Here is an 84,585-nt window from a genome sequence, read left to right as displayed (position 1 = left end):
GGGTTTTCTTTATTTAAAGAATATGCAGAAAGACAACATCCAATCCAAATGATAACTGCAATTGTAATGACATTTTTATTGCCAATTTTTTTTGATAATCTTGAGAATAAAAATGCTCCAAAAATGGCGATAATCTGAATAACTAAAATCGTTATGATTAATTTATATTTATCTGCTTCTTTCGGGAAAATCACAGTGCTTCCAAATGGAACTGCCATTAAGAAAATAGTCTGCATTCCGACACTGTAAAAGAAGAAACTAGAAAGGAAAAACTTTAAAGCTTTATCTGAAAAAAGTTTATTTCCTACTCTGAATAATTCTCTAAAGCTCTCTTTGGCAATATCTTTATAGAAACTGATGTTATCTTTTAATACTTCAAAAAATCCACCTTGCTCTTCGTGTCTTTTGAAGATGTTTTTATAATTTAATAAAACTAAATCTTTTGGAAGTTTCTCTTTCACATCACCAAACTGCGGTAAATGTTTAAAAGTATATTGTGAAAAACCAAACCACCAAGCTCCTGTTAATAAGAAACTTACTCTAATATAAATTTTAGCCTGATCAGGACCTTTCGCAACCACCTGAATTAAAATCAAACAGATAATTAAAAGCACAACCGAACCGATGTAACCGTAAATATATCCTTTTGCTGACAATGAATCCTGCTTATCTGGAGTTGCAATATCCGGCAAAAATGAATTATAGAATACCAAACTTCCCCAAAAGCCGACACTTGCCGTGATGCTGAAAAGCAATCCCAAAAAGACATTTTCCATTCCTGTAAACATCGCCAATCCCATACAAGAAGTTGCTCCCAAGTAACAGAAAAACTGTAGAAATGATTTTTTGTTTCCGATAGTATCTGCCAATGACGATAAGAAAGGCGATAATAATACTACCAAAAAGAATGAAATTGCGTAAGAGAAACTTAAAACCGCTTCCGGCTCATAACCTTCCCCAAAAATCTTAATCATGTGACGTACCGGAATTTCCTGTACTTCTCCCGCTTCCGGAACAAATTCTTTTTTATTATAAGCAGTCGTAAGAATGGTATAATAAATCGGAAAAATTGCAGAGGTAATAACCAAAGAATATACAGAGTTTGCCCAATCATAGACAGCCCAGGCTTTCATGATTTTCGGATTATTCTTTATATTTTGAGTCGGTTGAATTTCAGTTTCAGACATTTTCAAACTAATTAGTTGCACAAAAATAGAAAAACCGCTGAACATTCGGCAGTTTTTATTTTTTTATGGTTAAATTTTATTGATTTGTTAAAGTTAGATCCTATTTTACCACATTTAGAGAAACAAAAAATCCGGAAATATTACACTTCCGGATTTCAAAGATTTATCTAAAAACAATAATTACATATTCTCAATAACGATTGCAGAAGCACCACCACCACCATTACAGATAGCTGCAGCACCATACTTAGCGTTATTTTGCTTTAAAACATTGATCAGAGTAACAATAATTCTAGAACCAGAACTTCCAAGTGGATGACCTAAAGCTACTGCTCCACCGTTTACGTTAACCTTAGCAGCATCTAAGCCTAAAATTTTATTATTTGCCAAACCAACTACAGAAAATGCTTCGTTGAATTCAAAGAAATCAATATCCGAAATTTCTAACCCTGCCTTTTTAAGAGCGATCGGTAAAGCTTTTGAAGGAGCTGTTGTAAAGTTTTCAGGCTCGTGAGCTGCATCTGCGTAAGAAACTATTTTAGCTAAAGGTTTTAAACCTAATTCTTCCATTTTTTCTTTAGAAACAAGAATTAATGCAGAAGCACCGTCGTTTAAAGTTGATGCATTGGCTGCTGTAACGGTTCCTTCTTCTTTTTTGAAAACAGTAGGAAGTGTAGGCATTCTATCGAAATTCACCGCTTTATATTCTTCATCTTCAGCAAAAATTACCGGCTCTCCCTTTCTTTGTGGAATTGATACCGGAACAACTTCTTCAACAAATTTTCCTTCGCTCCAAGCCTTTGCAGATCTTTTGTAAGATTCAATAGCAAAATTATCCTGATCTTCTCTTGAAAAGTTATAATCTGTTGCACATTTTTCTGCACAAACTCCCATGTGTACTTTGTTGTAAACGTCTGTAAGACCGTCTAAAACCATTCCATCCTGCATTTTTACATCGCCTAATTTTGTAGCGTTTCTTGCGTTGTAGTAATGAGGAACCATCGACATATTTTCCATTCCTCCTGCAACGATAACGTCTGCATCACCTGCTTTTATCGCTTGTGCAGCCATTGTTACAGCTTTCATACCTGAAGCACAAACTTTGTTGATTGTTGTAGATGGAGTTTCGTTTGACAATCCAGCACCTAAAGCAACCTGTCTTGCCGGAGCCTGACCTTCACCTGCCTGAAGAACGTTCCCCATGTAGATTTCCTGAACATTTTTCGGGTCTAAATTAATTTTATCTAAAGCTCCTTTTACTGCTGTTGCTCCCAGTTTCGTAGCCGGAACTGTTGATAAGCTTCCCATAAAACTTCCCATTGGAGTTCTAACTGCGGAAACAATGAATACTTCTTTCATATCTTCTTTTTTATTTTAATTCTATAATTAATTTTTCTTTCTATTGAACTTCTTTTTTTCTTTTCACAAACACTAAAATAAATGCTCCTAAAAACTCAACAATCCAGCCCCACTGTAACTTGATGGTTGCAGCGAGAGTTTCTGTCCACGATTTAAAAGGTAAAAAACTAAAATAACTGAACGCTTGATATTTTGTAGCAAAAATGGTAAATGCAAATAGCAGAATTAATAAAATGCCGAAGAATTTTACAATTTTCTGACTGTTACTAATAATTCCAAATAATGCGCAAGCCGAGAAGACCCAGCAAGCTCCTGCCAAATAGTAATCTACCTTCCAGTAATTCCAGTTTCCAATGATTGGTACATGAACTAAGGGAAGAAAACTTCCAATGACAACTAAAATTAATCCTAAAAGCTGTAAATTTTTCATTATTGATTTTACAATTTTAACTGAATCTCACAATGCCAAAATACAAAAAAAAACATACTTTTTATAAGTATGTTTTAAAATCATTTATTTAAGATTGATAATATTATTTAGGCAAAAATACAACATAAAAATTATTGATTATTTAATATTAATTTAATTATTATGAATATCTTAAAATTAATACTGGTAATTTCTAAACCAATCCGAAGACCATATTTAGTGTTTAGCAGGCTATTATTATTAAGAGTATAATAATAATATTCTGAAAATTAAAATGTCAATGCCCAAAGATCTATTCCAATCTGCACTCCTTTTTTATTACGAATCAATGCTTCATTATTGAAAACAGATGTAAAATCTTTCATTATGTAAATATTAAACCCGAAATATTCTATTGAAATTTTTCCTCCAAATATAAATGGATTTAATCCTTTTGATACTGCATCTCGATTGTACACACGATTTCCAAAATCATTTTTGTACTGAAGATGGATTCTGTCATTTATTTTGGTTCCACCATAAAGACCTACACCAATACGCAATTGTTTTTTTGTGTTATCTATATAACGTACTCCTTCGTAATCTTTAAATTTTGGATTTAAAACAAATATTGCTTCCACAGGAATATAAATATAGTCTGTTCTTAACCATGCATTCTTAAAGTTATTCCCCGTAAAATCTGTGATGTAAAGATTTTTATCATCCTGCGCAAAAATTTTGTCATTGGAAGGAACGATGGTTTCAAGTCTCCAGCCTAATCCTACACGATAAAAAACGGGACTTGTAGTTTTACCCAACTGATTCTCATAACGCAAAGTGAAATTTCCAGACGTAGAGTTTTTCAGCTCATTTCCTTTAGAAAAATCAAAAAATTTATTATCTGTGAAATTTATTAGTGAAATTCCTGCAACATATCCAAAACTTTCCAAATAGTTTTTAGGATCTTCAGGCTCATCAAATTCGGGTTGTTCAAATGTAAGATCCAGCAAAGCGCCTCTAGCCGTTCGGAATAATTTATTTTCTGAACTAAGATTACTTTTAAAAAGTGCTTTTCTTACTGTTTTGCCAGTTATTTCTTCGTACTCGTCTTTCTGTTTTGCAATCTCATCATTAATTATTGCTTCATATCGAATGGCAGTTAAATTTTTCTGCTCATTCATTTCGTTTTCAGAAATTTCGCCGGCCTTCATTTTCTTTTCAAGTTCATCAAATTCAGCATTCATTTTGTTTCGTTCTTCAGTAACCAGACTGTCGACTTTGTTTGTATAATTTTCCATCTGTTTTTTCAAAGTTACTTTGCTTTGGGAAAAGGCGATTGAGAACAGAAACATAAAAGCTCCTGTTAGTAGTATTTTTTGTTTCATAATTGATGAATTATTTTTATTCGCTTGTACTGTTACTGCTGTTAAAAATGGTAATAAACTCCGGGCTTATATTTATTCTGTTGATCTTAATAATTCCCAGTCTTTTCACATTTTCATGCGCATCATCTTTCTTTTCAATACTATATTTTCGCTGAAAAATAAGATCATTAGCCGTAATATATTTTACTTTGGTTTCTTTTACAGCAGGTTGTGTTGTCGCTAGTTGAGGAGATTCAGAAATTATCTGTTCAGGTTTATTATTAATCTCAGGCTTTATACTAATTTGAGGATTTGTATTAGTAATTATTGAAATTTCATTTAAAACATCAGACTTAGTTTGAACTAATTTTTCTGAATATTTTTTTTCTAATTTTTCTGATTTAACAATCATTTCTGACTCATTATTTACTTCTTCATTTTTTAAATCAGTAACAGATTCAATTACTTCAATCGGTTTTCTTATATTTCCAGAAGATTTTTCAGTTGCAATTGTTTTTAGAATATCAGAAAATTTATTGGAATTAAAATAAAACAGACTTCCAACTGAAATCAAAAAAGCAATCACAGCAGCGTATTTCCACCACTGAAATGATGATTTTTGTACAGTTTTAGAACCTTTATCTAATTCATCTTCTATTTGATCCCAAAGATTGGCAGAAGGCTTTATTTCCAGGTCTTCGTAATTATTTTTTAATTGTTTCAGTATTTTGTTGTCCATTTTCTTTTGATTTTAAATAATCAGCAATCCATTTTTTGGCTTTGCTGAGCTGACTTTTGCTTGTTCCTTCTGAAATATTGAGAATCTCTGCAATTTCCTGATGTTTTTTATCTTCAAATACGTAGAGATTAAAAATCAATCGGTAACCTGTCGGCATTTGAGAAAAAATTTCTTCAATATTAATTTCAATCAGATTTTCATTCAGTTCTTCTTCGGAATAATCATCTGCAATCTCAATATCTGCGTATAAAATATTTTTGTTTTTCCTGACAAAAGTTATCGAATCGTTCACTACAATTTTTCTCAACCAGAAAGGAAAGCTTTTCCAGTCTTGACAGTCATTGATTTTATTAAAACATTTCAGAAAAGCATTGATTAAAATATCTTCCGCATCGTGAATATTATTCGTATAAGAATTTGCAACCGCCAACATTTTAGCTGAAAACAACTCGTAAAGCGCTTTCTGAGCTCTCCGATCCTGTTTTTTGGCAAGTTTAAAATTCTCTTCTAAATGCTTCATTGATTAGTTTCTATTGATAAGACGGCGAAATATGAAAATGGTTGCCTAAAAATAAAAAAAATTGCACTTTTTTTTCAAAAGTGCAATTCATATTCTTTAAATAAAGGAGATTAATTAATGTTTTATTTCTCTTACTTGGTTGGGATCATGTTTATGTTTAAAAACAATCGCAAAAGCAATGGTAACCAACAATGCATAGCCTGCAAAAATATACCACGAAGTTTGCCATCCGGCAAGTTGTAATGAAGGATCAGTTTGAGAGAATACATAGTGATTTACAACTTCTTGAGCTCCCAACATTCCTATTGTTGCTCCAAAACCGTTGGTCATCATCATGAAAACACCTTGTGCGCTTGAACGAATACTTTTATCTGTTTCTTTATCTACAAATAACGAACCTGAAACATTAAAGAAGTCGAATGCAATACCGTAGACAATCATAGAAAGTACAAACATCCAAACTCCGCCTCCCGGATTTCCGGTTGCGAATAATCCGAATCTTAAAACCCATGCAAACATTGCCATTAACATTACTTTTTTAATTCCGTATCGTTTTAAAAAGAATGGAATTAATAAAATACAAAGCGTTTCTGATACCTGAGACAGAGAAATTAACGCATTTGCATTACTTGCACCCCATGTATAGGCAAATTCAGGAATTTCTTTAAAACTTGTAATAAATGGATTTGCATAACCATTGGTAATCTGTAAAGAAACGCCTAAAAACATTGAGAAAATAAAGAAGATTGCCATCTTTTTCTCTTTAAACAAAGCAAAAGCTTTCAAACCTAAAGCATCAGACAAAGTTCTTTTTTCATCACTTTTGTTAACAGGACAGTTAGGTAAAGTAAATGAATAGATGAATAAAATTATTCCTAAAACACCTGAAACAAAAAACTGACTGTAACTGTTCTGAAAACTTGGGAAATTACTTTCATTGGAGAAATTGAAGCTGAAATTCTCATCTTTAATTCCTGCAAAATTCACAAATAACATAGCACAGATAAATCCTACAGTTCCTAGAGTACGAATTGGCGGGAATGCTTTAATTGTATCAAAATTATTATTAACCAAAACCGTGTACGCCACTGAATTTGACAATGCAATACTGGGCATATAGAAAGTTACACTTAAACTATAAAGTAGGAAAAGTTTAGAAAACTCCACCTCTGCACCTGCTGACATTCCGTAATATCCTGCCCAAATTAAAAAAACTGCGGCAAGAAAATGTGAAATACCTAGAAGTTTTTGAGCCTGAATCCATCTGTCTGCAATGATTCCCATAATGGCAGGCATAAAAATAGAAACAATTCCCTGCATTGCATAGAAAAGTCCAATTTTAGAACCTAATCCAACCGAGCCTAAATAATTCCCCATCGAAGTTAGGTAAGCCCCCCAAACCCCAAACTGTAGAAAGCTCAGGATGGTCAATCGTAATTTTAAATTCATGTTTTAATTATAATATCTTTAATCAATATTCTTTTTTCGCCTTTTGATTTCCTCCTGAATTTCAAGAGCGGTATCAAAATCTTCTTCTTTTACAGCTTCGTCAAGCAATTTTTGCAGTTCATCCATTGAAATAGATTTCAAACTATCTTCCGTCTGTATGGTTTCAGAAAAATGCTCTTCTTCTTTAGCCACTTCTTCTAATTCCAATAAAATTCCAGCTTCACTTAAAACTTGCTGCGTAGTATAAATTGGCGCATCAAATCTTACTGCCATTGCAACTGCATCGGAAGTTCTTGCATCAAGAATCATTTCTTCTTCAGTTTCGGAATTTTTAAAGTTTATATTTGAAAAGAAAACGCCATCTACAATCTGATAAATAATTACAGAAACCAACTGATAATTGGCGGAAACGATAAATTTCGTAAATAAATCATGCGTAAGCGGACGTGGCGGATGAATATCTTTTTCAAGGCCTAAAGAAATGGATTGTGCCTCAAAATTCCCGATAACTACGGGCAATTTTACGTTTGTTTCTTCATGTTCCAATAGCAATGCGTATGCTCCAGATTGTGTCTGACTGTACGATATTCCGCGTATGATTAGCTGTTTATAATCCATGGCTACAAATATAAATTAATTTTTCAAAGTTTTTTTTACTTTTTAGACAAAAATAAAAGCCCGGAAGCCGAGCTTTTATTTATATTATTGCTGATTGTCAAAGGTCAATAGTAAATTTTGCTTTGCAAGTGAATTAGTTGAATTAAAAAATTGACGAGTAAAGCGAATTAGACTATTTACAATTACTTTCTTATCCTTTGATTGCCTTAATTTTCTCTGTTAATGCAGGAATAATCTGGAAAGCATCTCCTACTACACCATAATCAGCTGATTTGAAGAACGGAGCTTCAGCGTCGCTATTGATTACAACGATTGTTTTAGAAGAGTTTACTCCCGCCAAATGCTGAATTGCACCAGAAATACCGATTGCAATATAAAGATTTGGAGCAATTGCTTTACCGGTTTGTCCAACGTGTTCTGTGTGAGGTCTCCATCCGATGTCTGAAACCGGTTTTGAACAAGCTGTTGCAGCGCCTAAAACGTTTGCTAGCTCTTCCACCATTCCCCAATTTTCAGGACCTTTCATCCCTCTACCTGCAGAAACTACTACCTCAGCTTCTTTAAGGTCTAATTTACCTGAACTCTGCTCGTGAGAAATTACTTTAGTATCTTCGTTAGCTACTGAAAGGTTTTTAACTTCTTCAGAACCTGAAACTGCATTTTCTTTAACACCGAAAGCATTTTGAGAAACCGTAAGAATTACACCAGTTCCTTCAGCTTTTGCGTGCATGAAACCTTTTCCAGAGAAAGCTTTTCTTTTCACCTGAAACGGAGACTGACTTTCCGGAGCTTCCAAAACATTTGTAATTAAAGAAAAGTTCTTCATTACAGCCAACATTGGAGCTACAGAAGAAGCATCTGTTGTGTGAGGGAATACTAAAATATTTCCGTCGGCAACTTCACTTACAGCTTGTGCATAAGCTTTTGCCGAGAAATTTTTAAGACCTTCATCTTTGATGTTGATTACGTTTGTTGCTCCATATTTATACAATAAATCTGAAGAATCTGTTGGGTTTACAGAGATTGCTGTAACGGTATCTCCTGCTTGATCAGCCACTGCTTTAGCATAAGAAACTGCTTCAAAAGCTGCTTTTTTGTAAATTCCGTTTATATTTTCTGCGTATACGAATACTGCCATTTTTTTAATTTTTAGGTTTTAGGAATTAGATGTTAGGAATTAAGTTAAAAATAGTTTTAAACTATGACCTTATACCTGAAATCTGTTATCTTTTTTAAATTACTTTAGCTTCCTCGTGAAGAAGTCTTACCAACTCATCTAAGTTATCTGGAGAAACTATTTTCACAGCTGCTCTTGGTGGAACAGAGTCATAAGAAACTCCCTGAACTTTCACTTCAGAAGAAGTAGGCTCAACAACCTGCAAAGGTTTTGTTCTTGCAGACATAATTCCTCTCATATTTGGAATAATCAAATCTTTCTCATCTACCAAACCTTTCTGACCAGCGATTACAGCAGGTAATTTCACAGAAATAGTTTCTTTACCTCCTTCAATTTCTCTTACAGCAGTCACTTCATTTCCGTTTACATCTAAACCAACTGAAGCGTTTACGAAAGGCTGATTCAACAATTGAGCAACCATTCCGGGAACAGAACCACCATTGTAATCGATAGATTCTTTACCACAAAGAACTAAATCATAACCACCGTTCTGAGCTACAGAAGCAATTTCTTTTGCTGTAGAATAGCTGTCTTTTGGATCAAGATTTACTCTTACCGCATCATTTGCACCGATTGCCAAAGCTTTTCTGATTACAGGTTCTGTTACAGCATCACCAACATTGATTACAGTAACAGTTGCTCCTTGAGACTCCTGTAACTTAATCGCTTTTGTTAAAGCAAACTCATCCAAAGGATTGATAACCCACTGAATACCGTTTTTGTCGAATGCAGATTTGTCTGCTGTAAAGTTGATTTTTGAAGTAGTATCCGGAACACTACTGATACAAACTAATATTTTCATTACTATATATTTTTCTGTTTTGCTTCGTAAAATGGTTAGATTTTCAGAAGCTATTTTTGTTTGTTAAGTTTTGTAAATATAAATAAAAAATATATTATGCATGCATAATACTTATTTATTTATTATTCAGCGCATTATATGTTTCTAAGCATTTGGTTTTGTTGCTCTAAACTCAATCTTACTTGGTAAAACTCTTGGATTCATTTTTAAAATATCCAATACGAGATTTCCCATATCATCCGGCTGAATTTTCCATGCGTCTTTTTCAGAAGGAATATTTCCGTTGAAATTAGTAGCAACAGAACCAGGCATAATTACAGTAGATTTAATATTATATTTTCTTAAATCGATCATTGCAGCTTGTGTAAAACCTACAACACCGAATTTTGATGCGTTGTAACCCGTTCCGTTTTCAAAGAAATTTGCTCCTGCCAAGCTTGAAATGGTAATATAATAGCCTTCTGATTTCTTTAATTCTTCAACTGATGCCTTTAAAGTATGAAAAACTCCGGTTAAATTGGTGTCGATCATCTCGTTCCATTCTCTTGTACTTAATTCATCAACTGGTTTAAAAATTCCTAAACCAGCATTAGCAATGACGAAATCTAACCTTCCGAATTTTTTAATAATATCTTTAACAGCATCATATTCGTTTTCAATACTTTTTACATCAGAAACTAATCCTAAAACATTCTGAGAATATTGTTTTAAATCATTCTCCACTTTTTCAACATCTTCTTTTATTCTTCCCGAAAATGCAACTGAAACACCATTTTGAAGTAATATTTTTGCAATTCCATATCCCACACCTTTTGTTCCACCTGTAATATAAGCAACTTTATTTTCTATCATTTTTTTAATTTTTAAAACTCTAAAATAGCAAAAACGCCCCAATTTGGAGCGTTTTGTTAGAGTGAAATTAGTCAGTAATTTATTTCTTGATGAATTTTTTGGTATACTTATTTTCTTTGGTTTCTATTGTAATAACATAATTACCTGAAACCAAATGACTAACATTTACCCTATTGCCATCTAATCTAAAATTAACTTTCTTACCAGATGTGTCATAGATTTCAACTTTAGTAATTTGTGATTGTACTTTAATGTTTAAGAAATCACCTGCTGGGTTTGGGTAAAGCTGCAATTCATTTTGAGATTGTCCTATTTCAGATAATGGTTTTGAGGAATCCAGTTTGCTAACATTTGTCTGACAGTCTTCAATTATTGCTGAAAATGAAGCTCCATATTCTATTTCCGAATCAGGTTCCATAAGGATATATTTACCCGCCTTAAAATCAACCGAATTACCTGACTGTACAAGATAATGACTTCCAGTGTAAATATATTCTGAAGCCTGATAACCGACATTAGGATTGGTTTCTGTTGTATAAAACGAATAATACTGAGGACAATTGTTTCCTGGACCACAAATAGATTCTCTATCGGTAACGAAAATAACGTCCGAAATGGTAATTATGCAGCCAGAAGTATTGGTATATGTATAATAAACTGTATGTGTACCAAGACCAGCTGCATTAGCATTAAAAGTATTTCCTGTTACCCCATTTCCAGAAAATGTTCCGTTAAAATAAGAACCAGTCAGATAAAGAGATAAATCACTAAGCACGTTGTTCGGGCAAATATACTGTGGAAGATCAAGTGTCATATCAATCGTATTTTCTAAAGCGATGATTGATACGTTATCTACAAAATAATAACAGGCGCCAAAATCATTAGGCACACTGCTGTCATTATAATTATTATAACCACAGCCATTTACCCCTTGTGGAGATGGAGTATTAGAAACAAAATCAATATTACTCAATCCTCCTAAATATAATGTTGTCTGACCTGCAACACTACCTGTCGTAAAATCAAAAGTAATGGTTTTCCAGATACTTGCATTGGTAGCATAATTAGAATCAGTAAATAACATAGCAGGATTCGTGATAGGAATTTCACCATATCCCGGGTAAGAAGTGTTATTATTAGATAAATAGGCTTGAAATTTAATCGCATTTTTACTATTTCCTTCTGCTAAAGAAACCTGAAAGCTTAATCTGTACTTGGTATTGGGCAATAAAGGACTTGCAAGCGTCGTTTTAATCGATTCAGAATATATTGAATTTCCGTAACTTTTTCTTACCACCATTCCTGCATATCCTTTGTTATTAGCAACATTATCTGGTTGGTAACCCATCATATTACAAGGAGTTCTTATCGCAGGATCTGTATAACTTCCATTAAAATAATCTGCACCTCCAGTGATAATATGAGCATCTGACCAATTACAAGCTTTATTTATATTTCCAATACCTTGTGAAGGTAAAAAGCTTTCAAATTGTGGATTAATGACCAAATTCGCATTCGGATTACATCCCGTTCCTGTAGGCGGTGTACAGTTATTCTGCTCATTAATATAAACATAAACGTACGTAATATTTCCTTTTTTTCCGGAAGAATTTACAGGAATATATCTTAATAAATGCAAACCAGCTACAGAACTTGAATAAGTAACAGATGTACCTGCTGTACCTGAAGTAACTGACAGCGTTGCCGTAGAATCAAAAATATCTTCAAGACATTCAAAACCCGCAGCATCAAAGTCATTGCTCAGAAGGTTTGATAAATTGATATTTGCTCCTGGATTTCCAGTAAAAGTGATTGTTCCGTTTGTATAGTTTATTCCGTCATTAGAACCAGCAACAGTAATTCCTGTTAATTGTCCCGAATAACTGGTCGTACCATTATATGTTGTACTAACCCCAAATGTACTGCTTACACTATATCCCAGATCCACCAATACATTTTTCTCTTCTTGTTTAAGATATCTTCTAATCGAATTGGTTGCGTAAGCACTTTCCGTAACAAAATTCGGATTTGGCGATACACAACTACCATCAAAATGGCTTAAACTGCTTGATTCTGTAAATCCTGGAGGAGTAAATACGGGAACATTTGAAAGTCCGACATATCTTATTTTACTACTGCAAAGATTATTTGGAGGACTCAGTATACTATTGCTTAAAACATTATTAAACGAATAATTATACATTTCTCCACAAGCTGAAGAAGCTTTTTTTAATAAAAACTCTGCAGCAGTATTGTTCTTTAAAAACGCATCATATCGGGTAAAGTAATTAAATCCTGTTCCAAATTTAGAATTACCAGAAGCATTGATTAAACTTGAAAATCCTACAGCGTGGGTTATCTCGTGCAAAACCACAGAATACAAATCGTATAAACCAGGAAAAGATGCAACTGAAAGATTAGTATTCCAGTTTATTGAAGAATCTGAAAAATTGAAGGCCATCATCCCATGGTAAAACAAGCCGGAAACTCCTGAACTTGATCCGTTTGAGTTTACCGGTGAAAAAACACCGTCATATGAATCGGTACCTAAATGAATTGTTTTCCACATTTCATTATCTGAAATACCACCAAATCCTGCTGTAGCATTATAAGGCATGCTGTAGAAAGAGCTTGCAAGACCCAAAACTCCACTTGGAGTATTTGGAGCAGGTATTGCGTTATTGATGTTTCTTACCCATATATTTACCTTATTATTTAATCCGTTTGTTTTTAACGGAGAATTTATAAAGTCTGAAAGATCATTAAAAACACGGCATACTACATTTCTTCTTGCCATATGTGCCGGATTTGATGCGTCTTCCATTCCTGATCCCGTTTCAAAGTATAAATTGAAAAAGCCACAAGACATTGGTGCCGGATTTGTAGATTTGTTTGCTGTTCCGCTCAAACTCTCTCTCTCGTTGCCAATGAGAATATCAGAAGGATCATATTTGTTACCATAATGATCGAATATGTTATCTAATGTACCACCCGGGCTCATATAGATTTTATCATTTTTAGTTTGTCCTTTTGTTTGACATAAAATATTGGTCAGACAAACCATAAAAATGAAAAATATTGTATGTTTTCTCATATTTTCATTTTTTATTATTAGACAAATTATTTTGATTGATAAGCAAAGAATTAAGCTTGTTTTTCATATCGTCGATTTCTCTTCGATTTGATTCTAATTCTATTTTTTGATTTTGATTGATTTTGTTCTGATCGATCAAATACAACGTCAGTTCCTCTACTTTTTTAAGCAAAAGAATATTCATTTCTTTAAGCTCAATACCATTAGCAATCGCTTCTTCTGTGGTAGGAACTTCTGGTAAATGTCCTTTATCAGAAATATAAGCTTGCAAATCATTTAATGGCATAAGCTTATAGTCTTTATTGAAAACATAATCTGCCCAACCGTTATTGGCAGCGATTTCTACTTTTATTCTTTCGGTTTTAATGCCGTCTTTTACGAAAAGACGATATTCTTGGCAGCTTGAACAGTCTACCTCATATGTTCCCATACCAATTTTTGAGGAATTTGAAATATAAAATGTTGGTGGTGCAATATTGTTATCTAATTGCAAATAAAGAGGATAAATATGCAGACCTTTTGCAAGCTTCGTAATATAAAAATCGATTTCTTCTTGTCGACCATTTCCAAAGATTAAGCTATTTCTTACATTAGGAGCTATCCTGCTATCATACAATATTCTAATATTTCCTGCACCAACATTTAGTTTATCAATGTTGGTACCAGTTCCGATACTTACATTTCCCCTTCTGTAAATATGATCTGAAGTAGTTTGCGGTCCATCCCATTGCTGAGCGAATAAAGCATTTGAAAATAAGGCACACGCTGCCAATAGAAAGATTTTTTTCATGGTATAAATTTTATGATTTAGTTATTGTTTTAATACTGAGTTTTACGTAAATGTTCGCAGCTAAAAAATATTCATTCTTTAACAGATTACTGAATTATTTAACCCACATGAGTGCTGTATCAAAGAATAATGACAACTACACTGACATTTATTACTCAAAATGACAGAAATTAATTGGAAAGTTTTTTTTAATTAATTGATTAACTACTGAATTACTTAGATGTATTTATTTTCTTCTCAAGCATTTCGATACGGATATTCTGTTCATCAATATTTTTTTGCTGTTGTAACGTGTATAAAGTAAGTTCTTCTATTTTTTTAAGCAAAAGAATATTCATTTCTTTAAGTTCAATACCGTTAGCAATAGCTTCTTCCGTGGTAGGAATTTCTGGTAAATGACCTTTTTCATTAATGTAAGATTGCAAGTCATTTAAAGACATCAGTTTATAATCTTTCTTGAAAACATAATCTGCCCAACCATTATTGGCTGCAATTTCTACTTTCACTTTTTCGGTTTTGATGCCGTCTTTAACGAAGAGACGATATCCATCTCCGCTTGACTGGTTTATTGCATTAGTACCCATCCCAATTTTTCCATTCAGGTAGGAGACATAAAATATTTTATGTCTTTCATCAATTATACCTGAAATGTTAGTATTTTCAAATGACGGAAAGATATACAATCCCGGGTTTGTACTTATTGCCATCCCGTTTTGATCATCATTTAAATACTGCATGGTAAAATATGAATCTGCAGACAGGTTACCTCTTGTCGATTTATATCCGAAATACAAACGAGGACTGTCACTGCCTGCAATTAAGTTTTCCTGAAAATAAGCTAATCTTAAGTGCCCCCCAATATTAACTAAAGAATTACCAATAGTAGGACCAATACTTACTTTTCCATTTCTGGAAATAGGATCCGTAAAATTTTGAGGTCCATCCCACTGTTGTGAAAATAAAGAATTTGAAAACAAGGCACAGATAGCCAGTAAAGCGATTTTTTTCATGGTTAATATTTTGATGTTATTTAGTTTTTAAATATACAAAAAAAATTATTCACAATGCATTGAAACAAAAAAAAAAAAAATAGTTCCAAAAAGTACGATTTTTTTTTATTTATTTTTAAAATAAAAAATTTCAAAAAAAGGCACATATACCAATTAACCCTATTTTTTTCATGTTTAATATTTTCATTTTATTTATTTTTTAAATAAACAAAAAAAATTATTCACAATGCATTCAAAAAAAAAAAAAATCGTTCCAAAAAGAACGATTTTTTATAATGTATTTAATAAGCTACTATTTTTTGATGAATTTTTTGGTCAATAAACCATTTTCTGTTTTTAAACCCAGCATGTAAACTCCACTTGGTAATTTTCTTACATCTACTTTGCCATCTGCAAAGTTAGCATCAGATCTTACTCCCGTCATATCATAAATGTAAGCATTTAAAATTTTTGCTTTAGATTCTACAGTAATAAAATCATTTGCAGGACTTGGGAATATAGATACAGACTGTTCTTTTAATACCACATCACTTGTTGCTAAATTTAAGCTTTCTGTTGCTACTGCTCTCGCTATCATATTATCAAACAAATGAGTAGATGTAACCGTATTAGTTCCAACCAAATCGTAAGCTGCATAATCTATTTCAGCTGGTGATGTAATCAATGTCCCTGTAATTACTTTTGAAAATCCGGGACCTTTAAACGTTACTGTACCATTTGTCGCATTATAAGCAAATCCAAGTCTCACCCATGTATTTGCAGGTAATGTTACAGCTGCTGGAGTTGTACCAGCACCAACATCTGTACTAGAATTTGTACCAGTAGATGTAGTATATAGTCCAAGAACAGTTTTAGTAGCTTGATGTACTGTTAATCCACAAAAAACCTTTCCTGCAGGATCATCAATAACTTCTATTCCACCGCCATTATCGCTTGTAGAGGCAGCTCCTGTAAAATAATCATATTCAACCTGGAAAACATTGTTCCCAGCAGTTCTTGTAGTCCAAGCCGCTGCTAAACCATTTTTCCACATATAACGATAACCGCTTGCAGTAGCGGGAACAGAAATTTGTAATGCTTTTCCAGTTCCTGAAACTACAATAGAATAATCTGAAGCAGCACCACCATAAAGTGCATATACTGGTGATGATTGCCCTATTGCAGTAGCAGTATTGAGTGCATCAAAATTTTCTTGCTGAAGAATCTGTGCTGTTCCGTAAATAGATCCCAACAGCATTAAAGATAGTAATGTTTTTTTCATAATATTTTTAAATTTTCGATAAAGTTAATATATTTTTCTCTATTCTTAAATAATAATTTATTAATTCTCTTATAGTAGAATTTACATTTAAAAATACCATAAATCTCCAACAAACGAAAATTAATTATGTAAAAAAAGCACTCCAAATTGGAGTGCTTTATGTATTGATGTTATTATCAAAAATTATTTTTTAATAAATTTCTCTGTAGAAATACCATCTTTTGTTTCAATGTTAATTAAATAAGTTCCTGCAGGAAGACTTCTTACATCTACTTTATCTCCATCTAATTTCACATTCACTTTTCTACCTGTAAAATCTATAACAGAAATTGCATTGATTTTAGAGTCTGTTTTGATGTTTAAGATATCTGAAGTTGGATTAGGAGAAATCGCTATTCCTACATTTCCAACAGTTTTAACATCTTTAATACCTAATGTTGCTGCATTTGTATATTGCAAGTTAACATTATCAACTGCTGCTTGATTTGCGATAGTATTTCCAGCTAAAGTAAGAGAAACGACATCAAACTCGGTAGGAGTCATACCCGTAGTGAAAGTATAAGCTGCATTACTAAAACTAAATGCTCCCTCTGGAGTTGTCCATGTGTAAGCTCCAGTAGTTTTATTATAAGTAAAAGATACAGAAACCCAAGTATTAGCCGCAAATGTAGAAGTTCCTATACCAATATTATAAAAAGCTGCCGTAGGTGATGGTACGGTTGCAGTTGGGACAGGTGTTAATCTTCCCATACCACTTATTTTCTTAGTAGCATAATCATAATTAATACCTACAATGCCATTGGTAGCATCATATAGAGCAAATTGAATTTTTCCAGCACCTGTTGCTGGACCTGTATAAAATTCTAATGCACCACTCAAAATATTATTGGATGCTGTTGCAGTTGTAGATATATTTTTAAATGCAAATCTATTGTTAGTATTTGTTCCAGTTGCAGGTGGTGCGCCATTTCCAGAAGTCAATCGTAAAGAGTTACCGTGAGCAGCATCAATTACTACTATTTGAAAATCTGCTGGAGTTCCATTCCCAATATAATATCCGCCTTGCCCCACTGTTGCACCTGTAACATCAGTACCTACATTTCCAGCAGTTAAAGAGTTATAATTATCATTAGCTATTGATTGAGCTTGCCCAAACATCATCATTGTTGCAGAAGTCAACAATAAAGTAGATAGAATTTTTTTCATAAACTTAATTTTTAATTATTTGAATGTAAATATAAAAAATCTTTAAACATCTTAGTGTAAAAAAATGTTAAAATAAAAAAATCCTTAAGAAAAACTTCTTAAGGATCATTATTTATCAAGTTAATTCGTTTTTTTACTATTTCGAATAATTTTCGAAAAACATAGGAATACTCTCAATTCCTTTATAGAAATTAAACAAACCGTAATGTTCATTTGGTGAATGAATTGCATCAGAATCAAGACCAAATCCCATCAAAACAGATTTTGCACCTAAAACCTGCTCAAACATTGATGTAATAGGAATACTTCCACCACCTCTGTAAGGAAGAACTTCTTTCCCGAAAGCGGTTTGCATAGCATTTTTAGCCGCTAAATATTCTTTTGTATCTGTTGGCAAAACATACGGCATTCCACCATGATGAGGAGTTACTTTCACTCTTACATTTGCCGGAGCTATTTTCTCAAAATATTTAGTGAATTTTTCTGTAATCTCTTCAGGAGTCTGATAAGGAACCAAACGCATAGAAATTTTAGCAGAAGCTTTAGAAGGAATCACGGTTTTTGCACCTTCACCTGTATAACCGCCCCAAATTCCGTTACAGTCTAATGTTGGGCGAATAGAAGTTCTTTCCAAAGTTGTATATCCTTTTTCTCCTTCAACATCATTCAAACCAATTGATTTTTTAAATTCTGCAGGATTATCTTTCAATTTATTCATTTCTGCTCTTTCTTCATCAGAAACCGCTTCTACATTATCATAAAAACCATCAATTAAAATACGCCCATCATCATCGATTAATTTAGCAATCATCCGTGATAAAACATGAATAGGGTTTGGAACTGCACCTCCATAAAGCCCGGAATGCAAATCTCTGTTTGGCCCTTCTACTTCAACTTCCACATAGCTTAAACCTCTCAGACCTGTTGTAACAGTCGGTTGCTCGTTGCTGTAAATATGCGTATCAGAAATCAAAATACAGTCACAAGAAAGCTTTTCTTTGTTCTCATTTACCCAACTTCCTAAACTTACAGAACCTACTTCTTCCTCACCTTCCAAGATAAATTTCACATTACAAGGCAGAGAATTCGTTTTCATCATGGCTTCAAAAGCTTTGATTTGCATAAAAAACTGTCCTTTATCATCCGCAGAACCTCTTGCAAAAATAGCTCCTTCAGGATGAAGTTCAGTTTTCTCAATATAAGGCTCAAAAGGTGGTTTTTTCCACAATTCTAAAGGATCTGCAGGTTGTACATCGTAATGACCATAAACCAAAACCGTAGGAAGCTTTTCGTCGATTAGTTTTTCACCAAAAACAATAGGATAACCTTTTGTAGTACAAACTTCAACGTTATCTGCTCCTGCATTTTTAAGGTGTTCTGCACAAACTTCAGCACATTTTAAAACGTCGTTGCTATATGCCGGATCAGCAGAAATAGAAGGAATTCTAAGTAACTCAAACAATTCATCAACAAAACGCTGTTTGTTTTCGTTGATGTAATTTAATGTTTCTTGCATTGTAAATTAAATTTTGTTAAAATTAAAAAAATTGTCTATCACCGCAAACAAAAAGGTTTAATTTAATTTAGAGTGCTTGAATGTTTATTCAACAAAAAAATCCCGCAAAAAGCAGGATTTTTATTTTATTTTCAGAAAAATTAGTGTTCTGTCTTTGCAGTTTCTTCATGCTTTACAGCAGCTGTAGAATCAGTTTTTGGAGCTTCAGTTTCGTGAGCACCGTGAGCTGGCTGTGCATGAGCAGGAGCAGCTTCATGTGCACTTCCGTGAGATTCTGCACCACCTTGATGATCATCAGAATATCTTTCTGTACCTTCTTCCAACTTGATAACATTTTTATTTCCTCCAGCCTGAATTTTTTTACAGCTTACCGCTACAGTTGCAAGAGCTAAACAGATAACTAATTTTTTCATATGCAGATTTTTATTTTTAAGATCTTAAGGAATTGTGTTAAATGATTCAATCCCTGAATTTTTAATTGCCCAAAAGTAAGAAATATTGCATTTTTCGGCAACATTTTTAGACTGATTTTAATATTATTTTACCTTTTTTGGATTGTGTAAAAATAAGATAGTGTTCTCCCCCATCTTTTACCTGATATTTTTTCTTAATTTCTTCAGGTTTTAACGGATAATTTTTTGAAATCAGATTAAACTGCTCTTTCTTTTTAATTTGCTTTGAATCAATCACTTCCATTTCTAAAGTTCGCCCCGGAAAATAATCAATTTTAATTTCAGAAGTATATAAATGAGTGTTTGGATGCAGTTTTTTAATTTCAAATTTCTTTGAAATCAAATTGAAAATTCCTGCTTTAAGAATTGCATTATTTGGAATATAAATAAATCTTTCAGGCTCGGAATACTCTGCTTCGGCATTTTTCTCTTCATTAATTGCAAAACTAAATGCTTTTTCTTCACTTTCAAGATTAATACAATTGCAATTTATTTCTCCTGAATAATTTTTAGTAAGAGAAACAACAATCTCTTTCACATCGTTTCGAACGGCAATAATTTCTATTTTTGAAACATTTTTTAATACCGAAATCAGATATTTAAGATCTATTAATGGAGATAATTTTATAATCACTTCTTTAGAAATTGAAAGTAACTGCTCCTGAATTTCTAAAATATTTGGCGAAAGGTCTTCCAAAAGAAATACTTTATTTTTATTCTGATCTCTTCTAGCAGGATCGAGATAAATTACATCAAATTTATCTTTATTTTCACTTAAAAAATTTTCTAATTTTTGATTGATAAACTTTGCTTTTTTACCTAAAATATTCCAATTATGTTCTACAATTTCTAAAAGGTCGGTATTTTGTTCAACTAAAGTTATTTCATCAAAGTTTTTAGACAAATAAAAAGCATCAATCCCAAAACCACTTGTTAAATCTACAAATTTCTTTCCTTTTAATATTTCCGATTTATAAACAGCCGTTTTTTCTGATGAAGATTGTTCTAAACTCAATTGTGGGGGAAAAATAATTCCGTCTTGTAATAAAAAAGGGAATTTCTTTTGCGCAACCTGTTTTCCTTTAATTTGTTGAACAATTTCATGCATTGAAACTTCTGGAAACAGGGATTTTTTCAACAACAAAGAATGCAAATCTGCGTTTAGATTTGCATTGATGTATTTTTGAATTTCTGGATTTAAAATTTCTTTTTTCAAATCTATCTTTTGTAAAAAATGTAGTCTGTAAGTATTGGGTTTATTCCGGTTTGCTTCAACTGAGAATTAATTTGACCTCGATGATAGGTTGAATGATTAATTGCCTGAAAAAGCATTTCGAAAACAGTATTTTCAAATTTTGTTCCTTTTGAATTTTGGTATTGAATTTTCTGATCTAAATTAAATTGATTAACAATTTTAATACTTTTCTGGAAATTCTGTTGATTAATTTTATTCAAATCTTCGAAAACATTTATTTGCCAACCGTCAAAAGTTTTCTCGTTTAAAATTCTTGAATTCCAAATTTGCTGAGCATTTAAAGTATGATTAATTAAACTGATTGTTTTTTCTTCAATTCTCGGGAGATTCTCAGTAATAACTTTTATCATTTCATTGTTAAAATGATAAGTATATTCAAATAAATCGGTCAGTTTTTCATTCATTACTCAAACATTTCAGCCCAACGAACCGCTTTTAATTCATTTTGATTATATAATTCCTCAATCGATTTTTTAATTTCTAATTTTGGATATAAATTCACGCCAATCAGTTTGATTTTACCTTCTTCAACCCATTTTTGCTCTTCAACTGCTTGATCGTAAATCTTTTTTTGAATAGTTCCTTTCTTTAAGAGTTCGAGATAGCCACCATTTTCTTCAATTCCAACAAATAAATTCCAAGATTTATCCGTAATCTGATTGGTAATATCTTCGATATAATAACTTCCGTTTGAGGCATCTTCAAAAACATTGATGATACTTTCATAAGCTAAAACAATCTGTTGTTTAAAGGAAATTTCTTCCGAATTATCTGTGCTTTTCTCAACTAAATAATTTGTGCTGTACACTGCATCTGCTCCGCCAATCATTGCCGAAGCCAATTCTAAAGTCGAGCGAATAAGATTATTTTCATTATCTGAAATTGCTTTATTCCTAAGTGAAGTTTCAGCAAATATGTATGGAATTTCGTCTAAATTATATTCTTTTGACAATTGATTAAAAACCAATTTAAAAGCACGAATTTTAGCCATTTCAAAGAAATAATTACCTCCAACAGCGATTCTGAAAATCAATTTACTGATGATTTCAGCTCCATAAACTTCAATAAGCTCTTTAGTTTTTGCTAAAGCAATTCCCAATTGTTGATAAATTGCAGCTCCTGCGTTTTGATGAAGCGAAATATCTATACAAATATTTCTTTTAAAATCTTTTGCTAAAAGCTCTTTTACCAACTGATCATTAATCTCAGCATTTTTCTCATCAAAAACATCAATCAACGAAAAATATTGATCTTCATCTTGCGGGCTAATGTGTTCTGCCAAATCTTTATTATTAACAAAAACAGTTTTTCCTATAAGATTTTCAACATTTTCATTTAATAAAAATGCAAAAACGTCATCTTCAAGACTTTCGTGGTACGTTGCAACCAAATGCGTACTTTCTTCCACTTTTGGAAGATTTAACATTGGTTTTTCAACATAATCATAAAAAGGTTTTACATCAATTCCTTCTAAATTTTCTTTCTTAAGAATCGTGTAAATATCTTCTGTTTTAAGCTGTTTTTTAACAAGATTTTCCCAGTTTGAGAAGGTTTCGGTATTTGACATAATTGATGAGTAATAGGTAATGGATAATAAGTGATTTTGATTCGCAGATTAATTAAAAAAAATTGACTGCAAAGCTAATTGACTATTCATAATTCACTTAAAAATTTATTTCTTCGCAATATTTGCGCTGTCTACAACGAGGATAAAAATTTCTTCATTCGGTTTTTTCATGAAGTAATTTTCTCTTGCGTATTTTTCTTTTTCAGATTTATTATTCATCAGTTTTTTGTAGAACTTATCATTCTTTTCGTATTCTGATTTATAATAATCCAGCTGCTCTTCGTATTTATTAATTTCGCCATTCAACTCGTTGATTACCAAGAATGAAGTTTTATCAAAGAAAATCATCCAAACCAAAAAAAGACAAATCGCAATCACATATTTATTCAAAACATATTCTTGAATAAATTTAAAGATTTCCGATTTAGGTTTAATGTCTTTAATAAGTTCTTTTTCAGCCATTTTTTAGTGTTTTCTTAATGAATTTTTAATAACGGTGGTTAAAAAATCAATCGCAACAGAATTTTGTCTCATGTTTGGAATAATCAAATCGGCTTCATTTTTCGAAGGTTCGATAAATTCCTGATGCATTGGCTTCAACGTTGTCTGATAACGGTGTAAAACCTCGTTCAAATCTCTTCCCCTTTCCTGAGTATCTCTTCTTATCCTTCTAATCAGTCTTTCATCTGAATCAGCATGAACGAATACTTTCAAATCAAATTCTTTCAGTAATTCTTTATTCGTCAAAACCAGAATTCCTTCTACTACGAGAACATTTTTTGGTTCTACCGTAACGTGATCTCCTGTTCTTCCGTGTGTTACAAAGCTGTAAATAGGCTGTTCAATCGATTCGTTATTTTTTAAAGCTTTTACATGTTGTAGCAATAAATCAAAATCGATGGATTTTGGATGATCATAATTTAAAGCTTCTCTTTCTGTAAGCGTAAGATTATGATTATCATTATAATAATTATCTTGAGAAAGAATATTCATTCCTTCAATGTCAAGCTGTTGAATAATCTTATCAACAACAGTAGTTTTGCCAGAACCAGTACCTCCGGCAATTCCTATTACAAGCATTCTGTTTATTTCTTTAGAGTTTTTACAAAGATAGTATTTTAGATGAAATGAGATGTGAGAAATTAGAATTTAGACCTTAGTTTAGATTCAAAAAAAACTCCAGCTATTGCCGGAGTTTGTATTATACTATTTCGCTTGTTAAGCTTCGTGAAATTAATTTTTCGTGCATCGGTTTCAAAAGATCCATAGAGCCGGTTTTCACTGTGCATTTTCCTTTGTAATGAACCAACATTGTGCATTGTTCTGCCTGAATCGGATCATGCTTACAAATCTGAATTAAGGCTTCGATTACATCATCAAAAGTATGAATGTCGTCATTATGCAAAATTAATTTGTAAACTTCGTCTATTTCATCCAAAACAAGAACGTCTTCTTCATACTTACGTTTCGGATCTTCGTAATCTTTTATGCTATTATAAAAAATCATGTTTAAAAAATTTTTAATCTTCTCCTAATTTGTCTAGAATATCATCTACAATATTATTGGTCTCATTATAAACCAATTCCACCATTTCAACGCTTTTATTATTCATTTTTAAAATTTTAAAATGATAATTTTCAAGATCGAATTCCTGATTTTCTTCAGGAATATCTTCCAAAGCATGTAAAATAAATCCGGCCAAAGTATTGTACTCACTTTCCTCAGAAACAGTCAGTTTTTTAGGCAAAGATTCGTTGATTTCATCTAAAGGTTGTGTGGCTTTTACCCAATAGGTATTTTCTCCTACTTTATCAACCAGTTTTTCTTCATCGTCTTCTTCATCCTGAATTTCACCTACCAATTCCTCCAAAATATCTTCTAAAGTAATAATTCCTTCAGTTCCACCAAATTCGTCAATTACGATGGCTAAATGTTGCTTTTTCTGTTGGAAAATTTTTAATAAATCTGAAATTTTCTTACTTCCAACCACAAAAAATGAATCACGCATCAATTCTCTAAGATCATCGTGACTTAATTCTCCCTTCCTTTTAACAAATTCTCTGATGATTTCTTTGGTGTAAAAAACACCAATCACATTATCAATTGAGTTTTCATAAACAGGAATTCTGGAATATCCGCTTTCCATGATTTTATTGATAATTTCATTTAAATCATCAGCAAAATCGATAGAGGTAATATTCTGTCTCGGAACCATAATTTGTTTCGCCGAATGATCGGTAAAATCAAATGCATTTTTTATGATTTCGTAATTTTCTTCTTCAATTTCTCCACTGTCTGCAGATTGTTTAACCAAAAGCTGAAGTTCCTCTGTAGAGTGAATTTCCTGTTCGGAAGCCGGATGAATTTTTATTAATCTTAAAAATCCATTTGACATTAAATTCATCAACCAGATAAATGGCTTGAAAACGGTATAAAAAACTCTCAAAGGAACGGCTGTAGCCATTGTAGTAGCTTCTGCCTTTCTGATCGCAATAGATTTTGGAATCAACTCGCCGAAAACGATATGCATCACAGTGATTATCAAGAAACTACAAACCAAAGATATTGTTGTAACTGTTGATTCACTAAAATTAATATTTAAAGAATGGAATAAATTATCAATAACATGGTGCATTGCACTTTCACCTACCCAACCTAATGCAAGAGACGCTAAAGTGATACCAAGCTGGGTTGCAGAAAGATATTCATCAAGATGCTTGATAATATGCTCTGCCTGTTTTGCCATAGAATCACCTTCGGCAGCTTTGATTTGAATTTGTGAATAACGAACTTTAACAATTGAAAATTCTGCGGCTACGAAAAAGCCATTTAACAATACAAGAAACAAGGCTAGCAAAAGCCTGACTATGTCCGAATCCATTTAGAAATTATAATTATTTATGCAAAGATATATAAAATAAAAATAACAAAAAAAGCACCGAGTATATCGATGCTTTCATATTTTTTGAATATTTTATTACGAGTTTTTCAAAGCTTCTGCTCCTGAAACGATCTCTAAGATTTCGTTTGTAATGGCAGCTTGTCTTGCTTTATTGTAGAAAATAACCAAGTCATTTTTCAGATCCTGAGCATTGTCGGTTGCTTTGTGCATTGCCGTCATTCTCGCACCGTGTTCTGCAGCCACAGAGTCTAAAACTGCTTTGAAAACCTGAGTTTTAATAGATTTCGGAATTAAATTATCTAAAATTTCGTTTCTATTTGGTTCAAAGATATAGTCAGTTTCTGTTTGACCTTCTTCTTTTTCAGTTTCAACCATTGAAATTGGAAGAAGTTGTTCTGTAATGACTTCCTGAGTTGCAGCATTGATAAATTTATTATAAATCAAATAAACTTCATCAAATTTACCTTCAATAAAACTAGACATTACGCCTTCTGTAATGTTGGCAACTTTATCAAAATTAAGATTATCAAAAATTGCGCTTTCATTTGAAAACACTGCGCGGTTTTTTCTTACAGCATCATAAACTTTTTTACCAATGGTAAGAACTTCAACTTCGTACTGAGCATTATTCTGAAACTGGTGATTCAGTTCTTTTACAACAGATGAGTTGAAAGCACCTGCCAAACCTCTGTTTGAAGTCACAGCAATAAATAGTACTTTTTTTACTTCTCTTTTCTGAGCGTAAACAGAAACCTGATCAGGATCTGAACTAGAATTTACATTCTGAATGATCTCCTGAAGTTTTTCAGAATAAGGTCTCAACATGACGATGGCATCTTGTGCTTTTTTAAGTTTCGCAGCGGAAACCATTTTCATAGCACGTGTAATTTGCATCGTAGATGAAATTGAACTGATTCTTCCTCGTATTTCTTTTAAGTTTGCCATATCGGGTTAGTTGTTGGTTGTCGGTTGTTGGTTGCTAGTTTTAGAAAATTCTGTCAACTATCAACCAAAAACCATCAACTAATTTTTAGTTATATTTTGCAGCTAAATCATTAGCAGCCTGCTTAAGAACACCAGTAATATCGTTATCGATTTTTCCAGCTTTAAGAGCAGCCATAGTTTCAGGATGCTTTGATCTAAGGAAAGCAATGTATTCAATTTGGAATTCTTTTACTTTCTTGATAGGAACGTTTCTCATTAAGTTCTCAGTACCTGCATAAATCATAGCAACTTGGCTATCTACAGGAAGTGGAGAATTTACTGGCTGCTTTAACAACTCAACGTTTCTTTCTCCTTTAGAGATAACTGCTAAAGTAGAAGCATCAAGATCAGAACCGAATTTAGCAAACGCTTCTAATTCTTTATACTGAGCCTGGTCTAATTTAAGAGTACCAGAAACTTTTTTCATTGATTTGATCTGAGCATTACCTCCTACTCTTGATACAGAGATACCAACATTGATCGCAGGACGAACCCCTGAGTTGAATAGATCAGATTCCAAGAAAATCTGTCCATCTGTAATAGAAATTACGTTAGTCGGGATATACGCAGAAACGTCACCAGCCTGAGTTTCGATAATAGGAAGTGCAGTAAGTGAACCACCACCTTTTACAAGAGGTCTTAAAGACTCCGGTAAATCATTCATTTGGCTAGCAATTTTATCATCAGCAATTACTTTTGCAGCTCTTTCCAATAATCTTGAGTGAAGATAGAAAACGTCTCCAGGATAAGCCTCACGACCCGGTGGTCTTCTCAATAGTAGAGAAAGCTCACGGTAAGCAACAGCTTGTTTAGATAAATCATCATAGATAATCAATGCTGGTCTACCAGTGTCTCTGAAGAATTCTCCGATAGAAGCTCCTGCCATAGCAGAATATACCTGCATTGGAACCGGATCTGAAGCGTTAGCTGCAACAATTACTGTATAAGCTAAAGCACCTTTATCAGATAAAGTTTTTACAATCTGAGCTACTGTAGAAGCTTTCTGCCCGATTGCAACATATATACAATATACTGGCTGACCAGCATCAAAAAATTCTTTTTGGTTGATAATCGTATCAATAGCAACAGTAGTTTTACCTGTCTGTCTGTCACCAATGATCAACTCTCTCTGACCTCTTCCTACAGGAATCATAGAGTCAATTGCCACAATACCAGTTTGTAAAGGCTCAGTTACCGGCTGTCTGTAGATAACACCCGGAGCTTTTCTTTCCAATGGCATTTCATACAATTCTCCGCTGATAGGACCTTTACCATCAATTGGGTTACCTAAAGTATCAACTACTCTACCCAACATACCTTCTCCTACTTTGATAGAAGAGATTCTGTTTGTTCTTCTTACTGTATCTCCCTCTCTTACCAATTTGCTTTCACCCAAAAGAGCCACCCCTACGTTGTCTTCTTCTAAGTTTAGTACGATACCTTCTACATCGCTAGCAAATTTTACCAATTCACCGTATTGTACATTTTCTAACCCGTATACACGAGCAATACCATCACCTATGGTTAAAACTGTACCTACTTCCTCAACATTAGATTGAGTATCGAAGTTGGCCAACTGTTGTTTTAAGATCGCAGATACTTCTGCCGGATTTATTTCTGCCATTATATGGTTTTTTTTCTTAGTTTAACTGAAAGTCTTTTTTAATCTTATTCAATTTTGATTTTACAGATGCATCTACCTGCTGATCTCCAACTCTTAAAACATAACCTCCTAAAATATCAGGGTTTACATTTACTTTAAGGTCGAAAGTTGCAGTTTGATTAACAAGATTCGTAGATCTTAGAATCTGCTCAATATTTTCGTTAGAAAGCTGTGTTGCAGTAGTCAAAGTGATTCTTTGAACACCATTGATGTCTTCCACTTTGTTGATGAATTGCTGTGCAACATTTTTAAGCTGACTTTCTCTTCCGTTTTTGATGATTAATCTAATCAAATTCTGAGAAACAGGTGAAAAGCTTTTGAAGATTTCGTTTGCTACCTCAGTTTTTTTATTTGCATCGATGTAAGGTGTCAAGAAAAATTTGTTCAAATCTTTAGATTCAGACATCAGCTTCACCACATCTTTCATTTCAGAAAAAACCGCTTCAGTCTGTCCGGATTCATTTGTGAATTCCAGCAAACCCTGTGCGTATCTTTTAGCTACTTTAGATGTAAGCATTCTTAGTTAAGGTTTGATTTGTTTAAATAATTCTGAACCAACTCGTTTTGAGCTTCGTTATTTTCAAGCTTTTGCTTTAAGATAGATTCTGCGATATTTACAGACAAAGTACCAATTTGAGATTTGATGTCTGCCATTGCAGCATTTTTCTCAGCATTTATGGTTTGTTTTGCTGCTTCTATTAATTTATCTCCTTCAGACTTAGCAGCATCTTTAGCTTCAGCTACGATTCTGTCTTTAATTTCTCTGGCTTCTTTTAAGATAGCATCTCTTTCGATTTTAGCCTCACGCATAATTCTTTCGTTATCCGCTTTAAGATCTTCCATCTCTTTTTTAGCCAATTTAGCCTGATTAAGAGCATTCTGAATATTGTCTTCTCTTTCTTTCACCGCACTTAGAATAGGCTTCCAAGCAAATGCCTTAAGAAGAAGTACAAGCAATAAAAATACTACTGCTGTCCAGAATATGTTACCAATTGAAGGAGTTAATAATTCCATTTTATATCAATTATTTTTTTAATTTGTTTTAACTTTTTTAAAAGAATTCTACAAACCAACCGTTTGTAGAATTCTGTTTGTTACTATCCGTTTCCTAGTAATGCTACTACGATACCGAATAGACCAGCACCCTCAATAAGAGCCGCTGCGATAATCATTGCAGTTTGGATTTTCCCTGATTGCTCTGGTTGTCTTGCAATACCTTCCATTGCGCTACCACCAATTTTACCAATACCTAATCCTACACCTAGAACTGCTAAACCAGCTCCGATTGCTGCGATACTACCTGTCATAATATTATAATTTAAAAAGTTGTTTTATAATTTAATTTTAATTAATGATTATCGTGGTGAGGCTCTTCTACAGCCGACCCGATAAATAATGCTGTCAACATCGTAAAGATATAAGCTTGTAAAGCCGCCACCAATACTTCCAATACATAAATGAATAATGATAAACCTAATGATACCGGAGTAATCATATATGTCTGCATGATGAAGATCAAAGCAATTAAACTCATGATAATGATGTGTCCTGCTGTCATGTTAGCAAAAAGACGAATCATCAATGCAAAAGGTTTAGTAATAATTCCTAATAATTCTACCGGTACTAATATAATGTATACCAAGATTTTTCCAGCGAAAGGCATATTACTTCCCAATGGATCAAACATGTGCATCCAATATGTTTTTCTACCGCTTAAGTTTACAATTAATAGAGTAAATACTGCAAGAACCATTGTAAAGGCAATATTACCTGTTGTATTTGCAGCTCCCGGAAGTAATCCTAAGATATTAAGAACCCAGATAAACAAAAACAAAGTAACCAAATATGGTACATATTTTCTATATCTTACAGATCCGATGTTCTGTAAAGCAATCTCATCTCTTACGAAAACCACTATCGGCTCTATGAATTTTGCAATCCCTGAAGGAACAGCAGATTTTTTATAACTCGATGCAGATGCAAAACCAATGATTAATAAAATCACAGCAGCTAAAATCATCTGAGCAACTACTTTAGTAATAGAAAAATCTAAAGGAGCATTGTTTGTAGGATGCTCTTCGTGCATTTCTAAATCACCTGCAGCATTAGTCTCATAAATTTTATTATGGTGTACTTTATAGAACTTACCATCTACTTCAGCAACCTTCTCTTCTTCGTGTCCGAATTTTTCAGAACTGAAAACTTTCAAACCGTTATCCCAAAGAATTACAGGTAAAGAAATCCCTACAGAATTGTGACCTTCACCCCAAAGATGCCAATTGTGTGCATCCGCAATATGGTGCATAATAAATGGAACCGGATTGTACTTTTCATCCTTTGCAGCTTCCGCAGTACCTTCATGTGTTTCTGCAAAAGAGAAGCAGAAGACAAAAAGATAAAGGGCGATTAACAGTTTTTTAAAACTCATGACTAGACTTTTATTTCTAAAATTTTTGCAAAAATATAAATTTTTATTCGATTTTTAGTTATTCTTCAATTTTATATTACATGATATTAGTCTTGTTTTTTAACTAATTTTAAAACAAAAACTACTTCGATTAATAGGTAGATCCAATACAGAACGAAGTAAGGCACAATATTCAACCTAAATTCTTTCTGAAATACAGCAATATAACCCATTGCGAAAAATTTAAAAACGACAAACCCAAGGAAAATAAACCCTATGACATTCTTTTTTCCAAGGGCAAAAACAATTAAAATCGTTAATAAACTGATAAGCGTAACAAAAAATATTAGAAAATGGATTTTATAATTGAGCACCAACACATTTTTTTCTGCCAATTGCCATTGTACAATAAATAATACAGCAGACATCAGCAAAAAAATTCCTAATCCTTTTAAAACAACAATCAATTTTTCCATTGGCTGCAAAACTACCAAAATTTATCAATATCAGTTAACGACATTTTAAAATTTAAAAATGTACGCTTCTTTACAAAATGAATTTCTGCACATGAATAGAATCATTGCCTAACACTGCTTTAATTTAATGCATTAAATTTTATATATTTGAGAAAGACATAAAATAAGATTAAAGAACATTTGAAATAATCACTCAAAATCAAACCTCTCACAAAATGATGAAACTCCTCCACTTTCCCTTATTATTTTTAAGTTTACTATTCCTGGCTTGTAGTAATGAGACACAGAGTAAAACATTAACTTCAAAAAATAAATCTGCAGAAAAGAAAAATATTTCTTTTAATTCTGATACCAAAACTATTCACATTTTTGTAGCCTTATGTGATAATAAATACCAGGGAATTGTTCCGGTTCCTGAAAAAATTGGAAACGGACAAGACCCAGATAATAATCTATACTGGGGTTGCGCTTTTGGAGTACGTTCTTATTTCAAAAAAAGTAAAGAATGGAAATTGATAGAAAGTAGAAAATTAAAATCTGAAAAATTAGAAAGAATTATTTTCAAACACGTCACAAAAAATTTCTATTTGGTTGCCGATGCCTATGATGGCAAATTCATCAAAGAATCTACCATTGATTTTCTCAACAGCAGCTCCGGAAAATCTAAGGACACATTAAAGATAGGAAAAACTACAATCGGAATCGGCGGAAATTCAAAATTATTAGCTTATATAGGACACGATGGTTTAATGGACTTCCAGCTCAACGAAACTTTCGAAAACACAGATAAAGAAAAACGTGACGTCATCATTCTGGCGTGTTACAGCAAGAAATATTTTGCACCACATTTAGCAAAATCTAATGTAAATCCTTTGGTTTGGACAACGGGATTGATGAGCCCGGAAGCATACACTTTACATGATGCAATTTCAGGTTATGTATTGAATGAAAACAACGAACAAATCAGAACAAGAGCCGCAAAAGCATACTCAAAATATCAAAAATGCAGCGAAAAAGCCGCAAGAAATCTCTTGGTAACAAATTAATAATAAAATGAAAAATCTCAATGGAAAAATGATGTTCTACAAATCATTCTAAGACATTGCAAACCAAAAACATTCAATACCGCTTTTATAGCTGAATGAAATTCCCTATTTTTGCACACTATAATTTACAATTAATATGTTTAATAGTTTACAGGATAAATTAGACAAAGCCCTTCATAATATTTCCGGACGTGGAAAAATTACTGAAATCAACGTTGCGGAAACCGTAAAAGAGATTCGTAGAGCATTGGTAGATGCCGATGTTAACTATAAAGTTGCTAAAGATCTTACCAAAAGAGTTCAGGATAAAGCTTTAGGACAAAACGTTCTTACTTCGCTTACTCCGGGACAGTTGATGACGAAAATCGTTCACGACGAGTTGGTAGATTTAATGGGTGGTTCTCAGGAAGGAATTAATCTTTCAGGAAAACCTTCTGTTATTTTGATTGCCGGTCTTCAAGGTTCTGGTAAAACAACTTTTTCCGGAAAGCTTGCTAATTATTTAAAAACGAAAAGAACAAAAAAGCCTTTATTGGTGGCTTGTGACGTTTATCGTCCTGCTGCAATTGATCAGTTGAAAGTTCTTGGTGGACAAATCGGAGTTCCGGTTTTCACGGAGGAAGGTTCTGTAGATCCTGCAAGTATTGCTAAAAATGCGATTGCTTTTGCAAAATCAAACGGTCACGATATTGTAATCGTCGATACAGCAGGTCGTTTGGCGATTGATGAGCAGATGATGAACGAAATTAAAGTTGTTCATACAACCATTCAACCAAATGAAACACTTTTCGTAGTAGATTCAATGACAGGTCAGGATGCGGTAAATACGGCAAAAGCCTTCAATGATACTTTAAATTTTGACGGAGTTGTTTTAACGAAATTAGACGGTGATACTCGTGGTGGAGCTGCTCTTACAATTCGTTCAGTAGTTGAAAAGCCAATTAAATTCATTTCTACAGGTGAGAAAATGGAAGCTTTAGACCTTTTCTACCCGGAAAGGATGGCCGACAGAATTTTAGGAATGGGAGACGTTGTTTCCTTAGTAGAAAGAGCTCAGGAGCAATTTGACGAAGAAGAAGCAAAAAAACTTCACAAAAAAATCGCTAAAAACGAATTTGGTTTTGATGATTTCTTAAAGCAAATCAATCAGATCAAAAAAATGGGGAATATGAAAGACTTGATGGGAATGATCCCGGGAGTTGGAAAAGCCATTAAAGATGTTGAAATTAGTGATGATGCATTTAAACATATTGAAGCAATCATCCATTCTATGACTCCGGATGAAAGAAGAAGACCTTCTATTATCAATACTCAGAGAAAAAACAGAATTGCGAAAGGAGCAGGAAGAAAAATTGAAGATGTAAACGCATTAATGAAACAATTTGACCAAATGGGAAAAATGATGAAGATGATGCAGGGACCTCAAGGAAAACAGATGATGCAGATGATGAGCAAAATGCCAAATATGCCAGGAATGGGTGGAATGTTCGGAAAATAATTGAACAGATTTCTATAAATATAAACTCTCAGATTATTCTGAGAGTTTTTTTGTTTATAATTTAAATTATTAAGAATTCTTAAGTTGTTAAAATTAATTAAGAAAATCAATATTTTCTTTGAGAAAATTGAAACTTAAAGCCAATCTCAACTTAATAATTTTCAACTTCTTAAATCTCTTAATGGTTCAAAAACATTAAGCTTTCCTTTCTAAATTTAAAACCTGTATAGGCTGATAAACCAAAGGAATATGCTCTACCAAAACATCATTTCTATCCAACCCGAAAGCATCTTCATCTTTCTGCCCGAAACGTTTTAGGAAGAAATAAGAATTGAGGATAATTCCTTCTTTTAAAGCAAATTCGTTTTCAACGGAAAGAAATTTTTCCAGTAAAATAAATTTAAAGTCAATGGTGGGATTATACTTTGTAGTCCCGTTGTTTCTGAGGTGGAGATTGAGCTCTTTATTAGCAATTAAATCATCAATAATTTTCTCGAAATACAGTTCAGTTCTTGGCTGAATTCTAAAGCCGATATTCAGGACAATTTTTATAACTTTATCATCAACCAATTCAGAAACTTCATAATCTAAAGTATAAGGATGATTGGTGCGGTTGATATGGAAAAACCAATACACATCGGCTCTTTTAGGCTTTTTATCAAAAATAGAGTTGATAATCTTTTCTTCAATCTGATCTCTTCTATCTGCTTTCGTTAAATAAATAAGATGCGTTGTATATTTAGGAATTTCGGTATCGTGACTTAAATCTACAATCTGATTGGCAAACTTTCCTAGGTCTGTAAATTTGGTGTACCGGTTGTTGATTTTTCGACCAAAATAACTGACGTACATCACCATAAAAAAGATTCCACCGACAAAAACCGTGATATAACCGCCTTCCTGGAATTTAACCAAATTGGCTATAAAAAATGAAATTTCAATAATCGCAAAAACTAAGAGCAATGAAAAGACAAAAATTTTATTCCATTTCAATTTATAAATTAAGAAATAGGAAAGCAAAAATGTGGTCATCATCATCGCTAAAGTAATGGCTAAACCGTACGCAGCTTCCATTCTTGAAGACGTTTGAAAATACAAAACAACGAGAACGCAACCTATCCATAACAGATTATTTACACTCGGAATATAAATTTGTCCTTTCGTTTCGGTAGGTTGTTTTATCGCTACTCTTTGCCAGAAATTTAAGTTAATGGCTTCATTGATTAAAGTAAATGAGCCACTAATCAAAGCCTGAGAAGCCACAATTGCTGCCAAAGTAGAAACAATCACTCCCGGAATCAAAAACCATGAAGGCATCATTTCAAAAAACGGATTTCTACCTTCTAATAAAGGACTTCCCTGATGAAGAAGCCAAGATGCCTGTCCGAGATAATTCACAATCAGGCAAACTTTTACAAATCCCCAGGTAATTCTGATATTTTCTCTTCCGCAATGCCCCAAATCTGAGTACAAAGCTTCCGCTCCGGTCGTACACAAAAATACCGCTCCCAAAAGCCAAAAACCTTTAGGATACTGCGATAAAAGTTCGTAAGCGTAATACGGATTTAAAGCCTTGATCACCGATGGATAATGCACAATCTGACTTACTCCCAAAACCAGCAAAACCGTAAACCAAACCATCATAATTGGGCCAAAAGCCCGACCGACATTCTGAGTTCCGAAACGCTGCAAAAAGAAAATGAGAGAAATGACCGCAATCACAATCGGGACAACGGGAACGTGTTCTACTCCTTTGATAATTCCCAAACCTTCAATTGCCGAAGTCACCGAAACGGCGGGTGTGATAATTCCGTCAGCTAACAATGCAGCTGCACCAATCATCGTGGGAATCACCATTTTTTTACCATATCTTCTGACTAAAGAATAAAGGGAGAAAATTCCGCCTTCGCCTTGGTTATCGGCTTTCAAGGTGAGCCAGACATATTTTACAGATGTTTGTAGAACCAAAGTCCAGAAAATGCAGGAAACTCCGCCTAAAACCAATATTTCACTGATGTTTCTTTCCCCGATAATCGCTTTAAAAGTATACAACGGACTTGTACCGATATCGCCATAAATAATTCCCAAAGCTACCACCAACGAAGCGAGCGTAACTTTTTGTTTAATGTCTGTTTTCACAAATTTTACATTTAATTTTCAGGTACAAAATTGCTCTGAAATCTGTTGGTAAAATGTAAAGTTTTGGGTGGGTTGTATAAAGATTTTATAAAGATAAAGATTTCAAAAAACAATGAATTATAAGTTGTTCATTTAGCAAAAAAATGATAATTTTAACTTTAATTATTACATAAAATTAAAACACTTTATGGATCATGACATTTTTATATCTTATTCATGGAATAATAAAGATATTGCTGATAAAATTTATTCAGAATTAACTTTAATAGGTTTAAAAATTCTTAAAGATAATCATGAAGTAAAATACAAGGATAGTTTAAAAGATTTTATGTTTAAAATAAGAGATTCAAAATACTCAATTTTATTAATTTCTAAAGATTATCTTAAATCTGTAAATTGTATGTTTGAGGTTATGCAGTTACTAAAAGATGAAAAATCAATTTGGAACAAAATTTTACCAATCAATATCGATGCGAAATATTATGATATAATTGATAGAATTGAATATGTAAAATATTGGCAAGAAAAAGATAAAGTTATTTCGCAAAGCATAGCAGACATTGATATTACGAATGCTATTTCATCATTAGAAGAACTTAAAAACATTAAAATTATCACTCAAAATATTGATTCATTTCTTACAAAATTAAAGGATATACTTGTTATAACACCTTCAAAATTATTTTCTAACTCATATAAAGAATTATTAGATAAAGTAAAAATACAACCAGACGATGAGAAATTATTACAATTAATTCCTATTGAGATTGAAAAAAATCCAAATAAAAAATTAAGTAAAATTAATAAGTTTATTAAAACCTATAAATTCGAAAATTCTTTTTGCTACGGTATAAAAGCTACAGCGTATAAAGATTTAAAACAGAAAGAAAAAGCTGTGGAGAATTACAAAAAAGCCATTGAACTTAATAATCTAAATGTCTCTGCTTGGAATAACTTGGGACAGGTTTATGAAATACAATATTGTAATTATGATGAAGCTAAATATGCATATGAAAATGCAATTTTAGCTGATCCATTTGCTGAAATGCCATTATTAAATTTAGGTGTATTATATAAAAACCATTTTAAAAATATTGATAAGGCCATAGAAATTAATGAAAGTATTCTAAAATTTGATGCAAATAATTACAAAGCACACAGTAACCTAGCCAGCATCTATCGTTTAAAAGATAAATCAAAATTCATAAAGCATGTCCAAATATCTGTAAATCAAAATTACATACCTGCAATTTTAATGTATGCTAATTATCTTAAAGTTGATAAAGGGAATATTGAATTAGGAAATGAATATTATTTAAAAGTAAATGAATTAGACAAGGAAGGTTACTATAAAGAAATGATAGAAATATTGTTAAAAAGTAATAAGGGATAGTTTAATAAATTAAGATCTTATTTTGTTCCTATTTTTTTGATTATATATTATTGGAAAAATTTATAAATTATAGAGTCATTTATAATTCTATTTCACTTCCCAAACCGATACCCCACTCCACTTTCCGTCACAATATACTTCGGATGATTGGGATTGTCTTCAATTTTCTTACGCAAAGTTCCGACAAAAACGCGTAAATATTGAGTTTCGGTCTGAAAACCGACGCCCCAGATTTCTTTTAAAATAAATTGATGCGTTAAAACCCTGCCTTCATTTCGGGCAAAAAGAGAAAGTAAATTAAATTCTGTGGAAGTCAGTTTCAGTACTTCATTATTCTTTTTAGCGGTTCGGGAAATGATATCAATTTCCAGTTCTCCAATTTTGATGTTGGACTCGTCGTTTTCAGTGCTGTTTCTTCGGATGGCAGAACGAATTCTTGCCATGAGTTCAGCAGTGCGGAAAGGCTTCGTTAAATAGTCTGTAGCACCATTATCCAAAGCCGAAACAATATCTTCTTCGTTATCAATGACCGAAAGAATAATAATTGATTTATTGTACCATTCCCGAAGTTCTTTCAGTACGATATGACCACTTTTATCGGGGAGTCCGAGGTCGAGAATAATCAGCTCGGGTGGATGATTGGCTGCTGAAATTTGCGCTTCTTTTCCCGTAGTTGCGAGACGAACTTTATAATCATTGCTTTCCAAAGTAATCTGAAGCAGTTTTCTGATTTGTACTTCATCATCGACGACCAAAATTTCGTACTTATTCATTTTTCAGATGGTTTATATAAGAGGTTTCTGCAGGAATTTCAATCGTAAAAACTGTTCCGTTAGGAGTATTATTCCGAAGGAAAATTGTTCCATTTTGAGCTTCTGTAAAGCCTTTTACGATGGACAATCCTAATCCGCTTCCACCAGTTTTGCTTTCAGGAAGTCTTCGGAATTTATCGAAAATTAATTGATGTTCACTTTCCGGTATTCCGTTTCCGTTGTCTGAGATAATGATTTTGCAGTTTTCAGATTCGTGGGAAATTTTAATTGCTATAATTGAATTTGGTGGAGTGTATTGAACGGCATTATGCAAAAGATTGAGCAAAATCTGTTCGGTAAAACCTATATCCAATTTAAAAAGGGGAAGATTTTCATCAACGTTATAATTTAATTGATGACCATTACAATTTTCGATTTTCTGAATAACAGAATTTATCAGTTCATTCATATCGCACCAATCTGATTTTGGCTTTAAAATTCCGCTTTCAATGCGGCTCATGTTGAGAATATTTTCCACTTGTCGGTTGAGGCGGACGGTTGCAATGTCAATATCATTAAATAAATCCAATCGTTGTGTAGGATTTAGTTTTTCATTGGAGTCTTTTAATGTATCAACAGTTCCTAAAATTGTGGCAATTGGGGTTCTCAATTCGTGAGAAAGTGAGTTTAAAAGGGTGTTGTAAAGTTTTATGGTTTGTTCTTTTTCTTCTTTATCCCTGGCTTTTCGCTCGGCCTGTCTTATTTTAAAGGTTAAAACAGCATTTAATAAAGCAACAAAAAAGTAAGAGAGAAACATTAAAAGATCTTCAGTACTTCGAATTTCCAGAGTAAATTGAGGCTCAATAAAAAGAAAATTCCAGATCAGTGCACTTAAAAAAGCTGCTAAAAGCACCGGAAAAATATCAAAAAGCATTGCAATGACTGAAACTGTCAATAAAAGTATCAATGCTGAAACTCTGTAGTTGATTTCATTTCGTATCAAAAAACAAAGCACAGAAACGGTGAGTACAGAAAGCGCACTTAATATATATTGTCGGTATTTTTTTGTTTCGGAAGTTTTCAAGTTTCGCTGAAAAAGAAAATCAAAATTAGTTATTTAGATATAAAGATTTTATAAAACTTTTAAACAAAAAAATCCCGAGAAATAATCTCAGGATTGATATTCAAATTAAATCAAATATTATTTATCTGATTTTTGACTTTTAGACTTGATGAAATATGAGAAACCGATGTTTGCTCCAAAAGTTTTTACATTCGTTTTAACTTCTGTTCCGAAATAAGTCTCTTTGTTTGAGAACTGATCGTAAGAAACTCCCAGGTTAATACCCAATGACTGAGTTGCCATATAAGTAATTCCTCCTTTTACTTTCCAAGCTAAACCGTCAGTTGTCATTTCTTCAGATTCTGAAACTCCCATAAAATCTATAGACTCTTTGTTTTTTACAGACGCATAACCTATTCCAGCTCCCAAGAAAGGAACAAATTTAGAATCGTTTGTAAAATAATACGTTGCAGTAGGCATTACCGTTAAGCTAGAAACTGTTGCTTTTAAACCTTCATACTTCGTTGTAGCTGTTGTAAAACCAAGGTCAATTCCTACGGCTAATTTGTCGATAACAAAATATCCTACAGATGGAGTTACAGAAAATGTACTTACTTTAGGACCGTCTTCAGTTTGTCCATCTGCTTTGTAGGTTGTATTCACATTATTAAAACCCATTCCTGTGTTTCCGCTGATTACCCAGTCTCCTTTAGTCATTTGAGCATTTGAAAGCCCGAAAAGTGCAATTGCACCCACTAATAATGATTTTTTCATAGTTATTGATATTTGAGTCTGCAAAAATAAAAAAAATCCTGAGAAAAATTCTCAGGATTTAGATTTATTTATGTTTACTAATTATTTAGCGAAAACATATTTAACACCGATACCTACGTTAGCTAGGTTTAAACCGAAGCTATAGTTGTTTGTAGCATCACCTTCTTTTGGTTTGAAGTTGTTGTAACCGAATTCTCCGATTGTAGCTTCAATAGTCCAGTTTTTGTTTAAGAAATAATCTAAACCTGGCTTTACAGTTACTCCGATTGAAGTGTATTTAGCTTCAGTAGAAATAGAAGAACTAGATGTAACAGTTCCAGTTGTAGTTACAGAAGAAACCTCAGATTCAGCTTTTCCAAATGCCATTGGTACAGCTAACTGACCGAAGAAATACAATTTGTCAGACAAAGTCCAGTATTTTCTAGCGAAAGGAGCTACAACAAATGCAGGGTATTTTTCTTCAGCAGTGTTTACTGTTGTAGATAATGGAGTTGTTGTAGTAGAAATTGTAGTGTTTTTTACAGTTTGGAAACCTACCCCTAAACCTACTGCTAAGTTTGGTGCTACGAAAAATCCTGCTGTAGGAACAATGTTCAATTCTTCAGTTTTCAAGTTTCCGTTGTTAGTCTCTACTTGAGAATAACCTGCAGTACCTGATAAATAAACAGTTCCTTTAGCGATTTGTGCATTAGATAAACCGAAAAGTGCAACAGCACTAGCTACTAATAATTTTTTCATTTTATAATAATTTTATACTTTCTTGAGTGCAAATTTATAAGGGTAATTTTCAATATTAAAATTTCTTAATGTGATTAATATCACTCATGAATATTATGTTTTATCATTTAGAAATCGCACATAAGAGATATAAATGCTATTTTTTCAAAAATTAACATAAAAAAATTCTGATTTTTCAATCAGAGCCCATTATTATTGCTTAACTATTTATTTCAAAAAGAAATTCACACCTAAATTAATAGCACCAAAATTAGAATCAACTCTTCTGTCTCTTCTTTCCCAATCTCCTCTTTCACTTCCGATATTTTGGTAACCTAAGTATAATTCTGCTTTCGGCAACTGAAATCCTACCTTTGGATATACATAAATACCACTATCAATACCATCTTTAGTAGATATTGCTCCTCCCAAATCCAGACCTACGAAAAGCGGAAGACCATTAAATCTGTATTTTCCGGAAGCCGCCAAAGGAATAAATCCAAAATCCTCCCATCTGTCTTTACCAAAAAAATGCGAATATCCGGAAGCAATACCTACATCTAAACCCTTTGTAACATTCCACATGTAAGCGGCATCAACACCTAAAGTAAAAGACGAAACACTTGAAGCATCACCTACAGGAGCACCAATATGACCACCCAATTTAAAACCTGTCTGCGCTTGCGAAACTCCTCCTAACAGTGCAAAAGCACCTAGTAATAGTAATTTTTTCATTTTAATAATTTAAATATGTTATTAACTCAATGATTTTCTTGTATAGCAAACACAATGCCGCAGGAATTTTAATTAAATAAAAAAAGCAAGACAAAAATTGCCTTGCTTTATAATCTTTTGATTAATAATTTTTTAGTTCCCTCCAAATTTGAAACCTACACCAACTTGTGCGAAGCTATTAGTTATTTTACCTCCACTTCCATCATTAGAAAGATTAGAAACTCCTAAGCTGTATCTTGCATCGAAGAAAAGTCCGTTTTCCAGCATATATTCAACACCTACAAATGGAGCAAGGTTTAATTTTTTGATATCCTTTTTAATATCTACTTCACCAGAACCGTTTTCATCTTCTATATCTATGCTTACAAAATCAGAACCAATTACAGTTTTTTGCTTCGCTGTAAGAATGATTCCAAAGTTTGCACCTGCAGCAACCGAAAAACCTTCTGTAATAAAGTATTTTGCTGAAATTGGTACTAAAACAGTTCCTAAATTAACTTTAGTTTGCTCACCTACAAAAAGTACTCCTGCATTTATTCCGTCAATTTTTTCTTTTCCTCCAAGCGGAGAATACAAAATCTCCCCCTGAAAACCAAAATTATCATTGATTTTATATTCTGCCATACCTCCTACATAGAAAGTGTATTTAGGGTCCATACTTCTTTTACCTAGATCATCCTGATTCTCATCAATTTTAAGTGTTGACATTGCGAAACCTACTTTAGGTCCAAATCTAAATTCTTGCGCATGTACACTCATTCCCATTACAGCAACAGAAGCAATAAGTAATATTTTTTTCATAATTTAAAGTTTTTTAACAAATTTTAAGAGTCCAAATATATCACTTTTTACAGAACTAAAAAATGTTTTTAAAATTTCTTTAAACTTTTTTGAAATTATTCTTTATTACGCTTGTCTTCTTCGTTGTAAGCCAAAATAATTTTCTTTACAACAGGATGTCTTACGACATCTTCTTCATTTAAATATACAAATCCAATTTCTTTTACGTCTTTCAAGATTCTCATCGCTTCCTTCAAACCAGAATGTTGTTTTGGAGGTAAATCAATCTGAGTAGGATCTCCCGTAATTATAAATTTAGCATTCATCCCCATTCTCGTTAAAAACATTTTCATTTGAGCATGAGTTGTATTTTGAGCTTCATCCAAAATTACAAAAGCATCATCCAAAGTCCTACCTCTCATAAAAGCCAAAGGAGCTACTTCAATTACTTTTTTCTCCATAAAACCTTCCAGTTTCTCATGAGGAATCATATCACGAAGTGCATCATATAAAGGCTGCAAATACGGATCAAGCTTTTCTTTAAGATCTCCCGGTAAAAAACCAAGACTTTCTCCGGCTTCAACAGCAGGTCTTGTTAAGACAATTCTTTTAACCTCTTTATCTCTCAAAGCTCGCGCTGCCAAAGCAACACTGGTGTATGTTTTTCCTGTTCCGGCTGGTCCGATTGCAAAAACCATGTCTTTTTTCTCGCTCTCTTTTACGAGTTTTTTAAGGTTGGTTGTTTTAGCTTTAATAATTTTTCCGTTAACACCTTTTACGATAATGTCCTGATCAAAAACCAAATGCTTTTCATTCTCATCCTTAAGGTTGAGGAAGTTTTCAACATCTTTTAATCCTATAGAATTGTTCTTGGAAATAAACGAAACAATATCGTCTAGCTTTTGTTTAAATATGTCTAAAGCCTCCTGATTTCCCATCGCAAAGACAAAATGATCACGACCCGTGATTTTAAGTGTCGGAAAGCTCGATTTTATTAAATTGAAATATTGGTTATTAACTCCGTAGAAATTTTTGGCATCAATATCTTCTAATTCATACGTTAATTCAAACATGCAAATATTTTTATTTTAGATTTTAAATTTAGAAGTTTTTTTTTAATTTTAAATCAAATTCTTTTCCACAATAGCCGTTTCTTTCCTTTTATTTTAGATAAATTTGCAATTCTATCTCTTTTATTCATGTCAATTATTACCCTCACTTCAGATTTCGGACGATTAGACTACAGAGTTTCGGCTATGAAAGGAAAAATCCTGTCTTTGAATCCTGAAGTTAACAGCGTTGATATTACCCATGATATTCAGGCATATAACCTGATTCAAGCGTCTTATATTGTAAGAAATGCTTATCAATATTTCCCGAAAGGAACCATTCATATTGTTTCTGTAGACAGTTTTTTTCATAAATCAAGAAAAAATATTCTTTACAAAGCAGACGGACATTACTTTTTGGCGGCTGACAACGGAATTTTAAGTTTAATTTTTTTTGACATTAAACCTGAAGCCATCTACGAAATCACTTTAAACAATCGTTTTGACGATATTGTAAACTTCACTTCTACTGATGTTTTTGTTCCTGTTGCGGTGCATTTGGCAAACGGTGGACTTCCGGAAGTTATCGGGCGAAAAATAGATTCCGTAAAGCAGCTTTTATTCCCGAAACCGGTTTATAATGAGTCTGAAAAAATGATTATTGGTGAAGTAATGTACATTGATAATTTCGGAAACATAATTTCGAATATCAATAAAGATTCTTTTGAGACTTTGGCGAAAGGTTTTGAGAGTTTTACCATCAAATTCAGGAATTTAAGTCTTTCAAAAATCTATTCAAGCCATACCGAAGTTGTAGCCGATTGGGAAAGAGAAACCGAATATCACGGGCAATCTGCAGCGATCTTCAACGACAGCGACCAATTGGAATTAACCATTTACAAAGGCAGCAAAAAGAACGGCGCAAAAACCCTTTTCGGACTGAACGTGGGAGAAAATATTTACATTGAATTTTTCTAAAATTATCTATTTCATAAAAAAACCGATTTTTTTTATATATTTGTCAAAATCTAAAATTTAAAAATGGCAGAATACAAATTATTGCTTCCTTCGATGGGTGAAGGCGTGATGGAAGCTACAGTTATCACTTGGTTATTCAATGAAGGCGACCAGGTAAAGGAAGATGATTCGGTAGTAGAAATTGCGACGGATAAAGTAGATTCAGACGTTCCGACACCGGTTTCGGGGAAAATCGTAAAAATCCTTAAACAGAAAGACGAAGTTGCAAAAGTAGGTGAAGCCATCGCTATTTTAGAAATTGAAGGAGAAGGCGGAAGTACAGCTTCAGAAGAGGTAAAAACTGAAACTTCAACTCCTGATGCAGAAACAATCAAGGCAATTGAAGAGCCTTTGAACCCAACTGCAACCTCTCATGTAGAATTTTCGGGAGATTTATACCTTTCTCCACTTGTAAAATCTATCGCTCAACAAGAAAACATTTCTGAATCTGAACTAAAAACTATTAAAGGAAACGGTTTAGAAGGAAGAATTACAAAAGAAGATATTTTAGCTCACGTTGCCAACAGAGGAAATCAACCAACTCCACAAACTGCACCGGTACAACAAGCGGTTTCAGTTCCAGCTCCAAAAGCTGTTGCAAGTCCAACTCCGGCTACAACTATTTCTACTTCTGCGGGTGACGAAATCATTCCTATGGATAGAATGAGAAAGATTATCGCTGAAAACATGGTGAAAGCAAAACAAATTGCTCCTCACGTAACTTCTTTCATCGAAACTGACGTAACCAACGTTGTAAAATGGAGAGCGAAGAACAAAGATATGTTCGAAAAACGTGAAGGTGAAAAACTGACTTTCATGCCAATTTTTGTAAAAGCGATCGTAAAAGCTATTCAAGATTTCCCAATGATCAATGTTTCGATCAACGGTGACAATATCATCAAAAAGAAAAACATCAATATCGGTATGGCAACAGCTTTACCAGATGGAAATCTTATTGTTCCAGTTATTAAAAATGCAGATCAGCTATCATTGTCAGGTTTGGCAAAAGCGATCAACGACTTGGCTTACAGAGCAAGAAACAAAAAATTAAGACCTGAAGATACTCAAGGTGCAACATACACGATTTCTAACGTAGGAAGTTTTGGAAATTTAATGGGAACTCCTATTATTCCTCAACCACAGGTTGCAATTATGGCAATCGGAGCTATCGTTAAAAAACCTGCAGTTCTTGAAACTAAAGACGGTGATGTAATCGCAATTCGTCAGTTAATGTTTATGTCTCACTCTTATGATCACAGAGTTGTAGACGGCTCTCTAGGTGGAATGATGTTGAAGCATGTTCACGATTATCTACAGAATTGGGATATGAATACTGAAATATAAGTAATGAGTAATTAGCAATGAGTAATTTTACTTACTGTTAATATTATATATAGAAACCTTCGAATTTTTCGAAGGTTTTTTATTTGATTTTAGCTGTATCTATTTTTGATTCCTGTTCGTATTTTGTGTCTGTATTTAACTTAATCATTTTATTTTGGTCCATAAAATAAATACTTTTCAGGCTATCATTTTTATCAACAATAATCTTCAAATCAAATTTATCTATCGGATTGGATTTTAAAATTTCATATAACTGATCAGGATCAAAATTAATTCTCAATTTTAAGATCGTTTTATTGAAATATTCTTCGCTTCCTTTCTTTGCTTTATTTTTTTTGATTAAACTAAGATCAATCTGCTCTATCAGACTTGTCTCTAAAGGTTCATATCTATTCAGACTTTTCTCTAAAGGTTCGTATTTATAGAAAAGTCTTCCGTTTACCAATAAATTGGCATAATCATTGGAAAGGTGGGAAAAGTTATAGAAAGTTACCGGATAAGATGAAAATTCTGAAAATTCAGAATCACTTTCAAGGTTTAAGTAAGGTATAATTTTCTTTTTATCACGGGCAAAAAATACTATTTGTTCTCTATCGTAATTTTCATTAAACCAAGGTTTTGATACTTCTTTAGCTTTTAAATTCAATATATAATCTTCATTTACAATAAACTGAAAAGAATTTTTCTTTCCTATTTTTATTGAAATATCATTATAATCCTTCATTTTTTGTCGGATAATTTCGTAGGGTAAATTTCCATTAAACTCATAAAATTTATCATCGATGTAATTAAACCATAGCAAATGTAATTTTTCGGGAACAGATTTTTTCTCAATCAAATAAGAATTTTGTCCCTTCGAGAGAGAAACGACATTATCTTTTATATTAAATTGATTTTCAAGAATTCCCACTACAACATCATCATCCTGAGTGGAGTGAAGATAATAGTCATATTTTGAAAAACGATCGTAAGAAATTTCATTGTAAACAATCCCTACAATTAAACCTAAGGCAAGTATCATCAAAATACTATTCCAAATTTTATTAACCATGAGTAAATCCTTTTGCTAATCCTGTCATCCAAAGCACAAAAAAATAAAAGATAATCAGAAAGATTAAGAGAAAAATTAAAACAATGATATAAGCTATTCTCACTGCTTTATTATTTGATAATGCTATCGTAATAAACATTAAAATCATGTTTAAAATAATCAAATAATGATAATTTTCAAAAAAATCATTGCTTAGAAATTCGTTTTGCTGTAAAAAAAAGACATGAGATAGAACAAGTAAAACATTTAGTATAATTACAGTTGTAGATGTTTTTTGTAAAATCTCTAAAATTCTTCCCTTAATTTTAGACATTTAAATATGATTTAAAAAAATAAAACAAACATAAATAAAAAGCCCTATTAAATAAGATTTTTATATCTGTAAAAATTAAATTAGATTTGAAGCATGCGTAGAATATTAATCTACATTCGAAAAGGCTTAAAAAAATCCTTTGATAACATCCGAAACGAACAACTGAAACACAATTTGCTTCAGGCGGTTCCGTTTTGGATTGGCTCTGTGATTACAGGTTTTTTCGCCGTGATGTATGCTAAAATATTTTCTTGGGGTGAAAGTTTGCTTCATTTTATTTTAAATTGGCACGACTGGATGATTTTCATTATTGCCCCAATTGGTTTCGTTTTATCTTGGTGGTTGGTAAAAGAATTTGCTCCAAATGCCAAAGGAAGTGGGATTCCGCAGGTTATGGCTGCTGTAGAATTGGCAAATCCTAAAGAACACAAAAAAATCAGAAGTCTTTTAAGCATAAAAATTATTGTATTTAAAATTCTTTCATCTGTCATTTTAGTTATTGGTGGCGGAGCAGTTGGACGAGAAGGTCCAACCATTCAGATTGCAGGTTCTATTTTCAGAAAAGTGAATGAATATCTTCCAAAATGGTGGCCAAAAATCTCCAAGAAAAACATGATTATGACCGGCGCTGCAGCAGGATTAGCAGCAGCTTTCAACACACCTTTAGGAGGAATTGTATTTGCAGTTGAAGAACTTTCTAAAACACACATTAATTATTTTAAAACAGCACTTTTCACTGCGGTAATTATTGCAGGTTTGACTGCGCAAACTTTAGCCGGATCTTATTTATACTTAGCATATCCTAAAACCAATGATGTTTCATTAATGGTGATGTTTCCTATCATTTTAGTTGCTGGAATTGCCGGAATTTTAGCCAGTCAGCTTTCAGTAATTATGCTTAAAATGAACGACTGGAAGAAGAGAAATTTAAAAACAGACCGAGCCAATGTTTTCTTTTTGGTTGGTTGCTCATTAATTATAGCTTGCGTTTCATTTTTTATAAGCCGGGAAATCTTAGGTTCAGGAAAAGAAATCATCGAACGAGTACTTTTCACACAAGATAAACATGAAGATTGGTATGTACCCATTTTAAGAATGTTGGGTCCTGCTCTATCCTTTACTTCAGGTGGCGCCGGAGGAATTTTCGCACCCGCTTTAACAGCCGGATCGAGTATAGGGTCAGTCATTTCAGGAATTATACATCTAACTCCAAATGAAACCAATGTTGTTGTTTTAGGAGGAATGGTTGCCTTTTTAACGGGAATTACAAGAGCTCCATTTACATCCGCAATTATTGTTTTAGAAATGACAGACAGACATTCTTTGATTTTTCATTTAATGTTGGCAGGAATGATTTCTTCGATTACATCTATCCTAGTCAGTAGACATTCTCTTTATGATGTTCTGAAAATAAATTTCTTAACAGAAATTAGAAAAAATTAAAATTTACTTAAAAACGAAAATAAAACTCACTTAAAGTAGAATTGTTAATTATTTTTTTTTAACTTGTCAAAGAATACAAAAAAATAATTATTATGAAAAGACAATTACTCAATGTATTACTTTTAGGAATTCCTGTATTTGGTTTCAGTCAGATATTTCAGGAGAATTTTGATGGAAGTGGTCAGGGAATTTCAGCATGGACTGTAATTGACGTAGATGGACTTATTCCTGCTACAAGTGTAAACTTCATCACCAACGGCTGGAATAGAATTGACAGAGCCGGTACCACTGGTTCTTTTGGAGGTCCTGCAGGAAATTTCGCAGCAATGAGTACTTCTTGGTACAATCCAGCCGGAACTTCAAACGATTGGTTAATTTCTCCTACAATTCCTGTTTCAGGAGCTTCCCCCACTTTATATTGGGATGCAAAAGCACAGGATGCAACGTATCGTGACGGTTATAAAGTGATGCTTTCACCAAACGGAGGTAATACAGTTGCAGATTTTACAGTACAACTTTACAGCACTACCGCCGAAAACTCATCCTGGACAAGCAGAGCTGCAGATTTAACGCCTTATATTGGGCAAAATGTAAGATTCGCTTTTGTAAACAATAGCAATGATAAGTTTCTTCTTTTAGTGGATAACATTAAAGTGGACTATACTTATGTCGCTCCACCACCTTCATATTGTGGACCACTCTTCTTTGGTGATGCCACTTGGGGTGATGATGGAGATGAGCCAATTACATTAGTCAATTTTGCTGGAATTAATAACACATCCGATGATGAAGAATATTTAGGGAATTCCCATGAATACTTTTTAAATCAGATTGGAACGGTTACTCAAGGACAATCTTACAACATTACATTAAAAGGAAACACTGCAGGAAATTACACAAATTATTTCACTGTATTTATTGACTGGAATCAAAATGGAATACTTGATGATTCGGGAGAGGTTTATGAAGTAACCCAAACAATTACAGGTTCTACGGGATTAGATGCAACACAAGCGGTACATTCTATTGCGGTACCTTCAAATGCGCTTCCTGGAAACACAAGAATGAGAGTGAAGAAAGTATTTGATGAAGATGATGTTTTGGATCCATGTGCAGGAAGTCTTTATGGACAGGCTGAAGATTACACCATAAATGTTTTAGATGCTCAACTTGCAGTAAATGAAGCCGCAAAGAAAAATTCAGGCTTAAAAGCTTACCCTAATCCGGTATCTGATATTTTAAATATTAATTCAGATTCAAAAATTAAATCGGTAAAGATTTATGATTTGAGTGGTAAAAATGTTTTAGAAACTGAAAAATCAAGCATCAACGTTTCAGGATTAACATCAGGAACATATATCGTTACTGCACAAACCGAAAACGGAATTCAATCTTCTAAAATTATTAAAAAATAGTAGTTTTTTATTTTAAGTTTTATCTAAAGGCCTGTTTTGACAGGTCTTTTTTATTTCGAAATAATCTATAAAACATTGTGTATTATAAATATAATTCATATTTTTGCACCTCGAAATAATTAACAAATTCATTTAACATTATGAACAATTACGAAACTGTTTTCATTTTAACTCCCGTTCTATCTGAGGCTCAGGTGGAGGAAGCAGTGACCAAGTATGTAGATCTTTTGAAAGAAAAGAACTGTGAAATTGTCACTAGAGAAAATTGGGGATTAAAAAAATTAGCTTATCCTATTCAACTTAAAAAGAACGGATTCTACACTTTAATCGAGTTTAAAGGTGAAGGTACTGTAGTTGCTGATTTAGAATTGGCATTCAAACGTGACGAAAGAGTAATTCGTTACCTTACTACAAAACTAGACAAGCACGCTGTAGAGTACGCTGTAACTAGAAGAACTAAAATCAAGGCTTCAAGAGCTTAATTATTTATTAACCCAAAATTAAAAAAGACAAGACATGGCAATAGATGATATGGCTAAACAAGCCTCAGCTGGAGGAGAATCTGAAGTAAAATTCCTTACACCACTTGATATCAACACAAAAACTGATAAAAAGTACTGTAGATTCAAAAAATTCGGAATTAAGCACGTTGATTACAAAGATGCTGATTTCTTATTACAATTCGTAAACGAGCAAGGTAAAATTTTACCTAGAAGATATACTGGAACTTCTTTGAAATACCAAAGAAAAGTTTCTTCTGCGATCAAAAGAGCTAGACACTTAGCTTTGATGCCTTACGTAGCTGACTTATTAAAATAAGACAAAATAAATAAAAGAAGAGAGCAATCTCTTCTTTTGTTGCTGAATACATATTAATTCTAACTTGATTTTAGATTTCAGATAACAGATTCAGATAGCAGACAATGTCTAACATCTAACTTCTAACATCTAATTTCTAAACATCTAAAAAAGGACAACAACAATGAACATTATTCTTAAAAAAGACGTAGAAAACTTAGGTCTTGAATTCGACACAGTAAATGTAAAACCAGGTTATGCAAGAAACTTCTTGTTACCTCAAGGATTTGCACTTTTAGCAACTCCTAAAAACATTGCTGCTCTTGAAGCTACTTTGGAAGCTAGAAAAGAAGAAGAAGCTAAATTAATTGCTACAGCAAACGGTATAGTAGATCAATTGAAGAAAACTTCTATCACTATTCCTGCAAAAGTAGGTTCTGGTGACAAATTATTTGGATCTATCAATAATTCAGATCTTTCTGCTGCTCTTGCTAAAGCTGGAGTTTCTGTTGACAAGAAATATATCAAAATTCCAGGTAACACTATTAAGAGAACTGGTAAAGTAACTGCAAACATCAGATTACACAGAAATGTTGAGTATAATTTCGAATTCGACATTGTATCTGACGCACCTCCTGTAGTTGCAGCTCCTAAACCAGCTCCAAAAGCGAAAGTAGAAGAAACTCCTTCTGAAGAAGCTTAAGACTTATAGAGATTTCTCTAAAATACAGACCACTTCAATTTGAAGTGGTTTTTTGTTTTACAAACCCTGTTTAGGCAAAAGAATTGCTATAACTCTTCAAATTTTATTTATGGAAATTCAGGAAATCGTTTCAAAGCAAAAAGAGTTTTTTAAAACACAACAAACGAAGAATATCAGATTCAGAAAAATGTATCTTGAAAAACTTCGGGATTTGATTGTAGAAAACGAAAACCTTTTGTATGAAGCAATTGATAAAGATTTCGGAAAGTCTAAATTTGATACATTTACTACAGAAATTTCCTTTATTTTAAACGATATTAAATATTACCTGAAAAATTTAAGCTCATTTTCTAAACCTAAAAAAGTAAGCACCAATCTTGTCAATCAATTTGGAAAAAGCAGAATTCATTCTGAACCTTTAGGAAATATTTTGGTCATCGGAGCTTGGAACTATCCTTATCAACTCTCCCTCTCTCCTATTATTGCAGCTTTAGCAGCAGGAAATTGCTGTATCTTAAAGCCAAGTGAAATTGCTGAAAATACAATGAAAATAATGGTGAAAATCATCAATGAAAATTTCCCGCCGGAATATTTGTATGCTTATGAAGGTGGAATTGATGAAACGACCGAACTTTTAAAACTCAAATTCAATAAAATATTTTTCACAGGAAGTACGAAAGTTGGCAAAATCGTTTACAAAGCAGCAGCCGAAAACTTAACACCTGTCACATTAGAATTAGGAGGAAAATCTCCCGCAATTATTACTAAGGAAGCTAATCTGGAGGTTGCGGCTAAAAGAATTATATGGGGAAAATTTATAAATGCCGGACAAACCTGTGTTGCTCCAGATTATTTACTTATCGAAGAATCTGTTCAGGAGCAGTTTCTGGAAATGCTTAGAAAATATATTCAAGAATTTAGATATGAGCAAAATTCTGATCATTATACGAGAATTATCAATCAAAAGAATTTTGAACGACTCATTAAATTAATCAATAAGGATAAAATCTATTTCGGAGGTGATTTTAATGCTGAAAATCTGTACATAGAGCCCACAGTTTTAGCAAATATCAATTGGAATGATGAAGTGATGCAGGAAGAAATTTTTGGACCGATTTTGCCTGTTATTTCATTTACTAATTTTAATATTACTTTAAACGAAATTTTAGAATACGAAAAACCTTTAGCAGCCTATTTATTCACCAATAATTCTGAGGAAAAAGATAATTTCACTCAAAAATTATCTTTTGGTGGAGGTTGTATTAATGATGTAATGATGCATTTAGGAAACGAAAATCTTCCTTTCGGAGGTGTAGGAAATTCAGGAATAGGAAATTATCATGGTAGATTTGGTTTTGAAACTTTCTCTCACCAAAAAGCAATTTTAGAAAGAGCGACTTGGGGTGAACCGAATATAAAATATCCACCTTATTCAGAGAAAAAATTAAGCTGGATAAAAAGATTTATGTAAAATAAAAAAACCGAGAAGACTTTTCCCGGTTTGTATTTTTAAGATTTTGATGGAGACCATTTGTTAAAAAACTCTTTCGTTTTGTCTAAACTGTAGCCTTTTCCCTCCTCCAAAACATCACTTTGCTGTACATGAATCATTTTTCCATTTCCATCCAAAACGATGAAAACAGGGTAACCAAATTTTTCACCAGGATTTCCATATTGAGAAAAAACTTTTTCATTTTTATTGTCCGGAGAATAATTTAAATGATAGTAAACGAAATTTTCATCAACAATTTTCTTTAATTCTGGAGTAGTTTGTACATATTGATTAAATCTCAAACACCAAATACACCAGTTTCCTCCCGCTTGAATCATTACATTTTTGCCTTCTTTTCTTGCCTTTGAAATTAGCTGTTGAATATCTTCCTCCGCATTAGCTTTAGGATTGTAAGGCTTGGGTAATTTTGCTTTTTCTTCTGCTGCTTTTTTCTTCGCATCTAGCTCTGCATGGTCTGTTTTTACCAGTAAAGTTTTATCTTTCTCTCTCACATTGGGCTCTACTTTCAAATCTTGAGAAAATCCCAAGAAACTCAATCCAATGAAAGCCGTTAACATCAATTTTTTCATAATATAAAAATAAAAAAATAATAGTATTTATAAGCAAAAATAGAACCATAATTTTATTATCCGTAAATTTGCCTGTTTTATGAACTTCCTGATTAAAATATTATACCTGATTTCAAAACTTCCTCTGAAAATATTATATATATTTTCAGACATTATTTTCTTCTTGAATTACTACCTCGTAGGATACAGAAAAAAAGTAATTACCCAAAATTTGAAAAATTCTTTTCCTGAAAAATCAGATGAAGAGATCGCTGAAATCAGAAAAAAATTCTACTTAAATTTCTCAGATTATCTGGCTGAAACTATAAAATCTTTCAGTATTTCAGAAACTGAAACGCGTGTAAGAATACAGTACATTAATCAGCATCTCTTTCATGAAGCTAAAGCTGAAGGAAAAAATATAATTCTCATGGCAGGTCATGTTTTCAATTGGGAATGGATGAATGCTTTTGCACCGGTAACTCCACAAAAACACTCCCATCCTGTTTATAGAAAAGTGAACAGTAGCTTTTGGGAAGATCAGATGAAGAAGGTAAGAAGTAAATTTGGAAATGAACCTTTGGAAGCAAATGAGGTAATTCTCAATATTTTCAGGAACAAAAATGATGGTGACACCATTTATCTTTTTGTTGCAGATCAAACTCCACACGTTGCTCATGTAAATTACGGTTTAAAATTTTTAAACCAAAGAACCCCGGCTTTCATCGGATATGATAAATTAGCAACCAGAATGGATCTTGCATTCATTTATTGCGATATGAAGAAGGTGAAAAGAGGCTTTTATCAAGTGAATTATCACAGAATTTATCCGGATGGAGAAAAGTTTGTAAAAAATGAAGTGGTAAGGAAATTTCATCATTTGCTTGAAAATACAATCAAAAAAAATCCTGACAATTATCTTTGGTCACACAGAAAATGGAAATATCAGGATTCTATAAAAACTTATGACGGCGAATAAATGACAGAAAATTATAAAAATCTTGCGGTCGTTATTTTAAACTGGAACGGTAAAAACTGGCTTCAAAAGTTTCTTCCAAGCATTATACAGTTTTCTGAAGAAGCTGAAATTTACGTTATTGATAATAACTCTACAGATAACTCAATAGAAATTTTAAAAAGAGAATTTCCTATTGTAAAAATCATTATCAATGATAAAAACTATGGTTTTGCGGGTGGTTATAATGAAGGTTTAAAAAAAATAAATGCAGAATATTACTGTCTTCTGAATTCTGATGTTGAAGTCACAGAAAACTGGATTAAACCTGTTTTAAATTTATTTGAAAGAGATTCTTCAATTGCAGCAATTCAGCCTAAAATTTTATCATTTATTAATAAAGATCATTTTGAATTTGCCGGAGCTGCAGGTGGATTAATTGACAATTTAGGTTATCCGTATTGCAGGGGAAGAGTTTTCGATGATCTTGAAAAAGATAACGGACAATACAACGACGAAACTGAGATTTTCTGGGCTTCGGGATGCTGTTTTTTTATCAGATCTATAGATTTTTGGGAACAGAATGGTTTTGATGAAAGATTTTTTGCCCATCAGGAAGAAATCGATCTTTGCTGGAGATTAATCAATTCAGGAAAGAAAGTATTTTACACCGGAAAATCTGAAGTTTACCATGTTGGTGGTGGAACTTTAAATAAACAAAGCGCTCAGAAAACATATTTAAACATCCGAAATAATCTTTCAATGATGCTGAAAAATTTACCTTTTCCTAAGTTGATTTGGTTACTATTGTTCAGATTATGCTTAGACGGAATTGCTTCATTCTATTTCGCATATAAAAACGGGTTTTCACATCTTTGGGCCGTTGCAAGAGGTCATTTAGGGTTCTATGCACAACTTCCGGAAACTTTAAAACGTCGTCAAAAACATCAAAAATCAAAATACTATAAAACAAAATGGCTTATCTTCAGGCATTTTTTAGGAAGAAAATAATTTAATTCAAAACTTATAATTCAAAAATGGACTTCTGCGCATTAGATTTTGAAACCGCTACTCACGAGAGAAATTCTGCGTGCGAATTGGGAATTTGTATTGTTCAGAACTCTGAAATTATTGAGACTAAAACATGGTTGATAAAACCACCAAGTTTTCCATATTTTCATCCTAGAAACATTGATGTACACGGAATTTTACCTAGTGATGTAAAAGACGCTCCTACTTTTGCGGATATTTGGTACGAAGTAAAAGACATGATGTATGGAACTTTAATGATTGCTCATAACGCAAGTTTTGATGCAGGAGTTTTGAGAGGATGTCTTGATTATTATGGAATGTATACTCCTAAATTGAATTATCTGTGTAGTATTCAATTAGCCAAAAAATCATGGAATTATCTTCCTAAATATGGCTTAAAACATTTAGCTGAATATCACAATATTAAGTTTAAGCATCACAGAGCAGGAGATGACGCAGAAGTTTGTGCAAGAATTTCGCTTTTAGCTTTCGAAAAATTGATTCTTACGAGCAATGATGAAGTTTCTGATTATATGAAGCAAAAAATTAAAATTTTATAATTTTCCGCAACTACATAATGGATTAAAGAAGATTTCTTAACCAAAATTCTTTTTAATTTAATTACTTAAAACTTCAGATAATAGATGAAATTTTGGAATATCAATTTCGAATTGTTCTTTCGTTTCTGAGTTTTCGACCAAATATTTTCCACTCATATTTCCAACTCCTGAACGAAGCATCACATTCGAAAAATAGGCGAAATTATCCCCAGATTCTATCTCTGGAGTTAATCCTATAATACCATCACCAACAACTTCCGTAAAGCCGAATCCTACATCAAAAATAAGCCATTTTCTTTTAAGTATTTTTATACGGAAATCACCATCATTTTCTATGACAATATTGTATTTAAAAACGTGTCGGTTTTCTGAAGGATAACTGTTCTTGCTATCATATTCAGGAACAACTGAAACTTTGATATTTGAAGTAATTTTAGAGAACATTTTCATTCAATTTAAATCAATAGATACAAAAATCTCGCCTTTTTTAGGAGGCGAGATTATATATGATATTATAAAAGTAATTAATTATAATCCAAGACCTTTTCTTTCGTCTCCACCCAATAGAATTTCTACCGGATTGTCGATACCTTCTTTTACTGCAACAAGGAATCCTACAGATTCTTTACCGTCGATAATTCTGTGGTCATAAGACATAGCAACATACATCATTGGTCTGATTACAACCTGTCCGTCAACCGCAACCGGTCTTTGAATAATGTTGTGCATACCTAAGATTGCAGATTGTGGCGGGTTGATAATTGGTGTTGATAACATTGAACCAAACGTACCACCGTTTGTAATCGTGAATGTACCACCAGTCATTTCATCAACTGTGATTTTTCCGTCTCTTACTTTGATTGCTAAATCTTTGATATTTCCTTCAACGTTTGCGAAAGACATATTTTCTGCATTTCTCAATACTGGAACCATCAATCCTTTAGGACCTGAAACTGCAATTGAAATATCACAGAAATCGTAGTTAATTTTGAAGTCTCCGTCGATAGATGCATTAACATCAGGATATAATTGTAACGCTCTTGTAACCGCTTTTGTGAAGAAAGACATGAAACCAAGTCCTACTCCATGTTTTTGAGCAAATTCTTCTTTATATTGCTTTCTTAATCTGAAAATTTCAGACATATCAACTTCGTTGAAAGTCGTCAACATTGCAGTTTCATTCTTTACAGAAACCAATCTCTGAGCTATTTTTCTTCTAAGAACTGAAAGTTTAGTTGTTGTTGTAGATCTTGCACCCGTTGCAGATAGAGAGCTTCCCCCCATTGCAGGTTTAGCAGCTAGTTCAGCATCAGTTTTAGAGATTCTTCCATCTCTTCCAGATCCTGAAACCTGAGAAGCATCAATTCCTTTTTCGTCAAGAATTTTCTTCGCAGCTGGAGATGGAGTTCCCGTTGCATAAGATTGAGCAGCAACCGGAGCTGGTTTTGGAGCTTCTACTTTTACAGGTTCAGCAGCTTTCGGTGCTTCTTCCTGTTTTGGAGCTTCAGCAGCAGGAGCAGAACCAGTAGGTTTTGCAGCGTCTCTGTCAATTAAACAAACTACCTGACCAACTTGTACTACATCACCTTCTTCAGCTTTCAAAGTGATCACACCACTTTCTTCTGCAGGTAATTCTAATGTTGCCTTGTCTGAATCTACTTCAGCGATTGGTTGATCTTTTTCTACGTAATCACCATCTTTTACAAGCCAAGTTGCAATTTCAACTTCTGTAATTGATTCTCCCGGTGAAGGAACTTTCATTTCTAAAATTGACATATCGTATTTTTTATTTTTTTAATGGATATTTATTAAAACTTTGAGAAAATAGATAAAAGATGAAAGACTAATTTCTAACCTCTAATTTCTAGCTTCTATTTTTTTTATTAAGCTGTTACCGGTCTTTTAACCGGAGCATCATCTCTGTCGAAAACTCTGTTGATTACAGCATTTTGGTTTTTCTCAAACATTTTGTGACTTCCCGGAGCCGGAGCACCACTCTGTACCGGAGAAACTACCTGAATTCCTGTATCTCTGAAATTTCTCAGGATGTAAGACCATGCACCCATGTTTTCTGGTTCTTCCTGAGCCCAAACAAGTGAAGTTCTGTTTGAATATTTAGCAAAAACAGTTTCGATAGCGTCATTTTGAAGAGGATATAATTGTTCAAATCTCACCAAAGCAACATTTTCACAATTTAATTCTTCTTTTTTAGCTAATAATTCGAAGTATAATTTACCTGAACAAAGAACTAATTTTTCAACTTTTGCAGGATCTGCAGTAGGATCGTCTAAAATTGGCTGGAATCCTTTGTTTGAGAAATCTTCAAGCGGAGAAACCACTTTTGGATGTCTTAACAACGATTTTGGACTCATCACAATTAACGGCTTTCTGAATGACCATTTTAATTGTCTTCTTAATAAGTGAAAATAATTTGCAGGAGAAGTGATATTCGCCACAACCATATTTTCATTTGCACAAAGTGTTAAGAATCTTTCTAATCTGGCTGAAGAGTGCTCTGCACCCTGACCTTCCGAACCGTGAGGTAATAACATTACCAAACCGTCCTGAATTTTCCATTTTTCTTCTGCTGCAGCCAAATATTGGTCAACAATGATTTGAGCACCATTTACGAAATCCCCAAATTGAGCTTCCCAAATCGTCAATGTATTTGGAGATGCCATTGCATACCCATAATCAAATCCTAAAACTCCATATTCAGAAAGATGTGAGTTGAATACATCAAATCTGCTTTCTGAAACTTCTTTCAAAGGAACATATTCTTCTTCTGTATCTTCAGTTTTTACAACTGCATGTCTATGAGAGAAAGTACCTCTTTCCACATCTTCTCCGGAAATTCTTACATTGTGACCTTCTACTAAAAGCGTTGCATAAGCCAGCCATTCTCCAAGAGCCCAATCTAAATTGTTCCCTTCGATAGCTTTGATTCTATTTTCGAAAAGTCTTGTGATTTTATTTAAGAACTTTTTATCAGCTGGAAGCGTTGACATTTTAATTGCCAATTCTTTCAACTTTTCTAAGTCATATTTTGTATCAACAGCATCCTGAACTGCACCTCTTTTTCCAATTGGATAGTTTGTCCAGTCTTCTGACATGAAAACATCCATCACGTTTTTCTCAATTTCTTTAGAAGCATCAAAGTCCTTATCTAAAAGTTCTTTGAATTCGGTTTCCATTTTAGCGATAACATCGTTTGATGTAACGTGATCTTTAAGTAATTTCTCTTTATAAATTTCTCTTGGATTCGGATGTTTAGAAATTGTTTTATATAAATTAGGCTGTGTAAATCTTGGCTCATCCCCTTCATTGTGACCGTATTTTCTATATCCTAATAAATCGATGTAAACATCTTTCCCGAATTTAGCTCTGAAATCAGCAGCAAAATGAATGGCATGAACCACGGCTTCTGCATCATCTGCATTGACGTGCATTACAGGAGATTCTGTAACTTTTGCAACATCTGTACAATAAGTAGAAGATCTTGCGTCCATATAGTTAGTTGTAAATGAAACCTGATTATTTACAACAATATGAACTGTACCACCCGTTCTGTAACCTTCCAAAGTCATCATCTGAGCAACTTCGTAAGCAATACCTTGTCCAGCTAAAGCCCCATCTCCATGGATAATGATCGGTAAAACTTTAGAAAAATCTTTATATTTATCATCAACTTTTGCACGGCAAATACCTTCAACTAAAGCAGCAACCGTTTCTAAGTGAGAAGGGTTTGGAGTCAAGTTGATAGCAACTTCTTCTCCTGAAGCAGTTTTAACAATTTTAGATGAACCTAAATGATATTTAACGTCACCTGAGAATACATCTTCTTCAAATTCTTTCCCTTCAAACTCTGAGAAAATCTGCTTGTAAGATTTACCGAAAATATTGGTTAACACATTCAATCTACCTCTGTGAGCCATTCCTAAAACAACCTCATCAACACCAAGTTGAGAAGATCTTGAAATCAACTGATCCAAAGCAGGAATTAAAGTTTCACCACCTTCTAAAGAGAATCTTTTCTGACCTACAAATTTTGTGTGAAGATAATTTTCAAAAGCAACTGCCTGATTTAATTTAAGTAAAATCTCAGTTTTTTCGTTTGCATTAAGACTTGGATGGTTTTCGTTAACCTGAATCCATTGTTTAATGAAATCTTTTTCCTGAACGTTATTGATGTGCATGTATTCCACACCGATAGAATCACAATAGATGTTTTCTAAGTGTGTAATCAATTCCTGTAAAGTTGCAGGACCTTTCATTCCTGTTTCAACGGCACAGTTGAATTTTGTATTTAAATCTGATTTGTCAAGACCGAAATTTTCGATATCTAAAGTCGGAGTATAATGTCTTCTTTCACGAACAGGATTTGTTTTTGTGAAAAGATGACCTCTCGTTCTGTACGCCTCAATAAGATTTACAACCTTAAATTCCTTCTTGATATGCTCCGGAACTTCTCCATTTGAAGCTGCCTGAGAAATCTGCTGAACTGCAGGCGCAGAATTTCCCGAATTTTTGATGTACTGGATGTCTTCTTCATCAGAATAGTTCTCCAATGCAAAATCAAAGCCTTGAAAAAAGGCTTTCCATGATGGTTCTAAAGAGTCCGGGAATTTTAGGTATTGTTGGTATAAATCCTCAATTAACTGAGAATGAGCTGCGTTTAGGAATGAAAATCTGTCCATTATTACAGTTTATCTATTATTAAATTTTGTTTAACGAATTAATCCTCAAATTTAATAAAAAAAAACGGGTTAGGATAGTCTCAAACCTTTAAAAAAATTATAAAATCAATAATTGGGAATAAATCATCTATATACCGAAAGTGAAATTTTCATATTAACATCCTGACCTTCCGCAGGTGACTCTATAAACATCTGATAAACATCACCATATCTCATTTCATCTTTCTTAGCTTTCTGCATCAGCTGTTGAATCGCTTTTACTCTTCCAGCATAAGAACCTTTGTAGTAGATAACATAATTTTCTGTCGGACTCACCGATCTGAAACTGAAATTATTATCTGCGATTCCTATTTTTTTAGATAATGGAATTCCGAAAAAGTAAGAAACTTCGTTGTCTTTAAAATTGTCGGCATCGGTAATCAAAACAGGATAACCCACCTCATCATTTTTTTTACCTAAATCCATCGACACAAAATTGTTTACTTTATTGTAATTCATCACGATGTTTTTGTACAAAGCATCTTTTTTATTGGAAGCACTTACATTGACTCCCAAAATCATCTTTTCTTCTTCTTTTTCAACCATCAAACTGTCGTATTTAATCGCAGCTAATTGATTGTCTTTTTCTACTTTATTACCTAAAACATTTTTAAGATTCAGCATACTTTTGTTAATGTTTTCAGCAAATTTATCTTCCGTCCAGAAATTCTGAGCTCTTGATAAAAGCGATAACTTCGGAGTATGCACAAACCACTTTATTTTTGTTTTTTCAGCAGAAACAACAGTAAATTTCACATCAATTAAAGTCGGATTTTCATCTTCGTCTTCAAAAAGCTGATATCTTAAAGTTTTGTTTGGATTTTCGTATCTGATAAACATTTCTCCGCCATCTTCACTTTTCGGATCATTGTAACTGATTGCGCTTCCCTGCCCTTCGTAAGGCGAATAATAATCGATCTCAATTGTTTTTGAGCTTGAGAAAAAGTTATTCCAACGCGTGAAGTTCTGTAAATTATTAAACTGATTAAAAACTTTTTCAATAGGGTAATCCACTTCCTTTTCGATAGTAAATTCTTTACTTTCGTCAACAAAATAGTACATTGAAGCAGCATAAGCTCCCACCAAAAGTACTACAATAACCGCTATGATTTTAAAAAAACGCATCGCACAAAAGTAAGACAAATAAAAAAAGTGACCAATATATTGATCACTCTTGTTTTTATCTTTTTTAAGAATTTATCCTATGTGAGTTCCTGGTTTTAAAACTGCACCTTTTTTCACAACAACAATTCCGTCTTGTACAGAATGAGTTCCATAATCACCATCTTGAAGATGTTTACCTCCGATGATTCTTACGTTGTCACCGATGTAACAGTTTTTATCTAAAATTGCTCTTTCAATGTAACAGTATTTTCCAATTCCCATATTTGGCAAACCTTTTCTGTCATTCATTACGATATCGGTTGTATTTTGGTAAAAATCAGCTCCCATAATGTAAGAATTGACAATTGTACTTCCTTTATCTACTCTTGTACGGTTTCCAATCACTGAATTTTCGATTTTATCTGCCATAATAATACATCCATCTCCGAAAACAGCTTTACTCACGTAAGAACCATTAACTTTTGACGGCGGAAGCATTCTCGCACGTGTAAAAATCGGCGCTGACGAAAATAGATTAAATTGTGGAAAATCATGACAAAGATCCAGATTAGCTTCGTAGAAAGATTCAATGGTTCCAATATCTGTCCAATAACCTTCATACTGATAACTTAAAGTAGTATATTTTCCGATAGAATTTGGAATAATATCTTTCCCGAAATCATCTCCCGCTCCATCATCAAACATCTTCTTTAAAATGCTTTTAGAAAAAATATAAATTCCCATTGAGGCTAAATATTCTTTTCCTTTGATTTTGTTTTCTTCCGAAACTTCAGATTCAAGACCATTAAGCTCATCAAACCCCGGTTTTTCTACAAACGAAGTAATATTTCCTTCATCATCAGATTTTAAAATTCCAAAACCTGTCGCATCTTTAGAATTTACAGGAATTGTAGCAATCGTTACGTCTCCACCTTTTTCAAGATGAAAATCTAGCATTTCATTAAAATCCATCTGATATAACTGATCTCCAGAAAGAATCAGAATGTATTCATAATCATATTTTTCCAAATGCTTCATCGACTGACGAACCGCATCTGCAGTTCCCTGAAACCAACTGTCGCTGTCAACATTCTGTTCAGCAGCCAAAATATCTACGAAACCTTTACTAAAGATATCAAAATGGTAAGAATTTTTGATATGTGAGTTCAAAGAGGCTGAATTAAACTGCGTTAAAACCAAGATTTTATTTAAACCTGAATTTAGACAATTAGAAATAGGAATATCCACCAATCTGTATTTTCCTGCGATAGGAACAGCCGGTTTTGATCTTGAATACGTTAACGGAAAAAGCCTTGTTCCTCTTCCACCTCCCAAAACAATGGAAATGACGTTATGTTTCATAAATATCTGCGTTTTTATTATTTATATAGTTTGTTTGTTTTTTGACAGAATATTAAATTACTGATTATATAAAGCTATGTATTTTTCTGCTGATTTTTCCCATGCAAAATCAAATTTCATATTAGATAAAATCAATTCATCCATTTGAGCTTTGTTTTTATACACATTTAAACCACGACTGATTGCGTGAATGATATCATCAACTCCGGGATAAGTGAAATTTAATCCCGAACCTCCGGTTGTAATATCTTTTACGGTATCTCTCAATCCGCCTGTATAACTTACAATAGGAACTGTTCCGTATCGCATCGCATACATTTGATTAAGACCACAAGGTTCAACCCTTGAAGGCATTAACAAGAAGTCTGCCGAAGCGTAGATTTTATGTGATAAATGTTCTTTATATCCAATATCTGTCGCAAAATTTGAGTAAACCGAGTCCATTTCTTTCAATTGTTGTTCGATATAAGCATTTCCGGAGCCGAGAACGATTATATTTAAACCTCCAAAACTTTGCTTAATACTTCTCCAAATCAAATCCGGAAGTAAATCTGCGCCTTTTTCTGTAGCAAACCTTCCAATAAACGCAAATAGAGGAAGCTCTGGGTTTAAACCATATTCTTTACAAAGTTTAATTTTATTCTTCTTTTTAGTTTTTAAAGCATTTTTAATATTAAAATTAAAATCGATCATAGGATCGGTTTGCGGATTCCAAACATCCGTATCAATCCCATTAATAATTCCGTAGGCTTTTGAAAACTCTTCCCTTACCAAACTTTCAAGACCTCTGAAACTCACAAATAATTCTTCCAAATAACCTTCTGAAACCGTTGTAAATGCATCTGCACATTTAATCATACAGGCCAAAGGATTGATGAAACCGTTCCAATCTAGCAATCCCCATTTGTAATGATCAAAAGCAGGCATATAGCTTACCATATCCCAACTCATCATTCCTTGATATTCTCCGTTGTGAATCGTTCCGATGGTTTTTACACCTTTGAGAAATTCAAATTCATAGCAATTTTCCACCATAAAAGGAACCAAACCGGTGTGATAATCGTGACAATGCAATACATCAGGACGAATTTTCATCGCTGATAACCAATGTAAAACTCCATGCTGAAAAGCCAAAAACTGAAAACTTTCATCCTGATATCCGTAGGGATTTTCGCGATCGAGCAATCCGGGAATTTTCACCATAAACAATTCAAAACCCAAAACATCAGTTGCCTCTTTCAAAACCTGAACTTGTAGCATATTTGAACCCTGGTGAATAAAGCCGTCGAAAACCACTTCAAAATCGTAATCGTATACAAAATGTTTATTATACCAAGGCATCACTACTTTGGCATTGATATCTTTTATTTTATTCTGATATTTCGGCAGCGCACCGACTACATCTGCCAATCCGCCAACTTTTGCTACGGGATAACATTCTGTACTGAGGTGAAATATTGTCATTTTTTGTGTTGTTTAATCCTATTTAGTTTATATTTTTTATCTTTTCTCTGTTTTAAAACAATTCCCGAAAGGGCAGGAAGATTTAAACTGATTGATCTCGGTCGATTCATCCATTCATCATGATCTTCTCGGAAAATATTGGCTTCTACTCCACTTCCGCTATATTTTTCGTCATCGGAATTGAGAACAACTTCCCAATGCGTCCCCGAATTCACACCCACTTTATAGTCTAAAACCTGCGGAGTAAGATTTAAAATAACCATAAAAACATCATCCCGTCTCTTTCCTTTTCTTAAATAAATATATACAGAATTATCGGTATCATTAGCTTCAACCCATTCAAAACCATTAGGATTAAATTGATTTTCGTAAAGAGAAGTTTCATTTTTATACAAATGATTTAAATCTTTCACTAAATTCTGCAAACCTTTATGAACCGGATATTCCAACAAATGCCAATCTAAACTTTGTTTAAAATTCCATTCATTCGTTTGTCCGAATTCATCTCCCATAAACAGTAATTTTGCTCCGGGATGGGTAAACATATAAACATATAATGCTCTGAGATTGGCAAATTTCTGCCATTCATCACCTTTCATTTTATAAATAAGACTTGCTTTTCCGTGTACAACCTCGTCGTGAGACAAAGGCATCATGTAATTTTCATTGTACATATACATCGACGCAAAAGTAAGTTTGTGATGATGATGTTTTCGGGCAATCGGATCTTCTTTAAAATAAAATAAAGTATCGTGCATCCAACCCATCATCCATTTCATTCCGAAACCTACGCCTCCATCATGAACAGGTTTTGTCAATTTTGGAAAATCTGAACTTTCCTCAGCAATTGTCATTACATTATTGCCAAATTCTTTATAAACTGCTGTATTAAATTCCTGAAGAAAAGTTTTGGCTTCAAGATTTACATTTTCACCATAAATATTCGGTTCCCACTCCCCTTCATTTCTTGAATAATCCAAATGCAGCATAGAAGTTACTGCATCAACACGAAGTCCATCTGCATGATAACGTTCAAGCCAAAAAACAGCATTCGAAATCAAAAAAGATTTTACTTCATTTCTTCCATAATTGAAAATGTATGATTTCCAGTCGGGATGAAAACCTTTTCGAGGATCTTCATGTTCATACAAATAAGAACCGTCGAAACGATGTAATCCGTTTGCATCACCAGGAAAATGCGAAGGAACCCAATCTAAAATTACACCAATATCATTTTTGTGAAGTTCATTTATCAAAAACATTAAATCTTGAGGCGAACCAAAGCGTGAAGTTGCTGCAAAAAAACCAGTAATTTGATAACCCCAACTTGGGTCATAGGGAAATTCCATAATTGGCATAAATTCCACATGTGTGAAACCCATTTCCTTTACATATGGAACTAATTTTGAGGCAATATCTCTGTAATTTAGAAACTTTTCAGAATCATCTGAATTTCGCATCCAAGAACCTAAATGAATTTCATAAACAGAAATCGGAGATTCCAGACTATTTTTTTGCCAACGTTTTTCAAGCCATTCACGATCTTCCCATTGATACCAATTGGTAGAAACCATCGATGCAGCCTGAAGGTTTTGCTCCCAGCTTAATGCATAAGGATCACTTTTTTCTAAAATTTCCCCTTGAACAGTTTCAATCGCATATTTATAAAGCGTACCCCATGAGAGCGCAGGAATAAAGCCTTCCCAAATACCCGATTGATCCCACCTTGGAAACAGAATATGTTCCCGATGGTTCCAATTGTTAAAATTCCCAATAACAGAAACTTTTTTGGCATTCGGAGCCCAAACCGAAAAATAAACCCCTTTTACCCCATCTTTCTCAACCGAATGAGCGCCAAACTTTTCGTAGAGCTTGTAATGTTTACCTTCCTTAAAAAGATACACATCATGTTCTGTAAAAAGTGTGTAGGTCTTCACAAAATTCATCATATAGGTTTTTATTCTAAATCAATCGTAAACTATATATTATTCATTAAATAACGATGACTATCAAATATATAAATTTTTCCCTTGGTAAAAGCTATTTTTAATCAATTTTAATATGATTTCTTAAATAAATTTTTTATAAATTTATAAGTTTTAAAACCGTTTAAAACACACAATGAAATTTACGCTCAACACGGCAGAAAAAGACACAAGACCAATTTTCATCACCGGAAATTTCAACAAATGGAATCCGAAAGATTATAATTTTCAGCTTCAGCAGTCTGATGAAAACACTTACAACATCAATATCGATGACGAAATTCTTGCAGATATTGTGGAATATAAATTTACAAAAGGAGGCTGGGAAAATGTAGAATTAGATAAATTCGGAAGTATTACCCCCAACAGAAAAGTTAAAAAATCATCTGCTCCAAGTTCTGATTTCGTCGAAAAATGGAGATTCAATTGGGGACCTTTCAAAAAAGAGTTTTTCCCAATTGTAGAAGTAATCTCAGAAGAATTTTACATTCCTCAACTTGATCGCTACCGAAAAGTCTGGGCACTTTTACCCCACGATTATTATGTTTCAGAAGAAAAATATCCTGTTCTTTATCTTCAGGATGCTCAAAATTTATTTAATGAAGGTAGTCCTTACGGAAATTGGGAAATAGACAAAAAACTTTCAATTCTTGCAGAATACGGTCGTGGTGACATGATTGTAATTGCGGTAGAACATGGAAGTGAAGACCGGATTAAAGAATATATTTTTGACAATGATAATGTTGCAAACGGCTCGGAAGGTAAAAAATACATCAGATTTATTACCGATACTTTAAAACCATTTGTTGATGAACGTTACCGCACTAAAAAAGACAGGGAAAATACAGGAATCGGAGGAAGTTCGTTAGGTGCTTTAATCAGTATTTACAGCGGATTTTTGTATCCTGAAGTGTATTCTAAATTATTGATTTTTTCGCCATCACTTTGGGTAGAACCGAATAATAATTTTCCGATGATGAATTTCAGAGTCCCTTTTAAGACTAAAATTTATCTTTATGGCGGTGAACAGGAAGGTTCAAAAATGGTTAAAAGAATTCAGGTTTTTGAAAATTATCTAAAACGTTGGGAAAAGAAAAATCTTTTTGATTTTGAATTTAAAACAAGTATCAATCCCGACGGAGCTCACAGCGAGTTTTACTGGTCGCAGGAATTTCCGAGAGCGATTGAATGGCTTTTCTATAACAACACCGAAAATCCTGTTGAAGTAAAGCCGCATCAGGAAAATATTAAAAATTAATACATTTAAAAATGAAAATATTTAACAAAAAAAATAAACAATACGCTCAAGTTTTTAGACTTTTTACAGAAGATTCATGGACTTTAAATGCTAAAAATTTCAATAAAAATATTGCACTTTTATTTACCGGAAAAAAATATGAAGTTTTCATTGAAACCAGCGAAGAAACTATTACTTATTATATAGGTTTAGGAAAAGAGACACTGCAAAATTTTGAATTTCAACAAATCGGGGTAAAATTTTCTCAGAATCAGAAAAAAAATATTCAGACGGTTCCGACTTTATTTATTGCTGATTTTATTAATGAAAAACAATTTGAAGAATTTACAAAAGGCCTTTTCTTAGGAACTTACAATTATCCCTTCAGTAGAATTCATGCTTTTTGGAATGAATCTTTCGAACTTCACTTTGGAAATTTAAGTCAGAAAAAACTGGATGTCATTTCAGAGCGAATTGATGCAATCTGCGAAGGACAAATGACTTGTCAGGATTGGCTTAATAAGCCAGCCAACTTGAAAAGACCTGAAGCTCTCAATACTTATTTGAAAAATTTAGCCAAAAAAAATCAGTTAAAATATACTGTATTCAACAGAAAAAAATGTGAAGAACTTGGTTTGGGAGCTTTTCTTGCTGTAAATCAAGGAAGTGCCTATGATGCTGCTTTTACAATTTTAGAATATAAAACAACCGAGAAAAATGCAAAAACATTCGGATTGGTCGGAAAATGTGTTTTGTTTGATACAGGCGGAATTTCCATTAAAGCGGCAGACAATATGCATTACATGAAATCTGACATGGGAGGTGCAACTGCGGTTCTTGGAGCACTTATTTACGCATCGCAAATGAAACTTCCCGTTAACATTACAGCAATTTTACCGATTACCGACAATGCAATTTCTGAAAATGCATATTTACCTAGCGACGTAATCACAGCTTACAACGGAAAAACCATTGAAGTTCTCAACACCGACGCAGAAGGCAGAATGACACTTGCAGACGGATTATCTTATCTTTCAAAAAATTACAAAACTGATATTTTAATTGATCTTGCAACACTTACAGGAAGCTCTGTAAGAATGTTCGGAGATACTTGTGGTGCGATGTTCTCAAACAATGAAGAGTTGAAAAATTTATTAATTAAAACAGGCGACAAAATCAATCAGAGACTATGGAATCTTCCTTTATGGGATGTTTGGCTGGATGATTTTAAATCTGATGTTGCCGACTTTAAAAATATCTCAATGAAACCTCTTGGAGATTGTATTATTGCTGCAAAATTCTTAGAACAATTTATAGAAAACCACCCAAATTGGGCGCACCTTGATATTGCGGGAGTTGCGTTTGGAAATGTGGGATATGCAAAAGAAAAAGCTGCAACCGGATTTGGCGTACAATTATTAGCCGATTTAATCGAAAATTATCATTAAAAATTAGTTTTTTAGAGATTTTCTTCTTATACTTGATTAGTAATTTTCAAAAGCACACCGATTATCTATTTTTAGTATTAAATAATCAATAATCATAAGCTTTTATTTTTTATAATTTAATAAAAATTAAAAATCATTATATGAAGGAGAAAACCATCGTATGTATTTCGTGCTATTATAAAGGTTACGATTTTATGGACGAGATGAAAAAGCTCGGTAATAAAATCATCCTCGTAACATCGGAAAATTTAAAAGAAAAAAACTGGCCATGGCACGCTGTCGACGAAGTTTTCTATATGCCGGAAATTAAACCTTCGGTATGGAATCTTGACCATCTTATTCAGGGATTTTCACATTTAATGAAAACCCGAAAAGTAGATGCCGTAATCGCTTTGGATGATTATGATGTTGAAAAAGCTGCGCTTATTCGCGAAACATTCCGTATTCCGGGAATGGGACAAACAACGCACCGTTATTTCAGAGACAAACTTGCAATGCGTCAAAAAGCAAAAGATTCAGGAATTAATGTTCCTGAGTTTACTGCTGTGTTTAACGATCAGGAAGTAAAAGATTTCACCGAAAAAGTTTCTCCACCTTGGGTTTTAAAACCACGTTCGGAAGCTTCTGCATCGGGAATCAAAAAATTAAAAACTCAGGAAGAACTTTGGGTGGCGCTTGAAAATTTAGGCGAAGAAAGACATTTATTTCTCTTGGAAAGTTTTAAACCAGGCGATGTTTATCATGTTGACAGTTTAACCTTTAATAAAGAAATTGTTTTCACATCTGCTTCAAAATACTTAGCTCCTCCAATGCAGGTTTCTCATGAAGGCGGTGTTTTCCGTACTAAAACTTTAGGCAGATATTCTGACGAATTTAAAGCCTTAGAAGAAGCCAATGCGAAAGTTTTAAATAATTTCGGATTGATGAATGGTGCCACTCATACAGAATTTATCCGTGGAAAAGAAGATGGAAAATGGTATTTTCTGGAAACTTCTTCAAGAGTTGGAGGCGCACATATTCCTGATTTGGTGGAAGCCTCGAGCAATATCAATATTTGGCGTGAGTGGGCAAAAATCGAAGACGCACTTTTAAGAGGTACCCATTATGAAGTTTCAAAACCTACCGGATATTATTCAGGATTAATTGTCGCACTGATTAAAGATTTAGCTCCAGATTATAAAGATTTTGAATGTGAAGAAGTTGTAAAATTCCTACCAATCGATTATCACGTAGGAATTGTTTACAAATCAAGTGATTCTGTAATTGTACAGGAAAGATTGGATTTTGCTGCAGAGAAAATCCATGCTGAAATGTTGAATGTACTTCCTCCAAAAGATAAACCGAGTTCTTAATTTCCAATGAATAAAAATATTGATATTAAAGAAATTATAGATTTTATAAAAATTAATTTGCCAAAAGAATCTCAGTTAAATATTAATTTAAACATCATTGAAATTGGAGAATGGAAAAACAAAGCTTATTACAAATTTGTTGATTCTACAAATGCCAATAAACAAGGATCAAAATGGCAATTTAAGGATAATATTATTTTAGAACATCCAAAATACGGAACACTTATTTTAGACATACTTAAAGATGATCAACTCGGCGGAATTGAATTTTTTAAGTTCATATAATTAACTCAAATAAAAACTCAAATAAGAAAATATGCCTCAGATAGAACACACAGATTATTATTCTCACATTTTGGGAACAAGCCTTAAAGTTGAGGTTACAGGACATTTCGGTTACCCTATCATCATGTTTCCTACTTCACAAGGTTTATATACGCAAAATCATGATTTTCATCTTAACAGCAGCATCAATTATTTTGTTGAACAGGGAAAAGTAAAATTATACAACATTCAAACTATTGATGCGTGGAGTTTTTATGACGAAAAAATTTCTCCACAACAAAGAATCAGAAATTATGAAAAATATGTACAATTTCTGATTCAGGAATTTGTTCCCTATATTCAAAAAATTCATCAAACTCATCGTGTTGCCATTGCTGGAGCAAGTTTCGGTGGATATCATGCAGCGAATTTTGCGTTCAGATTTCCTGATGTAATTTCTCACTTATTCTGTCTTTCGGGAGCTTTTAGCATTAGAAATTTCATGGATGGCTATGACGGAGAACTCGTTTATTTTAACTGTCCGAGAGAATTTGTAAAAAATGACGAAGCTTGGAAATACAAACATATGCATATTGTTTTAAGCACTTCCGATGAAGACATTTGTAAAGATAAAAATGTGGAAATGGCAGAAATTTTAGCCTCAAAAGGAATTGATTTCTGGTACGACGAAAAAAAGTGGATCAATCACGATTGGCCGCTTTGGAGAATGACTTTCCCAACCTATATCGGAACATTTTTTTAGAATTAAAAACAACTCAAATCTTAATATTTAAACATTAAAAACAAAATTATGGCAAAAAAAGTAGGAATTTTATTCGGGATGGAAGATACATTTCCGTGGGCATTTATTGATAAAGTTAACGAGCTGGGAGGCGGAGAAATCATCGCTGAACCAGTAAATATAGATAAATTAGAACAAGGTGCAGATTATGGTTATGCAGTAATTATTGACAGAATTTCTCAGGATGTTCCTTTTTACAGAGCTTATCTAAAAAATGCAGCATTGAACGGAACTTATGTAATCAACAATCCTTTTTGGTGGAGCGCAGATGAAAAATTTTTCAACAATGCTTTAATGTCAAAACTTGGAATCCCGTTACCTAAAACTGTTTTGCTTCCTTCACACGAAAGACCTACAGATACTTCCGAAACATCTTTTAGAAATCTAAAATTTCCACACGATTGGGAATATATTTTTGATTATGTAGGATTTCCGGCTTATATGAAACCTCACGATGGCGGTGGTTGGAAAAGTGTTTACAGAGTTGAAAACCCACAGGATCTTTGGGATAAATTGAGCGAAACAGAACAATTGGTGATGATGGTTCAGGAAGAAATTGTTTTTCAGGATTATTACAGAGTTTATTGTTTAGGACAAAAATACGTTCACATTATGCCTTATGAGCCGAGAAATGCACCTCATTTGAGATATGAAACAACTCATCAGACTGAAGGTGAAGATTTAAAAAAATTACTGAAAACGATTCACGATTATACAATCAAAATGAATCAGGCTTTAGGATATGATTTCAACACAGTAGAATTTGCTGTAAAAGACGGAATTCCTTATGCAATTGATTTTTGTAATCCGGCTCCAGATGCAGACAGAAACTCTGTAGGAGAAGAAAATTTCGCTTGGATTGTGGAGCATTCAGCAAAATTAGCTATTGAAAAAGCAAAAGAATATGTTCCCGGAAAACCAAATATCGCTTGGGGAACTTTCGTAAAAGATTCAGTTAAATAAAAAATACAAAAACACAGATAAAAAAATGCATCAATTTACTATAGGAATCGAAGAAGAGTATCAGATTATCGATGTTGAAAGCCGCGATTTGATTTCTCATGTTTCAAAAATCATTGAAGGTGGAAAAGCTGTTTTAAGTGAAAATTTAAAGCATGAAATGCACGAATCTATGATTGAAATGGAAACCGGAATTTGCCAAAACATCCAGGAAGCTCAGGCTGAACTAACCAATCTGAGACGTCATTTAATCAATACAGCTCACGAACAGGGACTTCGTGTTTCCGGTGGCGGAACTCACCCTTTTTCAAACTGGGAACACAATACGATCACAAACGGAGAACGTTACAATAAAATTGTAGATGATATGGGTGATGTTGCCCGTGGAAACCTCATTTTCGGTTTGCACGTTCATATCGGAATCCCCAATCGTGAAGAAGGTGTAAGAATTCAAAATGTAATGCGATATTTTCTTCCACATGTTTATGCACTTTCTGTAAACTCCCCATTTTGGATTGGTAGAAATACAGGATTCAGATCTTATAGACAAGAGATTTTCGTTAAATTTCCAAGAACAGGAATTCCGAGTTACTTCAATTCTTTAGCAGAATTTGACAGTTATGTGGATCTTTTGGTAAAAACAGGAACAATCGATAATGCTAAAAAGATTTGGTGGGATTTGCGTGTTCATCCATTCTACCCTACCATTGAATTCAGAATTTGCGATATGCCCTTGAGAATCGAAGAAACGGTTTGTTTGGCGGCAATTATGCAGAGTTTAGTGGCTAAAATTTATAAACTGCATCAACAGAATTTAAGTTTTAGAAGCTACAGAAGATTATTGCTGAATGAAAATAAATGGCGTGCCTCAAGAGATGGGATTCATTCTCATCTAATTGATTTTGGAAAAGAAGAATCTGTTCCTTATGCCGATCTTTTGAAAGAACTTTTGGAATTTATTGACGATGTAGTAGATGAATTGGGGTGCAGAAAAGAAGTGGAATATGCCTGGAAAATTTTAGAAAACGGAACCGGTGCAGATCGACAATTAGCGGTTTATAAAGAAACCGGCGACTTGAAGAAAGTAGTTGATTACATGATCTCTGAGACCGAATTTGGTATTACTCACGGCGAAGCTGCTATATAATATTTTCATAACTTTGCAGAAATTATGAGGTTATGAAAGATGTAAGAATTGCTTTGCTGGATATGAATAACAATCAGGCAAATCAAGGTTTTAAAAATATTAAAGAAATCTCTGAAACGTTCAAAAAGCAGTCAGAAGAAAATATTACGATTGCAAGTTTTGATATAAGATTTAAAAACGAGATTCCGAATATTGAAGATTTTGATATATTTATTTCTTCTGGAGGACCGGGAAATCCACACCGTGAGGGTTTTGAATGGGAGCAGAAATTTGCTGATTTTTTAGATGCTGTTTATCTCCACAACAAACAAAATGAAACTAAGAAATATCTATTTTTAATTTGTCATTCTTTCCAATTGGCGAGTATTCATTGGGATTTGGGAAATATCTGTAAAAGAAAATCCTATTCTTTTGGAGTGCAGCCGATTCATAAAACTGATGAAGGTGAGGATGAGTTTTTATTTAAAAATTTACCCGACCCTTTTTATGCAGTAGATTCTAGAGCATATCAGTTTATTGAACCTAAGTTGGAGTGTTTTGAAGAATTAGAAATGAAAATAGTGGCAATTGAAAAATTCCGTCCCAATATTAATTTAGAAAGAGCCATTATGGCAATTCGTTTTTCTGATGAAATTTTTGGAACTCAGTTTCATCCGGAAGCAAATCCTGACGGAATGATTGAAAACCTTAAAGACGAGAAAAATAAAGAAGCCATGATTGAAAACTACGGAATGGAAAAATATCTGGAAACTGTAGACAGAATCAATGATGAAGATAAAATCGTTCTTACACAATCTCAGATTTTACCTCGCTTTTTAAGTGATGCGAAGAAAAACATTTTGAAAGTAAATACAGCTACGGCATAAAAATAATTCAAATAAAAAAAAATTAAAATCGAGCATTATTGCTCGATTTTTTAAATCACAAAAGAAAAAAAACATGATTCAAAATTACAGAAAACAGTTTAACGAAGAATTCTCTCAGGAAAAATACAATCAGATGAAATCTCTGCTGATTGAAAAAAGCGGTTTAGAGCCGGGATTTAGACTTTCTGAAAGTCCAATCTTTTTAACTCAGGAATTCAAAGAAAAATTGGTTTCCGCAAGTGAAAGTATCATTGATCAAATCAAGAATTTACCTGAAGGAGCTTTAGAAAAATCAATTCCCGAAAACTGTAAAGTTCCGAATGATACGAAACAGCCTCACTTTTTCACGATAGATTTTGGAATCTGCAAAAGCGAAAACGGTAAAATTGAACCTCAACTCATTGAACTACAAGCCTTCCCTTCACTATATGCTTTTCAGAATGTTTATGAAGATACATTTTGTGAGGTTTACCCTTTTTTAAATGTGTTGAAGAATAAAATTTCACACGAAGATTATCAGAAACATTTGTATGAATTAATCGTTGGAAATGAAAATCCCGAAAACGTAATCTTACTTGAAATTTATCCTGAAAAACAAAAAACGGCTATTGATTTTGCTTTAACCGAAAAACTTTTAGGTATTAAAACGGTTTGTCTGACAAAAGTCAAAAAAGAAGGAAAGAAGTTATTCTATGAAAACAATGGATTTTTAACCGAAATCAAAAAGATTTATAACCGTGTAATTTTTGATGAGCTTGATAAAATTCCAGACTTGAAAACTGAATTTAATTTCCGTGAAGAAGTCGATGTAGAATGGGTTACTCATCCGAATTGGTTTTTCAAAATATCCAAATATCTTTTACCTTTATTGCAGCATGAATTTGTTCCGAAAAGTTATTTCCTTCATGAGTTTCCTGAAAATGAAAGTTTAGAAAATTTTGTTTTAAAACCTTTATTTTCCTTCGCCGGAAGTGGTGTCAATTTAAATCCGACAAGAGAAATCACGGATGCCATCAATGATAAAGAAAACTATATTTTGCAGAGAAAAGTGAATTATGAACCAATTTTTGAAGATACCAACGGAGAATTTTCAAGAGCGGAAATTCGTTTGCTTTATATTTGGAAAGAAAATGAGGAAAGACCTGTTTTGCTTCAAAATCTTTCAAGAATGACCAAAGCAGCAATGGTAAACGTAGATTTTAATAAAAAAGATGCCATTTGGATTGGAAGTTCCCATGCGTTTTTTGGATAATAAAATATTTAATTGATAAAATCAGAAAAAACCTCAGAAATTTCTGAGGTTTTTATATTATGTAGAAACTATTTTTAAATCCTATCCTCCTCAAGCAATTCTCTCGCCTGATACTCCTGAACAAGGTCAATCGCATTAGAAATTACATCACTTAAAGCCGTAATAAAGGTTCCTTCTTCCGCCATTCCCATTGCGTGTTTTAACGCATCAATTTCTTTAGGAATAGTCTCATAGCTTACATCTCTTCCTGAGGTCTGCATCCCATCGATAATTAAACCATTGATTTCTTCCTCTGTTCTTCCACGAAGATGTTTCTCGTTTCTGATGATGATATGATCAAACATTCTTCCTGCAATTTTTCCGCACAATCTGATATCTTCATCACGACGGTCTCCAACTCCTGAAATGATTCCGATTTTCTTGGTAGATTCTACGTTTTTAAGATAATCTTCAATGGCTTCATAACCTGCCGGATTGTGGGCAAAATCAATTAAAACTTTAAAGTTTTTAAATTTAAAAACATTCAGCCTTCCTGGAGTCAATTGCGCACTTGGAATAAATGTACGAAGTGAATTGGAAATATCTTCAATCCCGAAACCATAAAGATAACAAGCCAAACTTGCGGCCAGAACGTTATCAATCATAAATTTCGCTTTTCCTTCCATCGTAATAGGGAAATCCTTTACCTTCCCGATTCTTATTTTCCAGTCGCCCTTTTTGATCGTTACGTAACCTTCTTCATAAACGCAGGTTGTACGACCTTCTTTAGCAAATTTCTTGATATGTTCGTTGTTTTCATCCAAACTGAAAATCGCAACATTACTCGGTAAATCATTAATGATTCTCATCGAATATTCGTCTTCGGCATTCAAAACGCTCCATCCGTTTTTCTTTACGCTGTCGAGTACTACTCTTTTTACTTTGGTTAAATCTTTCAGATTGTGAATATCATTCATTCCTAAATGATCTTCCTTTATATTTGTTAAAACTCCTATATCACATTGCCCGAAACCTAAACCTGACCGAAGAATTCCACCTCTTGCAGTTTCCAAAACGGCAAATTCTACTGTCGGATCTTTAAGGATAAATTCAGCCGAAATAGGACCGGTTGTATCACCTTTTGTCAACATCGTATTTTGAATATAAATTCCGTCTGATGTTGTAAATCCTACTCTGTACCCGTTACTTTTTACAATATGTGAAATTAATCTTGTTGTAGTCGTTTTACCGTTAGTTCCCGTCACTGCAATAATTGGAATTGTAAATGGTTTTCCTTGCGGATACAGCATATCGACAACCGGAGCAGCAACATTTCTCGGAAGACCTTCACTTGGAGCCAAATGCATTCTGAAACCAGGTGCTGCATTCACTTCAATAATCGCTCCTCCACTTTCCTTTAAAGGCTGTGTAAGATTTTCGGCCATAATATCAATACCGCAAACATCTAAACCAATGATCTTAGAAATTCTTTCTGCCATAGTGATATTCTCGGGATGCACCATATCAGTCACATCGATAGAAGTTCCGCCTGTAGAAAGATTAGCTGTCGATTTTAAATAAACGACCTCACCTCTTTGAGGAATTGTTTCTAAGGTATACTGAAGTTTTTCAAGCAGTTCTGTAGTATCTTTATCAACATTGATTTCCGTCAATACATTTTCGTGACCATATCCTCTTCTTGGATCTTGATTTTCTTTTTCAATTAATTGTTCAAGATTAGATTCTCCGTCACCAACAACATGAGCAGGAACTCTTCTCGCTGCTGCAACCATTTTATTATTAATTACCAAAACTCTAAAATCATATCCGGTAATATATTTCTCTACAATAACCTTTCGGGAGTATTTCTGAGCGTGCTCTAAACCCGTAACTGAAGAAACCCAATCATTTACATTAATTGATGAACCTTTTCCGTGATTTCCATCCAAAGGCTTGATAACGATTGGATAACCTATTTTTTTTATAACACTTTTAAGCTCTTCCTCATCAACAATTAAATCTCCCATTGGGACAGGAATTGCAGCTTCATGAAGCATTCTTTTAGTTAATTCCTTATTACAAGCAATATCAACAGCAATCGAACTTGTATTACCTGTAATTGTCGCCTGAAATCTCTGCTGATTCACTCCATAACCCAACTGCACCAGAGAATTGCTCCCCAATCTAATCCAAGGAATTTTTCTTGAAACTGCTTCTTCAACAATGCTTCCAGTTGAAGGACCCAATCTTACACGCTCTCTGATTTCTTTTAATTTCTGAATACAAGCATTAATGTCGTATTCTTTATTTTCAATTAAAGCTGAAGCAATTTCTACCGCCTGTTCAGCTGCATAAATCCCTGCATTTTCTTCAATATAATCAAATACAACGTTATAAATCCCGGGAGATTTTGTTTCGCGTGTTCTTCCGAAACCAGTATCCATTCCCGCTAAAGTCTGGATTTCCAAGGCAATGTGTTCAATCACATGTCCCATCCATGTTCCCGTTTCTATTCTATGAAAAAAACCACCTCTTGTACCCTCAGAACAACGGTGTGAGATAAGTGAAGGTATAAGAAGTTCTATTCGTTCTCGAAAACCTTCAATTTTATTGGTAGGAAAATTCTCTAATTCTTCGAGATCCAAACGCATTTGTATCAACTTCTTTCTTCTTATACTCCAAATATTCGGACCGCGTAAAGCCTGTATCTTCTCAATTTTCATATGCAGCTACTTATTTTTTTTCATTTTGTTAAGTGAAATCATAAATTTTAACAATTATTATTTAATTATTAAAAAATCTAAGATTCACAGTTTAGTTATACCTTTTTATAATTAATAAAAACATCTTTCTAAATCAAAGATAATGTAAAACCTTAAAAAAAACCATAGGGTTATTAAAGATTTATTAAAAAAAAGCAATTTTCGTAAACGATTATAAATCAAACTAAATACGTTAAAACTGAGTTTAAATTTCCTTAACAATTTATTATTTTTTAAATTTGCAGGCTATGAAACCTGTTGGAAAATTAATTATTATCGGTGGAGCTGTGAATAAAGGCAGCTTTTCTGAGACCGATTACGATCAGAATGTTGAAAAAAATCTTAACTTTTTTGAGAGAGGAATCTTAAGGAAAATCATTACTGAATCTAAAAACAAAGAAAACTCTATTATCGAAGTCATTACTACGGCTTCGCAGATTCCCCAAATTGTGGGTGCAGAATATAAAAAAGCTTTTGAATTTTTAGGAGCCAAAAACGTTAACATTTTAGATATTCACAATCGTGAAGAAGCTAATTCTGATGCTATTGTTGCAAGAGCAAACGCAGCTGATGTTGTGATGTTTACCGGTGGAGATCAGTTAAGATTGACTTCTATTCTTGGCGGAACAAGATTTCATGACGCTATTTTACTGAAATATCAGGAGCAGGATTTTATCTATTCCGGAACTTCTGCAGGAGCAGCAGCTGCCTCTGAAAACATGATTTATCAGGGAAGCAGTTCTGAAGCTTTATTAAAAGGTGAAATTAAAACTACACAAGGTTTAGGTTTAATCGATAATGTAATTGTAGATACACATTTTGTACAAAGAGGAAGAATCGGAAGACTTTTTCAGGCTGTTGTAAATAATCCTAGAACTTTGGGAATTGGTTTGGGTGAAGATACCGGACTTTTCATTCATAATGATACAATGACAGCAGTGGGATCAGGATTGGTGATTATTGTTGACGGAAGATTTATTAAAGATACCAATTTGACGAATATCAATTTAGGTGAACCCATTTCAATCGATAATCTTACTGTTCACGTCATGTCGATGAATGATCATTATGACTTAACGACAAGAAAACTGACGATAGAAAATTCACAGTTTAATCCCATACCTCAAACATAAAAATAAATTAAAAGTGAAGAATTTCTTCACTTTTTTTATATATTTAAAAATCAAATAATCAACATGAAAATTATAATCCACGGTGGTTTTTTCTCTGAAAGCGATCAAAGTCACGAAGTGAAAGTTGCAAAACAAAATTCTTTAAAAAACATCGCTGAAAAAGCTTATCAATATTTAGAAACCAATTCAGCAGTTGATACTGTTGCTTATGCAGTTTCGCTTTTAGAAGATGATGAATTGTTTAATTCCGGAATTGGTTCACAAATTCAAAGTGATGGAATTATCAGAATGAGTGCAGCCTTGATGGATGGTGAAACTCAAAAAATGAGTGGTGTAATCAATATTCAGGATGTGAAAAATCCGATTTTTGTCGCTAAGGAATTGATGAAAGAAGATGACCGTGTTTTAGGCGGAAACGGAGCTAAAAACTATGCTAAAGAACATGGTTTTGAAAATTTTTCAACTGAAATTCCTCAAAGAAGAAAAGAGTACGAAGCTAAGCTTGAAAACGGCGGAAAAGGAACTGTTGGTTGCGTTGCTTTAGATAAAAACGGAAAATTAGCAGTTGCAACTTCTACCGGAGGAAAAGGTTTTGAAATTCCGGGAAGAATTTCTGATTCTGCCACAGTTGCGGGAAATTATGCCAATGAATTTTGCGCAGTAAGCTGCACCGGAGTTGGTGAAGATATAGTAAGTAATGCTACTTCTGCGAAAATTGTAACCAGAGTAACCGATGGAATGAGTTTAAAAGAAGCGTTCGATAAAACTTTTGCCGAGTTAAAAACAATCGACGGTTTTGCTGGCGCAATTGCTATTGATAAAAATGCAAATATTTATCATCAGGATTCTTACCCCACGATGGTTTTTGCAAGTTTTGATGGAAATAATTTTGAAATCTTTAATTAATTTTAACAAATTTTTATTATTTCGAAATATTTTTTGGCATAGATTTTACATCATTGTTTATAACAAATTTAATATTATAAACATTTAAAATCAGAAATCATGGGAAATAAGACAAACGGAATTTTAGCTTTATTAGGAATTGGTGCTTTAGCATATTGGAAGTATAAAAAATCTACTCCAGAGCAGCAACAAGCGGTAAAAGATAAAATCAATTCTGCAAAGGATAATTTGAACAAATGGGGAAATGATTTGAAAGATAAAGCAAATGATGTTGCTTCGCAAGCACAAAGTAAATTCGACGAAGCTAAAGCTAAAGTTGAAGATACAGCTTCAAACATTTAAAAATTCATTCAGCATTCATATACAGAAAAGTCATCATTACGATGACTTTTTTTGTGCAGAAATGGCATAAACCATTGGTATTTTGTTTCCGAATCTTTTTGTTCGCCATTTTCCTTTTTCAAATTCTTCAATGTGTTTAAAACACGGATAAGGCGACCAATCAAATTCTTGAAATTGTTCTATCACTAAATTTTTATTAATTAAATTTTGCATTACTTCAGACAAAGAATGATTCCACATTACATATTCCTGAACGATTTCTGCTGAAAAATCGGCGTAAGTTCCTTCATACGTTTCAGCAATTGGTTTTTCGTTAAAATAATTATATGCAATGTCTTTAAAATCATCATCAAACATCCAAATAACGGGATGAAATTCTGCCATAATAAATTTCCCATCCGGCTTTAAAAAATGATCAATTACTGTTGCCCATTTTTCAAGATCAGGAAGCCAACCAACTGTTCCGTAACTTGTAAAAACAATGTCAAATTTTTGGTCTAAATTATTGGGTAAATCATATACATCTGAGCAAATAAATTCTGTATCAGTTTTGCATTTTTCAGCTAAATCTTTAGCGGCTTCAATTGCTTTATCTGACAAATCAATTCCTGTAACTTTCGCTCCCATTCTCGAAAGCGAGATAGAATCCTGACCAAAATGACATTGCAAATGCAAAATTGTTTTGCCTTTTATATCTCCTAGAAGTTCGGTTTCAATCGGATTTAATGAAGTTCTTCCTTTCAAAAATTCATCAACAAAATAAAAATCTGATTTCAAATGTGGTTCTACTTTGGCATTCCAAGATTTTTTGTTGATTTCTAAATAATTTTCCATTGAGTTTTTCTTTGATGTAAATATAATTTTTTTGAAAATATAAATTGATTTACGGGAAACCGTAATGAAAAAAAGTTTTACCAATGTAGGTTTGCAATACAAAAACAACGCTTCTGTTGTACTAAAGTTTTGTTTTATAGGAAAATTAATAACATTTAAATATCAAACATGAGTAAAAATTCTTCTTTAGGAGCATCTGACCTTTTTTTGGGTGTGCTCGCAATTTTATTAATCAGCGTAAGTTTTTATCAAACTTGGCTCGGTCTTGAACAAATTTTCGGAAATGCATCTTTTGTAATCGCATTGGTTCTTTCACTTCTTCTGCTTTTTCTTTGCTGGATGCTGCGTGCTGCAAAATTGGAAGGTAAATCAACGGGAAGTTTGGTCGGTATTTACATTTTTATTGCATCATTTTGTTTCATTGCCAACTTTAATGCTTTGTACACAAGGTTTATGCGAACGGATATTTACAGCAATGAATTGAGAACTTTGAATGAGGATTTTAACAATTTGGAAACAAATATAGAATCTAAACTAAGTTATAAATACCCAAAAGAAACTGCCAGAAATATTGAAATTAAGAAAAAGCAATTGATGGCTCAAATTATTGATCCTGCAAACCAAGGAATTGGTTCAAGAGCTCAATCTTTAATCAGAGATATTGAAAAATTGACAGGTCAAAAGGTTGATTTATTGACACCTGTAGGAAATGATTACGATGATTTAGCACAAAGAATGGGAAATCAAATCGACAATATGGTGATGGATTTATCTCCGGATGAAAGAAACCTAAAATCTGACATCAACAGTTCTGTTTTGAAATGGAATAAAAGAACTCAGGAATTTCTGGCTTTAAGTAAAAAAGATAAAGATGATTTAGCACAAACCCTTATTGACAATGCTTTAACCGACTATAATAAAATTGGAAGCAGAGCAACAAATGTTTTGGGTGAAGATAAATTCAAATTTGAAATTCTGAATTCTAAAACTCAGGACGTAGGGAAAATCGGTTATGCTTTCGAGCACGCTGTTAAAAACTTCGGAATGTACCAGTTTGTTGTTTTAGCAGGATGTATTTTATTGGATTTTGTAATCGTAATTATTATTCTTTTGGTCACAAGTGCAGATAATAATAGTAATGGAAGTGTATTAGGCGGAAGCAGAAAAAAAGGCAGAACATTAATTCCAAATAAATAGAAAATGATAAATAAAGATAAACCTTTCTCATTTGATGATTATGATAATGAGAATATTTTTCAAAAGCATGATGATTTTCAAGATTTAAATCACCATTCCATAGAAAATCCTGCGATATATTCTACTCCTGAAGTAGATGATGACGATAGTTTTGTTCCGACCTCTAGCGGAAGTACAACTACGGTACAAAATAAAGACAGCAATTTTGTGTTTTTCTATGGAACTTCAGCATCTGGAAAATCTGTAATTCTTTCTGCAATTTTATATTATTTGAATTCTTTCGCCGGCGTTTTAAGACCTAAATTGGGAAGTCCAAATTCTCGTGAAGCACATGTTTTACTTGCAGATTTTTTTGAAAATATAAAAAAAGGAATACTTCCAAACAGAACAACAAGAGATCAAGTAACACGATTGGATTTTGTATTTGACCCTAATAATAAATCTAAAAAAGTTCCGCCGATAAGTTTATCATTTTTAGAAACTGCAGGTGAAAATCATAACGAAATTTCTCGTGGAGGAAAGTATGTAGACGGAATTGAAGCTTATTTAAATTCTGATATTCCGTTAAATTTTATCATTGTGACAAGTTATGACCGAGCCCATCATGAAGATGCTAAAATTGTTGAGTTTTTAGATTATCTGGAAAGAAAAGGGAAGAATCTGAAAAATGTAAATGTGCTTTTAGTGATTTCAAAATGGGATAAATCTGGAAATTTGGGTGTTGATAACGAACAACATCTAGAAAATTTCATTAGTGAAAGATTGAGTATGACCAACAACAGAATTGATACTTATAATTTAAGCAAAACGTATTTCACAATAGGAAATGTACAAAATCAAGCGGGTATGGAAAAAATCACATTACTTAACCTTGATTCAGCTGAAATTATCGCCAAATGGCTGTATCATAACATTGTAGGATATGATTTGGATTATGAAGGAACATTTTGGGAAAAAATAAAATTTAGCTTTTCTAAATAATGAAAAACATCAATGTATTCGGATATGCTACCTTTGGTACACCAAACGGTTTTACACAATCCTGTATCCACGGAAATCAAAGTTTGGAAAAAGTTCTGAAAAAATTTGATTTAAAATCGGATGCTATTCAATTGCTTTCACCGAATGACCGTATTTACTCAATCCGAAAAGAATCTATACAAAACAATACCATTCTGTCTTATTCTGTTTACACGTTTGCAAAAGAGAAAAACTCAAACAGAAGCGGAACATTTATAGGAACAAGTTTGGTTTTTACGAATGAAATTCTTCCAGAAAATTTGATATTAAGCTCGCTTCACGAAATTCATATCAACCTTAAAAACAATAATGTAAGTGGAGATAATTTTGTTCTGAATATCAATCATTCAAAAGATTTTAACCTTCAAAAGATTTTTTCAAAAGATTTTGAAAAATTAGAACATCAGACCAATAAAGTCAGTTTTTTAGATTGGGAGAATTCCGGGCAGAGTCTGGTCATAAAAACAGATAAATTAGATCCTAATTCTATCCAGAATTTATTCAAAAAATCTCTACAAGTACTTCCTAAATACGAGACGATTTATTTTATTGACAGTAAGGAAATAGCCGAATTTGTATCTCAAAAAAAATTATTCAGATTAATCGACAATAATGGTTTAAACAGAGAAATTGAAAAATTAGAAGAAGAAAGAGTACAGAAAACTGCAGATGCAATTTTAAGTTTCAAAAACAAAAAGCAAAAACATGAAGAAGAAGGAAGAAGAGAATTTGAAA

81 protein-coding genes (1 of these 81 cut by a window edge) are annotated in these 84,585 nt (G+C 33.1%); 29 read left to right on the top strand and 52 right to left on the bottom strand.

Annotation, left to right across the window (positions count from 1 at the left end):
• From OEA66_RS08190 to OEA66_RS08035, 32 genes are all read right to left on the bottom strand, one after another.
• On the bottom strand, positions 1 to 1,187 hold a 1,187-nt coding region (locus OEA66_RS08190; protein ID WP_267280907.1), incomplete at its 3' end, for an MFS transporter.
• A gap of 180 nt (positions 1,188 to 1,367) precedes the next feature.
• Positions 1,368 to 2,546 carry an acetyl-CoA C-acyltransferase gene (locus OEA66_RS08185; RefSeq protein ID WP_267280906.1) on the bottom strand — a complete coding sequence of 393 codons (1,179 nt, stop codon included), beginning with the start codon at positions 2,544 to 2,546 and terminating at the stop codon, positions 1,368 to 1,370.
• A gap of 40 nt (positions 2,547 to 2,586) precedes the next feature.
• Positions 2,587 to 2,976 carry a hypothetical protein gene (locus OEA66_RS08180; protein WP_267280905.1) on the bottom strand — a complete coding sequence of 130 codons (390 nt, stop codon included), beginning with the start codon at positions 2,974 to 2,976 and terminating at the stop codon, positions 2,587 to 2,589.
• 269 nt (positions 2,977 to 3,245) lie between these two features.
• Positions 3,246 to 4,340: a hypothetical protein gene (locus OEA66_RS08175; RefSeq protein ID WP_267280904.1), complete on the bottom strand. Its 1,095-nt coding sequence runs from the start codon at positions 4,338 to 4,340 to the stop codon at positions 3,246 to 3,248.
• Positions 4,341 to 4,356: 16 nt separating this feature from the next.
• The gene (locus OEA66_RS08170) at positions 4,357 to 5,058 is read right to left on the bottom strand and encodes a hypothetical protein (protein ID WP_267280903.1); all 702 of its coding nucleotides are present in this window, start codon (positions 5,056 to 5,058) and stop codon (positions 4,357 to 4,359) included.
• Entirely contained in the window at positions 5,024 to 5,578 is a 555-nt protein-coding gene (locus OEA66_RS08165; protein ID WP_267280902.1) for an RNA polymerase sigma factor, read from the bottom strand. Before OEA66_RS08165 ends, OEA66_RS08170 begins: the two co-directional genes overlap by 35 nt.
• 114 nt (positions 5,579 to 5,692) lie before the next feature.
• Positions 5,693 to 7,027 carry an MFS transporter gene (locus OEA66_RS08160; protein ID WP_267280901.1) on the bottom strand — a complete coding sequence of 445 codons (1,335 nt, stop codon included), beginning with the start codon at positions 7,025 to 7,027 and terminating at the stop codon, positions 5,693 to 5,695.
• 18 nt (positions 7,028 to 7,045) lie between these two features.
• Entirely contained in the window at positions 7,046 to 7,645 is a 600-nt protein-coding gene (locus OEA66_RS08155) for a bifunctional nuclease family protein (protein WP_267280900.1), read from the bottom strand.
• Between the two features lie 190 nt (positions 7,646 to 7,835).
• Entirely contained in the window at positions 7,836 to 8,783 is a 948-nt protein-coding gene (locus OEA66_RS08150; protein ID WP_267280899.1) for an electron transfer flavoprotein subunit alpha/FixB family protein, read from the bottom strand.
• Positions 8,784 to 8,877: 94 nt separating this feature from the next.
• Positions 8,878 to 9,624 (bottom strand): electron transfer flavoprotein subunit beta/FixA family protein, encoded by a 747-nt coding sequence (locus OEA66_RS08145; protein WP_267280898.1) that lies wholly within the window; start codon positions 9,622 to 9,624, stop codon positions 8,878 to 8,880.
• A 144-nt stretch (positions 9,625 to 9,768) separates the two neighbouring features.
• Positions 9,769 to 10,476, bottom strand: coding sequence for an SDR family oxidoreductase (locus OEA66_RS08140; protein ID WP_267280897.1), 708 nt, complete (start codon positions 10,474 to 10,476; stop codon positions 9,769 to 9,771).
• 79 nt (positions 10,477 to 10,555) lie between these two features.
• Entirely contained in the window at positions 10,556 to 13,570 is a 3,015-nt protein-coding gene (locus tag OEA66_RS08135) for a T9SS type A sorting domain-containing protein (protein ID WP_267280896.1), read from the bottom strand.
• A gap of 4 nt (positions 13,571 to 13,574) precedes the next feature.
• Positions 13,575 to 14,360, bottom strand: coding sequence for a hypothetical protein (locus OEA66_RS08130; protein WP_267280895.1), 786 nt, complete (start codon positions 14,358 to 14,360; stop codon positions 13,575 to 13,577).
• Positions 14,361 to 14,572: 212 nt separating this feature from the next.
• Positions 14,573 to 15,370: a hypothetical protein gene (locus OEA66_RS08125; RefSeq protein WP_267280894.1), complete on the bottom strand. Its 798-nt coding sequence runs from the start codon at positions 15,368 to 15,370 to the stop codon at positions 14,573 to 14,575.
• A gap of 292 nt (positions 15,371 to 15,662) precedes the next feature.
• Positions 15,663 to 16,631: a T9SS type A sorting domain-containing protein gene (locus OEA66_RS08120; protein ID WP_267280893.1), complete on the bottom strand. Its 969-nt coding sequence runs from the start codon at positions 16,629 to 16,631 to the stop codon at positions 15,663 to 15,665.
• 183 nt (positions 16,632 to 16,814) lie between these two features.
• Positions 16,815 to 17,813, bottom strand: coding sequence for a T9SS type A sorting domain-containing protein (locus OEA66_RS08115; RefSeq protein WP_267280892.1), 999 nt, complete (start codon positions 17,811 to 17,813; stop codon positions 16,815 to 16,817).
• Between the two features lie 160 nt (positions 17,814 to 17,973).
• Positions 17,974 to 19,353 (bottom strand): dipeptidase, encoded by a 1,380-nt coding sequence (locus tag OEA66_RS08110; RefSeq protein WP_267280891.1) that lies wholly within the window; start codon positions 19,351 to 19,353, stop codon positions 17,974 to 17,976.
• Between the two features lie 140 nt (positions 19,354 to 19,493).
• Positions 19,494 to 19,766: a hypothetical protein gene (locus tag OEA66_RS08105; RefSeq protein ID WP_267280890.1), complete on the bottom strand. Its 273-nt coding sequence runs from the start codon at positions 19,764 to 19,766 to the stop codon at positions 19,494 to 19,496.
• A gap of 106 nt (positions 19,767 to 19,872) precedes the next feature.
• Positions 19,873 to 21,021: a THUMP-like domain-containing protein gene (locus OEA66_RS08100; RefSeq protein ID WP_267280889.1), complete on the bottom strand. Its 1,149-nt coding sequence runs from the start codon at positions 21,019 to 21,021 to the stop codon at positions 19,873 to 19,875.
• 2 nt (positions 21,022 to 21,023) lie between these two features.
• Positions 21,024 to 21,464 carry a DinB family protein gene (locus OEA66_RS08095; protein WP_267280888.1) on the bottom strand — a complete coding sequence of 147 codons (441 nt, stop codon included), beginning with the start codon at positions 21,462 to 21,464 and terminating at the stop codon, positions 21,024 to 21,026.
• The gene (locus tag OEA66_RS08090; RefSeq protein ID WP_267280887.1) at positions 21,464 to 22,627 is read right to left on the bottom strand and encodes a methylmalonyl-CoA mutase family protein; all 1,164 of its coding nucleotides are present in this window, start codon (positions 22,625 to 22,627) and stop codon (positions 21,464 to 21,466) included. The genes OEA66_RS08095 and OEA66_RS08090 overlap by 1 nt, the downstream gene beginning before the upstream one ends.
• A 105-nt stretch (positions 22,628 to 22,732) precedes the next feature.
• Positions 22,733 to 23,089, bottom strand: a complete 357-nt coding sequence (locus OEA66_RS08085) for an FtsB family cell division protein (protein WP_267280886.1) — start codon at positions 23,087 to 23,089, stop codon at positions 22,733 to 22,735.
• A 3-nt stretch (positions 23,090 to 23,092) separates the two neighbouring features.
• Positions 23,093 to 23,707 carry a uridine kinase gene (udk, locus tag OEA66_RS08080; protein ID WP_034675856.1) on the bottom strand — a complete coding sequence of 205 codons (615 nt, stop codon included), beginning with the start codon at positions 23,705 to 23,707 and terminating at the stop codon, positions 23,093 to 23,095.
• 121 nt (positions 23,708 to 23,828) lie between these two features.
• A complete protein-coding gene (locus OEA66_RS08075; protein ID WP_267280885.1) occupies positions 23,829 to 24,134 on the bottom strand; it encodes an ATP-dependent Clp protease adaptor ClpS in 306 nt (101 codons plus the stop codon).
• 13 nt (positions 24,135 to 24,147) lie between these two features.
• Complete coding sequence (locus OEA66_RS08070; RefSeq protein WP_267280884.1) at positions 24,148 to 25,509, bottom strand: hemolysin family protein; 1,362 nt, start codon at positions 25,507 to 25,509, stop codon at positions 24,148 to 24,150.
• Between the two features lie 96 nt (positions 25,510 to 25,605).
• Complete coding sequence (gene atpG, locus OEA66_RS08065) at positions 25,606 to 26,475, bottom strand: ATP synthase F1 subunit gamma (protein ID WP_267280883.1); 870 nt, start codon at positions 26,473 to 26,475, stop codon at positions 25,606 to 25,608.
• An 85-nt stretch (positions 26,476 to 26,560) separates the two neighbouring features.
• Complete coding sequence (atpA, locus tag OEA66_RS08060) at positions 26,561 to 28,138, bottom strand: F0F1 ATP synthase subunit alpha (RefSeq protein WP_267280882.1); 1,578 nt, start codon at positions 28,136 to 28,138, stop codon at positions 26,561 to 26,563.
• A 16-nt stretch (positions 28,139 to 28,154) separates the two neighbouring features.
• Positions 28,155 to 28,694, bottom strand: coding sequence for an ATP synthase F1 subunit delta (gene atpH, locus OEA66_RS08055; protein ID WP_267280881.1), 540 nt, complete (start codon positions 28,692 to 28,694; stop codon positions 28,155 to 28,157).
• 2 nt (positions 28,695 to 28,696) lie between these two features.
• Complete coding sequence (locus OEA66_RS08050) at positions 28,697 to 29,191, bottom strand: F0F1 ATP synthase subunit B (protein WP_267280880.1); 495 nt, start codon at positions 29,189 to 29,191, stop codon at positions 28,697 to 28,699.
• An 83-nt stretch (positions 29,192 to 29,274) separates the two neighbouring features.
• The gene (atpE, locus tag OEA66_RS08045) at positions 29,275 to 29,484 is read right to left on the bottom strand and encodes an ATP synthase F0 subunit C (protein WP_034675836.1); all 210 of its coding nucleotides are present in this window, start codon (positions 29,482 to 29,484) and stop codon (positions 29,275 to 29,277) included.
• Positions 29,485 to 29,525: 41 nt separating this feature from the next.
• The gene (atpB, locus tag OEA66_RS08040; RefSeq protein WP_267280879.1) at positions 29,526 to 30,605 is read right to left on the bottom strand and encodes a F0F1 ATP synthase subunit A; all 1,080 of its coding nucleotides are present in this window, start codon (positions 30,603 to 30,605) and stop codon (positions 29,526 to 29,528) included.
• Positions 30,606 to 30,691: 86 nt separating this feature from the next.
• Complete coding sequence (locus tag OEA66_RS08035; protein ID WP_267280878.1) at positions 30,692 to 31,060, bottom strand: hypothetical protein; 369 nt, start codon at positions 31,058 to 31,060, stop codon at positions 30,692 to 30,694.
• 215 nt (positions 31,061 to 31,275) lie between these two features.
• Between OEA66_RS08035 and OEA66_RS08030 the strand changes: the two genes are divergently transcribed.
• Positions 31,276 to 32,106 (top strand): hypothetical protein, encoded by an 831-nt coding sequence (locus tag OEA66_RS08030; RefSeq protein WP_267280877.1) that lies wholly within the window; start codon positions 31,276 to 31,278, stop codon positions 32,104 to 32,106.
• Positions 32,107 to 32,242: 136 nt separating this feature from the next.
• Positions 32,243 to 33,604: a signal recognition particle protein gene (ffh, locus tag OEA66_RS08025; protein ID WP_267280876.1), complete on the top strand. Its 1,362-nt coding sequence runs from the start codon at positions 32,243 to 32,245 to the stop codon at positions 33,602 to 33,604.
• 195 nt (positions 33,605 to 33,799) lie between these two features.
• Here ffh and OEA66_RS08020 read toward each other — a convergent pair whose 3' ends face one another.
• Positions 33,800 to 35,743 carry a KUP/HAK/KT family potassium transporter gene (locus tag OEA66_RS08020; RefSeq protein WP_267280875.1) on the bottom strand — a complete coding sequence of 648 codons (1,944 nt, stop codon included), beginning with the start codon at positions 35,741 to 35,743 and terminating at the stop codon, positions 33,800 to 33,802.
• A gap of 187 nt (positions 35,744 to 35,930) precedes the next feature.
• Here OEA66_RS08020 and OEA66_RS08015 point away from each other — a divergent pair, with 187 nt between their 5' ends.
• Positions 35,931 to 37,136 (top strand): toll/interleukin-1 receptor domain-containing protein, encoded by a 1,206-nt coding sequence (locus tag OEA66_RS08015; protein ID WP_267280874.1) that lies wholly within the window; start codon positions 35,931 to 35,933, stop codon positions 37,134 to 37,136.
• Positions 37,137 to 37,228: 92 nt separating this feature from the next.
• Here the strand turns inward: OEA66_RS08015 and OEA66_RS08010 are convergent, their stop codons facing one another.
• The 7 genes from OEA66_RS08010 to OEA66_RS07980 form a co-directional block, all read right to left on the bottom strand.
• Complete coding sequence (locus OEA66_RS08010; RefSeq protein ID WP_267280873.1) at positions 37,229 to 37,909, bottom strand: response regulator; 681 nt, start codon at positions 37,907 to 37,909, stop codon at positions 37,229 to 37,231.
• Positions 37,902 to 38,972 carry a sensor histidine kinase gene (locus OEA66_RS08005; protein ID WP_267280872.1) on the bottom strand — a complete coding sequence of 357 codons (1,071 nt, stop codon included), beginning with the start codon at positions 38,970 to 38,972 and terminating at the stop codon, positions 37,902 to 37,904. The genes OEA66_RS08010 and OEA66_RS08005 overlap by 8 nt, the downstream gene beginning before the upstream one ends.
• A gap of 117 nt (positions 38,973 to 39,089) precedes the next feature.
• Complete coding sequence (locus OEA66_RS08000; protein WP_267280871.1) at positions 39,090 to 39,725, bottom strand: OmpW family outer membrane protein; 636 nt, start codon at positions 39,723 to 39,725, stop codon at positions 39,090 to 39,092.
• 81 nt (positions 39,726 to 39,806) lie between these two features.
• Entirely contained in the window at positions 39,807 to 40,463 is a 657-nt protein-coding gene (locus tag OEA66_RS07995) for an outer membrane beta-barrel protein (RefSeq protein WP_267280870.1), read from the bottom strand.
• A 207-nt stretch (positions 40,464 to 40,670) separates the two neighbouring features.
• Positions 40,671 to 41,177, bottom strand: a complete 507-nt coding sequence (locus tag OEA66_RS07990) for a hypothetical protein (protein WP_267280869.1) — start codon at positions 41,175 to 41,177, stop codon at positions 40,671 to 40,673.
• A gap of 132 nt (positions 41,178 to 41,309) precedes the next feature.
• Positions 41,310 to 41,978, bottom strand: a complete 669-nt coding sequence (locus tag OEA66_RS07985; protein WP_267280868.1) for a porin family protein — start codon at positions 41,976 to 41,978, stop codon at positions 41,310 to 41,312.
• A 95-nt stretch (positions 41,979 to 42,073) separates the two neighbouring features.
• Positions 42,074 to 43,030, bottom strand: coding sequence for a PhoH family protein (locus tag OEA66_RS07980; RefSeq protein ID WP_267280867.1), 957 nt, complete (start codon positions 43,028 to 43,030; stop codon positions 42,074 to 42,076).
• 126 nt (positions 43,031 to 43,156) lie between these two features.
• Here OEA66_RS07980 and OEA66_RS07975 point away from each other — a divergent pair, with 126 nt between their 5' ends.
• Entirely contained in the window at positions 43,157 to 43,984 is an 828-nt protein-coding gene (locus tag OEA66_RS07975) for an SAM hydrolase/SAM-dependent halogenase family protein (RefSeq protein WP_267280866.1), read from the top strand.
• A gap of 63 nt (positions 43,985 to 44,047) precedes the next feature.
• Positions 44,048 to 45,367, top strand: coding sequence for a dihydrolipoamide acetyltransferase family protein (locus OEA66_RS07970; protein ID WP_267280865.1), 1,320 nt, complete (start codon positions 44,048 to 44,050; stop codon positions 45,365 to 45,367).
• A gap of 79 nt (positions 45,368 to 45,446) precedes the next feature.
• Here the strand turns inward: OEA66_RS07970 and OEA66_RS07965 are convergent, their stop codons facing one another.
• Complete coding sequence (locus OEA66_RS07965) at positions 45,447 to 46,418, bottom strand: DUF2931 family protein (protein ID WP_267280864.1); 972 nt, start codon at positions 46,416 to 46,418, stop codon at positions 45,447 to 45,449.
• The gene (locus tag OEA66_RS07960) at positions 46,411 to 46,731 is read right to left on the bottom strand and encodes a hypothetical protein (RefSeq protein ID WP_267280863.1); all 321 of its coding nucleotides are present in this window, start codon (positions 46,729 to 46,731) and stop codon (positions 46,411 to 46,413) included. Before OEA66_RS07960 ends, OEA66_RS07965 begins: the two co-directional genes overlap by 8 nt.
• Before the next feature lie 93 nt (positions 46,732 to 46,824).
• On the opposite strand from OEA66_RS07960, the gene OEA66_RS07955 reads away from it, so the two are divergent.
• The 6 genes from OEA66_RS07955 to OEA66_RS07930 all read left to right on the top strand — a co-directional run bounded on the left by OEA66_RS07955 (position 46,825) and on the right by OEA66_RS07930 (position 52,561).
• Entirely contained in the window at positions 46,825 to 48,174 is a 1,350-nt protein-coding gene (locus OEA66_RS07955; RefSeq protein WP_267280862.1) for a chloride channel protein, read from the top strand.
• A gap of 92 nt (positions 48,175 to 48,266) precedes the next feature.
• Positions 48,267 to 49,589, top strand: a complete 1,323-nt coding sequence (locus tag OEA66_RS07950) for a T9SS-dependent choice-of-anchor J family protein (protein WP_267280861.1) — start codon at positions 48,267 to 48,269, stop codon at positions 49,587 to 49,589.
• 140 nt (positions 49,590 to 49,729) lie between these two features.
• On the top strand, positions 49,730 to 50,071 hold the full coding sequence (gene rpsF, locus OEA66_RS07945; RefSeq protein ID WP_267264699.1) for a 30S ribosomal protein S6: 342 nt from the start codon (positions 49,730 to 49,732) through the stop codon (positions 50,069 to 50,071).
• A 34-nt stretch (positions 50,072 to 50,105) separates the two neighbouring features.
• On the top strand, positions 50,106 to 50,408 hold the full coding sequence (rpsR, locus tag OEA66_RS07940; RefSeq protein WP_074229140.1) for a 30S ribosomal protein S18: 303 nt from the start codon (positions 50,106 to 50,108) through the stop codon (positions 50,406 to 50,408).
• Positions 50,409 to 50,571: 163 nt separating this feature from the next.
• Positions 50,572 to 51,090: a 50S ribosomal protein L9 gene (gene rplI, locus OEA66_RS07935; RefSeq protein WP_267280860.1), complete on the top strand. Its 519-nt coding sequence runs from the start codon at positions 50,572 to 50,574 to the stop codon at positions 51,088 to 51,090.
• A gap of 52 nt (positions 51,091 to 51,142) precedes the next feature.
• Positions 51,143 to 52,561, top strand: coding sequence for an aldehyde dehydrogenase (locus tag OEA66_RS07930; protein WP_267280859.1), 1,419 nt, complete (start codon positions 51,143 to 51,145; stop codon positions 52,559 to 52,561).
• 38 nt (positions 52,562 to 52,599) lie between these two features.
• Here the strand turns inward: OEA66_RS07930 and OEA66_RS07925 are convergent, their stop codons facing one another.
• Complete coding sequence (locus OEA66_RS07925) at positions 52,600 to 53,172, bottom strand: thioredoxin family protein (protein ID WP_267280858.1); 573 nt, start codon at positions 53,170 to 53,172, stop codon at positions 52,600 to 52,602.
• Positions 53,173 to 53,251: 79 nt separating this feature from the next.
• On the opposite strand from OEA66_RS07925, the gene OEA66_RS07920 reads away from it, so the two are divergent.
• From OEA66_RS07920 to OEA66_RS07910, 3 genes are read left to right on the top strand one after another with little or no spacing between them, the layout of a single operon-like run.
• On the top strand, positions 53,252 to 54,130 hold the full coding sequence (locus OEA66_RS07920) for a lysophospholipid acyltransferase family protein (RefSeq protein ID WP_267280857.1): 879 nt from the start codon (positions 53,252 to 53,254) through the stop codon (positions 54,128 to 54,130).
• Entirely contained in the window at positions 54,131 to 55,117 is a 987-nt protein-coding gene (locus OEA66_RS07915) for a glycosyltransferase family 2 protein (RefSeq protein WP_267280856.1), read from the top strand.
• A 26-nt stretch (positions 55,118 to 55,143) separates the two neighbouring features.
• Positions 55,144 to 55,698 (top strand): 3'-5' exonuclease, encoded by a 555-nt coding sequence (locus OEA66_RS07910; protein ID WP_267280855.1) that lies wholly within the window; start codon positions 55,144 to 55,146, stop codon positions 55,696 to 55,698.
• 57 nt (positions 55,699 to 55,755) lie between these two features.
• Here the strand turns inward: OEA66_RS07910 and apaG are convergent, their stop codons facing one another.
• The 7 genes from apaG to glgB form a co-directional block, all read right to left on the bottom strand.
• Positions 55,756 to 56,142, bottom strand: a complete 387-nt coding sequence (gene apaG, locus OEA66_RS07905; protein ID WP_267280854.1) for a Co2+/Mg2+ efflux facilitator ApaG/CorD — start codon at positions 56,140 to 56,142, stop codon at positions 55,756 to 55,758.
• 84 nt (positions 56,143 to 56,226) lie between these two features.
• Positions 56,227 to 57,474: a 2-oxoglutarate dehydrogenase complex dihydrolipoyllysine-residue succinyltransferase gene (gene odhB / locus OEA66_RS07900; RefSeq protein WP_267280853.1), complete on the bottom strand. Its 1,248-nt coding sequence runs from the start codon at positions 57,472 to 57,474 to the stop codon at positions 56,227 to 56,229.
• A gap of 107 nt (positions 57,475 to 57,581) precedes the next feature.
• A complete protein-coding gene (locus OEA66_RS07895; protein ID WP_267280852.1) occupies positions 57,582 to 60,395 on the bottom strand; it encodes a 2-oxoglutarate dehydrogenase E1 component in 2,814 nt (937 codons plus the stop codon).
• A gap of 123 nt (positions 60,396 to 60,518) precedes the next feature.
• Entirely contained in the window at positions 60,519 to 61,559 is a 1,041-nt protein-coding gene (locus tag OEA66_RS07890; protein WP_267280851.1) for an SRPBCC domain-containing protein, read from the bottom strand.
• A 72-nt stretch (positions 61,560 to 61,631) separates the two neighbouring features.
• Positions 61,632 to 62,900 (bottom strand): glucose-1-phosphate adenylyltransferase, encoded by a 1,269-nt coding sequence (locus OEA66_RS07885; protein WP_267280850.1) that lies wholly within the window; start codon positions 62,898 to 62,900, stop codon positions 61,632 to 61,634.
• Positions 62,901 to 62,957: 57 nt separating this feature from the next.
• Positions 62,958 to 64,364 carry a glycogen synthase gene (locus OEA66_RS07880; RefSeq protein ID WP_267280849.1) on the bottom strand — a complete coding sequence of 469 codons (1,407 nt, stop codon included), beginning with the start codon at positions 64,362 to 64,364 and terminating at the stop codon, positions 62,958 to 62,960.
• Entirely contained in the window at positions 64,361 to 66,310 is a 1,950-nt protein-coding gene (gene glgB, locus OEA66_RS07875; RefSeq protein ID WP_267280908.1) for a 1,4-alpha-glucan branching protein GlgB, read from the bottom strand. Before glgB ends, OEA66_RS07880 begins: the two co-directional genes overlap by 4 nt.
• A gap of 175 nt (positions 66,311 to 66,485) precedes the next feature.
• Here glgB and OEA66_RS07870 point away from each other — a divergent pair, with 175 nt between their 5' ends.
• The 9 genes from OEA66_RS07870 to OEA66_RS07830 all read left to right on the top strand — a co-directional run bounded on the left by OEA66_RS07870 (position 66,486) and on the right by OEA66_RS07830 (position 75,677).
• Positions 66,486 to 67,607, top strand: a complete 1,122-nt coding sequence (locus OEA66_RS07870; RefSeq protein WP_267280848.1) for an alpha/beta hydrolase — start codon at positions 66,486 to 66,488, stop codon at positions 67,605 to 67,607.
• 11 nt (positions 67,608 to 67,618) lie between these two features.
• On the top strand, positions 67,619 to 69,034 hold the full coding sequence (locus OEA66_RS07865) for a M17 family metallopeptidase (RefSeq protein WP_267280847.1): 1,416 nt from the start codon (positions 67,619 to 67,621) through the stop codon (positions 69,032 to 69,034).
• A gap of 140 nt (positions 69,035 to 69,174) precedes the next feature.
• Positions 69,175 to 70,386, top strand: a complete 1,212-nt coding sequence (locus OEA66_RS07860) for an ATP-grasp domain-containing protein (protein WP_267280846.1) — start codon at positions 69,175 to 69,177, stop codon at positions 70,384 to 70,386.
• A 6-nt stretch (positions 70,387 to 70,392) separates the two neighbouring features.
• A complete protein-coding gene (locus tag OEA66_RS07855) occupies positions 70,393 to 70,671 on the top strand; it encodes a hypothetical protein (protein WP_267280845.1) in 279 nt (92 codons plus the stop codon).
• Positions 70,672 to 70,702: 31 nt separating this feature from the next.
• Positions 70,703 to 71,413, top strand: coding sequence for an alpha/beta hydrolase-fold protein (locus OEA66_RS07850; protein ID WP_267280844.1), 711 nt, complete (start codon positions 70,703 to 70,705; stop codon positions 71,411 to 71,413).
• A gap of 48 nt (positions 71,414 to 71,461) precedes the next feature.
• Positions 71,462 to 72,415, top strand: coding sequence for an ATP-grasp domain-containing protein (locus OEA66_RS07845; protein WP_267280843.1), 954 nt, complete (start codon positions 71,462 to 71,464; stop codon positions 72,413 to 72,415).
• Positions 72,416 to 72,440: 25 nt separating this feature from the next.
• Positions 72,441 to 73,559 carry a carboxylate-amine ligase gene (locus tag OEA66_RS07840; protein ID WP_267264681.1) on the top strand — a complete coding sequence of 373 codons (1,119 nt, stop codon included), beginning with the start codon at positions 72,441 to 72,443 and terminating at the stop codon, positions 73,557 to 73,559.
• 32 nt (positions 73,560 to 73,591) lie between these two features.
• On the top strand, positions 73,592 to 74,425 hold the full coding sequence (locus OEA66_RS07835) for a type 1 glutamine amidotransferase (RefSeq protein ID WP_267280842.1): 834 nt from the start codon (positions 73,592 to 73,594) through the stop codon (positions 74,423 to 74,425).
• 73 nt (positions 74,426 to 74,498) lie between these two features.
• Positions 74,499 to 75,677 carry a hypothetical protein gene (locus OEA66_RS07830; RefSeq protein ID WP_267280841.1) on the top strand — a complete coding sequence of 393 codons (1,179 nt, stop codon included), beginning with the start codon at positions 74,499 to 74,501 and terminating at the stop codon, positions 75,675 to 75,677.
• A 74-nt stretch (positions 75,678 to 75,751) separates the two neighbouring features.
• Here the strand turns inward: OEA66_RS07830 and cphA are convergent, their stop codons facing one another.
• A complete protein-coding gene (gene cphA, locus OEA66_RS07825) occupies positions 75,752 to 78,379 on the bottom strand; it encodes a cyanophycin synthetase (protein WP_267280840.1) in 2,628 nt (875 codons plus the stop codon).
• A 287-nt stretch (positions 78,380 to 78,666) separates the two neighbouring features.
• Here cphA and OEA66_RS07820 point away from each other — a divergent pair, with 287 nt between their 5' ends.
• The 3 genes from OEA66_RS07820 (at position 78,667) to OEA66_RS07810 (ending at position 80,799) form a co-directional block, all read left to right on the top strand.
• The gene (locus OEA66_RS07820; protein ID WP_079464718.1) at positions 78,667 to 79,551 is read left to right on the top strand and encodes a cyanophycinase; all 885 of its coding nucleotides are present in this window, start codon (positions 78,667 to 78,669) and stop codon (positions 79,549 to 79,551) included.
• Positions 79,552 to 79,614: 63 nt separating this feature from the next.
• Entirely contained in the window at positions 79,615 to 80,457 is an 843-nt protein-coding gene (locus OEA66_RS07815) for an isoaspartyl peptidase/L-asparaginase (protein WP_267280839.1), read from the top strand.
• 99 nt (positions 80,458 to 80,556) lie between these two features.
• The gene (locus OEA66_RS07810; protein WP_267264675.1) at positions 80,557 to 80,799 is read left to right on the top strand and encodes a YtxH domain-containing protein; all 243 of its coding nucleotides are present in this window, start codon (positions 80,557 to 80,559) and stop codon (positions 80,797 to 80,799) included.
• Between the two features lie 36 nt (positions 80,800 to 80,835).
• Here the strand turns inward: OEA66_RS07810 and OEA66_RS07805 are convergent, their stop codons facing one another.
• Positions 80,836 to 81,633 carry a class I SAM-dependent methyltransferase gene (locus tag OEA66_RS07805; RefSeq protein ID WP_267280838.1) on the bottom strand — a complete coding sequence of 266 codons (798 nt, stop codon included), beginning with the start codon at positions 81,631 to 81,633 and terminating at the stop codon, positions 80,836 to 80,838.
• A gap of 168 nt (positions 81,634 to 81,801) precedes the next feature.
• Between OEA66_RS07805 and OEA66_RS07800 the strand changes: the two genes are divergently transcribed.
• The 3 genes in view from OEA66_RS07800 to OEA66_RS07790 are tightly spaced (at most 3 nt apart) and all read left to right on the top strand, a layout consistent with a single transcriptional unit that may run on beyond the window.
• The gene (locus tag OEA66_RS07800; protein ID WP_267280837.1) at positions 81,802 to 82,830 is read left to right on the top strand and encodes a hypothetical protein; all 1,029 of its coding nucleotides are present in this window, start codon (positions 81,802 to 81,804) and stop codon (positions 82,828 to 82,830) included.
• Between the two features lie 3 nt (positions 82,831 to 82,833).
• A complete protein-coding gene (locus OEA66_RS07795) occupies positions 82,834 to 83,811 on the top strand; it encodes a hypothetical protein (protein WP_267280836.1) in 978 nt (325 codons plus the stop codon).
• Positions 83,811 to 84,585 carry the 5' portion of a hypothetical protein gene (locus tag OEA66_RS07790; RefSeq protein ID WP_267280835.1) on the top strand. It continues 764 nt past the right edge of the window, so 775 of the gene's 1,539 nt are visible here — the first part of the coding sequence; it begins with the start codon at positions 83,811 to 83,813; its stop codon lies off the right edge, out of view. The genes OEA66_RS07795 and OEA66_RS07790 overlap by 1 nt, the downstream gene beginning before the upstream one ends.

It is taken from the genome of Chryseobacterium luquanense (genome assembly GCF_026460945.1).
GTDB classification, from domain to species: domain Bacteria; phylum Bacteroidota; class Bacteroidia; order Flavobacteriales; family Weeksellaceae; genus Chryseobacterium; species Chryseobacterium luquanense.
The sequence above is the reverse complement of the archived record's forward strand: the minus strand, read 5'-3'. Positions and strand labels throughout refer to the sequence as shown.

Excerpts from the sequence above, each read along its gene's own strand:
- OEA66_RS07990 (WP_267280869.1), bottom strand. The coding sequence starts at position 41,177 with ATGAAAAAATTACTATTACTAGGTGCTTTTGCACTGTTAGGAGGAGTT.
- OEA66_RS07810 (WP_267264675.1), top strand. The coding sequence starts at position 80,557 with ATGGGAAATAAGACAAACGGAATTTTAGCTTTATTAGGAATTGGTGCT.
- OEA66_RS08110 (WP_267280891.1), bottom strand. The coding sequence starts at position 19,353 with ATGCAAGAAACATTAAATTACATCAACGAAAACAAACAGCGTTTTGTT.
- OEA66_RS08050 (WP_267280880.1), bottom strand. The coding sequence starts at position 29,191 with ATGGAATTATTAACTCCTTCAATTGGTAACATATTCTGGACAGCAGTA.
- OEA66_RS08155 (WP_267280900.1), bottom strand. The coding sequence starts at position 7,645 with ATGGATTATAAACAGCTAATCATACGCGGAATATCGTACAGTCAGACA.
- OEA66_RS07975 (WP_267280866.1), top strand. The coding sequence starts at position 43,157 with ATGTCAATTATTACCCTCACTTCAGATTTCGGACGATTAGACTACAGA.
- OEA66_RS08090 (WP_267280887.1), bottom strand. The coding sequence starts at position 22,627 with ATGTCAAATACCGAAACCTTCTCAAACTGGGAAAATCTTGTTAAAAAA.
- OEA66_RS07840 (WP_267264681.1), top strand. The coding sequence starts at position 72,441 with ATGCATCAATTTACTATAGGAATCGAAGAAGAGTATCAGATTATCGAT.
- OEA66_RS07985 (WP_267280868.1), bottom strand. The coding sequence starts at position 41,978 with ATGAAAAAAATATTACTTATTGCTTCTGTTGCTGTAATGGGAATGAGT.
- OEA66_RS08145 (WP_267280898.1), bottom strand. The coding sequence starts at position 9,624 with ATGAAAATATTAGTTTGTATCAGTAGTGTTCCGGATACTACTTCAAAA.
- OEA66_RS07815 (WP_267280839.1), top strand. The coding sequence starts at position 79,615 with ATGAAAATTATAATCCACGGTGGTTTTTTCTCTGAAAGCGATCAAAGT.
- atpB (WP_267280879.1), bottom strand. The coding sequence starts at position 30,605 with ATGAGTTTTAAAAAACTGTTAATCGCCCTTTATCTTTTTGTCTTCTGC.
- OEA66_RS07885 (WP_267280850.1), bottom strand. The coding sequence starts at position 62,900 with ATGAAACATAACGTCATTTCCATTGTTTTGGGAGGTGGAAGAGGAACA.
- OEA66_RS07880 (WP_267280849.1), bottom strand. The coding sequence starts at position 64,364 with ATGACAATATTTCACCTCAGTACAGAATGTTATCCCGTAGCAAAAGTT.
- OEA66_RS08000 (WP_267280871.1), bottom strand. The coding sequence starts at position 39,725 with ATGAAAAAATCATTATTAGTGGGTGCAATTGCACTTTTCGGGCTTTCA.
- OEA66_RS07895 (WP_267280852.1), bottom strand. The coding sequence starts at position 60,395 with ATGGACAGATTTTCATTCCTAAACGCAGCTCATTCTCAGTTAATTGAG.
- OEA66_RS07910 (WP_267280855.1), top strand. The coding sequence starts at position 55,144 with ATGGACTTCTGCGCATTAGATTTTGAAACCGCTACTCACGAGAGAAAT.
- OEA66_RS07995 (WP_267280870.1), bottom strand. The coding sequence starts at position 40,463 with ATGAAAAAATTATTAGTAGCTAGTGCTGTTGCACTTTTCGGTTTATCT.
- OEA66_RS08125 (WP_267280894.1), bottom strand. The coding sequence starts at position 15,370 with ATGAAAAAAATCGCTTTACTGGCTATCTGTGCCTTGTTTTCAAATTCT.
- rpsF (WP_267264699.1), top strand. The coding sequence starts at position 49,730 with ATGAACAATTACGAAACTGTTTTCATTTTAACTCCCGTTCTATCTGAG.
- rpsR (WP_074229140.1), top strand. The coding sequence starts at position 50,106 with ATGGCAATAGATGATATGGCTAAACAAGCCTCAGCTGGAGGAGAATCT.
- OEA66_RS07960 (WP_267280863.1), bottom strand. The coding sequence starts at position 46,731 with ATGTCTAAAATTAAGGGAAGAATTTTAGAGATTTTACAAAAAACATCT.
- OEA66_RS08075 (WP_267280885.1), bottom strand. The coding sequence starts at position 24,134 with ATGATTTTTTATAATAGCATAAAAGATTACGAAGATCCGAAACGTAAG.
- OEA66_RS08035 (WP_267280878.1), bottom strand. The coding sequence starts at position 31,060 with ATGGAAAAATTGATTGTTGTTTTAAAAGGATTAGGAATTTTTTTGCTG.
- udk (WP_034675856.1), bottom strand. The coding sequence starts at position 23,707 with ATGCTTGTAATAGGAATTGCCGGAGGTACTGGTTCTGGCAAAACTACT.
- OEA66_RS08070 (WP_267280884.1), bottom strand. The coding sequence starts at position 25,509 with ATGGATTCGGACATAGTCAGGCTTTTGCTAGCCTTGTTTCTTGTATTG.
- OEA66_RS07850 (WP_267280844.1), top strand. The coding sequence starts at position 70,703 with ATGCCTCAGATAGAACACACAGATTATTATTCTCACATTTTGGGAACA.
- OEA66_RS07890 (WP_267280851.1), bottom strand. The coding sequence starts at position 61,559 with ATGCGTTTTTTTAAAATCATAGCGGTTATTGTAGTACTTTTGGTGGGA.
- OEA66_RS07805 (WP_267280838.1), bottom strand. The coding sequence starts at position 81,633 with ATGGAAAATTATTTAGAAATCAACAAAAAATCTTGGAATGCCAAAGTA.
- OEA66_RS07955 (WP_267280862.1), top strand. The coding sequence starts at position 46,825 with ATGCGTAGAATATTAATCTACATTCGAAAAGGCTTAAAAAAATCCTTT.
- OEA66_RS07970 (WP_267280865.1), top strand. The coding sequence starts at position 44,048 with ATGGCAGAATACAAATTATTGCTTCCTTCGATGGGTGAAGGCGTGATG.
- OEA66_RS08170 (WP_267280903.1), bottom strand. The coding sequence starts at position 5,058 with ATGGACAACAAAATACTGAAACAATTAAAAAATAATTACGAAGACCTG.
- atpG (WP_267280883.1), bottom strand. The coding sequence starts at position 26,475 with ATGGCAAACTTAAAAGAAATACGAGGAAGAATCAGTTCAATTTCATCT.
- atpE (WP_034675836.1), bottom strand. The coding sequence starts at position 29,484 with ATGACAGGTAGTATCGCAGCAATCGGAGCTGGTTTAGCAGTTCTAGGT.
- OEA66_RS08180 (WP_267280905.1), bottom strand. The coding sequence starts at position 2,976 with ATGAAAAATTTACAGCTTTTAGGATTAATTTTAGTTGTCATTGGAAGT.
- atpA (WP_267280882.1), bottom strand. The coding sequence starts at position 28,138 with ATGGCAGAAATAAATCCGGCAGAAGTATCTGCGATCTTAAAACAACAG.
- OEA66_RS07855 (WP_267280845.1), top strand. The coding sequence starts at position 70,393 with ATGAATAAAAATATTGATATTAAAGAAATTATAGATTTTATAAAAATT.
- OEA66_RS08085 (WP_267280886.1), bottom strand. The coding sequence starts at position 23,089 with ATGGCTGAAAAAGAACTTATTAAAGACATTAAACCTAAATCGGAAATC.
- OEA66_RS08120 (WP_267280893.1), bottom strand. The coding sequence starts at position 16,631 with ATGAAAAAAACATTACTATCTTTAATGCTGTTGGGATCTATTTACGGA.
- OEA66_RS08095 (WP_267280888.1), bottom strand. The coding sequence starts at position 21,464 with ATGAATGAAAAACTGACCGATTTATTTGAATATACTTATCATTTTAAC.
- OEA66_RS08140 (WP_267280897.1), bottom strand. The coding sequence starts at position 10,476 with ATGATAGAAAATAAAGTTGCTTATATTACAGGTGGAACAAAAGGTGTG.
- OEA66_RS07835 (WP_267280842.1), top strand. The coding sequence starts at position 73,592 with ATGAAAGATGTAAGAATTGCTTTGCTGGATATGAATAACAATCAGGCA.
- OEA66_RS07920 (WP_267280857.1), top strand. The coding sequence starts at position 53,252 with ATGAACTTCCTGATTAAAATATTATACCTGATTTCAAAACTTCCTCTG.
- rplI (WP_267280860.1), top strand. The coding sequence starts at position 50,572 with ATGAACATTATTCTTAAAAAAGACGTAGAAAACTTAGGTCTTGAATTC.
- OEA66_RS07980 (WP_267280867.1), bottom strand. The coding sequence starts at position 43,030 with ATGTTTGAATTAACGTATGAATTAGAAGATATTGATGCCAAAAATTTC.
- atpH (WP_267280881.1), bottom strand. The coding sequence starts at position 28,694 with ATGCTTACATCTAAAGTAGCTAAAAGATACGCACAGGGTTTGCTGGAA.
- OEA66_RS08185 (WP_267280906.1), bottom strand. The coding sequence starts at position 2,546 with ATGAAAGAAGTATTCATTGTTTCCGCAGTTAGAACTCCAATGGGAAGT.
- OEA66_RS08010 (WP_267280873.1), bottom strand. The coding sequence starts at position 37,909 with ATGAATAAGTACGAAATTTTGGTCGTCGATGATGAAGTACAAATCAGA.
- glgB (WP_267280908.1), bottom strand. The coding sequence starts at position 66,310 with ATGAATTTTGTGAAGACCTACACACTTTTTACAGAACATGATGTGTAT.
- OEA66_RS08150 (WP_267280899.1), bottom strand. The coding sequence starts at position 8,783 with ATGGCAGTATTCGTATACGCAGAAAATATAAACGGAATTTACAAAAAA.
- apaG (WP_267280854.1), bottom strand. The coding sequence starts at position 56,142 with ATGTTCTCTAAAATTACTTCAAATATCAAAGTTTCAGTTGTTCCTGAA.
- OEA66_RS07820 (WP_079464718.1), top strand. The coding sequence starts at position 78,667 with ATGAAACCTGTTGGAAAATTAATTATTATCGGTGGAGCTGTGAATAAA.
- OEA66_RS07925 (WP_267280858.1), bottom strand. The coding sequence starts at position 53,172 with ATGAAAAAATTGATGTTAACGGCTTTCATTGGATTGAGTTTCTTGGGA.
- OEA66_RS07830 (WP_267280841.1), top strand. The coding sequence starts at position 74,499 with ATGATTCAAAATTACAGAAAACAGTTTAACGAAGAATTCTCTCAGGAA.
- OEA66_RS07870 (WP_267280848.1), top strand. The coding sequence starts at position 66,486 with ATGAAATTTACGCTCAACACGGCAGAAAAAGACACAAGACCAATTTTC.
- OEA66_RS08105 (WP_267280890.1), bottom strand. The coding sequence starts at position 19,766 with ATGAAAAAATTAGTTATCTGTTTAGCTCTTGCAACTGTAGCGGTAAGC.
- OEA66_RS08135 (WP_267280896.1), bottom strand. The coding sequence starts at position 13,570 with ATGAGAAAACATACAATATTTTTCATTTTTATGGTTTGTCTGACCAAT.
- OEA66_RS08130 (WP_267280895.1), bottom strand. The coding sequence starts at position 14,360 with ATGAAAAAAATCTTTCTATTGGCAGCGTGTGCCTTATTTTCAAATGCT.
- OEA66_RS07950 (WP_267280861.1), top strand. The coding sequence starts at position 48,267 with ATGAAAAGACAATTACTCAATGTATTACTTTTAGGAATTCCTGTATTT.
- OEA66_RS07845 (WP_267280843.1), top strand. The coding sequence starts at position 71,462 with ATGGCAAAAAAAGTAGGAATTTTATTCGGGATGGAAGATACATTTCCG.
- ffh (WP_267280876.1), top strand. The coding sequence starts at position 32,243 with ATGTTTAATAGTTTACAGGATAAATTAGACAAAGCCCTTCATAATATT.
- odhB (WP_267280853.1), bottom strand. The coding sequence starts at position 57,474 with ATGTCAATTTTAGAAATGAAAGTTCCTTCACCGGGAGAATCAATTACA.
- OEA66_RS07860 (WP_267280846.1), top strand. The coding sequence starts at position 69,175 with ATGAAGGAGAAAACCATCGTATGTATTTCGTGCTATTATAAAGGTTAC.
- OEA66_RS07800 (WP_267280837.1), top strand. The coding sequence starts at position 81,802 with ATGAGTAAAAATTCTTCTTTAGGAGCATCTGACCTTTTTTTGGGTGTG.
- OEA66_RS08160 (WP_267280901.1), bottom strand. The coding sequence starts at position 7,027 with ATGAATTTAAAATTACGATTGACCATCCTGAGCTTTCTACAGTTTGGG.
- OEA66_RS08175 (WP_267280904.1), bottom strand. The coding sequence starts at position 4,340 with ATGAAACAAAAAATACTACTAACAGGAGCTTTTATGTTTCTGTTCTCA.
- OEA66_RS08015 (WP_267280874.1), top strand. The coding sequence starts at position 35,931 with ATGGATCATGACATTTTTATATCTTATTCATGGAATAATAAAGATATT.
- OEA66_RS08165 (WP_267280902.1), bottom strand. The coding sequence starts at position 5,578 with ATGAAGCATTTAGAAGAGAATTTTAAACTTGCCAAAAAACAGGATCGG.
- OEA66_RS07865 (WP_267280847.1), top strand. The coding sequence starts at position 67,619 with ATGAAAATATTTAACAAAAAAAATAAACAATACGCTCAAGTTTTTAGA.
- OEA66_RS07795 (WP_267280836.1), top strand. The coding sequence starts at position 82,834 with ATGATAAATAAAGATAAACCTTTCTCATTTGATGATTATGATAATGAG.
- OEA66_RS08030 (WP_267280877.1), top strand. The coding sequence starts at position 31,276 with ATGATGAAACTCCTCCACTTTCCCTTATTATTTTTAAGTTTACTATTC.
- OEA66_RS07965 (WP_267280864.1), bottom strand. The coding sequence starts at position 46,418 with ATGGTTAATAAAATTTGGAATAGTATTTTGATGATACTTGCCTTAGGT.
- cphA (WP_267280840.1), bottom strand. The coding sequence starts at position 78,379 with ATGAAAATTGAGAAGATACAGGCTTTACGCGGTCCGAATATTTGGAGT.
- OEA66_RS07915 (WP_267280856.1), top strand. The coding sequence starts at position 54,131 with ATGACAGAAAATTATAAAAATCTTGCGGTCGTTATTTTAAACTGGAAC.